Consider the following 113297-nt stretch of genomic DNA (forward strand, 5'->3'; position numbering starts at 1 on the left):
CAGTTCCGCCGACTTCTCGCCCGGCCTGCTCAACGCCGGCATGGACCTCGGTGCGCTTGCGGACGGACTTCGCCGCCGCGGCCGGGACCGGTGCTTCACCCTGCTGCTGCACGGCGAGCCGGGCACCGGCAAGAGCGTTTACGCCCGCTATCTGGCGGCACAGCTCGGGTACGAGGTGATCGAGAAGCGCGCCTCGGACCTGTTCTCGTGCTTCGTCGGCGGGACCGAACAGAACATCGCCGCAGCATTCCGGGAGGCGGCGCGGGACGGCGGTTTGCTGATCTTCGACGAGGCCGACAGCCTGATCGCCGAGACGAGGCCGACAGCCTGATCGCCGACCGCCGCGACGCGGAGCACTCCTGGGAGTGGACGCAGGTCAACGAGTTCCTGGCCGCGATGGACGCGCACACCGGCCCGGTCGCGGCGACGACGAACCGGATCGATCGGCTCGATCCCGCCTGCCTGCGCCGCTTCGACCTCAAGATCCGTCTGTCGCCGCTGACGGCAATACAGGCGGGCGAGGCCTTCAGGTTTTTCTTCGGTGTTGAGGCCCCGCGCGAACTGGCACGCTTAGGGGGACTGACCTGCGGGGATTACGCCGTCGTCCGGCGGCGCATGGAGTTTCAGGGAGACGCAGCGGATGCGACATCCCTGTGCCGGATGCTGGATGAGGAACTGGCGCTGCGCGGCAGCACGCCCTACCAGATCGGCTATGTCTGAGAGACGAGGCAGCAGTATGCGCCGATGCTTTCCGGGCAGTGACCGGCACCTGGAGGCCGTCCGCGACTGATCGCCGTCCCGCTATTCAAGGGACGGTTTACCACGGAGTGTGCCGCGATGACGGGAACAAGCAGCGATCTGGCTCTCGTCACCCCCGACGGTCGGCCGGCCGGAGCGGCAGCGGGTCCGCGCATCGGCAACACCGAACGGTCACGATGCTCCTGATCCGCAATCCGGACAGCCCTGACGGAATGCCCCCGGGCGACGGTCCGATCCGCTGCGTCGCGCGGCCGGACCATCTCATCTGCTGGCGCGGAGTAGAGCCGGGCCACGCCGAGGTCATGGCAGCCACCGGCGTCGAGGGTGTCAATCGGCTTCGAATAACCAGCCAGCATCGGCGTCCAATATCCAACCATTCTTTTGGTTGCAGAATCTCTTGTCCAGGGAGTCCACGGGAGGGACCCGCGCGCGCCGCGGAGTGCCCGTCATGACCGACGTAGCGGCGCGTGTGGGAGGGAACCTGTGGGCCCCCCTGGACAAGGCACGGGCGGAAGGAAGGTCAGGAGCGGTTCTTGAACCGCCAGCTTTCGTTCCCGGTCTCCAGGATGTCGCAGTGGTGCGTCAGCCGGTCGAGCAGGGCGGCCGTCATCTTGGTGTCGCCCCCGAAGACGGACGGCCACTCGGCGAAGCTCAGGTTCGTCGTGATGAACACCGACGTCCGGGAATAGAGCTTGCTCAGCGTATGGAACAGCAGCTGGCCGCCATTCTGGGAGAACGGCAGGTAGCCGAGCTCGTCCAGCACCACCAGATCGACGCGGGTCAGCTGGTCGGCGAGCTTGCCGGCCTGACCGGCCCGGGCCTCGGCCTCCAGCCGGTTCACCAGGTCGATGACGTTGAAGAACCGGGCGCGCGCGCCGCGGCGTACGCAGTTGGCGGTGATGGCGATGCAGATGTGCGTCTTGCCGGAACCGGTTCCGCCGACGAACACGGCGTTGCGCTGGGTCTCCAGGAAGCCGCCGTCGTGCAGGTCGCGCACCAGCGCTTCGTTCACCGGGCTGGCCGCGAAGTCGAACTCGGCAAGCGTCCTGGCCAGCGGCAGCCTGGCCGCGCCGAGCTGGTAGCGGATTGAGCGCGCCTTCTTCTCGGCGCGCTCCGCGGCCAGCAGGTCGCCCAGGATCTGCTGGACGGTGCGCTGCCGCTTCAGGCCGTCCGCCATCACCTCGTCGTAGACCGCGCGCATTCCCGCCAGGCTGAGCTCGGCCATCATCGCCATCAGCTCATGCCGCTCCATGACAGCTCTCCCGTGCCGCGCGCAGGCCGTCGTAGCGCGCGCAGTCGGCGGCCGGTTCGATCGTCAGCGTCAGCGCCGCCGGCACTGCCACGGGCGGCGTCGGGGTGACGTCGTGGCGCCGGGCGAGGATGTTCAGGATGACGTCCCGGCTGTGCGTCCCGCTCGCCAGCGCCTCGCGGCAGGCGGCCTCCACCGCGTCCAGGCCGTCGGTCAGGATGGCGGCGAGAATGCCGACGAACTGCCGGTCGGCTTCGTCGGAGCGGCCCAGCCGGGCCCTCACCTTGGCCAGGGCCGCAGGCAGCTCCCACTGCCGGAACGGCGCCCCGTTGCGCAGCGCGCCGGGCTTGCGGGCGAGAACCGGCAGGTAGTGCAGCGGATCGTAGATCGTGTGGCCGTGCCCGAAGGCCCGCCGGTGCTCGGCCACCACCGTCCCATCGCACCACGCCACGAGCCGGTCGGCGTAGGCGCGTACCTGCACCGGCTTGCCGGCGGCCGCCGCCGCCACGCTGTAGCGGTTGCGCTCGAAGCGGATCAGGCAGGTCTTCGACGCGCTGGCCGTGATCTCGTGGAAGCCGTCGAAGGCGTTGGCCACGGCGACCAGCGCCGGCCGCTCCGCCTCGAACACCGCCCACACCGTCCGGTTCGGGAACTCGGTATGCGGTGCGGTGCGCGCCCACGCTTCCACGGCGTGGCGCAGCCGCTCGTTTACTTCCTCCAGCGTCGCCGCCCGCAGGCGTGGGATGAACAGGCGGTGGCGCAACGTGCCGACCTGGTTCTCGACCTGCCCCTTCTCCCAGCCCGAGGCCGGAGTGCAGGCCACCGGCTCGACCAGATAGTGCGAGCACATCTGGGCGAAGCGGCGGTTGAAGCGCCGCTCCTTGCCGACGAACACGGCGTCAACCGCCGTCTTCATGTTGTCGTAGATGCCGCGCTCGCACAGGCCGCCGTAGAATGCCGCGGCGCGGGCGTGGGCGTCGAACACCATCTCCTGGGTCTGGCGCGGGTAGACCGCCACGAACGGCATCCGGCTGTGGCACAGGCGCACGTGGGCCACCTGCACCTTCGTCGTCACCCCGTCCAGGACGATCCACTCCTCCGCCCAGTCGAACTGGTAAGCCTCGCCCGGTGCGAAGGTCAGCGGCACGAATGCCTCGGCCGTCGTCGCCGGCTGGCGCCGCTTCCATCGCGTGATATAGCGCCGCACGGCGTCGTAGCCGCCCTCGAACCCGGCCGCTGTCAACTGGTTGAAGAGCCCCCGGTAGTCGAGCCGGTCGCGCGCCGGCCGGCGGTCGTTCTCCGCGATCAGCCGTTCCAGCTCCGCCTGGAACTGCCCCAGCTTCGGATACGGCTGCCGCGTCCGCTCGTACCGCGGCGCCGTCTCACCGGACCGCAGGTACTTCGTCACTGTCTCCCGGTTGATCTTCAACGCCCGGGCGATGGCCCGAACGCTCCGCCCCTTCGCGTGCTCCCGCCGTATCCGCGCGATCGTCTCCACTGTCAGCATCCCCGCGTGCCACCCCCTCGTCCAACCAAGGGTGGTATTGTGCCAGATCCGAGGCGGCCGGTTATTGGACGCCGATCACCTCCGAAACTGGCTTACTGTTCCACGCCGATGCACATCGAGGGCGTGCGCATCGTCCTGCCGAGACGAGGATTGGTCGCCGTGAATATGGACGTGATCGAGCAGGCTGACCGTCTGGACTGGTTGTTCGAGCCGGATCATCGCGGGGCCGATCCACCGGATCTGCAGGATATCATCGAAGCATGGCTGCGTGCCCATCCCCGTCTCCAGCGGCTCGTGCCCCCGGCCTTCAGCCTAGTCTGGTATTGTTGATAGAAGGGCGAACCTGGTCGTGAGGATCGGAAGCATCGTGCACCCTGCCGGTCTCCCTGCATCGCTTCGGCCCCTTGGGCGTCGTGCAAGCAGGCTTTGAGCCGAAGCTGGGCACCAGTCACATCGCCGGGGCGTCGGTCTTGCCGAACGGCCGGTCGAGCAGCAGGCTGATCGCACAGGCGATCCGCCGCGCATCCGGTGCTGCCCGGTGCCGCGCCGGATGGCGCCGGTACGCTTCGGCCAGCGCCCGTTCGCGTTCCCGAGGCGACGCGAGCGGTTCCGACCACCCCCAGAAATCCGTCAGGTAAAACGGTGGCGGACGGATGCGGGCAGCCGCGCAAACAACGCCGAGCCAGTAGCTGTCTGCGGCGATGTTGTCGGATAGGACCTGACGGCCGCGCACGGCCGCGGAGACCTGTTCAACCACGTGGCCGGGCGGCTCTCCTTGACCCTGCAGCATTGCCCTGGAAAGCCTGTGGAGACGCTCCGCAGCGGGATCCCACTTCCCGTCGCGCAGCCAGACTGGCGCCGGCTGGATAAGCCAGGCTATCACGTCGGCGTCCGGAAATGCGACGGCGATCTCTACCGGATAGCTTCGTGGCGGCAATGCGCTCGCCTCGAGATCGAGAACGGCCCAATCCTGATTGGGGACGTAGGTCATAATGGCCAGCCTTCAAGAAGTACTGTGGGAGTGTGACAGGAGCTTGTCCGGGCGCGCATAGTGGCGACCCGTTGCCTCAAAGCCCCTATAACCGTATAGGGCGATTCAACGTCTTGGCGGAGATCGTCAACGGCCTCTAGAAGACCGAGTTGATTCGGCGCCGCGGCCGATGGCACATCCTGAAATCCGTCGAGTTCGCCATCCTGGAAGGGGTGGACTGGTTCAATCACAAGCGCCTCCCAAAGTCCATCGGCAACATTACCTCCGCTTGGGTCGAGATACTCTACTATGCTCAAGCCGAGGATGTTGCGATGGTAGCGTGACTCAACCAAACCGGACTTTGACGAACCGAGTGCGGTTCACCTCATATCCATGCAACAAGCTGTGTCTTAGCAAGAAACCACGTTGAATTAACCCTTACGATAAGGTAGGAACCTTGATAGAAAATTCTGAGTGCGGCAATTAACCTGATTGACCTGAGGGCCGATGGGAGCGGACAGGCGGCAGAACGGGGCGATTTTCTGGGGCGTCGCGCAACGCTTGGCGTTCATCGACACGTGGTTCTACTGGGGAGGCAGCGTCAGCCGCGTCGACCTGGCGCGCCGCTTTTGCATCTGCACCCAGCAGGCGTCGGCCGACTTGGGACGGTACGCCGAAATTGCTCCTGGCGACATGGCGTACAACCGGAGCCTAAAGCGATATAAAGCTTCGGAGATCTTTCAGCTCGCGATTGTCAAGCCCGATCCGGCACGCTACTTGGCACAGCTTCTGATAGGCGACAGGGCGGCGAATGAAGCGGATTCCTGGCTGGACACGCCGCCAGCGTTCGACCTCGTGTCGGGACCTTTGCGCCGCATCGACCCGGTTGTCCTCAAGCGTTACGTGGCAGCGGTCAGGGATGTCGCCCCGATCAAAGTCTTCTACCAGTCTATGTCTCTATGTCAAAGTCGGAGCCTGATTGGCGTCGACCTTCGTCTCATACCCTCGCCATCGACGGGGTCCGATGGCATTCCCGTGCAGCCTGTTATGAGGACGATGTCTTCAAAGACTTTGTCATAGCCCAGATGCCAGACGTCCGACATCCCGAACCGTCCTGCTTCGACGCCAAGACAGACATCGCCTGCCATACACGGATCCGGGCCATCATCGGCCTTCATTCCAAGCTTTCCGGCGGTCAGAGGAAGGTGGTCGAGACCGATTGCGGAATGACGGGAGGCGTCGCGGTAATAGACGTGCGGCGGTGCTTCCATTTCTACTTTTTGAAGTGGTTCGGCCTCGATGTGGACGCATCGACGCGCCGGTCGGAAATCCAGCATATCATTCTGCTCAACAGTGAAAACGTCATGGCGGCGGTGAACGGGCAGACGGGGGAAACATGCTGAGCCCAAACACGCTTGCCTTTTTGGGCCCTTTGGACCATTCCTTCCCCCGCATCGGCCTTTCAGCCACGCGTTCGACAGCGACTACGGTTTCCATAGTGTCACAGAATAAACAGGCCGCTTCACCAGCTCCGTTCACAGCTAACGGTGGCCAATCCGTCAGTGGTCCGGGTGCACTGGGTTCTGCCTCTTGGTTCTCGTCCGCCGCCTACGCATCCCCAACAACCGATGCAGGTATCAATATCGATGATACAACTCCGAGCTTTCAATGCATCCAAGGGTGCGATCTAAACGGGTGTCACCGTTTTGCTCACCCTCATCTCCGCCCTGCTTGGACGTCCCCTGCGGGGCGGCTTGGCTGTATTTGGCGGGCTGAACCTTGGTGGCTCAGTAGAGCCGGTTCACAATCCAATGGGCGTGGTAGAGCTTGCCCTATGAAGGGCATTACGACCGTGTTGCTTCCTGTAACTGCGCACTAAGCAATCATGGATCTCTCCAATGACGCGGCAACAAAAATTTATTTTATTTATCTTCCAACGCCCATGCACATAGAAAATCTCTCCAAGATCCTTGACAGAACGATCGTTCAATTGGAAAGGGGTCTGCGGCGACTTGATCGAGTTGAGGAATTGCGCTTCCAAGCCTACGGAGACCTAGTCCAATGGTGAACATTGTTCCGATGGGCCGCGGCCCTCACAGCCGCGAAGTTGCGGGCTTGGAACTCCTGAAGGCCAAGCTGCCGGACGACTGGACGATCTTTACGAACCTCGACTTGGCCCGGCCCCGCGGCGGGGCTCGGGAAATCGACGTCATCCTCATCGCGGCGGACCGCATCCTGCTCATCGACCTCAAGGACTGGCATGGGCGCATCGAGTCCATGAACGGATGCTGGGTGCAGAACGGAATGGACCGCGGGCGCTCGCCGGTCGCGAAGATCCTGGAGAACCGCCGGGATCTGGAACTGCTGCTGAAGGGATACCTGGAGAGGCTGGCGCGCCGCCAAGGTGGGCGCTCACGGGACGTCATCGTGCCACTGGTGCAGGGCCTTGTCGTTCTGACGCAGCAGCCGAACATCGACGGCATCGCGGAGACGGAGCGCGAGGCCGTCCACATGATCGACCCGTTCCTCCGCATGATCGCGAGTCCGAAGGCGCGCATCGATCGGCTGGGCAAGCCTAGGCACGAGGTCGTGCTCACGAGCGCCGAATGGCGCAAGAAGCTTGGCGGTTTTTTCAGGGCCGGCGATGGGGCCTTCTGTCATGGTGAGCGGCAGTACGGCCCGTTTCAGGCGCTCTCTGAAAACTCCTCGTTCCGCCACCAGACCGGCATGTTCGCGGAGTACGACGCCGAGGACCGGGTGACCGCCAATGCGGCGGGCCTGCTTCGGCTGTGGGACTTCACCAAGGCGGACTCCCGGTTCCAGACCGAAGAGGGACGCCACGACATCGCCGGCCGCGAAAAGATCGTCATCGCCGCCCTCAACAACCTTCATGAAGAGTTCCGCACCAGCATATTGCAGCCGCGCGTCGACGACCATGAGCGCAGCGTCCGCTATTGGGAGGTGTTCGACCGGAGCCGGCGCCTGAAGCGCCTTTCGGAGTTCATGGCCTCGGAGGTTACCCGGCTGGCGCGGGAAGACAGGCTCGCCCTGGCGCAACAGCTCATCGCGAAGGTAGCCGCGCTGCATGAGGTGGACGCGGTCCATCTCGACATCGGGACGCACAGCGTGTGGTTGGAGACGCCGACGACGGTGCGGCTGTCCCACCTGTTCTCCGCCAGCATTCCGGAAACCAAGTCGCTCGGCGACAAGCGCTACCAGTTCCTGAGCAGCACGGCCCTGCCGGAGGACATCGTCGGTCAGGCCACCGCCAAGGCCGCCGACAAGAAGCGGCGGGACGTGTTCCTGCTCGGCGTCGCGGTGCACGGCCTGCTGTTCGGTCGTATGCCCGACGCGCCGAGCGGCCTTGGGGTGCTGGAGTGGGATCCCGCCGTCGATGAGGAGGGCAAGTTCGGCGGCCTGTGCAGTTGGTTCGGGCGGGCGCTCAACTTTGTGCCGGAAGAGCGCTTCCCGGATGCCCAGGCGATGCTGGAAGCGTTCGACGACGCCATGTCCGACAGGCTCCTCCAGCAGGCTGCGTTGGAGGGGCTGGAGAGGTTCCGGACCATTCCAAATCAGCGCGTGCTCTACCGGGACTTTCCAGAGGAGGAGTTGCTGCGGGAGGACAACCGCATCCTGATGTGGCGGAGCGTCTGGAACGGCAACCCGGTCCTGGTGAAGATGTGGCGGCGCACGTGCTGGGGCGACCAGAGCAAGGAACTGGTCCGCATCCACGACTTTCTGGAGTCCGCTGACGGCTTCCGGCGGTCGCCGCCGGAAGGCGTTGCGGCCATCCGGCACGTGGCTTGGGTGGACGACGCCATCGTGCTTGTCCAGGACTGGCACGGGCTTCCGAATCTCACGGACGCCGTCGCCTTGGTGCCGGAACGGTGGAACTCGGAAGCGACCGTGCTGGAGTTCATCCTGCGGCTCGCACGCCGCGTGACCGCCCTGCACGAGGCGGGACACCCGCACGGCGACCTCAAGCCGGAGAACATCCTGGCGCCGCAGGAAGGCGACCCGGAGCCGATCCTGATCGACTTCTTCGATTTCACCCCAGTTGACGACGGCGAGATCCGGACGTCCGCGTACACGCCCCCAGGAGGCGGCGGGCGCGACGAGCGCGACATATATGCCGTCACGAAGATTGCCGAGGAGCTAACCGGAGCATGGACATCCGACGCTGGCCGCGCGGTAGCAAGGGCGGTTGCGGATTGCCGCAGGGTCGGCAGCGAGAACCTGACCCTGCTCCCGCTCATCGAGACCATTGACGCCCTGCTCCACCCGCCCAAAGCGGTCGCCCGCAGGCGCCTGGTCCTGGGCCTCGTGGAGGCCACCCCCGGCGCGCTATTGCCGGACGAAGGCGAATTCTGCTTCCGGTTCGCCAAGGATCGGCCGACGTTCTACATCCGCGGAGCGTTCGAGGAGATCCAGATCGAGCTCGACTGGAAAATGAAGCCACTGCGGGCGAAGCGCGTTCCGCTCGAACAGGGACGCATCGCCGGGTTTTCCCGCTTCGAGTTCATGAAGGTGGTCATGGACGTGGAGGTCCGCGGCACCCCGGCGTACGACTGGGGAGACTTGGCCGACATCCTGAATGAGCCGGACGTCCTGGAGCACTGGGGGTTGGTCGCCAAGGCGGCGGTCGGGACGACGCCAAGACGCCCCTCGAAGGAAACGGATTTCCTTGATGAAGCGGCGGTGGACGGCGAGGCCGCGGAAGACGAACTGTGTGAAGAGATCGCAGGCCGTTCCGCGGCGGGGGCGCCGGGCACAGGCATCGACAGCATCGACATCCCAACCCTCTGGCGACGGCTCATGGACGCCGAGGAGGCCCTGACGACGGACGGCGTTGCGTTAGGGAACAGCATCGAGGTCAGAGGCACGCAGCGTCACGCCGTGCCCTTCGAGCTGGAGAACGGCGCGTTCGATTACAAAAAGGATGACCGGGTAACGGTCGAAAAGTACAAAAAGGGTCGGTGGGTAAGATTCGGCAAGCTTGACCACACGGTTTCGGACGCCGAGCGTCTCATGATCATTCCCTTCAACCAGCCGACAGGGCTGGGAGGGTCGGCGGTGTCCGAAGGGGAAAGACTCCGGTTCGAGAGCCATTTCGAGAACCAGAGCCGCAATCGGCGGGAAGCCGCCATTTCCCGCATACTCCGCCGCGGCTCGGTCGCCGCCGGGCTCATCGACGCGTTCAACCCCCGCTCGGGAGCGGAGCCGGCAAAAGAGGCCGTCGCCGTCGATGAACCCCAGCTGGAGTCCCGGTACGGGCTCAACGACGACCAAGTCGAGGCGTTCAGGCGCATCGTTGCGACGCGCCCGGTGGGCTTGGTCCAGGGGCCGCCCGGCACCGGCAAGACGAAATTCATCGCCGCGCTGGCCCATTATGCGCTGACTTCCGGCATTGCCAAGAACGTCCTGCTCGCAAGCCAGTCGCACGAGGCCGTCAACAACGCCGCCGAAGCGGTGATGAAGCTCATGGGCGAGGCCGACGAACCTCTCCGCATGATCCGCGTCAGCCAGGAGGGCGCGGTGTCGAAGATGCTGCTGCCCTACCATACGTCGCGGGTCGAAAGCGCCTACAAGGACCGTTTGAAAGCGCAGTTCAAGCGCCGGATGAAGATTGTTGGCCGATACTTGGGCGTTCCCGACGAGTTTACGGCGCAGCTGGTGTTCCTGGAGCGGGTTGTCGGACCGCTTGCTGAGCGGTTCTACCGGGAGCAGGCCAAGCCCAAGGCCGACGGCCGGACGCCGGAAGAGGCGCTGACCCGGCTGCTCGACAAAATGGGCGCCCCGGCGGAGCCGTCCGCTTACGAAGACAGCGGCGCCTTGGTCCGGTCCGTCGTCGCCCGGTTGTCGGCGCGCCACCCCCAGGTCAGCGAGGCCGTCGTCCGCAAGATCCGGTCGGCGATCCGGCTCGGCAACGACTTCATCGGCGTCGTCTCGTCCGAGCGCCGCAGCTTCGAGACGTTCCTTGCCGGCACCCGGCAGATCGTGGCCGGAACCTGCGTCGGCCTGGGACGCGGGGCGCTGGGTCTGACGCAGATACCGTTCGACCTCGTCATCGTGGACGAGGCTGCCCGGTGCACAGCGAGCGAACTGGCTGTCCCCATCCAGGCCGGGCGCTGGATCGTGCTGGTCGGCGACCAGTCTCAGTTGGAGCCCCACCACAAGCCGGAAATCGTCAGCCAAGTCAGCAGCGACCTCGGGATCGGCCCTGAGGAAATCATCATGAGCGACTTCGAGAGGCTGTTCGGCTCGAGGTACGGCGCGGCGGCATCCCACCAGCTCTCCCGGCAGTACCGCATGCTGCCGCCCATCGGCCGCATCGTCTCCCAGGCGTTCTATGGCGGCAGCCTGCGGCACGAGCGGACGACGCCCATCGTCCCGCCGGACGTCCTCCCGGAGGAGCTGGGGAGCGTTGTCAGTTGGCTGGAGACCGATTCCCTGGGCACGAGCGCCTTCCAGACCGAAGAAGGAACCAGCCTCGTCAACCGAAAAGAGGCGGAGCTGATCATCAGTCTCCTGCGCGCGTGGGACGATCATGACCCCTTCCAGCAATGGCTGGCCAACCAGCCGGAAGACCGGCATGCCATCGGTCTCATCTGCACCTACGGCGCGCAACGCGATCTCCTGGACAAGCGGGTCCGCCAGGCCGGGCTGACCGAGGCCATGCGCCGCAACATAAAGGTCGGCACGGTCGACAGCTATCAGGGCAAGGAAAACCCTATCGTCGTGCTCTCGCTCACGCGCAACAACGCGGACGGCGCGCCTGCGGACGGCCGCCGCGAAGTCAGGGAAGGCTTCATGGCCCGCGCCAACCGGATAAACGTGGCGGCCAGCCGCGCCATGGACCGCCTCGTCCTGGTCGGCGCCCGCTCGCGCTGGCCGAAGCGGGGGCCGATGGGTCTGGTTGCCGCCGCGTTCGAGCGGGAGCTGGCCATCGGCGAGGCGTCGGTCATCGACGCTCAGGACTTCATGGAAAAGATCCGCAACGCATCGAAAGCATTGAGGCGGAAGGCGTCCGTCAAGGAGCCCGCCGCTGGAGGAGCGCCATGAGCCAGAGTCCGCTGAAACGCACGACCCTATCGCTCGGCAAGCCGAAGCCGCCTCCGGAGCCCGAAGAGGACAAGGCCATCGACATCGGCGTCTTCGACGTCCGGCTGCCCTGCCGGAAGTTCAGCGTGACTCACAAGGTCACCAAAGAGGCGGACCTGTCCCTGACGCTGGAGTTCCTGTTGCGCCTGGTTCACGCGGCGGACGGCATCCCAGAAGAGGACGTGGCCGCCTTCTTCGGGTTTGACCATCGCGAGTTCAGCTTCGTCGTTGGCGAAGCGGAAAGCAAAGGCTATGTGTCGAGACGGGACGGCCGTCTCTGGATTATGGATGCCGGTCGGAATCTGTTCAGGGCTGATGAGGAAGTCCCCCAGATATACAAGGTCGAACAGGAGATCGAACGGGTGGGGTTCGACCTTCTGGCTTTCGCGCCTACGGATCCAGACAGCATGAACGACTTCGACCGGGCGCTGCCGGAACTGGAGCCGTACGACCCACGGGCTTTTGCCGAACCCAGCATCCGTGTACGGGAAAGATTCCGTCACTTCTTCCGGCAGTTTAAGACATCCACCGACGGCAACGGCAGATTCCGCGAACTCTACTCGATTGATTCGGTCAAGGCGGAAGACAGGTATTCCTGCGTGGTCACAATCGTCGCAAGATCGTCGTCGCTCAATCCCGGGGCGCCGATAGCCAACCTGGAGCGGTGGATGTCGGGTCTGGACCTCGCCGAGCGGTCGGCGGTCGAAGATGCCGCGGCGCGCCACCTGGCGAAGCTCCGGATCAGTCGGCAGCCCACCGACGCGGACGCCTACGGCTGCCTGCTGGATCTGGCGCCGGAGTACCTTCGGGAGTACGCGCGGCGGGACGGCTTCGCTGTCGAGCGCTTCTTCAAGGAGACGGTGAAGCGCGCCGGCGAGTTCCGGCAGGACCGGATGACGGTGGGAATCGTTGGGTCGCTTCTCACCGAGGGTAACCTTCCCCGGCTCGTCAAGGCGGCCGAACTGACGGCTCAGGCGTTCAAGTCCAGGGCGAGCGCCGATGCGGATGCGGGGGGCGGATCGCCGCAGCCCAGTGTCGGCGGCCTGGTCTGGGTCGTACCCGGCACGCCGGGCTGGGGCGAGACGCGTGTGCTGCCGAACGTCCTGGAGGAACTGGCCAAGAACCATCCGGAGTCGGCGGGGCCGGATGCCAGCGAGGCCGATTTCATCACGCTCGCCGTGACCGCCGGCCGGCCGCGGCGTCATATCGAGCAGGCGTTCAGCCACCTGCTGGAGGGGCCCGAGGCCCCCATGTTCCCGGGCCGCCTTGAGATCCTGCTGCTGCCGGGACGGGTCGCAGCCGTCCTCGTCCATGCTCCGGTCGGCGCGGCCGAGGCCGTGGCGGTGCCGCTCGGAGTCCTGAGCTTTGACCCCGACGTGGTCGAGCGCGTCACGGCCTTCGTCGGGAACCGGATTTTCTCCATCAGCAATCCCCATTGGCAGCGGATCCCGATGGAGGTCTGGCAGGCGGCGAAGGCCATGTTCGGCATCGCGGAGACCGGATAGCGCCGTGTCCTGGGCCATGTTCGGCATCGCGGAGTCCGGATAGCGCCGTGTCCTGGATGACCCTAAAATTGCGGATCTCAACAAGTACTGACGGCGCTTGACGCGATGGAGGCCGAATGCCCGGCATATTCACGACCCACCCGATCTTCCTCTCCCAACTGCTCGACGGGCTGAGGTCGGGGAGAATCCAGCTGCCCGACTTCCAGAGGGGGTGGGTCTGGGACGACGACCGCATCAAGGGCGTTCTCGCCAGCGTCTCCCGAGACTTTCCGGTCGGCGCGGTGATGATGCTTCAGACCGGCGGCAAGCTGCGGTTCGAGCCGCGTCCCGTCGAAGGCGTGAAGGAGCCCGCCTGCAAAGACCCCGAGCAACTCATCCTCGATGGCCAGCAGCGTCTGACATCGCTGTTCCAGGCGACGATCTTCGGCGCCCCGGCCGCCACCGTGAACGCCAAGAAGCAGAGGATCGAGCGCTGGTACTACTTCGATATCGAGAAAAGCGTCGCCTCGCCCGAACTCCGTGAGGAAGCGGTCGAAAGCCTGCCGCCCAGCCGGAAGCGGGAGCTCATCACCGGCAAGGTGGAGCTCGACCTCTCCACGCGCGAATTGGAGTACGAGAACCTGATGTTCCCGTGCTCCTCGCTGTTCAACGCGTTCGAGTGGCAAAACGGATTCCTGGCCTACTGGAAGTACGACCCGCAGAAGACGGAATTGTTCGCGAAGTTCCAGGCGGAAGTCATTCAACGGTTCATGCAGTACCAGATCCCCGTGATCACGCTCACGGACCAGGTCAGCAAGGAGGCCGTCTGCCACGTCTTCGAGAAGGTGAACACCGGCGGCGTCACCCTGACGGCGTTCGAGTTGCTGACGGCCAGCTTCGCCGCCGACGCGCAGGGATTCCGGCTCCGCGACGACTGGCTGGGGCCGGCCGGCAAGGGCGACGGCATACGCAAGACCCTCGGGGTGCACCCGGCCCTGAAGAAGCATCGGGTGCTGGAAAAGACGGCCTCCACCGACTTCCTCCAGGCGGTGGCGCTCTACCACACCTACCGCAAGCGCCTCGATGCGGCGGCCAACGGCGTCAAGGACGAGCACCTGCCCTCGGTCAGCTGCACCCGGGCCACCATCCTGAACCTGACGTTGGACAATTACCTGAGCGCCCGCAAGCCGGCTCTGGACGGCTTGCTGGCGGCCGGGAAGTTCATCCGCGAACTCCGCATCTTCCGCTCGGAAGACCTTCCCTACCAGTCGCAGCTGGTGCCGCTTTCCATCATCCTGGCCTGCCTGGGGCCGGACTGGGAGGGGCACGGCATCAAGCAGAAGCTCCGACGCTGGTACTGGTGCGGCGTCCTCGGTGAACTCTATGGCGGCGCCATCGAAACCAGGTTCGCCCGCGACGTTCCGGAGGTGCTCGCCTGGATCAAGGGCGGCCCGGAACCTCGGACCGTGACCGATGCGGCCTTCAACCCGACACGGCTGCTGACCCTGCGGACCCGCGGCAGCGCCGCCTACAAGGGCGTCTACGCGCTCCTGATGGAGAAAGGCGGGCTCGACTTCCGGACCGGCAACCCCATCAACATCCAGGTGTTCGAGGAGGAGGCCATCGATATCCACCACATCTTTCCGAAGAAGTGGTGTGCCGGGAACGCCGTCGATGCCCGTGAGATGGACTGCATCGTTAACAAGACCGCCATCTCCGCCCGCACGAACCGCATGATCGGCGGCAAGGCTCCTTCCGCTTACCTGCCGGGTCTGGAGAAGAAGTTCCAGATCGGCCCGGAAAAGCTGAAAAGCTTCCTTGAAACCCACGTCATCGCGCCCGAGTTGCTGCGCCAGGACGACTTCCAGGGCTTCTTCGCCGCCCGCAGCAAGGCGCTCCTGGACATCATCGCCGAGGCCATGGGCAAGGAGGTACAGGTCACAGCCGAACTACCGAGCGGCCAGGAGGCCATGATCGAGGATGACGAATCCAACGCCGCCGACCTTGATGACGAACTAGAAGAGCAGGCGGCCGCGTAGCCCGCCTCTTCTGCTTGTGCAACGATGGCGATACGGGAGGCCTCAGTGCTAAACGAAAGCAAATTTGCCGGAATGCGCGTGCGTACTGAAGTTCACCGCGAACGAATTCAATAACAATAGTGCAGAGCACCGGGGCACGACATGTCTAATCAAGTCTTCGAGTGGCTTTCAATGGATGCAATCGGAAATCTCATCGCACGCGCGCGCGATCGCGTCGTGCTCGCGGCGCCGGGTATCGATGAGGGGGTCGCCGCCGCGCTGCGGTTGGCCGGGGAGAACCTGCCTCCGGCCAAGGTCCAGGTCATTCTCGACATCGACGAGGACAATTGCCGCGTGGGCTACGGGAACATCGACGGCTACTCCGGCCTGCTCGAAACCACCATCAGCATCCGGCGGTGCCGGGGGCTGAGGATCGGCTTCCTGTTGGCTGACAACACGGGCTACATCTTCGGGATGCCGCCCCTCATGATCGAGGCGCCGTCGCGTCTGGCGGGATGCCCGAACGCGATCCGGGCGACCCCGGACCAGATCGAGGCCCTCGTCGCGGCGACGGCGCCCTCGGCCGGGTCGAGCCCGTCGCCGGCCGCCAAGCCGGAGATCGGCGTCGAGGCAGTTCCGGACGAGGAAATCAAGCGCATCGAGAAGAGCATTCAGGACAATCCGGTCCAGGATTTCGACCTCGGCCGGGTTGTGCGGGTGTTCTCCGCCCACGTCCAGTTCGTCGACCTGAGCGTCGAGGGGGCGCAGCTTCAAAACCATACGGTAAAGATCCCAGCGGAGCTCCTCACCGTCGTCAAGGACAAGGACACGCGGGACCGTCTGACCGCGGCGTTCCGCATGATCTCCGACGGAAGCCGGATCGGCGGCGACAAGGTGCGCGCGGCCGCCAACGAGGTCAGGAAGGGATTCATCCGGGTCCACCCGACTTACGGGGGTGTCATTCTCAAATCCAAGAGGGCAAAGTTCGATGAGCGGGTGAAGGAGCTCCAGACGGAGTTGGAAAAGCACAAGCAAGCGGTTCGGAGGCAGTTCTCCAGAGAGTCCGAGAACTCGAAGAAGGATCTGGTTCACGCGTTCTGGAGGGCGGTGCGCGCCAATCCTCCAAGCGACCTTCAGGCACAAATGGCCGGTGATAAGCCAACGGCCGAAGAGGCCAAGGAGTACCTGAAGTACCTGCTCGACAGGGCTTTCCCGGACGTGGATGAAGTGTGCGATGCGATGAAGGTCTCCGTAGTGATGAAGGACGTGACCTGGGACACCCTGAACGATCGGACGTTTGTTGATTGGCTGCAGAGTCAGTTTCCGGTGAACAAGGAGCTCAGGAAGCCCTTCGAGGAATATCGGGCGGCAAAGCAGAGGACGGACACGGCATTGAGGGTGCCCGCGTAAAGGGGAAGCTCACAGAAGGGCAAGGAGAACGGCAGATGTGGTTTAGTGCACGGACGCCGCGGTTCAGTGTACAGCCCCTTGTAGCCTTCCCTCCAGGTCTGGTCCCTGACAACAAAACGCGCTATGAAGGTCTTCGACCCAAGCTAATCGCACAGACGGCTCGGCACGTCCTATATGATCTCTTTAAGAGCCAGGCCGCCTTCGGAAGATGTTTCGATCGCCTAGAAGAGGGACTTCCGGTTGACTGAGGCGTTGTTCCTGATCTCGGTGACCGCAGTGCGTTGAGTCGAGTTTTGCGCCGAGCCCGACAATCTTAGGTTACACAATCGTCTATTCCTACACTTTATGGCGCCCGCACTCTACTCCCGAAAGGTTGAGGAACTGGGAACGTTGCTGGCCGACGCCAAGTTGGAAGCTGAGGCAATGGATGGGATCGCTGCACTTATCGAGTGGGGGGTGATGGCGCCGCGTTCCTGAGAATCCGTGCTCTCCGGCAAACTGGCACATATTGTGTCGCCGTGTGACGGAGGCCGACCAAACCACAGTTGTCCGACCATGGGAGTTGGCCGGGCGTCAGCTGTCAGTGGTTACGGGGGCAAAATCTGACATGCAAATTACAGGTTGCAAGCCCGATAGATTTTATTCCGTTGGTGTCCACACACTCAAGCATATATCCACTGATACTCATCAAGCCAAGGGCAGCGGAAGTAGGCTGTCAGCAGTTTTCCCTTCCGCCAGCCAATGGAATGTGCCACATTGCTGCTCCAATCAAGGCGTGCTAGTACGGATCCCGCCTATATGGAATAGAGATTCTCAGCAATTTAGAGTTAGGTTGGACGTCCTAGTCCCCCAACCAACTTCCCTCCCAAAGCCTTGTTTTCCCAGCGCTTCCGGCCGGCACCTTTTAGCAAGTCGGCGGTGTGGTTCAGTCACGGAAACCGTATCGCTCTGTCAGCGGTGACAATGATCTGCCTGCAAGCCGATCGTGAACAAGGAAGTCGCCAGAACAACCGGCACGAAATCTCCCGCCCCCCCACTCCGCCGGCAAGGGCGCGGAACGCGGTGGTTCCTATGCCGGGGTGCTGCCCGACGCTTCGTTCTGATGCATGCCGCTAGCGCTGCTGCGTGAGGGTTACCAAAAGCTCAGAGCCTCTATCAGCCGGCAAAGTCCCCATGAAAGTGCCCTTGCGAACTGCTGTCAGATCGGGCTTCGGCCAGCGGTCCTCTTGACCGTGATCAAGCCGGGGAATGGAAGCGGCGGCGATGATGATCCATGCACCAAATTCAGGAATCTTGGCATGGTCATATCCGGCATCGGCGGCGCCAGCGGCCGCCCCAGGCGCCTCGTCCTCTTCACCCTCGGCTTTCGCCCCTTCTATCTCTTGGCGGCCGGCCTGGCGGTGGCGTGGATTCCCCTGTGGATCGGCATCTGGCACGGGCACCTCGCCCTTCCCGGAAGTTTCGCCCCGCCGGCATGGCATGCCCATGAAATGCTGTTTGGATTCACGTCGGCGGTGCTGGTCGGGTTCCTCTTCACGGCCATTCCCAACTGGACCGGCCGTCCGACCCCCACCGGCATCCCGCTGGCCGGGCTGGCCGGGATCTGGCTTGCCGGACGCGCGTCCCTGCTGATGGACGGGCTGCCCTGGCAGGCGGTCGCCGCGATCGATGTCGCTTTCCTGCCCCTGGCGGCGGCGGCCATGCTGCCGCCCCTGGTTGCGACCGGCAACCGGCGCAACATCGCGTTCCCGTTCGCCCTGATGGCTCTCGGGGCCGCCAACCTCCTGTTCCATCTGGACGCGGCCGGAATGCCGGTGCCGGCGGCGGAGGCCACGCGGGGCGTGCTCGGGATCATGATGGTGATCCTGGTGGTGATGGGCGGCCGGGTGATCCCGTTCTTCACCGCAAACCGGCTGCCGGAGGTGTCGATCCGCCGGAGCGGCAGGCTGGACCGTTGCGTCACGGCGGCGGTCGTCGCGACCGCGATCCTGTCCGTGGCGGCGCCCTCGACCATCGTCGGCGGCCTCGCGGCGCTGGCGGCCGCCGCGCTGCTCCTGTATCGCGGCCTGCGCTGGATGCCCTGGGCGACGCGGAAGCATCCGATGCTGTGGGTGCTTCATGCCGGGCATGCCTGGATCGCCGTCGCTCTGCTGCTCGGCGCGGGATCGTCCCTTGGACTGGGCCTGCCGGCCGGCGCGGCCGATCATGCCTTCACCATCGGTGGCGTCGGTGTCCTGACGCTGGGGATGATGGCCCGCACGGCCCGCGGCCATACCGGGCGGCCGATCGAGGCGACGCGCCTGATGACCGCCGCCTTCGCGATCGTCAATGCCGCGGCGCTGGTCCGGGTCTTCGGGCCGATGATCTCGATGGAGTGGCAGGCGCCGGCGATAGGCGTGTCCGGCGTTCTCTGGGCGGTCGCGTTCCTGCTCTATCTGGTGGAATTCGCCCCGATCCTGACCAGCACCCGGGTCGATGGCCGGCCGGGATGAGGACTCTCAGTCCGGAATCTCGGGGTCGGAGAAGGAAGCCGTCCGCAGCCGTGCCATGTCGGCGATGGTGACGGTGGCTCCGGAGGTCTGGACGCCGGCGGAACGCAGGTTGGCGAAGGCGCGGGACAGGTTCTCCGGAGTGGTGCCGAGACGCGTCGCCAGCAGCGCCTTCTCGACCGGCAGCGTCAGGGTCGCCGGGCCGTCAGGTCCCTCGGGCCGCTCCCCGGCCAGCGCCAGCAGATAGCAGCCGAGACGTTCGGTCGCGGAGCGGAGCTTCAGATCCTTGATCTGGCGGACCAGCATGCGGTAATGCCGGGCCAGGGAGGCAAGCATCTTGGATGCCAACGCCGCGTCGGTGGAAACGCGCTCCCGCAGTTGCTTCGCCGGAATCAGCATCACCCGCGAGCGATGCAGCGTCCTGGCCGTCATCAGGTAGGGCGCATCCGTCAATACGGCGGCCAGGATGAAGCTCTCCCCGGGTTCCATGAACTCCACCACGACCTGCTTGCCGTCGGCGCCCTCGCCGATCAGACCCACTCTCCCGTCGATCAGGATGTGCAGGAAGTCCGGCGGCTCGCCCTGGCTGAACAGGACGGCATCGGCGGGGAGATCCTGGACGATCGCACCCTGGAGCAGAACGACCAGGTCGCTCGCCGGCAAGGAGTTGAAGACCGGGTGGCTGGAGATCCAATCCCTATCCGAGTTCTTCATGTCATGGCACCCCGTCCAATAAAATCGCAGCAGATTTACAGTCACCAGAATTGATATTTATCAATCCATAACTCAACAAACATCAAAATCCAACATCCTGTCGGATTTACTGTCAAGTTTGACCTGAGTCAAGCTTGCCGCCCCCTCGTGATCTTATAACGCCTCGGGAGAAAGGCTCGCGACCTCGATAACGCGATCTTCCCGAACCTGTGGGGTAACGGCATGCAAGGGGCCAAACCGGAGGTGACGACCGCTCAGCAGACGCGGGCGCTCACCCTGAGCACCGTGGCCTTCACCGTGTGTTTCGCGGTGTGGACCATCTTCGCGATCATCGGCATCCAGATTAAGAAGGATCTGGGCCTCTCGGAAACTGAATTCGGCCTGCTCGTCGGCACGCCGATCCTGACCGGCTCGTTAAGCCGGCTGATGCTGGGCGTCTGGGCCGACCGCTACGGCGGCCGCATCGTCAACGTGGCGATCATGGTGGCCGCCGCGCTGGCGACCTGGGTCCTGACCTGGGCGGAAACCTATGGCGAGTTCCTCGTCGCGGCGCTCGGCGTCGGCCTGTCGGGCGGCGGCTTCGCGGTCGGCGTCGCCTACGTGTCGCGCTGGTACCCGCGGGAGAAGCAGGGGACCGCGCTGGGCATCTTCGGGATGGGCAATGTCGGCGCCGCCGTCACCAAGTTCGTCGCTCCCTTCGTGATGGTCGCGTTCGGCTGGGAGGCCGTGGCCCAGGTGTGGGCGGTCGGGCTTCTGGTCATGGCGGCCGTGTTCTGGTTCATGACGGAGGACGATCCGGTCATTCGCTCGCGGCGGCAGAGCAACGCCGCGCCGCCTAGTTTGGCGGCCCAGTTCGCCCCGCTGGCCAACATCCAGGTCTGGCGGTTCTCGCTGTATTATTTCTTCGTGTTCGGGGCCTTCGTCGCGCTGGCGCTCTGGTTGCCGCGCTATTATGTCGGCGCCTACGGGCTCGACATCAAGACGGCGGGCATGCTGGGCGCCGCCTACTCGATCCCGGCCTCGATCTTCCGCGCGTTCGGCGGCGTGCTGTCCGACCGGATCGGCGCCCGCCGCGTCATGTACTGGACCTTCGCCGTGGGCGTCGCCTGCACGTTCGTCCTGTCCTATCCCTCGACGGACTACACGGTCCACGGCATCCGCGGCGACATCACATTCTCCTTCGGCATCGACGTCGTCGCCTTCACGATCCTGACCTTCCTGCTGGGCTTCTTCATGTCGCTCGGCAAGGCCGCGGTCTACAAGCACATCCCGGTCTACTACCCGGACAATGTCGGCTCGGTCGGCGGCATCGTCGGACTGATCGGAGGGCTCGGCGGTTTCATCCTGCCGCTCGCCTTCGGCGCGCTGAACGACCTGACCGGCGTCTGGTCCAGCTGCTTCATGCTGCTGTTCCTGATCGTCGCGGTCTCCTTCCTGTGGATGCACGCGGCCATCGTGCGGATGGAACGCCGGCGCTATCCCGATCTCGGCAGGGCCGACGCGGTGCCCGAACTGGCCGAGGGCGTGACCGCCAATCCCGTCCCCGCGTCCGCCCGAACCCCGATCCCCCAAGGCCGTACCGCCTGAGAAGAGGAGCACCCTCATGACAGACCAAACCGCGGTCCGGGCTCCGGGCCATGTGCTGACCGACTGGCGTCCCGAGGACGCCGCCTTCTGGGCGGAAACCGGCAAGCGGGCCGCCCGGCGAAACCTGTGGATCTCGATCCCGGCCCTGCTGCTGTCCTTCGCCGTCTGGATGGTGTGGAGCGTCGTCGTCGTCAACCTGCCCGCCATCGGCTTCGCCTTCGACAACGGCCAGCTCTTCTGGCTGGCGGCCCTGCCGGGCCTGTCCGGGGCGACGCTGCGGCTGTTCTACAGTTTCATGGTGCCGATCTTCGGCGGCCGCGCCTGGACCACGCTGAGCACCGCCAGCCTGCTTCTGCCGGCCCTCGGCATCGGAATCGCGGTCCAGGATCCGGCGACGCCCTACTCCGTCTTCCTGGTGCTGGCGCTGCTGTGCGGCTTCGGCGGCGGAAACTTCGCCTCCAGCATGTCCAATATCAGCTTCTTCTTCCCCAAGGCGCAGAAGGGCCTGGCGCTGGGGTTGAACGCCGGCCTGGGCAACCTGGGTGTCAGCGTCGTGCAGTTCGTCGTGCCGCTGGTGATCACCGCCGGCATCTTCGGCACCCTCGGCGGGGAGGCGCAGACCTGGGCCAAGGGCGACGTGACCAAGGCGATGTGGCTGCAGAACGCCGGCTTCGTGTGGGTCCCCTTCATCGTGCTGAGCACGCTTGCCGCCTGGTTCGGCATGAACGACATCGCGGACGCCAAGGCGTCGTTCGCCGACCAGGCCGTGATCTTCAAGCGTAAGCACAACTGGATCATGTGCTGGCTCTATATCGGGACGTTCGGCTCCTTCATCGGGTTCTCCGCCGGGTTCCCGCTGCTGACCAAGATCCAGTTCCCGGGCGTCGATCCGCTGGCCTACGCCTTCCTGGGTCCGCTGGTCGGAGCCTTCTCCCGCTCCGTCAGCGGCGGCATCTCCGACCGGTTCGGCGGCGCGCGGGTCACGGTCTGGGTCTTCGCGGCGATGATCGCGGCCAGCGTCGGCGTGATCTTCTTCCTGGGATTCCCCGACAAGTCCGTCGGGTTCTGGGGCTTCCTCGCGATGTTCATGGTGCTGTTCGCGGCGTCCGGAGTCGGCAACTCCTCGACCTTCCAGATGATCCCGGCCATCTTCCTGACCCTGCGCCAGCGCGCCAACGGCACGGACGGCGTGGCGGCGGTCAAGGCAGCGGCGGAAGCATCGCGCGAGGCGGCGGCGGTCCTGGGCTTCACCTCGGCCATCGCGGCCTTCGGCGCCTTCTTCATCCCGAAGCTGTTCGGTACCTCGATCTCGCTGACCGGCAGCCCTGTGCTGGCGCTGGAGATCTTCATCGCCTTCTACCTGAGCTGCATCGTCTGCACCTGGTGGTTCTACACCCGCAAGGGCGCCGAGGTGCGGTGCTGAGGCGGAGGCGCAAACACGGCCGGAGCGGCGGGGTCCATGGCCCCGCTGCGCGGTTCGATCCGCAATTCCGTTTCGGGCGCTGACGCAGGAATACGGTAATACCCCCGCCGAAGGGATGCCGCCATGCGACCTGAGACATTGCGATCCCGATTGCATGACATACCAGCCTGAACTAAACTACATGAACTTAGTTCATCGGGAATCGCCATGCGTACCGTCAACATCCATGAAGCGAAGACTAACCTGTCACGGCTGATCGAACAGGTAACGCGGGGCGAATCGTTCGTGATCGCGAAAGCCGGAAAGCCAATGGCGAAGGTGGTTCCCCTGGAAGCCGGCGACATCGCGGCCACCCCGCGGATCGGCTTCATGGCGGGAGAGATCACTGTGCCGGACGATTTCGATCGAATGGGCCGGGACCGGATTGAGGAATTGTTTGAGGGCGGGGCGTGACCCTGCTGCTGCTCGACACACATCTGCTGCTTTGGGCGGCCGGACAGCCGCAGAAGCTGTCGGCCGAAGCGCGCGACCTGATCGAAGACTCCGGCAATATCCTGGCCTTCAGCGCGGCATCCCTCTGGGAAATCGTCATCAAGGGCGGTCTGGGTCGGGAAGATTTCCAGGTCGAACCGCGACGTTTGCGACGTGGCCTGCTTGATGCCGGCTACGTTGAGATCGCTATCACAGGTGAACACGCCCTTGCGGTTCGCCGCTTGCCGCCACTGCATAAGGATCCATTCGATCGCATTCTGATCGCCCAAGCTGACACGGAAGGCGCAACTCTCCTGACCGCCGACCACGTGGTTGCTCAGTATCCGGGAGCGATCAGGGTCGTCTAAGCAGGGCAGTGTGGGCCGGAGCAAGCTTTCGGCGAAAATCTCAATGTGGTTTCTGACCTTCTCCTGACCGCTGTCTGGTGGGCACGGGACGTGATCATTTGGTCGTGATCTCGTCCTTCACCCTATTCAAATCGGACGATGGTATCATGGTGACGTTATCAGGGCTCGTAACTTCCAGCTGAATGTTCGTATCCGCACGGTCGCTTCCGGCCGGAACTCGGGCCACCTGCTGTTTTCCAGAATTAAAATGCCGAGTGAGCGGCATTGGGACGGTGCCGGTCCATGTTCATACGTTAAGACGCTTCGTAGAAGGCCCGAATGGCTCCCTTCTTGCCACTTGATAAATGCTAAGTCAGCAATCAACAAAATACAATAATGCCTAAAACAAAAAGCCATTAATCTCAATTCATCCCGCCCATTTGATCCAAGTCAAGGCCACATCACCAGTTCACTCCGAGTATCCATCCATCGAAAGCGAGGCGGTTCGACCGCCTGCCCATGGTGAGGATCAGGGAGACCAGCGTGAGTCATTTTCTCGACCGCTTGGCATTCTTCAAGAAGAATGCCGGCACCTTCTCCAACGGTCATGGCGTGGTGACGACGGAAGACCGGACATGGGAGAACGCCTACCGGGCGCGCTGGAGCCATGACAAGATCGTGCGGTCCACCCACGGGGTGAACTGCACGGGCTCCTGCTCGTGGAAGATCTACGTCAAGGGCGGCATCGTCACCTGGGAAACCCAGCAGACCGACTATCCCCGCACCCGCCCCGACCTGCCCAATCACGAACCGCGCGGCTGCGCCCGTGGCGCCAGCTACAGCTGGTATCTCTACAGCGCCAACCGCCTGAAATACCCGATGGTGCGGTCGCGGCTGATCCGCCTGTGGCGGGAAGCGCGGCGCAGCTTCGGCCCGATCGAGGCCTGGGCCAGCATCGTCGAGGACAAGGAGAAAGCCCGCGCCTACAAGGGCATCCGGGGCCGCGGCGGAATGATCCGGGCGTCGTGGGACGAGGTCCAGGAGATCATCGCCGCCGCCAACGCCTATACCGTCAAGACCTACGGTCCCGACCGGGTCGCCGGGTTCTCGCCGATCCCAGCCATGTCCATGGTCAGCTACGCCGCCGGCACCCGCTACCTGTCGCTGATGGGCGGCACCTGCCTCAGCTTCTACGACTGGTACTGCGACCTGCCGCCGGCCAGCCCGCAGACCTGGGGCGAGCAGACCGACGTTCCGGAAAGCGCCGACTGGTACAACAGCACCTTCCTGATGCTGTGGGGATCGAACGTCCCGCAGACCCGCACGCCGGACGCGCACTTCTACACCGAGGTCCGCTATCGCGGCACCAAGAGCGTCGTGGTCGCCCCGGACTACAGCGAAGCCGCCAAGTTCGGCGACCTGTGGCTGGCGCCCAAGCAGGGCACGGACGCGGCGCTCGCCATGGCGATGGGCCACGTGATCCTGAAGGAATGGCACCTCGCCGGAAAGTCCCCGTATTTCGAGGATTACTGCCGCAGATATACCGACATGCCGATGCTGGTCCGGCTGAAGAAGCAGGGCGACGGCTATGTTCCCGAGCGCTTCCTCCGGGCCTCGGATCTGGACGGCGCGCTCGGCGAAACCAACAATCCTGAATGGAAGACCCTGGCGGTCGACGAGACGACCGGCGACCTGACGGTGCCGCTCGGCTCGGTGGGGTTCCGCTGGAATCAGCAGGGCAAGTGGAACCTGCAGGAGAAGTCCTCGTCGGGCCAGCCGACCCGGCTGGCGCTGTCGCTGATCGACCGCCGCGACGACGTGGCTCCGGTCGCCTTCCCCTATTTCGGCAACAAGAAGCACGATCACTTCACCGGCACCGACCATGAGTCGGTGCTGATGCGGAACGTCCCGGTCCGCAAGCTCGCCCTGAAGGACGGCGAGGTGCCGGTCGCCAGCGTGTTCGACCTGTTCGTCGCCAACTACGGCATCGACCGGGGGCTCGGCGGCGGCAACGTGGCGGCATCGTTCGACGACGACGTGCCCTATACGCCGGCCTGGCAGGAGCGCATCACCGGCGTCGGCCGGGACAAGGTGATCACCGTCGCCCGCGAGTTCGCCGACAACGCCGACAAGACCCACGGCAAGTCCATGGTGATCGTCGGCGCCGGGCTGAACCACTGGTACCACATGGACATGATCTACCGCTCGATCATCAACATGCTGGTGATGTGCGGCTGCGTCGGGCAGTCGGGCGGCGGCTGGTCGCACTATGTCGGGCAGGAGAAGCTTCGGCCGCAGACCGGCTGGACGCCGCTGGCCTTCGCGCTGGACTGGGGCCGCCCGCCCCGGCACATGAACGCCACCAGCTACTGGTACGCCCATACGGACCAGTGGCGCTACGAGAAGCTGACGGTCAACGATATTTTGTCCCCCACCGCCGAACCCGGCGACTGGACCGGCAGCATGATCGACTACAATGTCCGGGCCGAGCGGATGGGCTGGCTGCCCAGTTCGCCGCAGCTCCAGACCAACCCGCTGGAAGTCGCCAAGTCTGCCAAGGCGGACGGGGCCGAGGCCAAGGATTACGTCGCCAGGGCGCTCGCCAAGGGCTCGCTGAAAATGTCGTGCGAGGACCCGGACAATCCGAAGAACTTCCCGCGCAACCTGTTCGTCTGGCGGTCCAACCTGCTGGGCTCGTCCGGCAAGGGCCATGAGTATTTCCTGAAGCACCTGCTGGGCGCCCAGAACGCCGTCATGGCGGAGGAGACCGACGTCCGCCCGGCGGAGGTCGCCTGGAGCGACAAGGCGCCGGAAGGCAAGCTGGACCTGCTGGTGACCATCGACTTCCGCATGTCCACCACCTGCATGTATTCGGACATCGTCCTGCCGACCGCGACCTGGTACGAGAAGAACGACCTGAACACCTCCGACATGCATCCCTTCATCCACCCGCTGTCGGCGGCGGTGGACCCGGCCTGGGAAGCGCGCAGCGACTGGGACATCTTCAAGGGGATCGCGGCCAAGTTCTCGGAGATCGTGCCCGGCTACCTGGGCGTCGAGAACGACGTGGTGCTGCTGCCGCTCCAGCATGACAGCGCGCAGGAACTGGGCCAGCCGGTCGACGTCAAGGACTGGAAGCGCGGCGAGTGCGAGCCCGTGCCCGGCAAGACCATGCCCGGCGTCGCGGTGGTCGAGCGCGACTATCCCAACCTGTACAAGCGGTTCACCGCGGTCGGCCCCTTGATGGAAAGCCTAGGCAACGGCGGCAAGGGCATGGCCTGGAAGACCGGCGACGAGATCGACTTCCTGAAGGAGCTGAACGGCGTCGTCATCGAGGAGGGCCGGACCCAGGGCATGGCCCGGATCGACACCGCGATCGACGCGGCGGAGGTGATCCTGGCGCTCGCGCCGGAGACTAACGGCCATGTCGCGGTCAAGGCGTGGGAGAGCCTGTCCAAGGCGACAGGCCTGGAACACGCCCACCTGGCGCTGACCCGGGAGGACGACAAGATCCGCTTCCGCGACGTGCAGGCCCAGCCGCGCAAGATCATCTCGTCGCCGACCTGGTCGGGCATCGAGTCCGAGAAGGTCAGCTACACCGCCGGCTGGACCAACGTCCACGAGCTGATCCCCTGGCGCACCCTGACGGGGCGGCAGCAGCTCTACCAGGACCATTCCTGGATGCGGGCCTTTGGCGAGCAGCTCTGCGTCTACAAGCCGCCGATCGACACCGGCACGGTCAAGTCGGTGATCGACGCGCACCCCAACGGCAACGACCAGGTGGTGCTTAACTTCATCACGCCGCACCAGAAATGGGGCATCCACTCGACCTACAGCGACAATCTGCTGATGCTGACGCTGAACCGCGGCGGCCCCGTGGTCTGGATCTCCGAGGAGGACGCGAGGCGGGTCGGCATCCAGGACAACGACTGGGTCGAAGCCTACAACGCCAACGGCGCGCTGACCGCCCGCGCGGTGGTGAGCCAGCGCATCCCGGCCGGCGCCTGCTTCATGTACCACGCCCAGGAGAAGATCGTGAACGTCCCGGGCAGCGAGGTCACCGGCCAGCGCGGCGGCATCCACAATTCCGTGACGCGGGTGGTGACCAAGCCGACCCACATGATCGGCGGCTACGCCCAGCAGAGCTACGGTTTCAACTATTACGGAACGGTCGGCGCGAACCGCGACGAGTTCGTCATCGTCCGGCGCATGGACAAGGTGGACTGGCTCGAAGGGCCGGCCTCCCCTGCCAGCACCGCCGCCGAAGCCGCCGAGTAAGGAGCTATCCGATCATGAAAATCCGCGCACAGATCGCCATGGTCCTGAACCTGGACAAGTGCATCGGTTGCCACACCTGCTCGGTGACCTGCAAGAACGTCTGGACCAGCCGCGAAGGCGTCGAATACGCCTGGTTCAACAATGTCGAGACCAAGCCCGGCGTCGGGTTCCCCAAGGACTGGGAGAACCAGGACAAGTGGCAGGGCGGCTGGCGGCGCAAGCCCAACGGCAAGATCGAGCCGCGCATCGGCGGCAAGTTCCGCCTGCTGGCCCAGATCTTCGCCAACCCCAACCTGCCGCAGATCGACGACTACTACGAGCCGTTCACCTTCGACTACCAGCACCTCCAGCAGGCCGGCGAGAGCCGGACCATGCCCACCGCGCGCCCCCGCTCGCTGGTCAGCGGCGAGCGCATGGAGAAGATCGAGTGGGGGCCGAACTGGGAGGAGATCCTGGGCGGCGAGTTCTCCAAGCGGTCGGCCGACAAGAACTTCGACGGGGTCCAGAAACGGATCTACGGCGAGTTCGAGAACACCTTCATGATGTACCTGCCGCGCCTGTGCGAGCATTGCCTGAACCCGGCCTGCGTCGCGGCCTGCCCGTCCGGCTCCATCTACAAGCGGGAGGAGGACGGCATCGTCCTGATCGACCAGGACAAGTGCCGCGGCTGGCGGATGTGCGTCAGCGCCTGCCCGTACAAGAAGATCTACTACAACTGGCAATCGGGCAAGGCGGAGAAGTGCACCTTCTGCTATCCGCGCATCGAGGTCGGCCAGCCGACCGTCTGCTCGGAAACCTGCGTCGGCCGGATCCGCTACCTGGGCGTCATGCTGTACGACGCCGACCGGATCGAGGAGGCGGCGTCGGCCTTCTCCGAGCAGGACCTGTACGAGGCTCAGCTCAAGATCTTCCTCGACCCCAAGGACCCCGACGTGATCCGGCAGGCCCGCGCCGACGGCGTGCCGGAAGCCTGGCTCGACGCGGCCCGGAACTCGCCTGTGTACAAGATGGCGATCGACTGGAAGATCGCCTTCCCGCTGCATCCCGAGTACCGGACGCTGCCCATGGTCTGGTACGTACCGCCGCTGTCGCCGATCCAGGGTGCGGCGGAGCGCGGGCATGTCGGCTTCAAGGACGACCTGCCGGACGTGGAAAGCCTGCGCATCCCGGTCAAGTACCTCGCCAACCTGCTGACGGCGGGCCAGGAGGAGCCGGTGGTGACGGCGCTGAACCGGATGTTCGCCATGCGGATCTACCAGCGCGGCCGGCATGTGGACGGCAAGCTGAACAAGGACGTGCTGCGCAAGGTCGGGCTGACCGCGAACCAGATCGAGGAGATGTACCGCATCCTCGCCATCGCGAACTACGAGGACCGGTTCGTGATCCCCACCACCCACCGGGAATATGCCGAGAACGCCTTCGACCTGCGCGGCTCGTGCGGCTTCAGCTTCGGGAACGGGTGCGGCCACGGCGAGAGCGAGGTTTCGCTGTTCGGCGGCAACAAGGTGCGGGGGAAGGCCCCCGGCAAGGAGACGGTGTGATGGCGAGCTCCAGGCATTCGACCTTCAAACCCTTGAGCTTCAAGGCGCTCGGCGCGCTGATCGACTATCCGCAGGCGGAGACGGTCGAGGCGCTGGACGCGATCGAGGCGGTTCTCGCCAACGACGAGATCCTGCCGCGCGGGGTCCGTCTCGACCTCGCCGCCCTGATCGAGACCCTGCGCCGGGGCGACCTGATCGACCTGCAGGAGGAATGGCTGGCGCTGTTCGACCGCAGCCGCGCCCTGTCGCTCCACCTCTACCAGCACGTCCATGGCGAGTCCCGCGACCGCGGCCAGGCCATGGTCAGCCTGGGCCAACTCTACGCCGCCCACGGGCTGGAGCTGACCGCGTCGGAGCTGCCCGACTACCTGCCGGTGCTGTGCGAGTTCCTCGCCTGCGTGCCGGCCGAGGTCAGCCTGCCGATCCTGGCCGACGCCGCCCACATCCTGGAGGCGATCCGCACCAGGCTGGAGCGGAAGGAAAGCCCCTATGCCGCCGTGTTCGCCGGACTCCGCGCGCTGGCCCCGGCCGAGGTCGATCCGGCGAAACTGGCCGGGGTGATCGAGGCCGACCGGATCGAGGACGCGAAGGACCTGTCCGCCCTGGACGAAGAGTGGGAGGAGAAGCCCGTCACCTTCGGCCCCGGCGACGCCGCCTGTCCCAAGTTGCGCCATCCACCCGTCCGCCCCGCCGCCGCCTGACCGGAGAGACCGTCATGAGCCACCTGAACCAACTGCTGTTCGGATATTATCCGTACATCGCCCTGACCGTCTTCCTGCTGGGCAGCCTGTTCCGCTTCGACCGCGAGCAGTACACCTGGCGCAGCGGGTCCAGCCAGATGCTCCGCAAGGAGCGCATGGTGCTGGCGAGCAACCTGTTCCATGTCGGCATCCTGGGACTGCTGGTCGGACATACCGTGGGACTTCTGACGCCGATCGCGGTGTTCGACGCCTTCGGCATCGGCCACGGTGCCAAGCAGGTGCTGGCGATCGTCGCCGGCGGCGTGTTCGGTCTGATGTGCTTCGCCGGGCTGACGATGCTGGTCCGCCGCCGGTTGACCGACCCGCGCATCCGCAACACCAGCAGCCGCATGGACATCGCGATCCTGCTGATGCTCTACGCCCAGCTCATCCTGGGCCTCATCACCATCCCCTTCTCAATCGCCCATGCGGACGGCGAGACCATGGTGAAGTTCATGGAGTGGGCGCAGCACATCGTCACCTTCCGGCCCGGGGCGGCCGAGCTGATCGCCGACGTGCCGGCCGTCTTCAAGCTCCACTTGGTCCTGGGGCTGACCATCTTCCTGGTCTTCCCGTTCTCCCGCCTCGTCCATGTCTGGAGCGTGCCGTTCGCCTATGTCGGCCGGCAGTACCAGATCGTCCGCACCCGCTGAGGGGGAGGGATCCCGATGCCCGACACCATCCTGCCGATTTCCGAGATCCGCGTGAACGGCGTGGCGATCACCGGCCCGGAGATCGACCGCGAAGTCCAGTACCACCCCAGCGAAACCCTGGCCGAGGCCCGCGCCGCCGCCGCCCACGCCCTGGCGGTGCGGGAACTGCTTCGGCAGGCCTGCGCCGCCCGGGGCATCCCGCTGGACGACGAGGAAGCCGCGGTCGAGGCCCTGCTGCGGGCGGAAGTCGCGGTGCCGGAGCCGGACGACGCGGTCTGCCGCCGCTACCACGCGCGGAACCCGGCGAGGTTCCGCAGCGCCGACCTGTTCGCGGTGCGCCATATCCTGCTGCCCGCAGCCCCCTCCGACGCGGCGGCGCGGGACGCGGCGAAGCTGAAGGCGCAGGCCCTGATCGCGGAGCTGGCCGACCATCCCGGCCGTTTCGCCGACCTGGCGCGGGAGCATTCCGCCTGCCCGTCCGCCGCGCAGGGCGGCAGCCTGGGGCAGGTCGAGCGCGGCCAGACCGTGCCGGAGTTCGAGACCTTCATGGTGGCCCTGGAACCGGGACAGCTCTGCCCGGTGCCGGTGGCGACGCCCTACGGCTACCATGTCCTGCATCTGGAGCACAGGATCGACGGCGATGACCTGCCCTACGAGGCGGTCAGGGACGCGATCCACGGCTTCCTGCGCGACAGCGCGTGGCGTCAGGCGGTCCACCAGTATCTCCAGATCCTGGCGGGCAAGGCCCGGATCGAGGGGATCGACCTGGGCGGCGCCGAAACGCCGCTGGTCCAGTAGGGCGGGAGGAGGCGCGCCATGCCCCATCCCCTGCAACGGCTGCTCGACGGGTTCGAGGAATTCCGCGGCAGCGCGCTTGGCGACGATGCCGCCCTGTACGGGCGGCTGGTCAACGAGGGCCAATCGCCCGAGGTGCTTGTCGTCGGCTGCTCGGACAGCAGGGTCGATCCCGCGATCCTGACCCATTGCCGGCCGGGCGACCTGTTCGTGGTCCGCAACGTGGCGGCCCTGGTGCCGCCCTGCGAGATCGACGGCCGCCACCACGGCACCAGCGCCGCCATCGAGTTCGGCGTCTGCGGGCTGGGCGTCGGCCACGTCGTCGTGCTGGGCCATGCCATGTGCGGCGGCATCCGGGCGCTCGCCGCCCATCCCCGCGGCTGCGGCTGCGGCGCGGCGGCAACCTTCCTGGACGCCTGGGTCGAGATCGCCGGGACCGCCCGGCAGGAAGTCTTCCGGCGGCTCTCCGACGCCCCGCCGGAGATGCGCCAGCGCGTGCTGGAACAGGCCGCGGTCGTCAAGTCGCTGGGCAACCTGATGACCTATCCCTGGGTCCGGGAGCGGGTCGTCACCGGCCGGCTGGCCCTTCACGGCTGGTACTTCGACCTGGGGGCCGCCGAACTGCACGCCTATGACGGCGTGGAGCGGCGGTTCCTGCCGGTGCGCGGGGAGGCCCGCCCGCTGGGCGAGACGGAAACCGCCTGCGAGCACGGCTGCGCCTGCCGGACCGCGTTCGACGTCGCCACCTTCGTGAGCCGCATGGCCGAGACCCTGCCCCGAGTACCCGTGGAGGCCTGAATCCCATGCCCGATACACATTTCCCCCTCCCGCTCCCCCTGCCCCTCCCCGCCCCCTGCTGCGGCGGCGACCACCGGCTCCTGCCCGTCGCCTCCCTGGGGGCGCTTCTGGACCGGGTCGAGATCCCCGGGGCCGGCGTCGAGACAGTCGGCCTGGGCGACGCGGTCGGCCGGGTGCTGGCCGAAGACATCGTCGCGGCGGGAGACCTGCCGAGCCGGGACTGCTCCGCCATGGACGGCTACGCCGTGGCGTTCGACGGCCTGGAACCCGGCCGGCCGTCCACCCTTCCCGTCGTCGGGCGGGTCGCGGCGGGCCATCCGCTGGACCGTCCCGTCCGGCGGGGCGAGGCCGTACGGATCTTCACCGGGGCGGCGCTGCCCGACGGGTGCGACACCGTGGTGATGCAGGAACACTGCGCCGCGGCCGATGGGTTCGTCACCCTGCCGCCGGCCGTGGCCCGGAACGCCAACCGGCGCCGGCGCGGCGAGGACGTCTCCGCCGGGACGCTTTGCCTGGCGCGCGGCGCTGTGCTGCGCCCCCAGGACATCGGCATGGCCGCGGCGCTGGGGCACGCGACGCTGCGGGTCCGGGCTCCCGTCCGGGTCGCGGTGTTCTCGACCGGCGACGAGCTGTGCGAGCCCGGCGAACCGCTCGGCGACGGACGGATCCACGACATCAACCGCTATACCCTGACGGCCATGCTGAAGCGGCTGGGCTGCGCGGTGACCGACGTGGGAATCGTGCGCGACGACCGCCGGAGCGTCGTCGGGACTTTGGCCGAGGCGGCCTGCGGGCACGACCTGATCGTGACATCAGGCGGCATGTCGGTCGGCGAGGAGGACCACGTCAAGGCCGCCGTGGGCGAGCTGGGCTCGCTGGGGTTCTGGCGCCTCGCCGTCAAGCCGGGCAAGCCGGTGGCGGTCGGGCATGTCGGCGCGGTCCCGTTCGTGGGCCTGCCGGGCAACCCGGTCGCGGTGATGGTGACCTTCGCCCTGGTGGCCCGGCCGTTGATCCGCCGCATCGCCGGCGCGGTCGCCGCCGAACCGCGGCGCTGGCAGGTCGCGGCCGATTTCGCCCACGACAAGCCGGCCGGCCGGCGCGACTATCTGCGCGGCCGGCTGCTGGACGGCGGCCGGGTGGCGAAGTTCCGCCACGACGGATCGCATGTCATCTCCTCCATGGTAGAGGCCGACGGGCTGATCGAGCTGCGGGACGAAACCACCCGGATCGAGCCGGGAGACAGGGTGGACTTCCTGCCCTTCGCCGAGCTGCTATAGTCGGACGGCGCCAGCCCGAAGGAGCACGCGACCGCTATGCCCGCCCAACTCGCCGACCTGTCGCCCCGCGACTCCGCGCTGCTGCGCAACCTTCCGCTGTTCCAGCAGCTCGCCGAGCCGGTGCTGGCGTCCCTGCTGGCGACCGCCACGGTGCGGACGGTGGAGCGGGGAACCGACCTGTTCGTCCAGGGCGATCCGGCCGACCGGTTCTACATCGTCCTGGAAGGCTGGGTGAAGCTGTACCGGATCAACCGCGACGGGGCGGAGGCCGTGGTCACCATGGTGAACGCGGGCGAGAGCTTCGCCGAGGCGGCCATGTTCGCCCAGGGCAACTTCCCCGTCTGCGCCCAGGCCGTCACCGACGTGCGCGCGCTGTCGATCACGTCCCAGGCCTTCGCCCGCTGCGTCCAGGCGGACGTTCGGACCGCCTTCGCGATGCTCGGGTCGCTGTCGATGCGGCTGCGCACGCTGGTCCAGCAGATCGAGCAACTCCAGGTCCAGTCCGCCCCGCAGCGGGTCGGCGGCTTCCTGCTGAAGCTGTGCCCGGCGGGCGCCGGCAACGCCTCCTTCATGCTGCCGCTCGAAAAATCGCTGGTCGCCCGCCGGCTCGGCATCCAGCCGGAAACCTTCTCCCGCGCGCTCGCCAAGCTGCGGCCGATCGGCGTGGAGGTGCAGGGCGCCGTGGTGTCGGTTTCCGACATCGACGCCCTGCGGGAGTTCTGCCAGGAAGACCCGGCGGAGGCGTGACGGCGCCCGGCCCGCTCGGTCAGCCCGTCCCGGCCAATCGGCGCCGGCCCTCCTCGGTTATCCGGTCGGGAGTCCAGGGCGGCTCGAAGGTCAGCTCGATCCGCGCCGGGCGGCCGGGCGCCGCGACGGCGGCCAGGGCCTCCTGCGCCTGCTCCACGATCAGGCCACCCATGGGACAGCTCGGATGGGTCAAGCTGAGCAGGACCAGCAGGCCGTCCGCCGTGTCCTCGACCCCGTAGACGAGGCCCATTTCGACGACGCTGAGATCGGTTTCGGGATCGAACACCCTATCCAATGCCATCCATGCCTTGCCCACCGGGGTATCGGCGGGGATCCGGGTATCCGCGGTCATGAACTGGTCCCTCCGGAACTGTTTTTCGCAATCGGGGCGGCGGCCCGGGCGCGCGGCAGGTCGCCGATGCGCAGGTAGAGGTCGATCGCGTAGATGATGAAGGCGCCCGCCCCCGCCGCCCCGGCAAGCGCCCCCGTCCGGATCGCCCCTTCAAGGTCGAGCACGATGCCCGCCCCGACGCCCGCGAGAGCCGCGCCGTGGCAGGCCGCCTGGACATACAGGATCGGACCGGCGCCGAGTTCCGACACCTTGGGGATGCGCCGGCCGGCGCGGGCGGCATGGATCGCGGCCAGGAACGGCAGGATGCGCTGGAGCATGCCGAGCACGAGGCTCAGCAGCCACCCGCCCACCAGCGTCAGCGCGAAGAGCGCCGGTCCCCAGGCGGGCAGCTGGCCGAGCGCCAGCAGCAGCCCCAGGACAAGGCTGGCGGGAAGCATGACCCAGGACAGCCGGATCAGCAGGAACGACGACCCGAGATCGCGCCGCGTCCGCTTGCGCATCAGGCCGGCCATGCCGTGGACATGCAGGCTGGCCGCACCCAAGCCGACGGCTGCGGCGGCGGCGAAGGACCCGGCGCCGGCCAGCAGCAGCCCCGCGACGGCGAGGCCGAGGACGAGGTTGACCCGGCTTTCGGGCTGCGGCCCGACCAGGGCGAACATGGGCACCAGCACCTGGACGAAGCCGGCGGCCAGCAGTCCCAGGAAGCCGTAGCAGGCGACCGCCAGATGGATCGCCGCGACGGTCCGGTGATCGTCCAGGTAGCCGTGGGCGAAGTCGCCGAGCAGGGCCAGGCCCAGCACCGCCAGCGCCGCGACGCAGGCCAGCGCCGCCCAGAGGTGGCGCACGACCGGCCGGACCTGCGGCTTGGAGCGATCGGCGTGCCGCAGGGCCATGCCGACCACGACGGCGAACACCGCCAGCGCCAGGGCGACGGCGCTTCCGCCGATCCCCAGCAACAGGAGGTCGCCCGTCGCCATGCCCCAGCCCAGCGCCGCGACCCCCGGCAGCAGCAGCCAACTCGCCAGCCGGCACGGCCAGACGGCGGGCAGGTCCGCCTGGATCGCCACCGGCAGCAGCTGGAACCCGGCGCCCATCGCGGCGGCGGTCAGCACGCCGAGCGTCATCAGGTGAAGGCCCGCGACGTCCAGGCCAAGCCCGCCGCTGGCGCCGGCGATCACCGGCGCGGCGGCGGCGAGCGCGGTCCACCCGACGAGGTGGAACAGAAGCGCCGCCGCCAGGAAGCGGAACGGGATCGAGGCCGGAAGCAGCCGCGAGCCCGGAGCCATTCCCCCCGATGTGATTCCCCTCGGGGCGATCACGACTCCTCCCGCGCCAGCGTGACCCGGACCTCGCCCTCCAGGTGCTCGACCGACAGGCAGGACCAGCCGCGCTCGGCCAGCATGGGGAAGAGGAAGACCGGTTCGCGGTCGTGATGCAGGACGAGTCGCTCGGCGGTGCCCGCGTCGATCAGGTCGAGCACCCGCGTCATGGGCTCCGGCGGCTGGAGACCGCGCACGTCCAGATGGGTGCCGTCCGCCGCCTGCCACGGCTCCGGCCCCCGGCGCGGCTGCGGCACCGGCGGCTGCGCCTCGTCTTCGAGACCGGCCGGTTCCTCGCGGCGCCAGCAGATGCGCCAGTGCCCCGCGCCCAGCTGCCGGCCGAGCGAGGTGAAGCCCTTGCCGGCCAGCACCCGGCGCAGCGGGGCCGGGTCGAAAGGCGCGTCCACCACCATGAAGCCCCCGGGCGGTACCCGTGCCGCGGTGGACATGACGTGCGCGAAGGGATCCTGGCCGGACGCCAGCAGCGGCCGCACGTCCAGGTGCGGCGCGGACTGGCGCTCGGCCTGCTCGAACCAGTCGCCATCAGGCGCGCCGGCCGCGGGGCCGGCGTGACCGGAAGCGTCGGGACGGCCGATCCCGGCTGCGGACAGCCGGCCCTGAAGCACGGCGCACAGGATGTCGAACGGCACCTCCGCGATGCGGGCCGCCTCGCCCAGCCGGATCTGGCCGGCCATGGCGTTCCTGTGCTCCGGCTCCAGCAGCACGGCGAAGACCGGGTTGAGCCTGGCCAGCCGGCCTATCGCCTCGCCGTCCCCGGCGATCACGTCGGCCAGCAGCATGTCGGTGGTAAGGGGGAAGGACGTCACGCTCATCGTCAACTCCGGGTGATCTCGCCGCCATCATGCCGCATCGGTCCCGGCATCCCTTGACAGCGGTCAAGCGCCCGGCGTTTTCATCGGCCGCGGGCGTCCGCCCCATGTCAAAGGTACGCCAGCGGGTCGGGACCGATCACCACGGGGTGAAGCAGCAGCAGCGCCGCCCAGAGGACGATGGCCAGGAGCGGCCGTGCCCAGCCGATCTCGCCCCACTCCAGCCTCTCGCGCCCCAGCAGGATGCCGGCGAAGGGCAGGATGCCGGCCCGGCGCCGCGCGGGGCCGGCGGCATGCCAGTTCCTGGCCAGAGAGAACAGGGCGATGGCGGCCATTCCGGCGAAGACGACCACCTGCCGCGCCTCCCCCAGCGACGCCAGGTGAAGCAGCGTCCAGAGCAGGACCCCCAGGCTGCCGGGAACCGCGGTGATCCGGTAGATGCCGGCGGGGTCCGCAGTCCGGGCCGGCGTCGTCAGCCTGCCGACCAGCAGGAAAAGCGCGACCGGCATCGCCACGACCGTGAAGACCCTCGCCTCAGCCGGCGGAACGTAAAGCCACGCGCCCATGTCGGCGGCGGCGTAGCTCCGGACCAGGAGCGCGAGCGTGGCCAGGGAAACGGCCGAGTAGGCCGTGAGAAACGCCGTGCGGCCCAGCGCCGCGACCAGGGACGAGCGGACCCCCGGCAGGCCGGGGACCACATGGCTGCCGATCAGGAGCAGCGTGGAAAGGATCAGGAGTTCCATTGCGAGTTTTCCCGGTGACGGACCCGATCCCCGATATTTACCGGCGCCGGCGTGCGAAGCGCATGACCGAAATCAAGTAACGCGCGCTTGTCCCGTGGTCGAGTGACCGGCGTATCGACCGATCCAATGGGAAACAACGCTCCATGACCTCACGTACCGACACCACCCGGCTGGTCAGCATCGACCGCAAGGGCCGGGCGACCATCGCCCACGTCGATGCCGTTCCCGGCCCGTCCGCGGACGGGACCGCCGTCTTCGAGATCGTCAACTGCCCGCCGGCGGCCGGTGACGCCGATGTGGCCGCCCTCGCCCAGGGACTCATTTCTCCGCTCGGGATCTATTCGATCGATTACGCACAGCTCGCCGCCCGCCGGGGCGGCGCGTGCTGCGGCGGATGCTGCGGCGGCTGAACCATGACAGCATTCCCCATCCCCATCGGCATCCTCACCGTGTCGGACCGTGCCAGTCGGGGCGTCTACGAGGATCTGGGCGGCCCCGCGATCGAGCGGGAGCTGGCGCGCCTGCTGGTCACGCCCTGGCGCGCGGTCCGGCGCCTCGTCCCCGACGAGCGGCCGGAGATCGAGGGCCGGCTCGTCGAGCTTTGCGATACCGAGGGCTGCTCCCTGGTGGTCACCACCGGGGGCACCGGCCCCGCCCTGCGCGACGTGACCCCTGAGGCGACGGAGGCGGTCTGCCAGCGGATGATGCCCGGCTTCGGGGAGCTGATGCGCTCCGTCAGCCTGCGGGTCGTTCCGACCGCGATCCTGTCGCGGCAGACCGCCGGCATCCGGGGCCGAAGCCTGATCGTGAACCTGCCGGGCAAGCCCTCGGCCATCGCCGATTGCCTGGAAGCGGTCTTTCCCGCCGTTCCCTACTGCATCGACCTGATCGGCGGCCACCGGCTTGAGACCGATCCGGCGGTCTGCAAGGCCTTCCGGCCGAAAGCCTGACCGCCGCGTGCCGGGGAGCGTTTCCCGCTTGGGCGGCAAACGCTCCCCGGCAAGGCGTCAGCCGCAGGAGATCTGGCGGTAGATCGCGGGGAGCGCGGACGGCAGCCGGGCCACGTGGGGAAAGATCGCGAAGGAGCCCTGGCCGAACAGGTAGGGGAAATAGTCCCGCGCCTGCTCGTCCACGGTCACCCCGAACACCTTCAGCCCGGCGCGGCGCGCCTCGCGGATCGCCATGCGGGTGTCCTCGATCGCGTAGCGGCCCTCGTAATGGTCCATGTCGTTGGGCTTGCCGTCCGAGAGCAGCAGGAGCAGCCGGTGATGGTGCGGACGTTCGGCCAGCCGTTTCGCCACGTGGCGCACGGCGGCGCCGATCCTTGTGTAGTGGCCGGGCTTCAGCGCGCCGATGCGCCGGTCCACCAGGTCGCCCATCGGTTCGTCGAAGTCCTTGACCGTGCGGACATGCACCTGCTCGCGCCGGCGCGACGTGAAGGTGAAGATGCCGTGCTCGTCCTGGCACGCGGCCAGTCCGTGGCTGAGCGCCAGCAAAGCCTCCTTCTCCACGTCCAGCACGCGGTGCCCGTCGATCCAGCCGTCGGTGGACAGCGACACGTCCACCAGCACCGCGACAGAAAGGTCGCGCGCCACCGGCCGTACCGCGGTGTAGAGCCGGTCGCTGCCGGGACCGCCCGCCCGACGGTCGGCGACCGACCGGACCAGGGACGACAGGTCCAGCTCGTCGCCGTCGGGCTGGGCGGAGAGGCGCTGGCGGCGGGGCCGCAGGGCCTCGAACTGGCGGCGCACCAGACGAATGCGGCGGCGCGCCGCGGCGTCGGGCCGCCACGTCTCCGGCGCGTCCGGGTCCCCCGCCGGGGCCGGCCCGGCGATCACCCGGCAATGGCCGGGCAGCAGCACGCCGCGGACATGGTCCCATTCCGGATAGGTCAGGCCGGAGTCCAGGGACGACGGATCGACCGCTTCCGCCGCCAGGTCGAGTTCCATGCGCAGCCTGGTCGCGGCGCGCCGGTCGTGCTCGCCGACGCTCAGCTCGTCCAGGTCGTCTGCCGCCTTGCAGGCACCGTCCTCGTCGTCGTCCTCGACCGCGCGGTTGATGTTCACCATCTCGGACAGGCCGATGATCTTCTCGAACCGGTTGAGCATCAGCGGATCGTTGCGCCGGGTCTGGTCGTTGTCGCGCCGGGCGGCGCGCCGGCGCTTGCCGTCGGCAGGCGACGCCGGATCGCCGCCTTCGCCGTCCTGCCGGGCGGCGCGCGGCGTCGCGGCCCGGGGAGGCACCGCCTCGCCCCAGAGCGGAACGGGCAGGAAGCGCCGGTAGCCGCGCCCGGCCTTCCACTCCTCCAGCGGTACCGTCGGGTCGAGGATGCGGGCGATCGCGTAGCACCCGCCCTGCCCGGCCGCCGGCCCGCCCAGCAGTGCCGTCACGGCGGCTTCGATCGCCGCTTCCGGCGGCGGCAACCTACGCACCGGGCGGGCATCCAGCATGGCCCGGCACAGCCGCCCGTGCAGCTTCCCCAGGCCGGGCCAGGCGGCGAGCGCGAACGAGGTCGTGGCGGCCGCGACGCGCAGCCGGGCGACATCGGCCTGCAGGGGATCCTCCGGGACGTGCACCGGCTCGGCGCAGGCGAACCAGGCGACCAGCCATTCGTACAGCGCCTCGTTGTCGGCGCGGTCGGGGAAGCAGTCGATCCGGGCCGGCAGTTCCAGGGTCGCTCCGTCGAACCGGGCCATGTCCACCTTCTCCGTGCCCAGGCCGATCCGCTGGAGCAGGCCGAGCCGATGGCCGGAGGCGGCAGGCCCGCAGGCCGCCAGGCGGACGCCGCCAGCGCCGCCCAGCGCCCGGAACATCACGCCCAGGCCGGTCCGGATCCCGTCCAGCTCGACGGCGGCATCGGCATGGCGGCGGTAGCTGCCGGAGCCGCCGACCAGCCGGTGCCATGCCTGGCCGACCGTTTCTTCCGGTTCGAAGAGAGAAACCATGGCGCCCTCAGCCGAGCGTGATGTCGACGACCCGCAGCAGCGCCCTGCGGATATCGGGATCGTCGGTCAGCGGCTCGATCAGCGCCGCCAGGACCGCGCGCTCCAGGCGCATGCCCGACGATATCAGGGTGGCGCAGTAGACCAGCAGGCGGGTCGAGACGCCCTCCTCCAGGTCCTGCCCCTTGAGCTCGCGCAGCGCCCCGGCGAGGCGGACCAGAGGCCGGCAGCGCTCGACCGCCAGGCCGCTCTCCCGCGACACGATCTCCGCCTCGCGCTCCGGCGGGGGGAAGTCGAACTCCACCGCGAGGAAACGCTGCCGGGTGCTCGGCTTCAGGCTCTTCAGGATGTTCTGGTAGCCCGGATTGTACGAGACCACCAGCATGAAGCCGGGCGGCGCCTGGAGGGTCTCGCCGGTGCGCTCCAGCGGCAGGACGCGGCGGTCGTCGGTCAGGGGATGCAGCACCACGGTGACGTCCTTGCGCGCCTCGACCACCTCGTCCAGGTAGCAGATGGCGCCCTCGCGGACGGCCCGGGTCAGCGGGCCATCGACCCACACCGTGTCGCCGCCCTTCAGCAGGTAGCGGCCCGTCAGGTCGGCGGCGGTCAGGTCGTCGTGGCACGAGACGGTGTGGAGCGGGCGGCCCAGGCGGGCCGCCATGTGGGCCACGAACCGCGTCTTGCCGCACCCGGTCGGCCCTTTGAGGAGAAGGGGCAGGTTGTGGGCGTAGGCATGGGCGAAAAGCTCGCACTCGTCGCCGGTGGCCTCGTAGTACGGGATGTCGGCCGCGATGTCGGCCGTGATGTCGGCGGGCAGGCTGTCGGGCATGGTCGCAACTCCTGGGACGGCCTCGGGGTCATTCGGCGGGTTGCAGGGAGCGCGGCCGTCCGGCCGGGCTCTCCCGGCGGACCGGGCCGAACATCGAGTAGACGAACATCAGCGCCGCGATCAGCACCACCACGCCGGAGCCGAGACGCATCCAGTAGAACAGGGCGAGCTGGTCCTGGACCTCCATGTAGCCCATGCCGAGCACGCGCTGCAGATGGACCTGCACGACGCCGGCGAAGGTCAGCGAGAAGGTCATGAACGCCATGGCCGAGGTCATCAGCCAGAAGCTCCACACGTTGAGCACCTGGTGATAGGGCTGGCGGTTGCGCAGGTACGGCATGGCGTAGGACATGATCGCCAGGTTCAGCATCACGTAGGCGCCGAAGAAGGCGAGATGGCCGTGGGCCGCGGTCACCTGGGTGCCGTGGGTGTAGTAGTTGATCGGCGCCAGGGTGTGCAGGAAACCCCAGACGCCGGCGCCGAAGAACGCCATGACGGCGCAGCCCAGCGCCCACAGCAGCGCCGCCCGGTTCGGGTGGTCGCGCCCGCCCTTCCACACCATGGCGAAGGCGAACACGACCATGGCGAAGAAGGGCGCCACCTCCAGCGTCGAGAACAGGCTGCCGATCCACTGCCAGTAGCCCGGCGTGCCGATCCAGTAATAGTGGTGGCCGGTGCCCAGCAGGCCGCTGAACAGCGCCAGGCCGACGATGGCGTAGAGCCACTTCTCGACCACCTCGCGGTCGACGCCGGTCAGCTTGATCATCATGAAGGCCAGGACCGAGGCCATCACCAGTTCCCACACGCCCTCCACCCAGAGATGGACGATGTACCACCAGTACATCTTGTCCAGCGCCAGGTTGCTGGGATTGTAGAAGGCGAACAGGAAGAAGACCGCGATGCCCCACAGGCCCAGCATCAGCACGTTGGTGACGGCGGTGCGCCGGCCCCTGAGCACGGTCATGGACAGGTTGAACAGGTAGATCAGGGCGACCACGACGATGGCCATCTTGATCCACAGCGGCTGTTCCAGGAACTCCCGCCCCTCGTGGATGCCGAACAGGTAGCTGCCCACCGCGGCCAGCGCGCCGAACATGAACAGGCCGAACTGGACATAGGCCAGCGTCGGGCTGAACAGCTCCGTCTCGGCCTCCTCCGGCACCAGGTAGTAGCCGGCACCGAAGAAGCCCATCAGCAGCCAGACGATCAGCGCGTTGGTATGGATCATGCGGATGATGTTGAAGGGCAGCAGCTCCGACAGGGTATTGGGCAGGACATAGACCAGCCCGCCCAGCGTCCCGACCAGGACCTGCACGACGAAGAGAAGCAGGGCGCCGGCGAAATAGACGTGGGCGACCTTCTGGGATTGGTATCTCATGGCGGGAGCTCTCCTCAGCCTGCCTTGTTGGGCGGCCAGCCCTGGGTATCGATCGTGCCGGTCCAGCGCAGGAAGTCGGCGAGATCCCGGATCTCCTGGTCGGTCAGGTGGAACTGCGGCATCTGGCGCCGGCCCTCGATGCCGGTCGGCTGGGCCTCCATCCAGGCCTTCAGGGTGTCGAAGGCGGCCTCCGGGTCGCCCTGGACCTCCCAGCGATGCATGACGTTGCCCAGCTCGGGCGCGAAGTAGGCGCCCTCGCCCAGGATGGTGTGGCAGTTGATGCAGGAGTTCTTCTCCCACACCGCCTTGCCGCGGGCGACGCCGTCGGTCAGCGTTTCGGCGTCGGTCCCGGTTTCGAGGATGTAGCCGTGGCTCATCGCCGTCAGTCCGACGAAGACCAGGAAAAAGAAGGCCGAGCCGCCGTAGAAGATGTTGCGTGCCGCGGCCTTGGTCAGGCGCTCGCTCATGGCTTGCCGCGTCCGACGTGTGTCATGGGAAGTCTCCTCGGGTTTGCCGCCGCGTTCCGGAACCCGCCCCGGGATGCTATCCGGGAGCCGTCGGGATGCTGGCGGCCAATGGCCTGGGGACAAACTTGACTGCGCCGGTCGGAGATTCCTTGACCGCGGTCAAGCGGCGCGCATTTGCCGGGCAAGTCGTGCCGGAGGTGCCGTTCCTGGAAAAGCCAGGGCTTTCATGACCAAGCAGGGATCACCCAAAAAGACCACCCCCTGGAGCCCGCGAGCACCGACCACGCTGGCCGCTTCACCCCTAACCCCCGCCTCAGCTCCCCCGCCCCTGCGGAATTCCGTATTTCCGCAGCTTGTTCGCCACCATCGTGTGCGACGTCTTCAGCCGCGCCGCCAGCTTGCGGCTGGAGGGGAAGCGCGGGAACAGGCGGTCCAGAAGCGCGCGCTCGAACTCGGCGACCGCCTCCTCCCAGCTCCCGGCGTCCTCTTCGCCGGCACCATCGCCGCCCCGCCCCGGCTCCGCCGCCATGCGCGAGGTGGCGATCTCCAGGTCGGGCGCGTCCAGCCAGGGGCCGTCGGTCATGGTCACCGCCCGGAAGATCACGCTTTCCAGCTGCCGCACGTTGCCGCGCCACGGGTTCGCCAGCAGCGCGGCGGCGGCGCCCGCGGTCAGCCGGCAGGGCCGGCGCTGGACCTGGGCGCAGGCGCGCAGGATGAAGTGGCGGGCCAGCAGCAGGATGTCGTCGCCGCGCTCCCGCAGCGGCGGGACCTGAAGCGCCAGCACGTTCAGGCGGTAATACAGGTCCTCGCGGAAGCCGCCCTCCGCCACCATCTGGTCCAGCTTGCGATGGGTGGCGCTGATGATCCGCACGTCCACCTTCATCTCGTGGTCGCCGCCGACCCGGCGGAAGCTGCCGTCGTTCAGGAACCGCAGCAGCTTGGCCTGGAGATAGGGCGACAGCTCGCCGACCTCGTCGAGGAAAACGGTGCCCTGGTGCGCCAGCTCCAGCAACCCCGGCTTGCCGCCGCGCTGCGCCCCCGTGAAGGAACCCGGCGCATAGCCGAACAGCTCGCTTTCGGCCAGGTTCTCCGGCAAGGCCGCGCAGTTCAGCGCCAGGAAGGTCCTGCCCATCCTGCTGCTGGCCCGGTGGCAGGCATGGGCGATCAGCTCCTTGCCGGTCCCCGTCTCGCCCAGGATCAGCAGCGGCGCCTCGACCGCGGCCAATCGGGCGGCCCGGGCCTTCAGCCCCGTCATGGCGGGGGAATCGCCCAGGATCGCGTCGAAGCCGCCCTCGTCGAAGTTACGCAGCGCCTGGAGCCGCTCGCCGATCCGGCTCGGCGCGTGCAGCGTCAGCACGCCGCCGGCCACCCGGGACGGCTGGTCGGCGATCGGCCGGACATCGACCTGGAACGGCTGCCCGCACAGCATCACCTCCCGCGCCGGCACCTGGAACCCGTTGGCGACCATCTCGCGCTGGAAATCCCCGTCGCCGGTCAGCTCCGCGATCCCCTTGCCGGACAAGCCCCCGCCGGACAGGGCCGCCTCGCCCACGATGTCGTCGGCGGCGGCGTTGGCCAGGATCACCGTCCCCTCGGCATCGACCGCCAGCACCGGGTCCGGCATCGCCGCCAGCACCGCCGCCAGATGCAGGCGGCGGCGCATGCCCGGCAGCATGTCCACCGGGGCCACGCCCTCGACGCCCGCGACCTCCAGCAGCGCCTGCCGCAGCCCGTCCAGCGCCTCGCCGGCCAGCTCGGGCGCGTCGATGAAGATGTCGGGCGGATCGACCTCCACCGCGACGACGTTCAGCCGCCGGGCGGCGAGGACTGCCAGGACCTCGTGGGCGATGCCGACGCGGTCGGTGAAGCTGATGGCGATGCGCACGCCGGGACACTCCGTACAAGATCGCTTACAGTGTAACGAATCCGATACGGACTTCCCATACCCTTGCATCCCAGGGAAAATCGCGCCGGAATCCCGCCCCATGCCGCCCGCCGTAAACATCCGCGTACAGCCCGGCACCCGCCGGAACCGCCCGCCCCGCCGGCCATCGGCATTTTCCCGCTTGGCACGGCGATTGCTGAATACATCTCTACCGAAACCGGAGAAGGCTCCCCATGCTGGACACCCGTGAAGCAAGCGCAGGCGCCGTGCTGACCGTCGATCTCGACGCGATCCGCGCGAACTACCGTCTGCTCCGCGACCGGCTGGGCGGCACCGCCTGCGCCGGCGTCGTCAAGGCCGACGCCTACGGGCTGGGAGCCTCCCGGGTGGCGCCGGCCCTGGCCGCCGAGGGGTGCCGGCATTTCTTCGTCGCCCATCTGGACGAGGCGATAGCGCTTCGGCCCCACCTTCCCGACGATGCCGACCTGTTCGTTTTGCACGGCGTGATGCCGGGGGTGGAGGCCGACTGCATCGCCCACCGCATCATCCCCGTGCTCAACAGCCTGCCCCAGATCGACGCCTGGACCGGCCTGTCCCGGTCCCTCGGCCGCCGGCTGCCGGCGATCCTCCAGGTCGATACCGGCATGTCGCGCCTGGGCCTGTCGGCGCGGGAGATGGACCTGCTGGCCGGCGACCCGGCCCGGCTCGACGGCATCGAGATGCGCTTCGTGATGAGCCATCTCGCCTGCGCGGAGCAGCAGTCCCACGGGATGAACGCCGAACAACTCGCCCGCTTCCGCGAGGCCCGCGCCCGGCTGCCGGCGGCGCCGGGCTGCTTCGCCAATTCCTCCGGCATCTTCCTCGGCCCCGACTACCATTTCGACCTGGCCCGGCCGGGTGCCGCGCTCTACGGCGTCGCCCCGATCGCGGGGGCGCCCAACCCGATGCGGGGCGTGGTCCGCCTCCAGGGGCGGGTGATCCAGGTGCGCGACATCGAGGCCGGCGCCCGCGTCGGCTACGGCGGAAGCTGGACCGCGCCCGGCCCCGCCCGCATCGCGACCGTCTCCGTCGGCTATGCCGACGGCTATCTGCGCAGCCTGGGCAACCGGGGTGCGGCGTGGCGCGGCGGCGTCCGCCTGCCGGTCGTCGGCGTCGTCTCCATGGATACCGTCACGCTCGACGTCTCCGCCCTCGGCGGCCTCCCGCCCGATCCCGGCAGCATGGTCGACCTGATCGGGGAGCACAACCCGGTGGACGCCGTGGCCGAGGCCGCCGGCACCATCGGCTACGAGATCCTGACCAGCCTCGGCGGCCGGTATTTCCGCCACTATCTCGGCGGCTGAGACCGCCCCTTCCCCTCACCCAAGGAGACCGTCTCGTGAAGGTACTGGTTCTCGGCAGCGGCGTCATCGGCGTCACCTCGGCCTACTTCCTCGCCAAGGCCGGCCACGAGGTCACCGTGGTGGACCGCCAGCCCGGGGCGGGGCTGGAGACCAGCTACGGCAACGCGGGCGAGGTCTCCCCCGGCTACTCCTCCCCCTGGGCGGCGCCGGGCCTGCCGTTCAAGGCGGTCAAGTGGCTGTTCATGAAGAACAGGCCGTTGGTGATCTGGCCGAAGCCGGACCCGGCGCAGTGGATGTGGGGCCTGTCCCTGCTGCGCAACTGCACGGCGGAGCGGTACGAGACCAACAAGGCCCGGATGGTCCGCATCGCCGAGTACAGCCGCGACACGCTCCGCGACCTGCGCGCCGAGGCCGGCATCCGGTACGACGAGCGCAGCAAGGGCACGCTCCAGCTCTTCCGCAAGCAGGAACAGCTCGACGCCACCGGCGCCGATATCGCAATCCTGAAGCGCTTCGGCGTGCCGTTCGAGCTGCTCGACCGCGACGGCTGCATCGCGGCGGAGCCGGCGCTGGCCCAGGTGCGCGAGAAGTTCGCCGGCGGCCTGCGCCTGACCGGGGACGAGACCGGCGACTGCTTCAAGTTCACCCAGGCGCTGGCCGAGCGCGCCCGGGACCTGGGCGTCACCTTCAAGTACGGCGTCGGCATCCGGCGCCTGACCGGCGACGGCCGCCGGATCACCGGCGCGGTGACCGACCAGGGCGAGCTGACGGCCGACCGCTACGTGGTGGCTCTGGGCAGCTATTCGCCGCTGCTGCTGAAGCCGCTCGGCATCCGCATCCCGGTCTACCCGGTCAAGGGCTACTCGCTGACCGTGCCGATCACCGACCCGGCCGGCGCGCCGGAATCGACCGTGATGGACGAGACCTACAAGGTCGCCGTCACCCGCCTCGGCGACCGCATCCGAGTCGGCGGCACGGCCGAGCTGGCCGGCTACGACCTCACCCTCCGCCCGTCGCGCCGGGGGCCGCTGGACCATGTGGTAACCGACCTGTTCCCCCGCGGCGGCGACGTGTCGCGGGCCGAGTACTGGACCGGCCTCCGCCCCATGACTCCCGATGGCCCGCCGATCATCGGCCCGACTCCCCTCGCCAACCTGTACCTCAACACCGGCCACGGCACCCTGGGCTGGACCATGGCCGCCGGCTCCGGCCGCGTGCTGGCCGACATGGTCTCCGGCCGCGCCGCCGACATCGACCTGGAAGGCCTGACGATCGGGCGTTACGGTGTCGGAACCGGCGGCGATCCCGCCCCCGCCAGAGGGGCGCACGCCTGACATATCCTTAGAGGAGGGCGCATGGGCGGTTTCAAGGATCTCTTCTCCGGTCATGCCGCCCTCTACGCGGACTGCCGCCCAAGTTACCCGCCCGCCCTGGCCCAGGCGCTGGCTTCCGCCGCCCCGGCGCGCCGGCTGGCCCTCGACAGCGGCTGCGGGTCCGGTCAGCTCTCGGTCCTGCTCGGCGCCGAGTTCGACCGGGTCGAGGCGACCGACGCCAGCGCGGAGCAGATCGCGCAGGCCACGCCCCATCCCCGCGTCGCCTACCGGGTGGCGAGGGCGGAGGCGAGCGGCCTGCCGGACGGGAGCTGCGACCTCGCCGTCGCGGCCCAGGCCGCCCACTGGTTCGACCTGCCCGCCTATTGGGAGGAGGTGCGCCGGGTGCTCAGGCCCGGCGGGCTCGCAGCATTGGTCGGCTACGGGCTGCTGCGGATCGACCCCGCCCTGGACGCCGCGGTGGACGAGTTCTATGGCGACGGCCCCGGCGGCATCGGCCGCTTCTGGCCGCCCGAGCGGAAGCTGGTGGACACCGGCTACCGCGACCTCGACTTCCCCTTCCGCGAAGCGCCGCCGCCTCGGATCGACATGACCGCGCAGTGGGACCGGCCGAAATTCATCGGCTATATCGGCACCTGGTCGGCGCTCAAGGCGGCGGAGAAGCAGGGCCTCGACCCCCTGCCCGGCTTCGCCGAGGCGGTCGCCCGGCTGTGGCCCGACGCCGGCGAGGTCCGGCAGGTCCGCTGGCCGCTGCTGCTGCGCATCGGCTATTCCGCCTGAGCATGGGCGGCAACAGGCGGGCGGTGCGCCGCGTTAAGCCTCTTTCCCGACAGCGTTTCGACAGGAAGAGAGCTTTCCATGCCCTATGATGCCGCCGCCGACCGTTACGGACGGCTCTCCTACCGCCGGTGTGGCCGCAGCGGGCTCGACCTGCCGGCGATCTCGCTCGGCCTGTGGCAGAATTTCGGGGGCAAGGACGTCTTCGAGACCGGCCGCGCCGTGCTGCGCCGGGCCTTCGACCGGGGCGTCACCCATTTCGACCTGGCCAACAACTACGGCCCGCCGCCCGGCTCCGCCGAGGAGAATTTCGGCCGCTGGATGGCGTCCGACTTCCGCCCCTACCGCGACGAGCTGGTGATCTCGACCAAGGCCGGCTACGACATGTGGCCCGGCCCCTACGGCAATTTCGGCTCCCGCAAGTACCTGACCGCCAGCCTGGACCAGAGCCTGAAGCGCATGGGCCTGGACTATGTCGACATCTTCTACTCGCACCGGGTGGACCCGAACACCCCGCTGGAGGAGACCATGGGCGCGCTGGCCCAGGCGGTGCGCCAGGGTAAGGCGCTCTATGTCGGCATCTCCTCCTACTCGCCGGAGATGACGCGCAAGGCGACCGACATCCTGAAGTCCATGGGCACCCCCTGCCTGATCCACCAGCCCTCCTACTCCATGCTGAACCGCTGGATCGAGGACGGGCTGCTCGACACGCTGGAGGAACTGGGTATCGGCTGCATCGCCTTCTCGGCGCTGGCCCAGGGCATGCTGACCTCCAAGTACCTGGACGGCATCCCGGACGGCTCCCGCGCCACCCGCGGCGGCTCCCTCAAGGAGGGCTTCCTGTCGGAGGACAATATCCAGCGCATCCGCCAGCTCAACGAGATCGCCCGGCGGCGTGGCCAGTCGCTGGCCCAGATGTCCCTGCTCTGGGTGCTGCGCGATCCCCGCGTCACCTCGGCCCTGATCGGCGCCCGCACCGTCGAGCAGCTCGACGACAGCCTGGACGCCCTCAACGGCTCGCCCCTGACGCCCGAGGAGCTGGCCGAGATCGACCGCTTCGCCACGGACGGCGGCATCGACCTCTGGCGCGCCTCCTCGTCGCGCTGATCCCAGGAGGGGCGGCGAGACGCCGCCCAAGGTGCGCGGGACGCGCACCCTCCTCGCTCACCGCTTCTTGCGCCGGCGCAGCTGGTCGAAGAAGACGATCGCGATGATCAGGAAGCCGGTGATGATCCGCTGCCAGAACGGGTTCACGTTCAGCAGGTTGGCGCCGTTGTTGATGGTCGTCAGCAGCATCGAGCCGAGCAGCGGCCCGGTGATGCTGCCGACCGCGCCGAACAGGCTGGTCCCGCCGATCACCGACGACGCGATCGACTGGAGCTCCCAGCCCTCGCCGGTGGTCGCGACGCCGATCGCGATCCGGCTGGCGGTCAACACACCGGCCAGGCAGGCCAGCGTCGCAGACAGGATGTAGGCCAGGTAGATGGTCCTGGCGATGTGGACGCCGCTCAGCCGGGCGGCCTCCGCGTTGCTCCCGACCGCGTAGATGTAGCGGCCCCAGCGGCTGTGGTGCAGCAGGATGTAACTGGGTATCGCGATCAGGATCACCACCCAGAACAGCGACGGGATGCCCAGCAGCTCCAGCCGGGAGAAGCCGGTGAATGCCGGGGGGAAGCCGCTGATGGTGGCGCCGTTGGTCATCAGCAGCCCGATGCCCCGGAACGCCGTCAGCGTCGCCAGCGTCATGATGAAGGGCGGCAGCCCCAGCTTCAGGATGCCGAAGGCGTGGAAACCGCCGATCACCGGCCCCAGCAGCAGCGTCAGCGTGACCGCCAGCCAGATCGGCACGTCGGCCTTCAGCAGCAACGCCACCACCGTGCTCGACAGCCCGACCACCGCGCCGACCGACAGGTCGATCCCGCCGGTGATGATCACGAAGGTCTGCCCGATCGCGATGATCGCCCACAGCGACGCCTGGCGCAGCAGGTTGACGATGTTGTTGGTGGTCATGAAGCTGTCGGTCGTGACGCTCAGCGCCAGCCACATCAGCAGCAGCAGGCCCAGCAGAGTCAGGTTCAGCAGGAAGCCGAAGCGGAGCCCCCGCCGGGGCTTGGTCGCGATTGCCATGTCAGCCATGGTTGTCAGCCATTGTGGGCGGATCCCTTGAATAGGTTCTTCTGCTTCCTCAGGTCCCGGCCTCAGGTCCCGCCCTCAGGTCCCTATCGCCTCGGCGAGGATGGATTCATGGTCGGTACCGCGATGGCCGAAGCTGGCCGTCAGCCGCCCCTTGCGGAAGACGTGCAGGGTGTCGGCCAGGTCGTGAACCTCCGGCAGGTAGGAGGAGATCAGGATGATCCCGGCGCCGTTCCTCAGCAGCGCCGCCATCAGCTTGTAGATCTCCGCCTTGGTGCCGACATCGACGCCCACGGTCGGCTCGTCGAAGATGAAGAGGTCTGCGCCGTGGTTCAGCCATTTGCCGATCACGATCTTCTGCTGGTTGCCGCCCGACAGGGTCAGGGCGTCGACGCTGCGCGACGCGGCGACGATCCGCAGGTCCCTCATCTGCTTCTCCGCCCGGGCGCGCTCCTCGCCCGGCTGGATGAAGCCGGCGACGCTGATCCGGTGGAACACCGGCAGGTTCAGGTTGAAGCCCACCGGCAGGTTCAGGCACAGCCCCTGGTCGCGGCGGCTTTCCGGCAGCAGCACGATGCCGTTGCCGATCGCGTCGGCCTCCCGCCGGAAATCGACCGCCTGGCCCCTCAGCCGCACATCGCCCGCCGTCTTGCGGGTCCGGCCGAACAGGCACTGCACGAACTCGCTCCGCCCCGCCCCGATCAGGCCGTACAGCCCGACGATCTCGCCGCGCCGCACCGTCAGGGACACGTCCTGGAAGCCCGGGCCGCTCAGGCCGCGCACCTCCAGCAGGGTCTCGCCGAGGGGGATCGCCTCCTTGTGGTGGACCTCGTCCAGCGGCCGGTTCACCATCTCCCGGATCAGGTCGCGCTCGTTGGTCTCGGCCACCACATGCGTCCCGATCAGCTGCCCGTCGCGCAGCACCGAGACGCGGTCGGCGATCTGGAAGATCTCCTCCATCCGGTGGCTGATATAGATGATCGTGACGCCTTCGGCGTGCAGCCGGCGGATCAGGGCGAAGAGCTGGTCGGTCTCCGCTCGGGTCAGGTAGCCGGTCGGCTCGTCGAACACCAGGAAGCGGGTGCCCCGGCTGGCCGCCCGCGCGGTCGCCACCAGCTGCTGCTGCCCGATGGTCAGGTCGCTCAGCATGGCGTCGGCCGGCAGGTGGAAGCCCAGCCCGTCCAGGATCTCCTGCGCGCGGCGGTTCATCTCCCGCTTGCGCAGCAGGCCGAACCGGGTGGCCTCGTCGCCCAGGAAGATGTTGGCCGCGACCGTCAGGTGCGGGCACAGCACCACCTCCTGGTGGACCGCGTTGATGCCCAGCGCCAGCGCGTCCTGCGGGCCGGCGAACTCGACCTCCCGCCCCTGCCACAGGATGCTGCCGGAGGTCTTGGGATAGACCCCCGTCAGCAGCTTGATCAGCGTCGATTTGCCGGCCCCGTTCTCGCCGACGATCGCGTGGACCTCGCCGGGCAGGAACCCGAGGCTGACCGCCTTCAGCGCATGGGTCCCGGCGAACCGCTTGTCGAGCCTGCGGAGCTCCAGCGTCGGGACGGCCGCCGCGCCCGCGGCAGCCGGCGCCGCCGTCATCACTTGACCTTCGGGTTCAGCAGCTCCTGCGACCGGGGGTCGTTCATGTTGGCCTTGGTGATCACGTTGACGCCGGTGTCCACTTCGGCCGGCACTGCCTCGCCCTTGGAAGCGGCCAGGGCGGTCTTCACCCCGTCATAGCCCATGCGGTACGGGTCCTGGACCACCAGGGCCGCGATCACGCCCTCCTTCAGGAAGCTGACCAGCCGCTCGTCGTTGTCGAAGCCGACCAGCTTGATCTTTTCGCCCAGGTTGTTCTCCGCGATGGCCTGCCCCGCGCCCTGCGCCATGATCAGGTTGCTGGCGAAGACGCCCCGCAGGTTGGGATTGGCGGTGATCAGGTCGGTCATGATGTTCAGGCCGGTGGTCGGCTGCCCGTCGGCGACCCGGTCGGCGGTCAGCTTGAGCTTGGGATACTTGGCGGCCAGCTGCTCCTTGAAGCCCTTGGCCCGCTGGTCGAGCGAGCCGACGCCCGGCAGCGACGTGATCAGCGCCACCTCGCCCTCGGCGGCGCCGTACTGCTGGGTGATTGCCGCCGCCAGCGCGTCGGCCGCCGCGCGCCCGCCCTGGACGTTGTCCGTGGTCAGGAAGGAGGTGAAGGCCTTGCTGTCCGCGGCACTGTCGATGCCGATGATCTTGACCTGCTGCGCCGCCTCGGTGATCGCCGGACCCAGGGCCGCGAATTGGGTGGGGGAGATCACGACGGCCGCCGGGTTGCTGGACACGGCGTTCTCCAGGATGCCGATCTGGCCGTTGATGTCGGCCTCGGACTGGGCGCCCAGCTCCTGGACGTTGACGCCCAGGTCCATGCCGGCCTGCCGGGCGCCGGCCAGCACGATCTGCCAGTAGAAGGACGTGGTGTCCTTGACGATGATCGGGATCGTCGGCTTCTGAGCCTGCGCAGGGGTGTGCGAGAAGGCGAGCGCCAGCGCGAGGCCGGTGGCGGCCAGGAACTTCCTCATGTGCTTCCTCCCAGTGGATGCCGGCCCTTTGTGGGCCTTTTCGGATACCGTTCGTGCGGACCGTTCTATTTTGTTAGACAACCAATCAAACCACCGCTCCCGCCGCCCCGTCAAGACACCCCTTCACTCCGCCGGCAGCCCCAGGAAGCCGCCGGACTGGCGCTCCCACAGGCGGGCGTAGAGGCCGCCGCGCCGGACCAGCTCGCGGTGGCTGCCCTCTTCGACGACGCGGCCGCCGTCCATCACTACCAGCCGGTCCAGCGCCGCTATGGTGGACAGGCGGTGCGCGATGGCGATTACGGTCTTGCCCTCCATGAGGGTCTTGAGCTGGCCCTGGATGGCGGCCTCGACCTCGGAATCCAGGGCGGAGGTCGCCTCGTCCAGCACCAGGATCGGCGCGTCCTTCAGGATCACGCGGGCGATGGCGATCCGCTGGCGCTGCCCACCCGACAGCTTGACCCCGCGCTCGCCGACCAGCACGTCGTAGCCGCCGCGCCCGCGCTGGTCGCTCAACCCGTCGATGAAGTGGTCGGCCTCGGCCAGCCGTGCCGCCCGCACCATGTCCTCCCGGGTGGCGTCCGGCCGGCCATAGCGGATGTTGTCGGCGATCGAGCGGTGCAGAAGTCCCGTATCCTGGCTCACCACGCCGATATGCGCCCGCAGGCTGGCCTGGGTCACGGTCGAGATATCCGTGCCGTCGATCAGGATGCGGCCGCCCTCCAGGTCGTAGAAACGCAGCAGCAGGTTGACCAGCGTGGATTTCCCGGCGCCGGACCGCCCGACCAGCCCGACCTTCTCGCCCGGACGGACATCGAGCGACAGGTTCTCGATCACGCCGCCTTCCTTGCCATAATGGAAGCGGACGTCGTCGAACCGGATCGCGCCCTTTCCCACCACGAGGTCGGGCGCCCTCGGCCGGTCCGTCACGCCATGGGGCCTGGAGATGGTCTCGATGCCGTTCTCGATGGTCCCGATATTCTCGAACAAGGTCGTCACAGTGCGCAGGATCCAGCCCGACATCTGGGTCAGTCGGATGATCAGCCCCGTCGCCACCGCGATCGACCCGGTGGTGATCGCCCCCGCCAGCCAGAGATGGACCGCCAGCGCGGTCATGGCGAACAGCAGCAGGCTGTTCAGCACCGTCAGGGCAACCGTCATGTCGAAGATCGCGCGCATGACCACGCGGTAGGCCGCCAGTTGCCGCACCAGCCCGCTCCGGACGAACTCGTCCTCCCGCTCGGCATGGGCGAACAGCTTGACCGACAGGATGTTGGTGTAGCTGTCCACCACCCGGCCGGACAGCGCGGAGGTCGCCTCCGACAGGGCTTCCGACTTCCGGCGGACCGGCGGCACCATGACCCAGATGACGGCGGCATAGGCGGCGATCCAGGCCAGCACCGGGACCAGCAACCGCCAGTCCAGGGCGGCGAACAGGGCTATGGCGCCGATCAGGAACGTCACCAGGAACCAGACGCCGTCGATCACGTTGACCACGGCCTCGCGCAGCGCCGGCCCGGTCTGCATCACCTTCTGTGCGACCCGCCCGGCGAAGTCGTTCTGGAAGAAGGTCAGGCTCTGGCGCAGCACCCAGCGGTAGTTCCGCCACCGCACCCGGCTGGTCAGCGCCGGGATCAGCGTCAGGTTGATCAGCCCGCGCGAGGCGAGCACCAGCACCGGGCGGATGACGACCGCGACCAGCGCCATGCCCGCCAGCGACCAGCCGTGGACCTGAAGAAATTCCTCCCTTCCTGTCGTCGCCATCCAGTCCACCAGCCAGCCCAGGAAAGCGTAGAGCGCCAGCTCGGAGAAGGACGCGAGCCCGGCCACCACGAGGGTGACGGCCAGGAGGCCGCCGATCGGCTTCAGGAAGTAGCTGACGAACGCGCCGGGACGCTGCGGCGGCTGGACGACATCCGCCGGTGCCAAGGCGTCGAGCAGGTTCTCAAAGTAAGCGTGCATGGGGGTCCAGATCGGAAGCCGGTTGATTTATCCACAATAAAGAGGTATTCTGCAGCATGAGGTGACGCCATGATCAGTTCACTCAACACCAACACCGGTTCATACTCTTCGATCCGCAGTTTCGGCGCGGCGGAGAGCGCTGCGCAATTGTCGCAGAAGCGGATCGCCTCCGGGCGCAAGGTGGCGGACGCTTACGACAACGGCGCCGCCTTCAGCGTCGCGGAAGGGTTGCGCGGCGACACCGCCGCGCTGGGTGCGGCGAACGAGCGGCTTGCCGTGGGCAAGGGCATGATCGACGTCGCGGTCAAGGCCGGGCAGTTTATCTCCTCGTCCCTCCAGGATGCCAGGGCCACGCTGATCAAGCTGTCCGACCCGTCCCTCAGCGCGGACGACCGCGCGAACTATCAGGCCCAGTTCAAGAACCAGGTCGGCGACATCGGCGCCTTCGTCAAGGACGCCAAGTATAACGGCGTCAACCTGCTCGACCAGGGCGCGCAGAACCAGAACATCGTATCCAACGGCAGCGGCGGCTCCGTCTCGGTCCGGGCGCAGGATCTCCAGACTTCCCTTGTGGACGTGCTGTCCAACGCCGACGTCTCCACGGCTGGCGCCGCGGCGTCCCTGCTCCAGCCCGGCGGCCAGTTCGCCCAGGCGGAAGACAATCTCGGCTCCGCCCTCAACACCCTGTCGGCCGACGCCAAGAGCGTCAACAATTCCATCAAGTCCAACAACTCGATCATCGACGCCACCAACACGGGGTTGGGCGAGATCGTGGACGCCGACCTCGCCAAGGAAGCCGCGGCCCTGTCGGCCGCCCAGGCCAAGCAGCAGCTTTCCGGCCAGTCCCTGTCGATCGCCAACCAAGCCCCCCAGGCCCTGCTCGGGCTGTTCCAGTAATCCGCACCGGCACCATCATCATGGCCTGTCCGTAGGTCGGCCTCGGCCGAAGGCCGACGCCGACACCGATCCCGGAGCGTCGATGCACGGCGTCGGCGTTCGCCCTGTCGGGCGAAGTCCGATCCACAGATCGCTGACACCGACGCGCCGGCCGTCCGGAGCCGCAGCGCCCACCCCAAATAAACCAAAGGATCCGGGCAGAAACTCCCCCTATCATCATGACCGGACTTGATCCGGTCATCCACGTGCGAACTCAAAGGCGCCGGCATTACGCGCAAAGCCGACCGCCCCCGGCGGGGGCATGGCCAGCGCCGTATCAATAGGCCACGCGCAGGGCTTCCAGTTCGCGCCTGACGTCGTCCATGGACAGGGCGCCCTTCTTCTGCGGCCGGCAGGAATAACCACTTACCCGTCCCTCATAACCGAAGTCCCGGTGGAGCACATTGGCAAGGAAGGCGACGCAGTGGATCCCCACCTTGGGAAGCCGGAAGCGGCTGAGCTGATATCGCTCGCCCGAGACCTCCAGCGGTGGAAGCGCCTCCCAGTCGGACGACTCCTTCTTGATCTGTTCCACTTCCATCAAAGGCCCCGGCAATTCGCTATGTGCCAGGACAAAGTGGCCGACCGGAGCCAGTCGCTCGAAGAACACGTGCATCCACGCCTGCTGAGCTTTGAACTCCCTGACGAAAGCCGTTCCGTTCACTTCCACGTCATCGGTACGCGCGATCACGCATTTGGATTCGGCCGGCGCCTGGAACTCCGGCCGAAGGCTCTGGATCCTGAAGTCCTTGCAATCGACCGTTCCGACCTGCCCGGAGGTATAGGCCGGCTCGCTCGTCTTGCAGGCCGACAGTAGCGCAGGCGCGAGCAGGCAGAGAGCCATTCCGATGGTCCGGATACTTCCGGACGCGGAGCGGAGCGGCGAGAAGAAGCGGCTTGGTTGCCAAAACATGAAGAGCCCCCGACAGGTAGGGCGGCCGTTCCAGATTTCGGCCTCCGACGTGCTGGCGCGCATTCTTGATGACGTCGGTGACATCATCCATCCGAAAGAGGCATCACGACCCGTCGGCGGACGCGGCACATCGCCGCGTTCAGCCCCGGCTTCCCCCGCGCCGATAAGCTGAACGGCGCCGGGCGCGGCATGCACGGGTTTTGCCCCGCCCCCTCACCCCAACCCTCTCCCCCAAGGGGGCGAGGGGGCGCTGTATGGAAAGCGGTCGCCGCGAGCAAAGCTCCCTCGCCCCCTTGGGGGAGAGGGTCGGGGTGAGGGGGGTCAGCGCCACCTCAGCGGGAGCCTCGCGGAGGGGCGGCGTCCCGCCGCCCGCAGGACGCGCACCCTCCACATATCTTGTACCTAACGCGAATTCGAGATAATGTTCACTAACTGTTCCCTTTCGGCCAAGGCGCCCCAGCCATGCTCGACCACCAGCCCCAGACACAGCCACAAGCCGCCTCCGCCCCGCCCGTGATCGTGCTGCCGCCCCGCCAGGAAGCCTTCTGCCAGGCCATGGCCTGCAACGTCGGCGCGGCGGAAGCGGCGCGGCGGGCGGGTTACTCGCCCAAGGGCGCCAAGCAGCGCGGCGCCGTCCTGATGACCCAGCCGGAGATCCAGGTCCGCGTGGCCCAGCTCCGCGCCGACCGCCGCGCCGGCCATCAAGCCGACCTAGAGGAGGCGGCAACCCTGGTCAGGACGATCATGGACGAGGCGGTGGAGCGCAAGAACCTCGGGCTGGGCCTGCGCGCGGTCGAACTGTGGCTGAAGCTGCGCGGCGTGATCCAGGACAAGCGCATCCCGCACCACTTCCTCGGCGACAGGCCCCACCCCGACGCCGACCTGGAGACTCTGGACTGCGACCTGGACGACGAAACTACCGAGGCCGCCCCGGCCAGGCCCGCGACCCGGCCCGCTACGCCGGCAAAGCCCTCCCGGCCGGCTCCGACGCGGAATAGTGACCTTTCGGCCCTTCCGATAGTGACCTCCCCCAAGACGGCGGCCCTGTTCGGCTCCACCTCCTTGTCCGCCCCGGTGCCGCTCTTCCAGAAAGCGCCCACCCGGAGCGCGGCCGCTGCCGGCGCGCGGGTCACCGCTCCGGCAGCGGAATGAACTCCGCGTCGTCCGGCACCGCGCCGAAGCGCCCGGCCTTCCAGTCGGCCTTGGCCTGCTCGATGCGGTCCTTCGAGCTGGAGACGAAGTTCCACCAGATATGCCGGGGACCGTCCATCGCCGCCCCGCCCAGCAGCATCAGGCGTGCAGGCTCTAGCGCGGTGATGGTGATCGCGTCGCCGGGGCGGAAGACCAGGAGCTGCCCCGGCTCGAACCGGTCGCCCGCGATATCGATCCGCCCCTGGACAACATAGACCGCCCGCTCCTCCTGGTCGGCGGGCAGCGGGATGCTGGCCCCGGCGTCCAGCGCCGCATCGGCGTAGAAGGTCTCGGTCAACGTCGCGACCGGCGACGCCGCCCCATACAGGGAGCCGGCGATCACCCGCACGCGCTTGCCCTCGCCCTCGATCAGCGGCAGGTCGTCCGCCGGATGGTGGACGAAGGCGGGATCGGTTTCCTCCGCATGGGCGGGAAGAGCGACCCAGGACTGGATGCCGAACAGGTTGAAGCCGCGCGCCCGCAACTCCGGCGCCGTGCGCTCCGAATGGGAGATGCCCCGGCCCGCCGTCATCCAGTTGACGGCGCCGGGCTGGATCGGCTGGATCGTGCCCAGGCTGTCGCGATGCAGGATCTCGCCTTCGAACAGATAGGTGACGGTCGCGAGCCCGATATGCGGGTGCGGCCTGACGTCCAGGCCGTGGCCTATGACGAACTCCGCCGGCCCCATCTGGTCGAGGAACACGAACGGCCCTACCATGCGCCGCTTTACCGACGGCAGGGCGCGGCGGACCGCGAACCCGCCGATATCCCCGGTGCGCGCAACGACGAGCGTTTCCAGAAGATCCATCGTCAACCTCCTTGCCGAGCCTCACCCGACTGTACAGGATCGGCCTGGACCGCATCATGGCAAAACCGAACAGGAGGAAGCCGCATGGCCCCAGCGCCACCCATCGGGCCAACCATCTGGACCGTCGGCTACGAGCGGGCCTCGTCGGACGCGGTGCTCGCGGCCTTGAAGCAGGCCGGCGTCAAGGTGCTGATGGATGTCCGCGACCTGCCCCTGTCGCGGCGCGCCGGCTTCTCCAAGAGCACGCTGCGCGCCTCCCTCGAAGCGGTAGGGATCGAGTATCTCCACCTCAAGGGGCTGGGCACGCCGAAGGAGGGCCGCATGGCCGCCCGGCGCGGCGACCATGCCCTGTTCTGGCGGATCGTGGACGAACGGATGGCGACGCGGGAGGCCGAGTTCGACCTGCTGCGCGCCGCCGACGTCGCCAAGGCGCGTCCCTGCGCCCTGCTCTGCTTCGAGGCCGACCCGGCCGTCTGTCACCGCCAGCGGGTCGCCGACGCCCTGGCCGACCGCTTCGGTTTCCGGATCGAGCACATCCACCCGACCCATCTCCAGGCTGACGCGGCGGCGCCGGCAGGCCCAGGGGACGCGGCGGCCGGGCGTTGAGCGCCGCATCCGCCAGGCAATGGGCCAGCAGGTGGAACTGCGCCGCCCACGGAGTAAGCGCCACGCCGGGGCGTCATCTTCCGCGATGCCGCCCGGACCGGCAGCTGTTATAGGGTGATGCGGCGGGTCGGATAGAGAGGACGCATCCTTTGGGACAGTTTCTGGTCGGGTGCCGGATATTCACCGGTGACGCCATCATCGAAGGCAATGGCATCGCGCTGGACGGCGGGCGGATCGTCGGCGTGATGCCGGAGGCGGACGTGCCCGCCCATGCCGACATCGTCCGGCTGCCGGCCGGAAGCCTGCTCGCCCCCGGCTTCATCGACGTGCAGGCCAACGGCGCCGGCGGCGTGCTGTTCAACGGCGACCCCGGCGAGGGCACCGTCCTCCGGATGGCCGCCGCCCTGCGCCGGTTCGGCTGCACCGGGCTGCTGCCGACGTTGATCACCGACGACCGCTCCCGGATGGAGCCCGCCGCGGAAGCCGTGATCGCGGCCATGCGCCGGCCGGAAAGCGGCATCCTCGGCATCCATTTCGAAGGGCCGTTCATCAGCCCGCGGAAGCCGGGCGTCCACGACCCGCAGTACATCCGGCAGCCGGACGAGGCCGACCTTGACTTCCTCTGCAGGTTGCCGGACCGGCTGCCCCATGGCCGGGTGCTGGTCACCCTCGCCCCGGAGGAGGTCGAAGACGGGATGATCGACCGGCTGGCCGGCGCCGGCGTGGTGGTCTCGGCCGGGCACACGGTCGCCGGCTACCGCCGTACGCTCGACGCCGTCGGGCACGGTTTGACCGGCTTCACGCACCTGTTCAACGCCATGCCCCCGATCACCAGCCGGGAGCCGGGCGTGGCCGTGGCGGCGCTGGAACGCAACGGCACCTGGTGCGGCATCATCGCCGACGGCGTCCATGTCGATCCGGCGACCCTGCGGATGGCGCTGGCCGCCAAGGGGCCGGCCGGGCTGTTCCTGGTGACGGACGCCATGCCCCCGGTGGGGACCGACGCGACCGAATTCGAGCTGTACGGCCTGCGCATCCTCAGGCGGGACGGCCGGCTGGTCACGGAAGGCGGCATCCTGGCCGGTGCCGACATCGACATGGCGTCGGCCGTGAGGAACTGCGTCGGGCTTCTCGGCCTCCCGCTGGGGGAAAGCCTGCGCATGGCGTCGCTCTACCCGGCGACGTTCCTGGGCATGCAGGACCGGTTCGGTCGGCTGGCGGCAGGATATCGGGCGGATCTCGTCCTGCTCGATTCCGACCTGGGCGTTCTGGATACCTGGATCGACGGGGTCCGCTCACCGCGCGAAGGCGCCGCCGCGGAAGCATAGCCGCCGGCCCCTGACCGGCCACCCCCTGCCCAAAGGGTACCTACCAGAAGGGTCCGGGGACGACCTTCCCGGCGGACTGTTTGTGGCCCGCGTCGGCTCGACCGAAGCCGACGCGGGAAAGGACACTTGCGATGAATACGGAAGCGCTTCAGAAGCTCGGAGACCACATCCAGGCCAGCCTGCCCGGCACCGTCCGGTCGGCGGAGGTTCTCCTGAACGAACTGGTCCTCCGGATCGATCGGAAGGACACCGTCAAGGTGATGACGTTCCTGCGCGACGACACCATGTGCCAGTTCCAGCAGATGATGGACATCACCGCCGCCGACTATCCCCAGCGCGCCGAACGGTTCGACGTGATCTACAATCTGATCAGCCTGCGGCACAACCAGCGCATCAGGATAAAGCTGAGCACCGACGAGGACTCGCCGGTCCCCTCGATCACCGGCGTCTATACCGTCGCCAACTGGTTCGAGCGGGAGGTCTGGGACCTGTTCGGCGTGTTCTTCTCCGACCATCCGGATCTGCGCCGGATCCTGACCGACTACGGGTTCGAGGGCCATCCCATGCGGAAGGACTTCCCCCTGACCGGCTATGTCGAGATGCGCTACGACGACGAACAGAAGCGGGTGATCTACGAGCCCGTGAAGCTGCAGCAGGATTTCCGCACCTTCGACTTCCTCAGCCCCTGGGAGGGCATGACCAACGTCATGCTGGCCGGGGACGAGAAGGCCGAGGCGCCGACAGGCCGGGACCAGCCGGGGAGCAACAAGTGATGGCCGTCCAGACCGCGACCAACGCCGCCGAGCCCGGCAAGATCAAGACCTACACCATGAATCTCGGGCCGCAGCATCCGGCGGCCCACGGCGTCCTGCGCCTCATCATGGAGATGGACGGCGAGGTCGTCGAGCGCTGCGACCCTCATATCGGCCTGCTTCATCGCGGGACCGAGAAGTTCATCGAGTACAAGACCTATCTCCAGTCCATTCCCTATTTCGACAGGCTCGACTACGTCTCCCCGATGTGCATGGAGCACACCTACGTGCTCGCCATCGAGAAGCTGCTGCGCATCCAGGCGCCGCCGCGGGCCCAGTACATCCGGGTGATGTTCGCGGAGATCACCCGCATCCTGAACCACCTGCTGAACATCACCACCTACGCGCTCGACGTCGGCGCCATCACCCCGTCGCTCTGGGGCTTCGAGCAGCGCGAGGAACTGATGGGGTTCTACGAGCGCGTCTCCGGCGCCCGGCTCCATGCCAATTACTTCCGGCCCGGCGGCGTCAACCTGGACCTGCCGGCGGGACTGGCCGACGACATCTGGGCCTATACCGAGCAGTTCCCGAAATTCATGGACGACCTGGAAAGCCTGCTGACCGAGAACAGGATCTTCAAGCAGCGCACGGTGGACATCGGCATCGTCAGCGAGGCCCAGGCGCTCGACTGGGGATTCACCGGCCCCTGCCTGCGTGCCTCCGGGGTGCCGTGGGACCTGCGCAAGGCCGAGCCCTACGACGTCTACGACCGGATGGATTTCGACATTCCGGTCGGGCTCACGGGCGATTGCTACGCCCGCTACCTGGTGCGCATGGACGAGATGCGGCAGAGCAACCGGATCATCCGGCAGTGCCTGAAGGAACTGCCGGACGGGCCGGTGCGGATCCAGGACCACAAGGTCTCGCCGCCGCGCCGGGGCGAGATGAAGCGCTCCATGGAAGCGCTCATCCACCACTTCAAGCTCTACACCGAGGGCTTCCACGTTCCCGCCGGGGAAACCTACACGGCGACGGAGTCGCCCAAGGGCGAGTTCGGCGTGTTCCTGATCGCGGACGGGACATACAAGCCGTACCGCTGCAAGATCCGCGGAACCGGCTTCGCCCATCTCCAGGCGATCGATGCCATGTCCAAGGGGCACATGCTGGCCGACGCCGTGGCGATCATCGGCTCCATAGACATCGTGTTCGGGGAGATCGACCGTTAAGGCCGGCCCTCCTCGGCCGTGACCCTGGCGAAACGGTCCGGCGGGGCCGGCCGCCGGGCCGGCGGGATCGCTTCCGCCCTGCGGGGCCGGCGGCCTTCGCCGATCGCCAGGCGGTCTCGACGCAGGGTCTCGTGGCAATCGTTGCCGAACCATTCGAGCGAGGCTTCCGCTCCGGGATCGGTGGACAGTTCGGCCAGGAAGGCGCGGTAATCGACCATGCCGTCGAACAGCGGCACCATCCCGTCGCGCCGCCCCGCCGCGGCATAGACGTTGGCCGGCTCGAACACCGCGAGGTCCGCCCGCGAGCGGATGTTCTTCAGGTGGTAGTGGCCGATATGGGGAAGCAGGTGGCGGCGCGCCTCGATCGGATCGTCGCCGCCTTCCCAGACATGCAGCACGTCGAAATTGATCTTCAACGCTGGATGGTCCACCGCCCGGATCAGGGCGCGCGTCGCCGCCAAGCTGTCGGCCAGCGTTCCGGGATGGGTCTCGACCAGCAGGGACAGGCCGTGGTCCGCGGCGTACCCACAGATCATGCGCAGCCTGTCCGCGATGAAGGCCTGCCGGGCCGGCGGCGTCTCCCGGCTTCCGGTCCCGCCGGCGAAGGTGCGGATCTTCCCCGCCCGCCAGCGCTGGGCCAGGCGGCAAAGGTCGGCGGTCTTGCGCATCAGGTCGCCGACGTCCCCGTCGAGCGGCAGATAGTCGCTCAGCATCGGGACCGACAGGCCGTACCCGGCGAGCCATTCGGCGTCGCGGGCCGGGTCGTTCGCCATGTTGCGGGCATGGGCGCCCCACAGCTCGATGCCCTGGAAACCGTTGGCCCGAGCCCAGACCGCCAGATCCTCCAGCGACAGCAGGTGGTGGCGGAAGGTGATGGTGCAGAGGGATATCTTCATCGGGCCACCTCGGCATCGCGCAGGTGATGATCGCAGCGAAGTCCGTTCGCCGCGCACCAGGACCGGAACACGGCGCCCAGGCTCGCCTTGATCCCGAACTCAAGCTCGTCCAGCCGGTCCAGCCGTTCGAAGATGTCGCCGGCAAGGCCGGTGTCGCCCGTCTCGGCCAGCCGGAGGACCGCGTAGTGCAGCGCCTTGAAGCCCTGGATCAGCTCCTCGATCTCGTCGCAATGGACCAGGAAGGTTTCGTCGGGCAGGCCGAGGGCGCGCCAGAAGAACGCGAACCCGTGCTCGTAGGCGTATTTCCGGATCGATATGACCGGCAACTCCCGCAGGGCCGTCACCAGGTCCGCCGGGGTGCGGCCGCCCATTTCCGAAGGATGGCCCGCCAAATGGCCCGCCACGATCCGGCGGACGGCGGCGGTCAGGGGGTTGGCGTCGGGATGGAAGCAGGCTTCGAAATAGGCCTTCAGGTCCGCCGCCGCCGGAGGATGGATGTCCGCGCGGTCGAAGGCGAAGCCGCCGGCCACCGTCGGCTGGAGGAAGGCGTTGACGATCTTGTCCTTCGCGATTTCGCCTTCCCAGCGGAAATCCGGGTCGGAGACGAAGAAGGCTTCCGGATCGGCAGACGTCTCCAGCATCAGGTAATGGGGAAAGGGATTCTGGTTGAACTTGTTCTCGCGTTCCGGCAGGTGATGCAGGTCCACCATCGCCATGACGCTCAGCGTGTCGGGCCGGGTCTCGACCAGGTCCAGCAGGGTCTCCAGGTTCTCCGCCTTGCTCCTGGTCCTGTCATACCATTCCCGGACCTCCGGCCCGTACAGGCGCCTGAACCAGTGGCGGAAGAAGTCGTGGCTGATCGACGGCGCGTGATAGAGCAGCGTCCACTCCCTGCCCGGCGTGCCGTCGCCGACCGCGAAGTCGGCATCCCAGACCCCGAAATAGAACGGCCTGTGGTCGATGCCCGGCGTCCGCTTCACGGCGTCGCAGACGGAACTGACGAAGCAATGGACCTTGATGTCCACATACTCCTCGCCGTGGACGCTTCCCGGCGGGGGCTCCGGCGCGGCCGGCGGGGCGGCTTCCCCCTCGGCGAACAGGCCGGCGAGATCCGCGACGGTAGCCAGTTCCCGCGAGGTCATGACATGGTCCGGCACGGACAGGCCGAACGACAGCTCCAGCTGAAGGAAGACCTCCAGCATCAGGATGGAATCGAGGTAAAGGTCCTCGTTCAGCCGGGCCTCGGGGCCGAACAGGTGCAGGTGCCGGTTCCGGAGATGGTCCCGCAGGACGGTGCGGATCGCCTCGACGACATCGTCCCGTCTCATCGGCCGGCCCCCGCCCCGTCGGAGCTTGCCCCATAGGACTCCGCCACCTGCCGCCGGCTGATCTTGCCGTTCGCCATGCGCGGCAGGGACTCGGCCTGGAGGATCTCGGTCGGCTGCTGGTGGGCGGCCAGGTGATCCCGGCACCAGGCCCGGATGGACCGGTGGGGGACGGGTTCGGTGGCGCTGAAGACCAGCGCGACCCGTTCCCCGGCGAACGGGTCGGCCTTGCGGAAGGCCACGGCATCGGTGACGCCGGGCAGCGCCATCACCACGTCCTCGACATCCTTGGGATAGACGTTCAGGCCCGAGACGTTGATCGTGTCGTCCAGCCGGGAGACGAAGACCAGCATGCCGTCCGGCCTCCGGTACCCCAGGTCGCGGGTGTGGATGTCGCCTTCCGGCCCCTCCACGACGATCTCCTCCGGGGCGTCGGGACCGGCTCCCGTTCGCAGCCGGTGGTGCGGCAGCGGCATCCCCATGTCGCCGGAGGCCGCCATGTCGGGATTGACGGCGATGCAGCCGGCTTCCGAGCAACCATATTGCTGGTACAGGTGCCGGGTCTTGAGGCGGATCCGCTCGAACCAGGGATCGGGAAGCAGGGTGCCGGATGTCATCGCCGCGTGGATCTTCTCGCCGTCCGGCAGAAGCTTCGCCAGCGCCTGGAGGATGACGGGGGACGAGTAGAGCAAGGGCCGTTCCGTCTCGGCCAGCTTCCTCAGGATGTATTTCGGGTTCCCGGTATTCAGGACCAGAGGCTCCGCTCCCCGCCGAAGCCCGACCAGGAGCCCGCAGATCAGCCCGTAGGAATGGGTCGTCGGGCACGCGATCACCGGCGTCATTCCCTCCGGCTCGCGGAAGTGGCCGACATAGCTCTCGATCTCCCGGTCGATGTCGGCCCAGCTCCGGGCGATGTATTTGGGGGCGCCGGTGGTCCCCGAACTCATCTGGACGAGCTGGCCGGTGTCCCCGGCGTCCGCCTCGGGCGCGATCTCCTCCGGCGTCATGCCGTCCAGGAACAGGAAACGGCAGCCGCCTTCGCGCGCCATGCGCCGCGCCGCCGCGGGCGGCGTGCTGGGATGGAGCGGCAGCAGGCTGCCGCCGGCGGCGCGGACTGCGAAGAAGAGGCCCAGCCAGTCGACCGTGTCGCTGAAGCAGGCGGCGTAGCGGACGCCGGGGCGGCCGGAAAGGCCGGCCCGTTCCGCGAACCGCGCCGCCAGATCCTCGATCCCGGCGCGGCTGTGAAACGTGTCGTCGATCCGGATCATGCGGTACCTCGGCCGCTCGGAAGGGTCCCCGTCCCTTCAGCCCCGATTATCCGCGAAGACGTTCGGGACCGGGTGGTGAAGTTCTTCCGTTGCATTGAGCAGTTTTCCTCTCATCAGGGACTCGGTCAGAATTTCCCGCGCCGCGTGCCCGATCCGCCTGTGGCGCTCCTCAAGGCCCTGCCGCCGGGCGTAGCGCTCCAGGCAGTCATGGACCTTCCGCCAGAACACCGGTTCGGGCAGGCAGTAATGAAGGTTCAGGAGATGGGAAACTTCGGTCAGGTTGTAGATGAACAGGGTGTCCATCACCAGTTCCCGCAGGGCATCCACCCGATCCGACCAGTAGTACCGATCGGGGGGAGCGCCGCGGTAGACGGGATCCAGATCGGGAAAGTCCGGCACGGCTTCCCTGTCCTTCAGGAACTCGGGCACGTATTCCACGCTCTCGTGGAAGTCGCGCAGAACCAGCCGCTCCGGCCAGCCATTCCGGTGGACCAGGACCATGTTCTGGCCGTGCGCCTCGACGGCGATGCCGTGGCAGACCAGGAGGTGCCAGACCGGCAGGACGGCGATCTCAAGGAGCCGGTCGAGCCAGGGAAGGAGACCGAAGCTCTCGACCCAATCCGCGACGAAGGGCCTGCCGTCGGTTTCCACGAGCATCAGCATGTTGAAGGGAATCGCCGCCTCGCCGTCCCGCAAGGCCTCGACGACGCTGCGGCGCCACAGCGCGGCCAGTTGCCCGGCCAGCGGCCCGTCCCGGTCGGCGATGATCCCGGCATATTCCGTCCGCAGGGTGAGCGGGCAGTCCTCCCGGAAGAACGGATCGGACTCCACGACGCCGGTCAGCCAGCGGGCGATCGCCGGCCCGGTGCAGACCGAATGGGGCACGATGATCCGGCGCGAGGCCGTGTTGACGATGTTCATCGCCAGCTTGATGTCCGCCTTGCGGGGATCGTCGACGTTCATCACCGTCCGGACCGACTGGCTGGCGCGGTACCGGTCGCCCAGCGGCCCCAGGGGACAAGCGCGCCCGTCGGCCAGCCAGCTTGCCAGCTCTCGGTCGCGGAGAGCGCTCCACTGCCAGGGATGGACCGGCAGGAAACCGTAGCGGTCGGCGCTCCTGCCGGCGGCGGCACGGCGCGCATCCAGCTCTTCCCAGACCTTGCCGCCCAGTTCGGCGCGCCAGAACGCCTCCTCGTCGCCGCCCAGGTCCTGATGGAGATGCGACCTCTCGACCAGCAGCCAGAAGAGCTGGAAGCCGCGTCCCGCCTCCGGCCCATAGGCGGCGTGATCCTCCTCATCGAAGCCGAGGCGGGCCTTGAAGCAGGGATGGTAAGGGTGGCCTTCCTCCAGCGCCCCTTCCAGGTCGGCGAACGACATGTCCCGCCGTGTCCGCCGGGACAGGTTGGCGTCGTTCCACCGGCAGAGGGCGACGGTGCGGTCCAGTTCCTCCAGCAGCGAGACCTTGTGCGCGGCGGGAGTCGCCAGCCCTTCGACCAGCGGGCGGGGGTCGGCCGGTTCCCACTGCCCGCCCGGCACCCGCATCCGGACCGATCCCGGGACGATCCGCAGCCGCCCGAACGGGCCGGCGGTGCCTTCGCAGCGGAACCGCACGCCGCCCGAGACCCACTCGAACCCGGGCCCCCCGTCCACCTCGGCGGATCGGGCCTCCAGGACCCGTTCGAACAGGAGGGCGGCGACGAGCTGCCTCAGGACCCGTTCGTCGGCTTGGCCGGGCAGGTCACGGGGCAAGGGCATGGCGTTCCCTTCCGGGGCCTTCGACCGGGAGCCGGCACAGGGGATTGGGCAGGTGCGCGTAGAGCGCCGCCTCGTTCGCCGTCTGAAGCTCGTCTATGTTGAGCAGCCGGGCCGTGAGGTTGAACTTCGCCCCGATCGTCGGGCTGTCCAGCAGGCCGCCGATGAAGGACCGCCCCGCACGCCTCATCTGCGGCGCCAGGGACTCCAGGCGCCCGCGCAGGATGCCCAGCAGTTCCTCCTCGCCGGTCAGGCCGTCCTTGCCCATGCGGGCGATGACGGAGAAGACCTGGTTGACGATCGCGTAGTAGGAGAAGCGCCGGTTGATCTCGTCCTCGTCGTAATAGAGCGACGGCAGATTGTCGGCCTCCGGCGCATGGCGCCTCAACGACTCCCGATAGGAATTGCACAGGTAGAATCCCTGGTTGTCGCGGTAGTGGAAGCGGGTCGGCAACCCCTCCCCGATATCCAGGAGGCCGTTCTGCTGATGGGCTTCCAACGCGATGCCGTGCTCGTCGTAGAGCCGCACGAGGGGATCCAGCGCGCAGGCGAGATATCGGTCGAACCAGCGGCGGCACGCTTCCTCCAGCCGCCAGCCGTGCGCCGCCGCGACGCGCCGGACCAGCCGCTCCAGCCGCGAGACCTGTCCCGGCAGCGGGTCGGCGGTCAGCGCCGCGATGGCGACGACCCCGTTCCGCCGGCCGCCCGAGAAAGGATTCTCCCGGATGATCACCTCGAACCCGCTCTCGCCGCCGCCCGGCGCCTCCAGCGTGATGTAGGCCGGGTCGAGCAGGAAGCGGAGGCCCTGCCCAAGCGCGGGTCCGATGGACCCGATCAGCTTCGCCATGATCACGCCGGCTTCAAGCTCGTGCCGCCGGTTGACGCGCACGGAGTTGGTGATCCGGACCGGCAGCGAGAACTTCAGCATCCAGGGGCTGTCCGGGCTGTAGACCGTACGGACGGACGACGTCGCCGTGAAGCACGGTCCGCCCTGCCCCAGCGCCCGAAGCACGCCCCGCGCCTGGAGGGCCCGGACGGCGGGATCGAGCAGGAGCGCTTCCGCCTGGAGCGGATGCATGGGAATGATCTGCTCGCCGTCAGCGAGGTCGAAACGCCCGGCATCGGCGCCCAGCGCCTCGGCGATCATCTCCGGGGCGGTGCGCCGGAAGGCCGACCGATGGCTGACATGGTCCGCCGCGACGGCGAAAAGCTGCAGGCGGAACCGCCCGTGCAGTTCGGGGGCATAGTGCGGCTGCTGCCAGGGGGTCATGCCCTGGACGCTCTTGGGCGTCGGGTGAAGCCAATGGCCGAAGACCAGCGATTGCTCCGCGGCGATGAAATCGTCCGCAGCGGCGATGAAATCGTCCGCAGCGGCGATGAAATCGTCCCCGGCGGCGGGACTGCGCCGGTTCGCGTCGAGATAGCAGCGGACCGACTGGTAGCTCTGGAGGACGCGAAGCAGGAACTCCAGTTCGCTGTCCCGGAGATCGGGCGCCCCGTCCGCCGGAACCCGCCCGTAGCTTTCCCGCGCCAGGGCGCACAGGGCGGAGAAAGGCTCCACCTGCCGCCAGCCGCCGTCCGCCAGCGGCCGGGTCCAGAGCCGGCCGAAACAGCTCGGTCCGCACAGCGAGCGGGTGACGATCTCGCCGCGCAGGACCGCGCTCTGGGAAGGCAGGGTCCATTCGACGCAGTCTACCGCCGCCCCGTCCGGGACGGCGTGCCGGGCCGACCGGCCGGCATCGATCTCCCGCCAGTAGCAGTTGGCGAAACTCTGGAAGGTGGCTTGCTCGGCGATCTGCTGAGTTGAAGGCATGTTTTGCCAATCCTGGCGATGGCACGACAAGGGCCGCTGAGGCACCGCGGGGTCAGAACTGCGCGGTCGCGGTGATCAGGAAAGACCGGCCCGGCTGATAGAGCGGCGTCACCGTCCCGAACTCCTGCCCGTAGGTCGCGCGGTCGGCATAGGTGGCGTCGAACAGGTTGCGGACGTCGGCCCTCAAGGTGAGGTTCGAATATTGCGCCGGCCGGTATTCCGCGAATATGTTGAAGACCTCGTAGCCTTCGAGCGGCTGCTGGCCCGCCTGGACGTCGTCGTAGTCCAGCACGATCTCGACATCCGCGCCGAAAGTCATGTTCCAGTCCGTGACGGCCTGGGAGCCGCCCAGGGTGACGATCTGCCCCACCGGGGTGGCGAGATAGGTTCCGGTATCGGAATCCGCCGGCTGCCCGTCGATGGTCACGTCGATATCGGCGTAAGCGACCCGCACGAACCCGTCGTTCCAGGAATAGCCGGCGCCGATTTCATAGCCGTCCGATTCCACGTCGCGCGCGAGGTTGGCGCTGGCCGCGGAGAACCTCGCCGCGCGCGCATCGTCGATCCTGGTCCGGAAGACGGTGCCGTCGACCGTGAAGCCGCGGTAGCGGGCTTCCAGGCCGGCGGTCACGTTGTCCGAGGTCACAGGCTCCGGCCCGGAGCCGTAGTCCCAGGCCGAATTCATGATGAAGTTCTCGGCCAGCGGGATGCCCGCCCAGGCGTGGGAGTATCCGGCCCTGGCCGTCAGGAACTCCGGGATCAGGTCGAACTCGCCCGAGGCGTTGTGACTGACGCCGGAGTTGGTCCAGTCCTCGCCGGTGGTTCCCTCGAACTTCTGCCGGTCGCCGCGCAGCCCGAAGGACAGGCGCAGGCGCTCCCACGGCTCGATCCGGGCCTGGGCGTAGAGACCGACATTGTCCGCCTTTTCCGTGGCCTTGAAGGTCTCGTCCTCGTAAGTACCTTCGTCGCGGTAGAAATCCACGCCGGCCGTGATCGTCCCCAGCCCGAACGAGAAGACGTTCTCGGCCTTGCCGTTCAGGGATTCGGTCTTGCCGGTGCCCGGGATGCTGGCCGGAACGGTACTGGGCGGCACGGGACGGAAGAAGATCGGCGTTTCAACGTCGGTGCGGCCATAGGCCAGGACCAGCTTCGGGTTCCACAGGTCCATCGGCAGGGTGTCGCTGTAGGTGAACACCACGTTCTGCCGGTCGAGGGTATAGTCGCGCACCCGCGGCTCCCAGGGCGGCCGGCCGGAGATCCCGCCGATGTTCGCCCGGAACGGCCGGGTCGCGTCGTCGTAGACCCGCTCGTAGCTCAGCTGGAAGCGGTTGCCCCCGTCGCTCTCCACGGCGGCCTTGGCGAGGCCGCTCAGGATGTCGGTCCCGGTTCCGGCCACCTCGTCGCCGTTGCCCGCCTCGAACTTGCCGCCCTTGCCGTAGGTGACGTAGCCGAGGGCCTCGTATCCCTCGTGGAGGCCATAGCCGGCCAGGCTGGTGGTCAGCACCGGGCCGTTGGTGTTGAAGATGGACTTGACGAAGGCGCCGACGCCGTCGCCCGACAGGAAGTCGCGCGCGTCCTTCGTCTCGTAGGCGATGGAGCCGGCCAACGCGCCCGGACCCGCATCCGCCGGCGCCACGCCGGCATCGACCCGCACGACCTTCAGGAAGCTGGGATCGATCAGCGTCGTGCCGTTATGGTGGAAGACCTTGTTGTTCTGGCGGCTGCCGTCGATGCTGACGGCGAGATTGGTCTCCTCCACGCCGTTGACATAGACCTTCTGCGACATGGGCACGGAGCTGCCGACCCGGATCCGGGGCTCCCCGGCGAAGACTTCCCGGATACTCGTGGGGTTCCTGCGTTCCAGGTCCGCCGACGTGATGGTCGTCCGGCCGACGCCCCAGCCGGTACCGGAGCCGGAAACGGTGACCGGGTCCAGCATCAGGGTTCCCGCCGGGGCGGGGGTCGCTCCGGCGCCGGTCTGTGCCTGGGTCGCCACGAGCGAAGCGGTCGCCGGTCCGGTCATGCGAAAGCCGACGCCGGTCCCGGCCAGCAGGGTTTCCAGGGCCTGGGCGGGCGGCATGGCGCCGGTGACGGCTCGGGAGGTCCGGCCGTCCGCCAGGGCGCTGGAATAGCCGATCTGCCAGCCGGTCTGGCGGATGAAGCCGTCCAGCGCGGCTTGCAGCGGCTGGGCCGGGATCGAGAAGGCGACCGGCTGGTCGGCGGCGCCGGACTGTGCCGCCTGCTGGGCCGAGGCCGGCGCGGGGAGCCCCAGGGCACCCCCGAGGGCCGTCGATGCCATAAGGGCCAGGATCAAATGCCGGGCGGCCGTCTTGTTTATGCGCGTCGAAGTTCCCGGTGTCACACCCGTCCGGCAATACATTCCCCACAACTCCCGTCGTCTGCTGGCGTCGGGGAGCGTCCGCTCTCGGCTGAGAACCTCCCCATCCAGCCAGACGTTCGGAGCCGGCGGGTCTCACAAAAAATTTTCACGCCAGGATGACGATGCCGCCCGGCAGGACGGTCACGCTCGCTCCCGCGATCCCGGCAAGGGACCGGAGCGCGCCGACCGGATCGTCCAGCCGGTAGCTGCCGCTCACCAGTTCGCCGTCGATCCCGTGATCGAGGACCAGGATCGTCCCGGCGTAGTAACGGCGCAGGTTGTCGATGACTTTTCCGAACGGCTGTTCATGGAAGACATAGCGCCCCTCGCGCCAGGCGAGCGCCACGTCCGGCCTGACCCGAACCGCGGCGGACAGGCCCTGGGCCGTGGCGGTCACCCGCTCGCCGGGCGCCAGCGTCAGGGCCGGCCCGGCGTCATCAAGCCGGCCGACGGTGATCCGTCCCTCCTCCAGGAAGATCTCGTCCTCCGCGCCGTTGGACTGCACGGCGAAGGCCGTTCCGGTCACCTCGACCGTGCTGAAGCCGGCGGCCACCCGGAACGGCCTCGCCCGGTCCGGGACCACGTCGAAGAACGCTTCCCCCCGGAGCAAGCGGACGTTCCGCCGCCCGTCGCCGAAATCCAGCGCCACGGCGGAGGCGGCGTCCAGCACCATCGTGGAGCCGTCCGGCAGCGAAAGTTCGCGCCGGTCGCCCGCCTCGGTCAGGTAGTCCGCGTTCCAGCGCAGCATGGCGGCGGGCAGCAGCGGCAGTCCGGCCAAGAGGAATACCGACGCGGCGGCCAGCGACATCCACCGCAGCCGGTGCGGCATATTGGCTGGCGGACGGGGCCGCGGCCCGGAAGCCCGCGCGCCCGCGACGGTCGCGGCCCGAAGCTCCGGCATGGCGCCGACTTCGGCGACGAGGTCGAACGCGGCGCCGTGGCGCGGGTCGCTGCGGCGCCACTCCCGGTAGGCCGCCAGCGTCTCCGGATCGGCCGTTCCGTCCTGAAGCGCCACGAACCAGGAAAGCGCCGCATCCGTGACCGGATCGGGATGCCGGAAATTCCCAGCGTCGCCCGGACGGTCCGCGTCTCTCTGCTCCACTCGGGTCATCCACCGTTCCATTTCCGGATATGTATATAACTTAGACGCCTCCGGAGGCGCACAACACATTATGCGAAGAAGATTCTTTGAGCGGTCCGCCGGTCCTGGCCCTCCACAAATGCGAATAATTATCAGTTGCAGTAGTCCGCCGATTCTGGCAAGCCTTCGCGGCAATGATCTCCAGAAACCCCGGGAACGACCCGTCCCGGTCCAGGCAGGCGAACCTCCTTTCGCGACGCGAAGGGCGCGCCTGCGCAGCATGACAAGGCTGACCATGCCCGCCAGTTTGAACGCAATCTATCTTGATCATCGCCACTCGCTTCTCGGGCGGGCCATGAGGGTCGTCCGCAACCTCCATACCGCGGAGGACGTGCTTCAGGAAAGTTACCTGCGGGCTCACAAGGCGGCGGAGAACGGCCCGATCGACAATGTGGGCGCCTTCCTGCACCGTACCGTCCAGAACCTGGCGCTCGATCACCTGCGGCGGCGGAGGACTAGGGAGCGCTTCGAGATCAGCCCACCCGAAACGTTCGATGCGATGGAGATCGCGTCGGACAGCCCGTCGGCGGAGGACCATCTGCTCCACCGCGAGCGCCTGGACAAGTTCAAGGGCGCGTTCGCGACGCTTCCCGAACGCGCCCGCAAGGTCTGGGTCCTCAACCGGGTCGAGGGCTGGTCCTATCCGAAGATCGCCGACCATCTCAGGATATCGCAGGGGACCGTGTTCAACGACATGAAGCTGGCGATGGGCCATTTCCTCGATGCGATCTCCCGCGCCGAGCGGGATTGATCAGGCAGGCGGCGCGGCCGGCGATGACGGGAAAAGCGAAGTTGATTTCGGAGGTTGCGGAACGTCGAACGTCTTAGGATGGGAGCCGCATTCCGCGGCTGCCCTGTTCGTGGCCGTGTCCGGCAGAATTCTTGGGGCCCCATGGTGTTGAAGGACTTCTTTAGCTATTACCGCCCGCACCGGAGGCTGTTCCTGGTGGATTTCGGCGGGGCGATCCTGTCCGGCCTGCTCTCGCTGGGCTTTCCCTTCGCGGTGACCGCCTATGTGGACCACCTGCTGCCCGAAGGCGACTGGGAACTGATCCTGCTGGCGAGCGTCGGCCTGCTGGCGGTCTACCTGGTGAACACGGGCCTGATCGCCGTCGTGACCTATTGGGGCCACGTGCTGGGCATCAGCATCGAGACCGAGATGCGCCGCCGCGCCTTCGACCACCTGCAACGGCTGCCGCTGCGCTTCTTCGACCAGAACAAGACCGGGCACCTCGTCGCGCGGCTGACCAAGGATCTGGAAGAGATCGGCGAACTGGCCCACCACGGGCCGGAGGACCTGTTCATCGCCGTCATGACCTTCCTGGGAGCATTGGCGCTGATGATGACGGTGCATGTTCAGCTGGCCCTGATCACGCTCCTGATCGTTCCGGTGGTCATGGTGATCGTGCTGCGGTTCGGAAAGGACATGACGGCCAACTGGCATGCGCAGTTCGACCGCGTCGGCGCGTTCAACGCCAGGATCGAGGAAGTGGTCGGCGGGGCTCGGGTCGTCCGGGCCTTCGCCAACGAGGCCCACGAACGGGCGATGTTCGCCAAGGACAACGCCCAGTACAGGCAGGCCAAGCTCAACGGCTACCGCATCATGGCCTATAGCCTGGGACTGAACTATCTGGGCATGCGGCTGGTCCAGGTCGTGGTGCTGGTCGCCGGGACCTGGTTCGTCCATGCCGGGAGCCTGAGCATCGGCGAGTTCGTGGGCTTCCTGCTGCTGATCAACGTCTTCTACCAGCCGCTGGAGCGGATCGCGGCGGTGATCGAGAACTACCCGAAGGGAATAGCCGGGTTCCGCCGCTACCAGGAATTTCTGGCCACCGAGCCCGAGATCACCGACCGCCCCGGCGCCGTCGCGGCACCGGCGTTCAAGGGCGCCGTCGCCTTCGAGGGCGTGCGCTTCGGCTATGATCCGGCGAGGCCGGTCCTCGACGGCGTGTCGCTCTCGGTCCGTGCCGGCGAAACCGTCGCGTTCGTCGGACCTTCCGGGGCGGGCAAGACCACCCTGCTGTCGCTCCTGCCGCGATTCTACGAGGTGAACCGGGGACGGATCACGATCGACGGCCATGATATCCGCGACCTGACGCTGGCGTCCCTGCGCCAGCAGATCGGCATCGTGCAGCAGGACGTCTTCCTGTTCGCCGGGACCCTGCGCGACAACATCGCCTATGGCAGGCTGGACGCGACGGAAAACGAGATCCTGGAGGCCGCCCATCGAGCCCGGCTGGACGGATTGGTCGCCGATTGTCCCGAAGGCCTGGACACGATCGTCGGCGAACGCGGCGTGAAGCTTTCGGGCGGACAGAAGCAGCGCGTCGCGATCGCCCGGATCTTCCTGAAGAATCCCCCGATCCTGATCCTCGACGAGGCGACATCCGCCCTGGATACCGAGACCGAACGGGCGATCCAGGCGTCCCTCCAGGAGTTGGCCCGCGGCCGCACGTCCCTGATCATCGCCCACCGCCTGGCGACCATCCGCGACGCCGACCGGATCGTCGTCATCAATGGCGGCGGTATCGCCGCGGAGGGAGCGCACGAAAGCCTGATCCGGGCCGGCGGCCTTTACCAGCGTCTTCACGAAGCGCAGGACCTGGCGGTTCCGAACCGGATGAAGGCGTAAATCTCCGGGGCCGGAGCTGGCGCGATCCGGTTCAGGAGACCCGCAAGGTTGCCATGCCGCCGGTGCCGGAGCATTGTGGGGCGAGACGCGAGCAGCATGGCGATCCGAAGCGACAGCATGAAACCACATGATCACCCAACCGTCGCCGGACGGCACCGGCGTCTGACCCCGGGGGCCGGGGACGGCGGGCCTTGACGCCGCGGGAGCGGAACCTCCGGATTGTCCTGAGTGGATTTGCCTGGGCCGCGGTCACGGTGACCATTTTCGCCGGCTGGTTCGTCGTGACCCGGTTCGGCGTGACCCGCGAACTGCGCGTCTGGGACATCACCGCGCTCCGGTTCGGGATCGGCACGCTGATCCTGCTGCCCGTCCTGCTTGGCCGGACCGGCCGGCTGCCGAAGGGCGCCTGGACCGAAGGGCTGCTGTTCTCGGCGCTCTGGGGAGCGCCCTTCGTCCTGCTCGTCGCGATGGGGCTCCAGCTCACCTCCGCCGCCCAGGCCTCGTCCGTCACCCCGACCATGATGCCCGTGTTCTCCGGAGCGATCGCGTGGCTGGCCCTGCGGGAGCGGCCCGGCCGGGGCCGTCTCGCGGGATATGCCGCGATCATCGCCGGTCTCGTCGGACTGACCGTCGGCGCATCGCTTTCCGGAGCGTCTCCCAGCCCGGCGGGGTTCGCCTGCCTGCTTCTGGCATCGGCCATGTGGGCGCTCTACACGATGCGGTTCCGGCGGAGCGGTCTCGCCCCGATCCAGGCGGCGGCGCTGATCTGTTTCTGGTCGGCCGTCCTGTTCCTGCCGGCCTACCTGGCGTTCGACCTCGCCCGCCTCGGTAGCGCCCCGTTCCAGGAGGTCTTGGTCCAGTCCGTCTATCAGGGCGTGCTGATGAGCGCGGTCGCCATCGTGACCTTCAACAGGGCGGTCTCCCTCCTCGGCTCGGGAGCGGCCACCGCGATCGTAGCATTGGTCCCGGTGATGGCATCCTTGATAGCCATTCCCGTCCTGGGAGAGATCCCGACGCCCATCGAGGGCGTCGCGATCGCCGTCATCGTGATCGGCGTGACGCTGGCGGCGCGCCCGCCGCGGGCCGGGGTGTCGGCATGACCAGCAAGGCAATCCCTGCCAGTTAGACCTTCACCGGGGCAATGCAACAGGGGCCGTGTCGAAGCCGACCTTTCGCGACCATTAAATTTCGCGATCGGCCGGCACCAATGCACCACTCGCCGGTTTCCCGAACAGCATCACCCGGCCCGCTGTCGAGAGATCACATGCAAACCGATGCCGCCTCCGCCCTTCCGCGGGTCACCTTGGACAAGCCGACACGCCCGGACCGCCGCTGAGCGATGGCAGCGGTCTTCGGTCCAAAAGCGAACCTGATCACCAAGCTCGTCCTGCTGGGTGCGGCCGCCGGCCTGCTGACGCTTTTCGTCGGCGGCTGGGTATTTCCCAGCATCGATTATTACACCCGCGTCGGTTTCGTGCGGCCTCAGCCGGTCCCCTTCAGCCACGAGCACCATGTCGGCGGCCTCGGCCTCGATTGCCGATATTGCCACACCTCGGTCGAGGTCTCGGCCAACGCGGGGATGCCCCCGACGCACACCTGCATGACCTGCCACTCGCAGCTCTGGACCAACGCCGAGGTGCTTGCCCCGGTCCGGCAGAGCTTGGCGGAGGGGGAGCCGATCCGCTGGAACCGCGTTTATGACCTGCCCGACTACGTCTTCTTCAACCATAGCATCCATGTCGCCAAGGGTGTCGGCTGCACCACCTGCCATGGGCAGATCGACCGGATGCCGCTGACCTGGCAGGCGGCCAGCCTGTCCATGGGCTGGTGCCTGGACTGCCACCGCGATCCCGCCCCCAACCTCCGCCCGCGCGAGGAGGTATTCGACACCGACTGGAAGCCGACGCCGGATACTCCCACGGGAGAACAGCTCCTGGCCGCCTACGACATCCACCCCGCCACCCTGTCGGACTGTTCCGTATGCCACCGATGAACGACGAGACCCGCGCCGACGACGTCCGCGCCGACTTGGCGCGCCGCCTGGAAGGCAAGCGGGGCCGCGAGCTGTGGCGCAGCCTCGACGAGCTGGCGGCGGAGCCGGCGGTCGCGGCGATGCTCCAGCGGGAGTTTCCGGGACTGCCGGCCCTGAACGAAGTGAAGCTCGGCCGTCGGCGGTTCCTGGAGCTGATGGGCGCCTCCTTCGCGCTCGGCGGCCTGACGGCCTGCGGGCCGGCCGGCGGCGCCGACGAGGCGGTGCCTTACGTCGAGATGCCGGAGGGGCTCGTCCCCGGCGTGGCGCGGACCTACGCCACTGCGGTCACGCGCGGTGGCTATGCCGACGGCGTGCTGCTGACCCATCAGATGGGCCGGCCGCTGAAGGTGGAGGGCAATCCCGATCATCCGGCCAGCCTCGGCGCCACCGACAGCATCATCCAGGCCAGCATCCTCGACCTCTACGACCCGGATCGCTCCCAGGCGGTGCGGACCCGGGGGCATCTCGCCGGGGCGGATGCCTTCGTCACGGCCCTGGCGACGCGCTCCTTCGATCTCGCGGCACGCGGGGGCCGTGGCCTGCGCATCCTCACCGGAAGCGTGACCTCGCCGACGCTGGCGGCCCGGATCGACGGGCTGCGCCGTCGCTTCCCCGAACTGCGCTGGCACCGGTGGGAGGCCGAGGCTCCCGGCAATGCCGGGGCCGGCGCGCTGCTGGCCTTCGACCGGCGGGTCGATACCATCCTCCATGTCGATCGGGCGGACGTGATCCTGGCGGTCGAAAGCGATTTCCTGGACGGCGCGCCCGGCCATCTGCGCTACGCCCGCGATTTCGCCCGGCGCCGACGGGCGCCGGAGGAAGGCGATCCGGCTGGTATGAACCGGCTCTACGCCGTGGAAAGCGTGCCGACCCTGGCCGGTTCGCGGGCCGACCACCGCTTCGTCGCCCGCCCGGACGAGATCGAGACGGCCATGCGGGCACTGGCGGCGGAACTCGGGATCGGGCCGGCGGAATGGCGCGGCGGCCCCGGCTGGGTGGCGCCAATCGCCCGTGACCTCGCCGGCCACCGCGGCGCCGCTCTGGTGCATGCCGGTCCCGCGCAGCCGGCATCGGTCCATGCCCTGGTCCATGCGATCAACGAGGTGCTGGACGCTCCAGGCAACACCGTGACCCATATCGACCCGGTGGAGGCCGAGCCGGTCGATCCCTCGGAGTCGATCGCCGACCTGGCGGCCGACATGGCCGCGGGCGCGGTCGATACCCTGCTGATCCTTGGCGCCAATCCCGTCTTCACGGCACCGGCCGACCTCGGCTTTGGGGAAGCCCTCTCGAAGGTGCCGCTGTCCGTTCATCTCGGCACCCATGTGGACGAGACGGCCGCCCTCTGCACCTGGCATGTGCCGGAAGCGCATGAGTTCGAGCGGTGGAGCGATGCGCAAGCCTTCGACGGCACCGTCACCCTTCTCCAGCCGCAGCTCCGGCCGCTGTGGAACGGCTGGTCGGCGCTCGAACTGCTCGCGGTATCGGGTGGCGAACCGCGCCCCGATGCCTATTCGATCCTGCGGGAGTCCTGGCGGGAATGGGCAAACGGCCGCGGCGTTCAGGACTTCGACGCCTTCTGGGAGGAAAGCGTGCGGACCGGGATCGTCGCGGATACCGCCGCCCCCCCGATCCGGGTCCGGGTCGTCCCCGGCCTCGCCGGTCGGCTGCCCGCCCCGCCCGAGCCGCCGGCGGAGGGCACGCTGACGGCTCTGTTCCGCCCCGATCCGTGGCTGCGCGACGGCCGGCACGCCAACAACGGCTGGCTCCAGGAACTGCCGCGTCCCCACACCAAGCTGACCTGGGACAACGCGGCCCTGGTCTCCCCGGTGACGGCGCGCAGGCTCGGCCTCGCCAACGGGCAGGTGGTCGAGCTGACGACATCGGCGGGCCAGGTGCGGGCGCCGGTCTGGATCCTGCCGGGCCAAGTGCCGGACTGCGTCACCCTGCCCTTCGGCTTCGGCCGGCGCGTCGCCGGACGGGTCGGCAGCAATGTCGGCTTCGATGCCTTCAGGATGCGACCGCTGGCGTCGCCCTGGCAGTTCGCGGGGCTGGAACTGCGGCCCACGCAGGAAACCCATCCGCTCGCCTCGACCCAGAACCACCAGATGATCGAGTCCCACGACGCGGTGCGCGCGGCGACGCTGGAGGAGTTCCTGGAAGATCCTGATTTCGCGCAGCGGCCCGGGCCGGAGGAATCGCTCTATCCGCCCTACGAGTACGACCGGAACGCCTGGGCGATGGCGATCAACCTGAATTCCTGCATCGGCTGCAACGCGTGCAACACGGCCTGCCAGGCGGAGAACAACATCGCGATCGTCGGCAAGGAGGAGGTGCTGCGGAACCGCCAGATGCACTGGATAAGGGTCGATAGCTGGTACAGCGGCGAGCCGGATGCGCCGGAGGAGACCTTCTTCCAGCCGATGCCGTGCATGCATTGCGAGCACGCGCCCTGCGAGGTGGTCTGCCCCGTGTCGGCGACGGTCCACGATACCGACGGCCTGAACGTGATGGTCTACAACCGGTGCGTCGGCACCCGCTTCTGCTCCAACAACTGCCCCTACAAGGTCCGGCGGTTCAACTACTTCGACTATTCCCACGACGATCCCCGGCTTGCCATGTCGTGGAACACGGACGTCACGGTGCGGGCGCGCGGCGTGATGGAGAAATGCACCTACTGCATCCAGCGCATCCGCAAGACCCGGATCGAGGCGGACCGGGAGCAGCGGCCGATCCGCGACGGCGAGATCCGCACCGCCTGCCAGCAGGCCTGCCCGACCGAGGCGATCGTCTTCGGCGACCTGAACGACGCGGACAGTTGGGTCAACCGGCGCAAAGCGAGCCCGCTAGACTACGGCGTCCTGGAGGAATTGAACACCCGGCCGCGGACGACCTACCAGGCGCGCCTGCGCAATCCCAACCCCGAGATCGGGGAGGCCTGAGCCATGACCGCTGCGGCGTTCGACGAGACCAGGCGCGTGCTGGAGCCCGGCGTCACGGAGACGTCGATGACCGACCATGTCAGCGACCTGGTGCTGGAGCGGAAGACGCCGCTGTGGTGGTGGATCGGCTTCGGCCTGTCACTGTGCCTGCTGCTGCTGTTCGTCGTGTCCCTGGCATGGCTGTTCATCCGGGGCGTCGGCATCTGGGGAGTCGGTTGGCCGGTCGCCTGGGGTTTCGCGATCGGCAACTATGTCTGGTGGGTCGGGATGGCGAGCGGCGGGACCATCATCTCCGCCCTGTTCTTCCTGACCCGCTCGGAATGGCGGAGCGCCACCAACCGCATCGCGGAGTCCATGACGGTCTTCTGCGTCGCCTGCGCCGGGATCATGCCGGTCATCCATCTCGGGCGCTGGTGGTATTCCTACTGGCTGTTCCACTACCCGAACACGATGGGGACATGGCCGCAGTTCCGCAGCCCGCTGCACTGGGACTTCGTCGCGATCCTGGTCTATGTCATCGCCTCGGTCCTGTTCTGGTATATCGGTCTGATCCCGGACATGGCGACGCTGCGGGACCGCGCCACGCGGCGCTGGCAGCGGGTCCTGTACGGGATCCTGGCGCTGGGCTGGCAAGGATCGTCGCTGCACTGGCGGGAATACCGAAGCGCCTATCTGGTGCTGGCCGGCCTGATGGCGCCGCTGGTGATCTCGGTCCACAGCATCGTCGGCCTGGATTTCGCGGGCGGGCTGGTGCCGGGCTGGCACGAGACGCAGTTCCCGCCCTATTTCGTGTTCGGCGCCGTGCTGTCGGGGTTCGCGGTCGTCCTGATGCTGGTGATCCCGTTGCGGCGCGCGCTGGACCTGGGCGGCGTGATCACGCCGCGCCACCTCGACGTGCTGGCCCGGCTGATGCTGACCACCAGCCTGCTGATCGGCTACAGCTATGGCCTGGAAATCTTCATGCCGTTCTACCGGGGCGAACATGCCGAGATCACGGTGGTCCTGTCGTACCTGACCGGCCACTACGCGCCGTGGTACTGGGCGAAGATCGTCCTCAACGCGGTCATTCCGCAGCTCCTGTGGTTCCGCGCCGTGCGGCTCAACCAGCCGGTTCTGTTCACGATAGCGGCCGGCGTGGTCGTCGGCATGTGGATCGAACGCTACGTCATCGTCGTTGCCAGCCTGCATCGGAACCATTCGGAATCGAGTTGGGCCGTCTTCACCCCGACCTTCTGGGACTGGGCGACCCTGGCCGGGTCGGCCGGGCTGTTCCTGACCGGCTTCTTCCTGCTGCTGCGGTTCATCCCGATGGTCTCCATGTTCGAGATGCGCGAACTGGTGCGGAAACAGAAGCGGGAGGGCGGACGATGAGCGACACCCCCCGCCCCTATGGACTGGTGGCCGAGTTCGACCGGCCGGAACCGATGCTGGCGGCCCTCCAGCGGCTGCGCGCCGCGGGCTTCCGCCGGATCGAGGTCTACAGCCCCGAACAGGTCGACGGCGTGGACGAGATCCTGGAACGCCGCCCCTCCCGCACGCCCCTGGTCGTCTTCGCGGCCGGCGTCGTGGGGGCGGTCGGCGGCTTCTTCCTGCAATGGTACGGCTCGGTGATCGGCTACCCGCTCAATGTCGGCGGAAGGCCGCTCAACAGTTGGCCCGCCTTCGGGACCACCACCATCGAGCTGGCGATCCTGTGCATGGTGCTGGCCGGCGCGGCGGCCCTGCTCCGCGCCTGCCGGATGCCGCTGCTGTACCACCCGATCTTCGACGCGCCGGGCATCGAGCGGGCCTCCCGCGACCGTTTCCTGGTCTGCGTCGAAGCCGGCGACCCCCGCTTCGACCCCGACCGCCTGAGCCGGCTGCTGCATGTCCACGACCCCGTCCGGATATGCGAGGTGCCGGCATGAGGCCCGGGAGTGCCGCGTTCGCCGCCCTGATGCTGGTGCTGGCCGCCGGCTGCGACAATCTGGCGGAGCAGCCGCGGAGCAAGACCTGGGAGCCGGCCGCCGACCTGCCGAGCCGGGAGCGCTGGCCGCTCCAACCTCCCGAGCACACCGTCGCCCGCGAGGATGTCGCCCCGCCGGTGCCCGCGCTGGACGCCGCCCTGCTGGCGCGCGGGCATGAGCGCTACGACGTGTACTGCTCCCCCTGCCACGGCTTCCAGGGCGAGGGCGACGGCATGATCGTCAAGCGCGGATTCCCGGCGCCGCCGTCGTTCCACATCGATCGGCTGCGCTCCGCCCCGACGCGGCACTTCTACGACGTCGTCACCGACGGCTGGGGCGTGATGTATTCCTACGCCGACCGGGTCCAGCCGCCCGACCGCTGGGCCATCGCGGCCTATGTCCGGGTCCTTCAGGAAAGCCGGAACGCCGATGTCGCGGAACTGCCCGACGCCGCGCGGGAGAAGCTCGAATGACCCGCGCGTCCCGCATGGCCTATGGCGCTTCCGCCGTGGCGGTCCTCGGCGGCGGCGCCGTCTGCGGGCTGGGGCTGGGCATCGACCGGGAAGCCGTGCTGCGCGGCTGGCTGGCCGGCTGGGCCTTCTGGATCGGCTTTCCGGTCGGGGCCCTGATGCTGCTGCTGGCCCACGACCTGACGGGAGGGCGCTGGGGCGACGTCGCGAAGGCTCCGCTGAAGGCCCTGGCGACGACGCTGCCGGTGGCGGCCCTGGCTTTCGTCCCGGTCCTGCTGAGCCTGCCCGACCTCTACCCCTGGGCGCGGCCGGAGGAGGCGGCGAAGCTGCCCAACACCTTCTACCTGAACACGCCCTTCTTTCTGGCGCGGGCGGCGGCCTGCTTCGCCGCCTGGGCGTTCCTGGCCGTGCTGGCCGGGCGCGGGACGTCCTTCGCGGCGCCGGGGCTGATCGTCATGGGGGTGACCGCGACCTTCGCGTCGTTCGACTGGCTGATGTCGATCGAGCCGGACTGGGGGTCGAGCATCTACGGCATGCTGGTCATCAGCGGTTTCCTGCTGACCGCATTGGCGGCGGCGGCGCTCGCCGCGAGCGCCGCCCCCTCGGTCGGGGAGAGCCCGCGCCGGGACCTCGGCAGCCTCCTGATCGCGGCCATCCTGCTGTGGGCCTACCTTTCCTTCATGCAGTTCCTGATCGTGTGGGAAGCGGACCTGCCCACCGAGATCACCTGGTACCTGAAACGGCTGGAGGGGGGCTGGGAGTGGACCGCCCTGGCGGTGTTCCTGGCCCAGGGCCTCGTGCCCTTCCTGGCGCTGCTCTGGCCGCCCGTCAAACGCAGCCGCCGGGGCCTTGCCGCCGTCTGCGTGCTGCTGCTGGCGGCCCATCTGCTGGAAAGCTGGTGGCTCGTGCTGCCGGGCTTCGACGCCACCGGAATGACCTGGTTCGCCCCGGCGGCGACGCTGGCGATCGGCGGGCTCTCGGCGGCGCTGTTCCTGTGGCGCCTGGATGCCGGGGTGCGCCATGGCTGACCGGGTCTCCCCCAACGAAACCACGCGGTTCGAGACCGCCGACGTGCCGTCCCGGGTGGTCGGGTTGCTGGCCGCCCTCGTCGCCGGCGTGATCGCCCTGTCCATCGTCGGACTGCTGCTGGTCTTTCCCGGCGGCACCGCCGACGCGCCGAAAGCTCTGAAGGACCGCATGCCCGAACCCAGGCTCCAGCCCGATCCCCTGGGCGACATGAGGGACTATCGCGCGAGGGCGGCACGGGAAAGCGCCAGCTATGGCTGGATCGACCGGGATCGGGGGATCGTCCGGATCCCGATCGAAGAGGCGACCCGCCGCGTCCTGGAGCGCGGCATCCCCGACTGGCCGGAGACGGCGCGATGAAATTGTCCGGAGCCGTTCCCCTGCTTGCCGCGATGGTCGTCGCGATCCTGGCCGCCCTGCCCGTCCGAGCCCAATCGACCCTGCCGGCCGAGGGCTTTGCCGGCCTTGCCTTCGACCAGCATCCGGGAGCCGTCCTGCCCGCCGACGTCCGGCTCGTCGACGACCAGGGGCGGAGCGTCTCGACCGCCGACCTGTTCGGCCAGGGCAGGCCGGTGGTGCTGGTGTTCGACTATTTCCGCTGTACGACCCTGTGCGGCCTGGTGCTGGGCGACCTGTCGGCGGCGCTCGCCCAGGTGCCCCTGACGCCGGGCCGGGACTATGGGGTGGTCGCGGTCAGCATCGACCCGAGGGAGACCGCCCGGGACGCGGCGGCCCTCAAGGCCCGGCATTTCGACCGCGATCCCGCCTTCGCCGGGGCGGTCCGCTTCCTGGTCGGAGCGGAGGACGAGGTGCGGCGCCTCGCCGACACCGTGGGATTTCCCTACCGCTATGATCCGATGATCGAGCAGTTCGCCCATCCCGCGGGCGTCACCCTGGTATCGGGCAGCGGCAGGATATCCCGCTATATCCTGGGCATCGGCTACGACCCCCTGGACCTGCGCCTGGGACTGATCGACGCCTCGCGCGGGACCGTCGCCTCGGTCGCGGACCAGCTGCTTCTGCTCTGCTACGCCTACGACCCCGCCCACGGGCGATACAGCCTGGTGATCGGCAATATCGTCCGGGCCGGCGGCATCCTCACCGTGGCGGCCCTGGGCCTGCTGATCTTCCTGGCCTCGCGCAAGCCTTCGGGGGGCGCCCGATGAACCAGGGCATCCACTTCCTTCCCGAGACGGCATCGGCCCATGCCGGCGAGATGGACTGGCTGTTCGCAGGATTGATGATCACCAGCGCCATGATCCTGGCGCTGGTTTTCGGCCTGATGCTGGTGTTCTGCGTGCGCTACCGGCGGAACAGCGGAGCCGAGCGCGGCAACCGGCTGGGCAAGACCTGGCGGGTGGAGGTCGGCTGGACGGTGGCAACCTTCGTGCTGTTCCTCGGCCTCTATTTCTGGGGTGCGAACCTATATTTGAAGCTGCACCGGCCGCCGGACGATACGACCGACATTTTCGTCGTCGCCAAGCAATGGATGTGGAAGGTCGAGCATCCCAGCGGGCAGCGGGAGATCAACGAGTTGCACGTCCCGGTCGATCGCCCGATCCGGCTGGTGATGACATCGCAGGACGTGATCCACGACTTCGCGGTTCCCGCCTTCCGCATCCGCCGCGACGTGCTGCCCGGACGGTATGAATCCATGTGGTTCAGGCCGACCAAAGTCGGGCAGTACCGCCTGTTCTGCGCCGAGTTCTGCGGCACCGAGCACGCCCACATGACGGGCATCGTCACCGTCATGGAACAGGGCGACTACCAGCGCTGGCTCGACGCCCAGGGACCTGGCGAAACGCTGGTCGCCCAGGGGGCGGCGCTGTTCCGGCAGTACGGGTGCAGCGGCTGCCATGGCCCCGCCGGCACCGTCCATGCCCCGCCGCTGGAAGGGCTGTTCGGCCGGCCGGTGCCGCTGGCCGACGGGTCGATGGTGACGGCGGACGAGGGCTATATCCGCGATTCGATCCTGCTGCCCAAGTCCCGGATCGCCGCCGGCTATCCCGCCATCATGCCCTCCTACGACGGGCAGATCGGCGAGGAGGACCTGTTCAAGCTCGTCAGCTACGTGAAGTCGCTGGGGAACGCATCCCCCGGCGCCGGCGAAAGGCCCGCCCCATGACCGCCACCTCTCCCGACAGGGCCGTCACCGCCCGGCCGGCCGCCCAGCCGCCCAACTACCTGACCGAGGGGGGATCGACGCTCCGCTCCTGGCTGCTGACCCACGACCACAAGAGGATCGCGATCCTCTACGCCCTGACGATCACCGTGTTCTTCTTCTTCGGGGGAGCCGCCGCGGCGATGATCCGGCTGAACCTGGTGACGCCGCCGGGGATCTTCGCAGCGGATACCTACAACCGGCTGTTCTCGATCCACGGTATCGTGATGGTCTGGTTCTTCCTGATCCCGTCGATCCCGAACACGCTGGGCAATTTCCTGCTGCCGATGATGATCGGGGCGAAGGACCTGGCGTTTCCCCGGATCAACCTGCTGAGCTGGTACCTGTTCGTCGTCGCCGGGGTGGTGGCGCTGGTCGCCGTGATCGCGGGCGGCGTCGATACGGGGTGGACGTTCTACACGCCGTTCTCGACGATGTATTCCAACAGCTACGTGATCCTGGCGATCTCGGCGGTCTTCATCTCCGGCTTCTCGTCGATCCTGACCGGGCTCAACTTCATCGTCACGGTCCACCGGCTGCGGGCGCCCGGCATGACCTGGTACCGGCTGCCGATCTTCGTCTGGTCGAACTATTCGACCGCGATCATCCTGGTGCTGGCGACCCCCGTGCTGGCGATCACGCTGGCCCTGCTGGCGGTCGAACGGCTGTTGCAGGTGGGCATCTTCGATCCGGCGCTGGGCGGCGATCCGCTGCTGTTCCAGCATCTGTTCTGGTTCTACTCGCACCCGGCGGTCTACATCATGATCCTGCCGGGGTTCGGGGTGATCAGCGAGGTCGTGCCCTGCTTCTCGCGGAAGCCCATCTTCGGCTACAAGTTCGTGGCCTGGGCCAGCGTGTCGTTCACCGCGGTCAGCTTCCTGGTCTGGGCGCACCACATGTTCGTCGCCGGCATGTCGGTCTATGCCGCGCTGGTCTTCTCGCTGCTGAGCTACATCATCGCCGTGCCGTCGGCGATCAAGGTGTTCAACTGGACCGCCACCCTGCACAAGGGCTGGATCAGCTTCGACGCGCCCATGCTGTACGCGCTGGGCTTCATCGGGCTGTTCACGACCGGCGGCCTGTCCGGCCTGTTCACCGCCAACCTGGCGTTCGACGTCCATGTCACCGACACCTACTTCGTCGTGGCGCATTTCCACTACATCATGGTCGGCGGCATGGTCAGCGCCTACTTCGCCGGCCTGCATTTCTGGTGGCCCAAGATCACCGGCCGCATCTATCACGAATGGTGGGCGAGGATCGCCGCGCTGCTGATCTTCGTCGGGTTCAACCTGACCTTCTTCCCGCAGTTCATCCTGGGCTACCTGGGCATGGAGCGGCGCTACCATTCCTATCCGCCGGAGTTCCAGTTCTGGAACATCCTGTCCTCGGCCGGCGCCTCGATCCTGGCGCTGGGCTACGTGATGCCGCTGTTCTACCTGACCTGGTCGCTGTACCGGGGCCAGCGCGCCGGCGCCAACCCGTGGGCGGCGACGGGGTTGGAATGGACCACGCCGTCGCCCCCGCCCAAGCATAATTTCGACAAGACCCCGACCGTCACCCGTCCGCCCTACCAGTACCGGCCGGAACCGGAGCCCCAGGATGCCCAAGGCCATGCCTGACATACGGCCGGAACCCCAGTACGCCACCCTGGAACAGCAAACCGACGTCGCCGTCTTCGGAATGTGGATCTTCCTGGCGACCGAGGTGCTGTTCTTCGGCGGCATGCTGTTCGCCTACACGGTCTATCGCGGCGTCTACCCGGAAGGCTTCGCGGAGGCCGGCCGTCATACCAAGATCGTGATCGGGACGGTCAACACGGTGATCCTGCTGACCAGCAGCTTCGTCGTCGCCTGGGCGGTGCATTTGGCGGAGCGGGGACGCGGCCGCGGCGTCGCGGTCCTGCTCGGCGTGGCGGCGCTGCTGGGCACCATCTTCCTCGGGCTGAAGAGCTTCGAGTATTACCAGGAATGGCACGAAGGCCTCGTTCCGGGCCTCCGCTTCGAGGCGGCCGGCCCGCACGCCCATGCCATGGAGCTGTTCTACCTCCTGTATTTCATGATGACCGGGGTACACGGGCTCCATGTCACGATCGGGATCGGCCTGCTGGCCACCATGGCGGTGCGCGCGTGGCGCGGCGCATTCTCAAGCGCCTATCACACGCCGGTCGAGATCACCGGCTTGTACTGGCACTTCGTCGATATCGTCTGGATCTTCCTGTATCCGCTGATCTACCTGGTGGGAAGGAGCGGCGGATGAGGGAGAACCTGCCGCCGCTTCCGCTGGTCCTGGCCTGGGTGGCCCTGCTGGCCCTCCTCGGGGCCACGCTGATCCTTGCCTATGTGCCGATGGGGCCGTTCAACGCGGTCGCCGCAGTGGGCATCTCCGCGCTCAAGGCGCTGCTGGTCGTCATCATCTTCATGAAGCTGGCGGACAGTGGGAACCTGGTCCGTTTCGCCGCCGCGGCGGGCCTGTTCTGGCTCGCCATCCTCTTCTCGCTCGGCGCGACCGATTACCTGACCCGGACCACGGTGCCCACCGGCAGCTACACGCGCGGCCATCTTGGCGAGGAGTCGCCCTGACATGACATCATCCGGCGACGATGCCCGCGTGAGGGAGACCCGCCTGAGGGAGGCCGTGGAGAGGGCCTTGGAGCATCTCCAGGCTGGACGCCGGCAGGCCGAGGAGGATCTTTCCCGCAGCCCCGTGCACGGCACCCATGTCGACATGCTGCGCAGGATCCGAACCTTCCACAAGGAGGTGCTGCTCCCCGCCGTGAACGCCAAGCGGTCAGTGGTCGAGCATGTCGGCGCGCTGTGGCTGGAGGAGGATATCGATCCGCCGCACCAGATGCCGCGCGCCTTCGTCCGCTTCAGCTCGATCTCCACCAACGCGCAGGCGCCCCGCGCCTACATGACCTTCCATGTCGCGGAGGACGGCACCGTCCTGGTCTCCCGCAACTTCGAGACCCCGGTGAAGACCACCGAGGTAACGCTCGGCCGCCTGGAGGAACTGTCGCCCGAAACGGTGTCGGCCGCGATCGACGATTTCCTTCTGCGGGCGCTGAACGCCTGACGGAGGAGCGCAGGGGCATCCTGGATTCAGTCCACCGGCTCCCGGTATCGTATTCGGCCGCGATGGAGCTGAATTCCACGGCTACGCAGATGTCGCCCGGCAAGATCCTGGCGGCGTACCAGGCGACGGCATCAGCGGCGAAGACTCGGCGACCTCCCGCAGGACCCCTCGGATTTCCTCCGCGATGACTTCAGGATGATCCTCGGGCGTGAAGTGCCTCGCCCCGGGTATGCGCCGCATGGGCGCACCGAGAGTGTCCGCGAGCAGCGCGCCGGACCATTCCCCGAGCGGGTCGTCCTCGCCCCAGACGATACGGGCCGGAATATCGAGCCGGCGGAGCCTGCTTCCGATTTGCAGGGTATCGTAGGCGGACATGTGAAGGAGCTGGTTGGCGAGGCCGGCAGGGCCGATCGGGCGCGCATAGGGCTCCCAGAGCAGATCGTGGGATACCTTCCGCCGCCGGGGGTCGTCGTGACCCAGGTTGTTCACCGCCGCCAGCAAGAGCGGCTTGACCAGGGCGGGCGGCAAGCGGGCGATGAGACCCCGCATGCGCTGCGCAGTCCTGACCATCGGCACCGGCCAGTTGTCGTAGGCTACGGAATCCGCCAGCACCAAGCCGGCGAAGAGTTCGGGATGCTCGGTCAGCAGGGACTGGACGACACCGCCGCCGACGTCATGGCCGACGAACACGGCCCGGTCAACGCCCAGGTGCCGGAGCCACGACCGTAGATAGTCGGCCTGCCGCGGGATCGAGATGTCGCGGTCCAGACCTTCGCCGAGCGACCAGCCGAAGCCGACCTGCTCCCAGGCGAGACAGCGTACTCCGACGCTGGTCAGTCGGGGAATGATATAGCGCCAGATGCGGGGGTTGGTCGGGATGCCGTGAACCATCACCACCGGGATGGCGCCGCGTTCCGGACCTCCATGCTCCTCCCACCGCATCAATACGCCGTCGATCACCGCGCTGCGGATCAGCTCCGGCGCGGCATCGACCTCCTCCCGGTAGCGCGCCCGATACGGCGTACGCAGCAGCGCCAATCCCAGCCCGGCGGCGATCGCCCCGAGAATGAGATGCCTGCTGGTCCGCCCGGTGGCGGGACTCCGCCGATCGGACATGTTTCCTCCTGCATCGGTGAGGGAAATGACACTTGGATGGCTGCGACATGGCCGGATCATGAGAACACCGCGGCCGGCGTGGACCGGCTCTCCCTGTGCGGTGAGGATCGGCTACCTGGGCTGCTCCCCGGGCTGGTTCGTATCCGGTACCTTGGCGCGCTCCTCTATGCTTTCGGCGGATTCCGGCGGCTGCGGCGGCTGGCTGCTGCCGCGGCTCCGGCGTTCCACGTCGTTCCCCTGGACATCGACCGGGTCTTCCTTCAGACGCTCGAGGGCGCCTTGCAGCCCGCTTTCCTCGTCCGTCTCGTCGATCGTGTCAGGCGAGCGCGTTCCCTGAGGAGCAGGATTGGGCTCTAGGGTCCGCACGACGCCGGGGTCGTTCGTCAGCCTCTCCTTCGTACCCTGGGCCCCGGCCGAAACTGCGGCCAAGGCCAGCAGGGCTGACCCCAAGATGATCGGTATCGCATGCAAAATGCCGGTACTCCTGTCTTTCATATCCCGTCGGGCGAAGCCCTCCCGGGTCTGGACTGGACTCCGCATTGGCGGGAACAGCCCTTGTCAGGCACTCAACAGTGTGTCTGCGGGTTGGTTTCTTCCGCGAACGGTCCGGTCAGACCCGTGAAGGCGCCCCCCCAAGTGCGACGAGAAGGATTTCGAGCTCCAGGAAACCGGGTTCGGAATCCGGGTAGCGGAGTCGTCATGTCAGCCCGCATCCTTTCCATCCGCCGCGGATTGTCGTGCCAGGGAACCCGCGATGGTCCTGGGCGCCGGGGGTTTCCGGCCGGACGGCCAACCCTCCCGCTGGCGGTTGCGGTCGCCGTCGGTCTCCTCGGTCTGGTCGTGGAACAGGACCATGCTGGTGGGAAATGGAAGATCGATGCCGTTGGCGACCATCTCGTCCTTGATCGCGACGATCACCTCGTGCTGCACCCGCAGCACCTCGTGCTGGTGGGCGTCGGTCCACCACTGGGCGCGGATGTTGACGCTGGAATCGGCCAGCGCCACGGCGATGGCTTCCGGCGGCGGATCCCGCAGAACACCCTCCACTTTTCGCAGCGTCGCGACGATCGCCGCGGCGGCCTGTCGCGCATCGTCTCCGTAGCCGACTCCGACATCGCACTGGCTGCGCCGGATGCCGTAGGCGGTGTTCACGATGACGGCGTTGGTGAAGATTTCCCCGTTCGGGACATAGGCGCGCCTGCCGTCATAGGTCTTGATGATGGTGGTGCGGGTCTCGATCTCCTCGACCGTGCCCTCGAAGTCCTTGAAGACGATCTGATCGCCCAGGCGGAACGGCTGGCGCAGCAGGATCAGGATGCCGGCCAGGAAGTTCTGGAGGATGTCCTTGAACGCGAAGCCGATGGCCACGCTGCTGATGCCCAGCAGCGAGAACAGATCGACCGGCCGGACCGAGGGAAACATGATGGTCACCGCGACCAGCAAGCCCAGCAGGGTCAGCCCCCACTGGGCCAGGCGCCCGAGAACGAGGCCGACATTGCGGGCGGATCCGGCCGAGGTTCCCCGCCGCGCGCCCATGCGCACGCCCTTGCCGATCAGCCAGAACAGGATGAAAACGACGACGCCGATGGCGAGCTTGGGCAGGAAGGAAATCGACCAGTCGATCATCTGGTCGATCGTTGCCCAGGCCGTCGAGATCTCAGCGTCCACGGTGGCCTGCAGATCGGTATCCTGCATGGTTGCCCCTGCGGTCGAGATCACGCGGCGTCGGACGAATGCGCCGCAGGCCCCGGCTTGGGGACGTTGGCCAGTGCGGAGGTGGAGCCGTCGGAGGAAGGGCCGACGACGCTGAAGCTTCCGTCGGTTTCCAGCACGACCGCCTCGACCTGTTCCAGGCTCGCGAAACCGCTCGATCGGACGGCGGCCATCACCTCCTCGGGTGCCACCCGCGCATCGAGCAGGGCTTTGTCGAGCATGCTCCCCTTGTGAAGAAGCAATGTCGGTTCGGCCTTCACGAGATCCCTGACCCCTTGCCAGCGGGCAGAGGCCCAGGCGACGATCATCTGGAGGAAGATCAGCACGGCGAAGCCAAGAATACCTTCCGCCAGGGCAACGCTCTGGGACAGCAGAACCGTCGCCAGCGTCGAGCCCAGGGCCACCGTCACGATCATGTCGAACGCGTTCATTTTCGACAGGGTGCGTTTGCCGGTGATGCGCAGCAGCAATATGATGGCGATGTAGGCCAGCACGCCGACCACGACGGTCCGCAGCAGCCCGGTCCAGTCGTCAAAAAACATGAGCGTTCCTTAGGCTTTGAAAATTCGGGTCCAGCGTCGGCCGGACCTGGCCGGCGCGCAGACGCTCCAGATGCAACAACTTCGACCGGAAAAGCTCCCATGCCTCGGCACGCCATTCCAGATCAAGTTTCCCCGGCAAGACCGGGTGCGGCTTCAAAGACGTGCCGAAAGCGACAACTGTGACGTGACAGGAAAAACCTTGCGGGAGTCAGGAATTTCCTGACAACACACATCGCCGTTAAGTCTGTTGGCATAATCGAAGCAATAAGATCGAGTTTTCGTGCCAGCAATAATGCTGACACATCCGATAATAAGTCAAACGTGATACTCGACCGGATGAAGCGATCACCGGACCGGTTTCGCGAAGAGAAATTGTCGTCTTTTCTGCAGGAGAGCCATATGAGATCTCAAATATTGGCCACTGCCGCAACGTTGCTCGTCATGACGAGCCCGGCGGCCTGGGCCCAGCAGAACCCCCAGCAGAGCCCCCAGCAGAACCAAGGACAGCCCGGTCAGGAGCAGCAGGCTCAGGGACAGCAAGCCCGGGACCAAGCACCCCAGCCGCGGCTGCGCCAAGCTCAGGGCGAGCTGCGGCAGGCCTATCAGAATCTCGAACGCGCCCGGAACCAGGGCGGCGAGCAAGGCGTCCAGCAGGCCCGCAACCGTGTCCAGCAGGCGCTGGAGACCATGAAGGGAGCGCTGATCGCGGTGGCCGAGTTGCCGCGGGTGCAGCAGAACACCCAGGCCAGCCAGGCCTTCCAGGAGGCCAGGAACCAGGTCGACGCCTCCCTCGCCGCGATCGGCCGGCGCGGCGAAGCCGGGGAACAGGAGAGCCGCACGGCCGCCGCACGTGCCGACGAGCAGGTCCGCCGCGGCGCCGAGCAGGCCCGGATGCAGGTCCTGGTCCAGGCGGCCGAGCCGCGTGTCGCAGTCCAGCAGCCGGCACCGCAGGTCGACGTGCGGCAGAGGCCGTCCCGGGTCGGCATCGAGCAGCAGGCGCCGCAGGTGATCGTGCGCCAGGAGCCGCCTACGGTAACCCTGGAGCAGCCGGCGCCCCGGATCACGGTCCGCCAGCAGCCGCCCGAGATCATCGTGCGCCTGTTCGAACCCGAGGTGATCATCAACCAGCGCCGCCCCGAGGTCTCGATCGACATGGGCGATCCGAACGTGAACGTGGACCAGCCCGAGCCGCAGGTCTCCGTCCAGGTGCCCCGCCCCGATGTCAATGTCGACCAGCCCCGGCCGCAGGTCGCCGTGCGGATGCCCGAGCCCGAGATCCAGGTCGAACAGGCCCAGCCCAGGGTCCGGGTTGAGCGGTTCGCGCCGCAGGTCGACGTGAGCCAGGCGGCCCCCGAGGTGGACGTGCGGGTACCGGAGCCGCAGGTGGCGGTCAACCAGCCGCGGCCGCAGGTCGACGTCGATGCGGCGCGGCCGGACGTCGACGTCCAGGTCCCCCGTCCGCAAGTCCAGGTGGACCGCGCCCGGCCGGACGTGAGCCTGCGGATGCCGGACCCCCAGGTTCGCGTCCAGCAGCCGCAGCCCGACGTGAGGGTCGACATGGCCCAGCCTGAGGTCCAGGTCGAGCAGGCACAACCGCAGGTTCGCGTCCAGCAGGCCGATCCGCAGGTGACCGTGGAGCGGCAGGGAACCGCCGACGACCAGATGGCCGAACGCGAGGCTCTGGACGAAGGCGCCGCACGGCTCCAGGCCTTCATCGGTCGCGACGTCGTCGCGCGTTCCGGCGATCACGTCGGGCAGGTGTCAGACCTCCTCGTGGCACCCGGCGGGGAACTCGATGCGGTGATCATCACCCTGGTGGACGAGATGGGCGGACAGCAGGTCCGGATCCCCGCCGACAACGTCATGGTCAACAGCCAGGACGGCACCGTGCTCGTCGTGATGGATTCGCCCGAAATCGAGGCGGCCCCGGTCTTCGACACCGAGGCTGCCGAGGGAAACCTCGTAAGCCGCGGCACGCGCTGACACAACGAGAAGATCGGAGCACACCATGACCAAGCGGTTTACCGGCGGTTCGCTACGCCGCCTTTCACGTCCGGCATTGGCCGCGGTTCTGGCGCTGCCCCTGCTCGCCGCCTGCGGCGAGGATGAGGCCGCTGAACAGGAAACCACCGCACCGGCGGTTTCGACGGACGAGGAGCGGGAATCGCCGGCCGGCGTGCCGAGCACGCTCGAAAGCACGGAGCGCGCCATCGAGGCGGTGCCTCCCAAGTCCGACGGCCAGTAAGGCGTTCCCTCGAAGGACAAGCCTCACCCGAACAGGCAAATCACAAGGAAGGATTCCATCCATGCGAAGCAAGCTCCTGCTGACGACGGCTCTGACCATCGGTCTCGCTGCCCCTGCGGCGATGGCCCAGCAGAACCAGACGTCCCAGCCCAACCCGCAGAGCCAGCAGCGGAACCAGCAGCAGGCTGGCCAGGCCCAGCAGCAGAACCCGCAGATGCGGCAGGCGCTGCAGCAGCTCCGCGATGCCGAGAAGCGGATGCAGCAGGCCATGAGCCAGCAGGGCGAGCAGAGCCAGCAAGCCTTGCAGAAGGCCCGCCAGCAGGCGCGCCAAGCCATCCAGCAGATCCGCCAGGCGATGCCCCAGGGGCAGGACCAGCAACTGACGAAGAACATCCAATCCGCCGAACAGGCATTGGGCAAGCAAGGTACCGAGGGTGCCAGCGAGGCGCGCGAGGCGATCGCTCTGATCCTCGTCGACGTCGAGCGGATGACCACCGCCTCGGCCGGCACCAACGATCGTACGCAAGTTGCAGTCCAGCAGTCCTCGCCCGAGGTGGTCGTGCAACAACCCGCCCCGCAAGTGCAGGTTGAACAGCATCGGCCCCAGGTCACCGTTCAGCAGCCCCAGCCGACGGTCACGGTCGAGCAGCCGCGGCCGCAGGTGGATGTCCAGCGGGCGCAGCCGCAGGTCACGATCGAACAGGCCGAGCCGCAGGTGAACGTCGACCGTGCGGGTGAGCCCCAGGTCACCGTCCAGCGCGCGGGCGAGCCGCAGGTCAACGTCCAGCGGACCGGCGAGGCGCAGGTCGATGTCCAGCAGGGCGGCGACCCGCAGGTGAGGGTCGAGCAGGCCGGCAATCAGCCGGCACAGGCCCAGCAGGCGGGTAATCGGCAGACGAATGGGCAGCAGGCCGGGCAAGCCGGGCAGGCCGGGCAGGCCGGGGGCCAGCAGACGCAGATGGCGAGCCCGCCTCCCAGGTCCGACGCGCCGGACGGCATTCGTGCCGAGACCCTGATCGGCAAGCAGCTTGTCGGCACCCAAGGCGAGGAGTTCGGCGAGATCGAGGACATCCTGATCGACCCGCAGTCGGGCAGCGCGCAGCGCGTGATCGTCTCCGTCGGCGGCTTCCTCGGTATCGGCGACAAGCAGGTGGCCATCGATGCGTCGCGCCTCAAGATGGGCCAGGGGCAGGAGAACGTGCAGATCTCGGGCCTTACCAAGGATCAGGTCGAGGACATGCCCGCGTTCGAGATGGAAGAAAACATGACCTCGTTCAACGAGGCGCCGGGCAACGCCCCTTCCGCGGCGCGCTGACCTGGCGGAACGCTGACCAGACGAAATGATGGCGGGGTTGGGCGGATCACCGGCGGTGACCGGGATCCGCCGCCCTCCCGAACCACCTCACGGCTTCAACGACTATCGGAGTAGGAATGATGTTCAAACGCACTTCAGCCTGCATCGCCGCCCTGGTCATGGCGGCGACGGTGCCGGCCTTCGCACAGCAGCAGGGCGGTTCGCCGGCTGCCGGCCCTGATCGCTCCGACCTTCAGCAGTACATCCAGAAACGCTCCGGGCCGGAGCAGCGGAAACTCGAACTGCTCCAGACCACGCTTCTCAATCAGTTCGGCGGGCTCGGCTTCGCCAAGCTGGTCGAATTCGGCAAGGTCGGGGCAAGCTATGTGGCCGAAGTCGAGACCGTGCGCGGCGACAACGTGTTCGTCACCATAGACCCCGTCACCGGCGAGATCATCGGGATAGAGCCGATCACCGCCGCCGTCGTGCCGGCGCCCTCTTCCGCATCGGGCGCGTCCGGGTCGGGCTCGTCCGGGTCGGGCTCGTCCGGGTCAGGGCAGAGGAACGCCCAGCGGACGGCCTCGGGCGGCGGCACGTCCGAGTACAGCGACATGGGAACATGCCAGCCCGCCGGCTGGCAGCAGATCACCGACGGGATCGATAAACTGCCTCCTGACAGGGAGCTGATCGCCCGCCGCAAGATGATGCAGGTCTGGGAAGACTATGCAGACGGCGACAGCATCGCCTGCCGCGAGAAGCTGCAGGACATCCAGCGGTATTTGAAGACCGCGTCGGCTCGCTAGATGGGCTTGCGACATTTCCGGCCGGGTTTCCATCCTTGCCCGATCCGCACGGCAATTCCGAAGATACCGATGGGGAGATATCGATGAGACGCATGTCCTTGACGGTGGGAGTGGTGCTCGCCGGCTTGGCGGCAGGGGCCCACGCACAGGAGCGGAAGCTCGACGAGCCGCTCGACTCCGGTCGCATGGGAGCCGGGCGCGAAGCGGAGGGCCCGGCCGGAAACCTGCTTCGCGAGAGGGTTCCGCCCGATGCCGACGCTCCCCGGTCCGGTCGGCCGCATCAGCCCGCCATCGCCGGGGGCGACGGGACGGCTGCGACCAACGCCCTGACCAAGATCGGGGAAGAAGCCGAGGCCGACGTGGAACGCCCGCCGGAACCGGGTGCCGATCCGGCTCCGCTCAACACCCAGCCGCCGACATCGGTGCTGGGAAGCCGCGGCGGCGGCGCACTGGAAGCGGACGACGTCTATGCGGATCAGCTCAAGGAAATGGAGGTCCAGGTCAGCAACCAGGAGACGATCGGCACGGTTTCGGGCGTGCTGATCGACATCGACGCCGGCCGCATCGCGGAATTGATGGTTTCCAGCGCCGGACTCCTGGATTTGACGGACCAGGAATTCCGGGTTCCCTGGCCGGACATCCGCTCGATCGACAAGAACGACCACCGCATCCGGATCGATCGACGACCGGAGCCGGCCGGCGACCGGGAAACCGCCACCAGGGCATCGGACGGGCGCCGGCTGACAAGCCTTGCCGACCTGACGGAAATGTCCGTCACGGTCGGTCGTGACGGGGACTTCGGCGAGGTCGCGAGGCTGGTGGTCGACCAGTCGAGCGGAACCATAGAACAGCTCACGATCTCCGCCGGCGGCGTCGGCGGCACCGGTCTCGGCGATGCCCGTTACGACGTTCCCTGGAACGCCGTCGCATCGGTGGACCTTGATGCCCGCCGGGTGATGGTGGACCGGACTGCGGAGCAGCTGACGTCGGCAAAATGACGGCAGCCACGAACTGCGGCCCGCGAAACATGGAAACCTACTTCGATATTGGAGGAATGATGTACCGGAAAGGAATGAAGGCCGCCCTGGCGTCAAGTATCGCCGCCTTGGCACTCACCGTTGGCACCGCGTCGGCACAGGGAACCGGCTCCCAGGGAGCCGGGAACGACGCCGGGACGACGGTCAGCGGAAAGGCACCGGCCCCGATCGCGGGAGAGCAGACCCGCATCGAACTGGGAGAATGGGATTACGAAGAGCTTTACAGGTCCGGCTGGCGCGCCGGGCAGTTGATCGGCGCCAACGTCATCGGCCAGTCCGGCGAAGAGATCGGCAACGTCGAGAACATCATGATCGGTCCCGACGGCAAGGTTCTCAGCATCATCGCGGAGATCGGCGGTTTCCTCGATATCGGCGACACCCACGTGAACGTTCCCTGGAACGAGGTCCAGTTCACGTCCGGAGCGGAGTCGGCGAAGGTGCCGGTGACCGAGGAAAACCTCGACCAGTACTCACTGTTCGGCGATGAGGAACAGCTTGGCCGTGGCGCCGCCTCGCGGATCCATCGTGTGGACGACCCGGCAACCGGACCACGCGTATGGCGGGCGACCGAACTGACGGGCGATTACGTCAGGCTCCAGGGTGGCGAAGCATACGGTTATGTCGACGACCTCATCTTCAATAGCGACGGTACGCTGAGGGCGGTCTCCGTGACGCGGGATATCGGTTACGGCACGGCCGGTCCCTATGCCTATCCTTATTATGGCTATGGTTACGGCGCCTTCGATCCCGGTCTCGATTACTACGGGCTCCCCTATGCCGAAGGCGAGGTCGCGGACGTCGAGCCCTTCGATTACGAGGAAATGGACGGGAGCGTCTTCCAATAATCGAAGCGCCCATCCCGGCGGGCGCCGGCGGCCGGACCTGTCGTTCGGCCGCCGGCTCCTCTTTTTCCGGCACTTTCCGCAGCGATACGGCGGATGGCCGGCTCCCTTCATCAAGACGCACTTCGCTTCACAGGAGCGGGACATGAGCAGCGTGTTTCACCGCATCGCCGGCATCGCGGCCGTATTGACCATGATCGGCGCGGGTACGATGCAGGCACAGGTTCTATCTGATGGCGACGAGCCGTCCATCGGTCTGACCGAGGATCGCGGCGTGATCCCCGAGCGGGAAGGCCGCGGACTGTCGGATCAGGTCGATATCGGAACCGTCGAGGACGAGCAGATGCTGGCCGGTGAGGACGAAGGCCAGCCGCGTGGCGCCGGCGTGGGGCTGCGGGAGAACGAAAGCGATATCGGTGAGGTACCCCGGGGACCGGCACCAGGCCTGGAGCGGGACGACTGATCCCCCGCGACCAGTTCGCGCTGAAGAAGGAGCAAGGAGACAGACCCTAGGTCCGGATCAAGTCCGGCCACGACGGAAGGGAAGCTTCGGCATGTCCGGCCCGTTTTTTGATCGGAGCTCAAGAACCGAGCCGGACAGCCGTGCAGAAGGCGGGAACTCGCCCGCATCGCTTATCGGACGTTGTCGTCCACCATCTCCGACGGTCCGGGCAATCCCTGGCCGTCGAGCTCCGTGGTATAGGGAGCGCGGTCCACCGGGCCGCTGCTGTACCCCAGCGGATCGCGCCGGGTCGGCTCGCGGAACAGGGAAGCGTCGTCGGAAGACACCGGACTGGCCGGAGGCAAGTCCGTCGGAGCACAGGCTGCCACGATCAGCGCCCCCAGGACAGCGAGGACGAATTCAGGCGCTTTGACGGCCATGTGCGAACTCCTGTTGTCAATCGATGGCCGGCCGCACCTGTTCGCGGCCGGCCATCGAACCCTTGTTTCTGAAAAACCTGTTGCGGAGGAACCGTCGGCCGGAGAGCCACGGGACTACCGGTCATGGGGCGGTTCCGGGGCGCTCCTCAGAACAGTCCGTCCTCTTCCCAGTCGCCCCACTCGTTCTCGGCAAGCATGCCGTCCTCGTTGTCGTCCAGGATGTTCCAGGAGCCATCGGCGAATTCATTCCGGTCGATCCCGTCGTCACCGTTCAGATCCCAGTCGCCGAACGAAAGCTGCTCGTCTCCGCCCCAGTCCTCGGAGCCTGCGGCGAACTCCGTATCGTTGATGATCCCGTTCCCATCATCGTCCCACTCGCTGAAAATGCCGGAGTCGCCGAGATTGGTATCGAATGTTTCGCGGTCGATCAGGCCGTCGTCCTGCGCGAATGCGGTACCGGCGGCGAACAGGACGGCGACGAACACGGCTGAAAACTTGCGCATGGCTTCACTCCTCGGCTGACTGCAAGACCTCCCAATGGAGGTTTATCGGGCAACCCTCGGGCGCGCTCCTCGTCGCAAAAACAATTCAGGCAAAAGTCAGGCATTTCGTCAGATCACGCCAATGGCGACGCCGACGGCCGATAATAGATGGTCGATGGAAGGGCCGGACTTTGTATTGGATGCGCCAGTCGTCTCCAAAGAGACCTCCAGTCCAAGGGAACTTTCGCGCTCCAATCTGCTTCGATGAAGTAGAAGTACATTGATTATGATACGCTCGTGAAAGACGTCGATCTACCCATTGGAACCGATTCCCCGACCGCCAGGACGTTGCGCTGGATCGCGCTGACGGTATTGGCGTTGCTGGCGGTGTGGATGGCCGGCGGCTTCCTGCTGATCGGCTTCGCCGGCATCCTGGTCGCGATCATGCTCAGGGCCCTTGGCGACCAGCTCGCCCGGGCAACGGGCCTGAGCCGCGGCAAGACCGTCCTCATCGTGACCCTGGCCCTGATCGTCCTGATCGGACTGACCTGCTGGCTTCTCGCTCCGCGCCTGGCATCCCAGGTCGACGAGCTTTGGCAGGCAATCCCGCAATCCATCGACCAGCTGCGGGCCAGGCTGTCGAACTATTCCTGGAGCGAGACGCTGTTCCGCCAGCTCGATCCGGACCACCTCAACCTGGACAGCGGTTCGATCCTGGGGAGGCTTTCCGGCGCCGCATCCTCGGTCATGAGCTTCCTGGGGACGCTGGTGGTCGTCTGTTTCATCGGGCTTTACCTGGCACTCGACACCAGGCTTTACAGGAGCGGCCTGGTCCGGCTGTTTCCGCCAAGCTACCGTCCCCGCGTCGACCGGATCCTGGACGAACTCGGGCGCCTGCTGAAATGGTGGCTCATAGGCCGGGGAATCTCCATGGTCGCGACCGGCGTCCTGACCGGGCTGGGCCTCTGGCTGCTCGGCATTCCGCTGGCCTTGACGCTGGCGCTGCTGGCCGCGGTGCTGACCTTCGTGCCCTATGTCGGCGCGATCCTGTCGGCCATTCCTGCCCTGCTTCTGGGGCTCGTGCAGAGCCCGACCATGGTGCTCTACGTCTCGCTTCTCTACGTCGTCGTCCAGTTGGTCGAGGGCTACCTGCTGACACCGTTGATCCAGCAGGAAACGGTCGCCCTGCCGCCCGCACTCACGATCGCCTCCCTGGTCCTGTTCGGCGCCCTGCTCGGCCCGCTCGGGCTGATGCTCGGAACGCCGCTGGCGGCGGCCGGCATCGTCCTGGTCCGCATGGCCTATGTGGAGGATGTCCTGGAACGGGATGACACCTGAACGCCCCGGCGAACGGCCGGAACCGCGCCGGCACTGCCGGCGCGGTCCACACGCTCTCGAAGGATCGTACCGCCGCCATCTCCGGACGGTACCGGCCTGGACTGGGATCAGCCTGTCTGACCGTCGATCGGCAGCGGCACGAAGATGGAATTCCCGTCCCGCTGACGCAGCAGCAGCACGTGGTCCTGATCGGCATCGCGCGCCCGCTTGATTGCGTTCGCCACGTCGCCCGGTCCATCGACGCTCTGACGGCCCGCCTGGGTGATCAGGTCGCCTGGACGCAGGCCCCGCATCGCCGCCGGGCCGTTGGGCTTGACCTGTACGACCACCGCCCCGTTGGCGTCGGAACCCAGATCGAAGCGCTTGCGCATTTCCGGCGACACCGGGGCCAGCGTCAGTCCGAGAGGGCCTTCCTGCCCGCTGCCGCTCTCGCCCTGCGGCTGCGCCTCTGCCGACAGGGTCTCCTCCAACTGCGTGATGGTGGTGTTCAGGGTCCGGCTCTTTCCGTCACGAAGCACGGTAATGCCGACCTGCTTGCCGATATCGGCCTGGGCAACCGTCCGGCTGAGCTCGCGGGGGCCTTCCAGTTGCTGGCCGTCGAACTGGGTGATGACGTCCCCCTGCTCGATCCCGGCCTTGGCCGCCGGGCTGTCGGGCGTCACCTGCGCGACCAGGGCGCCACGCTGTTGATCGAGGCCGAGCGCCTCGGCGATCTCCGGCGTGACCGGCTGGATCGCGACGCCGAGCCAGCCGCGCGTCACCTTGCCGGTCTCCCGCAGTTCCGCGATGATCGGCTGGGCGACCTGCGCCGGGACGGCGAAGCCGATGCCGATGTTGCCGCCCGACTGCGAGAAGATCGCGGTGTTCACCCCGATCACTTCGCCCGCCATGTTGAACATGGGGCCGCCGGAATTACCCCGGTTGATCGCCGCGTCGGTCTGGAGGAAGTCGTCGTACGGCCCGGCCCCGATGTCGCGCGCACGAGCCGAGATGATGCCGGCGGTGACGGTGCCGCCAAGCCCGAAGGGATTGCCGATCGCCAGCACCCAGTCGCCGATCCGCATCTGGTCCGAGTTCCCCCAGGCCACGGCCGGCAGCGAGCCAGCGCCGTCGATCTTCAGGAGCGCCAGGTCGGTCTTGGGATCGGTGCCGACGATCTCGGCGTTGAACTCCCGATCGTCCTGGAGCACGACCTTCACCTCGTCGGCCTTGCTGACCACGTGGTTGTTCGTCACGACGTAGCCGGACGGGTCGATGATGAAACCGGATCCCAGCGCCGTGGCCGGCCGGGAAGGCTGCTGTGGCCCCTCCCCGTTCCCGCCCGGGCCGAACCGCCGGAAGAAGTCCTCGAATGGAGTGCCGGGCGGAAGATCGAACTGCGGAAAGCCCGGCGGCAGGCCGAACCCGGGGCCTCCCCCGTCTTCTTCCTCGCCGGACCGTTCGTTGGAGGCGGAGGTGGCGGTGATGGTGACGACGCTGGGAAGCTTGGCCTGCGCCAGGTCGGCGAAGCTCGCCGGCGCATCGGCCTGCTGGGCGGATACCGTGCCGGTACCAACCAGGGTCAAGGACAAGGCGAGCACGCAATGCCGCGAGGCTCGCATGAGGGACGGAGAGACGAACATCGGATGTTCCTCGATCGGTGTTTCCGGATGAAATTCGATACTGCTCCGAACACCGGCGATCCGGGTCGAGCGGGGACCCCGAGCAATCGCGGGTTCGATACAGGGGGCCGGGTGCCGGCTCCTCGCGTGGTACCCGGCTAACTACGCGGGTACCGCCCGGTTCCAGCCTTTTTCAGCCCCGGTCTACCCTTGGCGCATCCGTCGGAGCGGCGGCGGATGCTCAGTCCGGAAGGGCTTCGGTCATCTTGGCGTAGTCGAAAGCCGGAAGGCCGGCGATCACCTGTTCGGTCAGCGGGACCGTCAGGATCCTGCCCCCGGGTTCCACCACGACGGAGCGCCAAGGTACGGCGCGGAGGGTACCGGCTTCGTCATCCCGGAACACCACGGCTTTCAAGGCGGCGTCGCCGCCGGCGATGATGTCGTCCACCGTGCCGACCGGCACGTCGCCGTCGATCTCCAGCGCTGAGCCCACGAGTTCGGAGACATGCCACTGCCGGCCGATGCTCTCGGGACGCTCGACCGGCCCGATCGGCTGGCCGGGAGCGGTTTCCCGCAGGTTCCGCGCGTTGAGGGGAATTTCGGCCGTTTCAAACCCCTCGTTCACCTCGACCATGTTCCAGCCGAGGCTGAACCGGCCACCCTCCATCGGCGGTGCGGCGGCGCCGGGCTGGATCACGACCCATTCGAGCTCGCCGGGAAACCCGATCGTGACGTCCGCGATGGTGCCGACGGGTTTCTCCCCGCCTCCGACGACGGGAAGGCCGATCAGCCGGCTGAGCCTGAACCCGGTGTAGAAGTCGTCGTAACTGTAGTCACCGACCGCTACCGGCTCCTCGCGTGGCGGGGAAACGGGATCCTGCGCGGCGGCGCTCTGCGTTGCGCCGAGCATGGCGACCATCAAAAGGGAAAGCATCGGACGGGTCATGGGGACCTCCTGCTGTGGCGTCTTTCCGCTGCGGAGTCATTTCACTCCGGGTGTCGCGGCGGCGAGCGCCTGGATTTCTTTCATGTTCTTCAACTCGGACAGCCCGACGGGAAGGTCGAGGCCGAGCTTGCCTGCGGTACGGGAGACTTTCACCATCGTGAACGGCACGGGGATCCGGCCCATGTCGGCGGCATCGGTCGCGATGATGGCCGCCACGATCCGGCCCCCCGGAATGGCGACCAGGTCTTCCACGGTTCCGACCGTCTTGCCGCCCGGTCCCGATACGCCGGCGCCCAGCATGTCCCTTACGAGAAGCTTGTCCTGGGCGGCGGAACCGAGCGTCTTGGCAGCGCTTTTCGCGGCGGAAGTGACGTCGGTCATCGTCTGCGCGCCCGTCGTCTGCGCCATGGCGGGCGTCGTCTGCATCGAAGCCGCGACAAGGATCAGCGCCGGTAAAAGGATGGCTCGCATGGTTTCCTCGAAACATTTTCCTTAAGGGACTGGGCTTCCATTGGCGTAACTCCGGTCCGTGGTCCGGGTTCCATGTTTCGCGGAGGCGCTCCGACAGCCGTTCCAGGGATCCGGGGGATCCCCGGACTGTTGCCGCAGCGCGACCCAGAAGGAGGATTGGATGCCCGCGATTGCCCGTACCCTCGCCATCATCGGCTACGCCGCAGCCGGCGGCGGCTTGGTCACCGCGGCCGGGCTGGCACTCTCGCTGGACGGCTGGATGGCGGTCGGCGCCGCCCTGCTGAGCGGGTTTGCCGGCATCTACGCAGGGGCCATGGCTCTCGGATTCGCGGCCAACCTGCGGATCCTGTCGGCCATGCTCGACCGGCAGGCGAAAACCCCGCCGCACGCCGCCGTCCCCGAAGAGCGTACCCCTTCCGCCGGCGGCGGAAACCCGTGAGCCGCATCGGGCGACTACCGCCCGTCCATCCCGCGGAAGGTCGAACTCGCTTAAAAAGTGGGGAACCGTCCAGGCACATGGCCGGTTCTCCAAAGAGTTGCTCAGGGAAATAGAAGAAAATCGAGGAGGAAACGATGCTCACCAGGTTCGCGTCGCTGGCCGTTGGAGTGGCCATGTCGCTGGCCGCGTCACCGGCATTCGCGCAATTCGGGGCGCCTGGCCAGGGATCGGCCACATCCACCCAGGCGCCGGCCGCGCCGGAACTCTCGCCACCGCCCGAGATCACCGGCGACGTGGTCAGCGGGGACCTTCCGTCGCAGACACTTAAGTTCGGCATCGGCTTGGCCGAGACGTCGCCCCAGTACCGGTCGGTCAAATACTTCTCCGACATCCTGGACAAGCGCACCGGCGGCAAGCTCAAGGTCCAGATCTTCCCCAACAGCCAGGTCGGCGACGACGCGCAGATGATGCAGGCGCTTCAGAGCGGCACGCTCGAAATGACCTATCCGTCCACGTCCCCGGCAGCGTCCCTCGTGCCCGAACTTCAGGTGTTCGACCTTCCGTTCCTGTTCGGGGACCGCAAGGCCGCTTACGCTGTGATGGACAGCGACCTGGGCCAGGAACTGCTGGGCAAGTTCGAGGGGACCGGGATCAAGGCGCTGGCGTTCGCCGAGAACGGCTTCCGCGAGCTTACCAACAAGGTGCGGCCGGTGACCAAGCCGGCGGACGTCGGGGGCCTGAACGTCGGCGGGCTCAAGATCCGGACCATGCAGAACCCGGTGCAGGTCGATATCTGGAAGACGCTCGGCGCCAACCCCACGCCGATGGCGTTCGGCGAGGTGTTCAGCGCCATGGAGCAGGGGGTCATCGACGGCCAGGAAAACCCGTGGAGCACGATCCTGACCTCCAACTTCTTCGAGGTCCAGCCCTACGGAACCGAGACCAGGCACGTCTACACGCCCTTCATCATCATGATCTCCCAGCGGGTCTGGGACAACCTGCCCGAGCCCTACAAGCAGGTCGTCCAGGAAGCGGCGGACAAGAGCGCCCAGTACGAGCGGAGGATCAGCGCCGAGTACGACGACTGGGCCAAGGCCCAGCTGAAGCAGCGCGGCATGCAGATCGCCGAACTGTCGCCCGAGCAGCGCGCGGCTTTCCGGGAGGCGACGAAGCCGGTCTATGACCAGTGGGCGCCGCGCATCGGCGCCGACCTCGTCGATCGCGTCCAGAAGATCGCCGGGGGAGCGGAGGAAAGCGCCGCGACCAAGTGAGGCGACGGCCGGCCGACGACCCTCGGCCGGCACATTCCCGGCGCGTGACATCCCGGCGCGTACATCAAGGTGAACCATGGAAAAAGACCTGGACGAGGGCGGCACCGCCGAACCGTTGCCCCTGCTCTTCCGCATCATCGAAATGCTGTTCGGCAGCATCCTGGCGCTGCTGTTCATCACGCTGATCTGTACGGTCGGGGCCAACGTGGCGGGGCGGTTCCTGTTCAACTACTCCCTGGCCTGGGCCGACGAACTGTCACGCTTCATCTTCATCTGGCTGATCTTCCTGGGTGCCGCCTTGGCCTACCTGCGCAGCGAGCACATCGCCGTCGACTATGTCGAACAGAAGCTGACGAGCACCAGGGCGCGGGCCGCGATGCGGCTGCTGCAGGACGTGCTGGTCCTGTTCGTGCTGGCGATGTTCCTCTGGGGAGCCTGGCAGGTGCTCTCCACCTACACCGGGCACTCGGCGCTGCTTCAGGTCCCCATGAGCTGGATCAACGCGTCCGTCCCGGTGGCGGTCGTGATCATGGCCCTGATGTGCTTCTACCGCATCGGCCGCCATCTCCGCGGCCTGACGTCGAAGGACGATCCGGGACTGGCTCCCGGCGAGGGCCGGTCCGGGGATGCGCAGTTCGTGAAAGTCTACAGGGGGGAATGAGCGATGCTGTGGGTGTTTCTGGGGATCCTGTTCATCTGCATCGTGATCGGCGTCCCCATCGCCTTCGCGCTCGGGCTGGCGGCGATCGTCATGATGTTCATCGCGGGCGTCAGCCCGGCGGTGATGGTCGAGCAGGCGATCAACGGCGTGAACAGCTTTCCGCTCCTGGCGATCCCGTTCTTCATGCTGGTGGGCGAGATCATGAGTACCGGCGGCATCGCCCGCCGGCTGGTCAATTTCGCCGAGGCGCTGGTCGGCTTCATCGCCGGCGGGCTCGGGCAGGTGACGGTGGCGGCCTCGATGTTCTTCGGCGGGATCAGCGGGTCTGCGGTGGCCGACACCTCCGCGATCGGCGGCATGCTGATCCCCAGCATGAAGGAGCAGGGCTACACGGCCGCCCACGCCACCGCGATCGTCACCTCGTCGTCGGTGATCGGAATCATCATCCCGCCGTCGATCCCCATGATCCTCTACGGCATCGTGACGGAAACCTCGATCAGCAGGCTTTTCATCGCGGGCCTGATCCCCGGCCTTGTGATCGGGCTTGCCCTGATGGTCACCACGTTCCTGACCGCACGGACCAGCCACGCCGGCAAGACCACCCGGTTCTCCCTCGCCCGGCTCTGGCAGACCTTCAAGGAGGCTTCCCTCGGATTGATCCTGCCCGTCATCATCGTCGGCGGGATCCTGGGCGGCGTCTTCACCGCGACCGAGGCCGCGGTGGCGGCCCTGTTCTATTCGCTGGCGATCTCGCTTTTCGTCTACCGGGAGGTCAAGGTGCGCGACCTCTGGGGCATGCTGATCAACACCGGGCGCCTGACCGGCATGGTGCTCTTCCTGCTGGCGACCGCCACGGTAGTGGCCTGGTTCCTGACCACCTCGATGGTGCCGCAGACGCTGGTGCAGAGCATGACCGGCATCACCACGAATCCTTACTGGATCCTGCTGATGCTCAGCGCCTTGCTGCTGCTGGTGGGCGTGGTGATGGACCTGACGCCGGCCATGGTCATCCTGGCGCCGATCATGCTGCCGATCATTCAGGCCGGCGGCATCGACTCGGTCTATTTCGGCGTCCTGATGTCGTACCTGCTGGGGATCGGGCTGCTGACCCCGCCGGTGGGCACCGTCCTGTATGTCGGGTGCGGCATCGGCAAGGTCAGAATGGAGCAACTGGTTCGCGCGCTGCTGCCGTTCTACGGAACGCTTCTCGTGGTGCTGGCCCTGCTGATCATGTTCCCCATGCTGATCCTGTGGCTGCCCTACGCGTCGGGCTTCGCGATCAAGTGACGGGCCGGTGCCGGAACGCCGATCCCTACGGGCCGGCCAGCGTCATCAAGGCGGCCTTGCCGCCGCTGCCGTCGGCGGAGATCGCGAAGCCGCCATGGGTGTGGGCGGGATCCAGGAGGGTCCGGCGATAGTCCGCCTGGTCCAGCCACTGCCCGACGAAGAACCGGACGTCGGCGTCCGTCGGCTCGGTCCCGCAGCCACCGCACCGTCCCGCCACGCTGGAGAAGTTGCGCCAGCGTGTCCGGGCATCCGGCGCCAGGTGGCGGAACGGGGAGGCGTCGAGCGGCTGGCCGCCTCCCCCCTCGTCCAGTGCGGCGCGGCCGGCATCGGCCAGCGCCGGAGCGCCCGAAAGCGGTTCGACGCCGCCCTCCCTTCTGGCGCGGTTGATCAGGTCGAGCGCCAGGGCCTGCCTTTCCTCCGGCCCGATCCGGCGCGCCGGCGCGTTACCGTTCCCGCTTGCGGCCTCGCCGCCCGCCCGGCGCGGAGTACCGGCACCGGCGAAGTTCTGGACGGCGTAGAGGCCCTGCCCGGCATCGCCGGCGATGCCGAAGCCGAAGCGCTCCAAGCCGGGAGCAAGGATGTTGCGGCGGTGTTCCGGGCTGTTCATCCAGCCCCGCTGCAATTGCTCGACGGTCGATCGGTCGGGTGGCAGCGCACAGCCTTCGCACCGCGCGATGTTCTCCGCGACCACCCGGGAGGAACTGCCGCCGGCGGCGCGATAGCGGTCCATGACGGTTCCCCCTTCCGGCGAGGTGTGGCTGTAATAGCCCCGGCGAAGCATGTCCTCCGCGTGGTTCTGCGCGGACTCGTTCAGCGTGTCGGCCAGTTCGAGAGACGGCAGGTCGTGCTCGCGCCGGTCCTGATTGAGCAGGTCGAGGGCCTCGGCCCGGAGAGCGGCCAGATCGCCCGTTTCCATGCCGGACGCGGCGCGGACGGCGATCAGGCACGCCACCAATCCTGCCGCGGCGAATGCCGCCAGCCGGCGGGTCACGGGCGCCCGCGGGGTTGTTGCGCACTTCGTCATACGGGGATCCTTCGGCATCGGGTCAATCCTTGAACTGATGGGGGGACCAAGGGTTCCGGGTCGCCGGCGCCCGGAGATGGCGCGCGGGACCACCGGGAGGTGGACTGGCGGACTGTCTCCGCCCTATTCTCCCGGCCAGTTTTCAGGGGGTTCCACCGATTTGAAGCACCAGCCGCCGCCCGGCGACAATCGAAAAGCCAACGCGGAAGGTGCGCACCCCGCCATCGACGCGGCCCGCCGCGTTCCCGTCCGTCTCCTGGTCCGCCTGCGCAGGCTGATGCGGCACGACCAGCTGCTCCTCGCCGTCCTGGCCGTGCTGGTCGGCGGGGTGGCCGCGGGCGGCGCCATCGTGTTCCGGACCGCCATATCGATCTTCCAAAGCCTGGCCTACGGCACCGGGGGCCTGCAGATCCTGGACAGGCTGGAACAGCTGGCGTGGTGGCACATCCTGCTGGCGCCCTGCGCGGGCGGGCTGCTGCTGGGCCTGTTCCAGCACCGGTTCCTGCCGGGGGGACGACCGATGGGAGTTCCCGACGTCATCGCGCAGGCCGGCAGGGCCAAGGGCCGCCTGCCCTTCCGGAGCGGACTGGCCGCCGCCCTGGCATCCGCCGGGGCGCTCGGGGTCGGAGCCTCCGTCGGGCGCGAGGGACCGGTGGTCCACCTGGGAGCCGTCCTCGCGTCCTGGTTCGGCGAGACTCTCCGCCTGTCGTCGGGTCTGAGGCGCACGCTGCTCGGCTGCGGCGTGGCGTCGGCCGTCGCGACCTCGTTCAACGCGCCGTTCGCGGGCGTGTTCTTCGCCATCGAGGTCGTGGTCGGCCAGTACGGCGTTGCGGCCTTCGCCCCCGTGGTGCTGGCCTCGGTCACCGGGACCGCCATCGGCAGGGCCTGGTACGGCGACTTCCCGGCCTTCATGCTGCCGGCAACCCCGGTCGGCACCTTGTGGGAGCTGCCCGTCTTCGCCCTGCTCGGTTTCGCATCGGCCGCCCTCGCCCTGGCCTTCATCCGGTCGATCTTCCTGGTGGACGACCTGTTCAGTGCCTGGTCTCCCAGGGTCGGGCTGCCGCGCTGGGCCCGCCCCGCCCTGGGCGGGCTGGGCGTCGGGCTCCTGGCGCTGGAATTCCCGGAAGTGCTGGGCGTCGGCTACGAGGTAACCGACCGGGCGCTCCAGGGCGCCCTGCCCTTCGGCCTGCTGGCGGCGCTGCTGCTGGCCAAGCTCGCGGCGACGGCGCTCTCGCTGGGCAGCGGCTTCTCCGGCGGCGTGTTCAGCCCGTCGCTGGCGGTGGGCGCGCTCGGCGGCGGCGCCTTCGGGCTGGTCGTGGCGGCGGTGTCGCCGGACCTGGCGTCCGGATCGGGAACCTATGCCACGGTCGGAATGGGTGCCGTGGCGGGCGCGGTGCTCGGCGCGCCCATATCGACCATCCTGATCGTGTTCGAGATGACCGCCGACTATGGCGTCACCACGGCCGTCATGGTCGGCACCGTGACCGCCGCGATGACCATGGGGCGGCTCAACACGCGCTCCATTTTCCAGCTCCAGCTGGAGCGGCGCGGGCTGATCCAAGCTGCCCCGAGCCGCGGGACGGGAGGACCCAGGGCCGTCCGCGTGGGGGACATCCTGCAGCCGTCCGATCATGCGGTTCCCCCGGACGCCGGCGTCGGCGACATCCTGTCGGCCTGCCAAGGCGCTCCCGGCGGGCGGGTACTGGTCGTGTCCGGCGGCGGCCGGCTTGAGGGAATGCTGGCGCCCCTGGATCTGGCAACGGCGCTGGCCCGGAATCCCGGCACCGTCACGGCCGGCGCACTGGTCCGGTCCGACGTTCCGGTACTGGAGCCGGGCGACGAGGCGCGCGCGGCCCTGGCCCTGATGGCGGAGCGGGACTTGCCCTGGCTGCCGGTCGTGGACGGGCGGGAGACCCGTCGCCTGATCGGCATCGTCCACGAACGCGACATCCACAGGTCAAGTGCGCGCGTCGCCGCGGCGGGACAGGGCTGAAAAGAAGCCTCAGCGGCCCAGCGGCTGCTCCGCATACCATGCCGCGACGGCATCGATCTGCTCGTCCGTCAGGCCCTCCGCCACTTCGGTCATCAGGTGCTTGAAGCGCGTGCCGCCCCGCTCCTTCTCCTTCCAGAGATGCAGATGCGTCTTCAGGTACCATTCGGGCTGGCCGGCAAGATAAGGATAATGGTCGTTCTTCCGGCGTCCCTCGGCGCCGTGGCATCTGGTGCAGGACGGGATCTTCCGCGAGGCGATCCCCTCCAGTGCGATCCGGCGCCCGAGGTCGAGCAGCGCTTCCCGGCCCTGCGGCAGGCCGCCCGCGGCGGCCGCGGAGACGATGGCGCTCTCGCTCCGGGCTCCCTGGGGAAGGATCTGCCGGGGAATGCCGTCCGGCGCGGACACGGTCCCGACGGCGGGCGAAGGGCCCCTGTCCTCCCCGGGCCGGGCGTCCGCCGGCTGCGCGGCGTACCATGCGGCCAGCTGGGCAAGCGTCCCGTCGTCATAGCGCTTGGCGGGAGGCTGCATGAAGCCCGAATGGCGCTCGCCGGCCGCGAAGGCCTTCAGAGACGCCAGGAGATAGGCTTCCGGCTGGCCCGCGATGACCGGAAATGCCTCCGCCGCCGGCCCGGATCCCCGGCCGAGACCGTCGCGGCCATGGCACCGCGCGCAGTCGGTCAGCGCGACCTCGAAGATCCCATCCAGCGCCGCCATCGTCTCGCCGCCGGCCTCGCGCGGTTTCCGGGCCGCCTCTCCGCCCAACGCCAGGTCGGCGTAGCGTTCGGGCGTCAGGTCGGGCAGCGCGCGCAGGAAGGCGACCTGGGACCAGACCTCGTCGTCCCGGCCCTGGGTGACCCAGGACGGCATCCCGGAATACTTGATGCCGTGCTTGACGATCCAGAAAAGCTCGCGGTCCTTCCACTCCCCGATCTGCCCTTCCAGCCGTGGCGGATGGGGCGTCATGGACAACACCACCGGCGATTGCGGCACGCCCGGCGCGCCGTGGCACGGGGCGCAGCCGGTCGCGAAATGGCCGGCGCTTCTCTGGACCAGGGCGGGATCCGCCAGGTCGATGCCGGGCGGCACCGAGATGAGCAGGGATTGCCGGTCCACCGCGTTCCCCATCGTCCAGTGCAGGAACCAGCCGACCGGCGCGAAATGCCCCGACGACGCGGCGATGGAGACCATCCCGGAGAGGCTGACGCCGAGAGCCAGGAGGACGGCCGCGACGGCGGCGGCCAGAACCTTCTTCCAGGTGAGAAGGAAATCGATCCGCATCAGGCGGTCTCCCCAGTGGGCGCCCGGTCCCTCAGGACCGATGAGAGAAGGGCCAGCCCTCCCGCGAGATAGGCCGAACCGCCGATGATCAGCATGATGGTGCCGCCGAGTTGCTGGTCGCCCAGCGGCGTCAGGGCGGCGGCGGGCGAGCAGACTTCGGCGCAGGCGTAGAGCGGCCTCGGCGCGAAGAGAAGAAGGCCGCCCAGAAGCACCATGTG

The 113297-nt window shown here is 67.6% G+C and carries 102 protein-coding genes and 1 pseudogene (2 of these 103 running past the window's edge); 65 read left to right on the forward strand and 38 right to left on the reverse strand.

Features of this window, described 5'->3' with window-relative positions; all coding sequences use genetic code 11:
• On the forward strand, positions 1 to 331 hold the final stretch of the coding sequence (locus JL100_RS36685; protein ID WP_202681536.1) for an AAA family ATPase. The gene continues 1409 nt to the left of window position 1, outside the view; the window shows 331 of its 1740 coding nt (coding positions 1410-1740); its start codon lies off the left edge, out of view; it ends in the stop codon at positions 329 to 331.
• Positions 331 to 720, forward strand: a complete 390-nt coding sequence (locus JL100_RS36540; protein ID WP_267133614.1) for an AAA family ATPase — start codon at positions 331 to 333, stop codon at positions 718 to 720. The genes JL100_RS36685 and JL100_RS36540 overlap by 1 nt, the downstream gene beginning before the upstream one ends.
• Positions 721 to 1279: 559 nt before the next feature.
• On the opposite strand, the gene istB is transcribed toward JL100_RS36540, so the two are convergent.
• Together istB and istA are read right to left on the reverse strand one after the other, a co-directional pair.
• On the reverse strand, positions 1280 to 2011 hold the full coding sequence (gene istB / locus JL100_RS15310) for an IS21-like element helper ATPase IstB (RefSeq protein WP_202681535.1): 732 nt from the start codon (positions 2009 to 2011) through the stop codon (positions 1280 to 1282).
• Positions 1998 to 3515 (reverse strand): IS21 family transposase, encoded by a 1518-nt coding sequence (gene istA / locus JL100_RS15315; RefSeq protein ID WP_202681533.1) that lies wholly within the window; start codon positions 3513 to 3515, stop codon positions 1998 to 2000. The genes istB and istA overlap by 14 nt, the downstream gene beginning before the upstream one ends.
• A gap of 108 nt (positions 3516 to 3623) precedes the next feature.
• Between istA and JL100_RS15320 the strand changes: the two genes are divergently transcribed.
• Complete coding sequence (locus tag JL100_RS15320; RefSeq protein WP_202681531.1) at positions 3624 to 3845, forward strand: hypothetical protein; 222 nt, start codon at positions 3624 to 3626, stop codon at positions 3843 to 3845.
• Between the two features lie 118 nt (positions 3846 to 3963).
• On the opposite strand, the gene JL100_RS15325 is transcribed toward JL100_RS15320, so the two are convergent.
• Entirely contained in the window at positions 3964 to 4506 is a 543-nt protein-coding gene (locus JL100_RS15325; RefSeq protein ID WP_202681529.1) for a 3'-5' exonuclease, read from the reverse strand.
• A gap of 107 nt (positions 4507 to 4613) precedes the next feature.
• Here JL100_RS15325 and JL100_RS15330 point away from each other — a divergent pair.
• The 8 genes and pseudogenes from JL100_RS15330 to JL100_RS15365 form a co-directional block, all read left to right on the forward strand.
• Positions 4614 to 4829: pseudogene (locus JL100_RS15330) on the forward strand (IS3 family transposase); the annotation flags it as partial.
• Positions 4830 to 4992: 163 nt separating this feature from the next.
• Positions 4993 to 5565, forward strand: coding sequence for a hypothetical protein (locus JL100_RS15335; RefSeq protein WP_228420731.1), 573 nt, complete (start codon positions 4993 to 4995; stop codon positions 5563 to 5565).
• Positions 5566 to 5570: 5 nt separating this feature from the next.
• Positions 5571 to 5888, forward strand: a complete 318-nt coding sequence (locus JL100_RS15340) for a hypothetical protein (RefSeq protein WP_202681525.1) — start codon at positions 5571 to 5573, stop codon at positions 5886 to 5888.
• Between the two features lie 712 nt (positions 5889 to 6600).
• The gene (locus JL100_RS15345; RefSeq protein ID WP_202681523.1) at positions 6601 to 11547 is read left to right on the forward strand and encodes an AAA domain-containing protein; all 4947 of its coding nucleotides are present in this window, start codon (positions 6601 to 6603) and stop codon (positions 11545 to 11547) included.
• 125 nt (positions 11548 to 11672) lie between these two features.
• The gene (locus tag JL100_RS15350) at positions 11673 to 13091 is read left to right on the forward strand and encodes a hypothetical protein (RefSeq protein ID WP_202681515.1); all 1419 of its coding nucleotides are present in this window, start codon (positions 11673 to 11675) and stop codon (positions 13089 to 13091) included.
• 116 nt (positions 13092 to 13207) lie between these two features.
• Positions 13208 to 15109 (forward strand): GmrSD restriction endonuclease domain-containing protein, encoded by a 1902-nt coding sequence (locus tag JL100_RS15355; protein WP_202681514.1) that lies wholly within the window; start codon positions 13208 to 13210, stop codon positions 15107 to 15109.
• A gap of 141 nt (positions 15110 to 15250) precedes the next feature.
• The gene (locus JL100_RS15360; protein WP_202681513.1) at positions 15251 to 16498 is read left to right on the forward strand and encodes a hypothetical protein; all 1248 of its coding nucleotides are present in this window, start codon (positions 15251 to 15253) and stop codon (positions 16496 to 16498) included.
• A 1298-nt stretch (positions 16499 to 17796) separates the two neighbouring features.
• A complete protein-coding gene (locus tag JL100_RS15365; protein ID WP_202681512.1) occupies positions 17797 to 18990 on the forward strand; it encodes an NnrS family protein in 1194 nt (397 codons plus the stop codon).
• Positions 18991 to 18996: 6 nt separating this feature from the next.
• On the opposite strand, the gene JL100_RS15370 is transcribed toward JL100_RS15365, so the two are convergent.
• Entirely contained in the window at positions 18997 to 19701 is a 705-nt protein-coding gene (locus JL100_RS15370) for a cyclic nucleotide-binding domain-containing protein (RefSeq protein ID WP_202681511.1), read from the reverse strand.
• A 222-nt stretch (positions 19702 to 19923) separates the two neighbouring features.
• On the opposite strand from JL100_RS15370, the gene JL100_RS15375 reads away from it, so the two are divergent.
• The 12 genes from JL100_RS15375 to JL100_RS15430 all read left to right on the forward strand — a co-directional run bounded on the left by JL100_RS15375 (position 19924) and on the right by JL100_RS15430 (position 34358).
• A complete protein-coding gene (locus tag JL100_RS15375; RefSeq protein WP_202681510.1) occupies positions 19924 to 21288 on the forward strand; it encodes an MFS transporter in 1365 nt (454 codons plus the stop codon).
• 16 nt (positions 21289 to 21304) lie between these two features.
• Positions 21305 to 22711, forward strand: a complete 1407-nt coding sequence (locus JL100_RS15380; protein ID WP_202681509.1) for a NarK family nitrate/nitrite MFS transporter — start codon at positions 21305 to 21307, stop codon at positions 22709 to 22711.
• Between the two features lie 207 nt (positions 22712 to 22918).
• Positions 22919 to 23164: a type II toxin-antitoxin system Phd/YefM family antitoxin gene (locus tag JL100_RS15385; RefSeq protein WP_202681508.1), complete on the forward strand. Its 246-nt coding sequence runs from the start codon at positions 22919 to 22921 to the stop codon at positions 23162 to 23164.
• Positions 23161 to 23550, forward strand: coding sequence for a type II toxin-antitoxin system VapC family toxin (locus tag JL100_RS15390; protein ID WP_228420732.1), 390 nt, complete (start codon positions 23161 to 23163; stop codon positions 23548 to 23550). The genes JL100_RS15385 and JL100_RS15390 overlap by 4 nt, the downstream gene beginning before the upstream one ends.
• Before the next feature lie 522 nt (positions 23551 to 24072).
• On the forward strand, positions 24073 to 27807 hold the full coding sequence (locus tag JL100_RS15395) for a nitrate reductase subunit alpha (protein ID WP_202681507.1): 3735 nt from the start codon (positions 24073 to 24075) through the stop codon (positions 27805 to 27807).
• A gap of 14 nt (positions 27808 to 27821) precedes the next feature.
• The gene (narH, locus tag JL100_RS15400) at positions 27822 to 29348 is read left to right on the forward strand and encodes a nitrate reductase subunit beta (RefSeq protein WP_202681506.1); all 1527 of its coding nucleotides are present in this window, start codon (positions 27822 to 27824) and stop codon (positions 29346 to 29348) included.
• Complete coding sequence (gene narJ, locus JL100_RS15405; RefSeq protein ID WP_202681505.1) at positions 29348 to 30049, forward strand: nitrate reductase molybdenum cofactor assembly chaperone; 702 nt, start codon at positions 29348 to 29350, stop codon at positions 30047 to 30049. The genes narH and narJ overlap by 1 nt, the downstream gene beginning before the upstream one ends.
• 14 nt (positions 30050 to 30063) lie before the next feature.
• On the forward strand, positions 30064 to 30741 hold the full coding sequence (narI, locus tag JL100_RS15410) for a respiratory nitrate reductase subunit gamma (RefSeq protein ID WP_202681503.1): 678 nt from the start codon (positions 30064 to 30066) through the stop codon (positions 30739 to 30741).
• A gap of 15 nt (positions 30742 to 30756) precedes the next feature.
• Entirely contained in the window at positions 30757 to 31539 is a 783-nt protein-coding gene (locus JL100_RS15415; protein WP_202681501.1) for a peptidylprolyl isomerase, read from the forward strand.
• 18 nt (positions 31540 to 31557) lie between these two features.
• Complete coding sequence (locus tag JL100_RS15420; RefSeq protein ID WP_202681499.1) at positions 31558 to 32334, forward strand: carbonic anhydrase; 777 nt, start codon at positions 31558 to 31560, stop codon at positions 32332 to 32334.
• Positions 32335 to 32339: 5 nt separating this feature from the next.
• Positions 32340 to 33611, forward strand: coding sequence for a molybdopterin molybdotransferase MoeA (locus tag JL100_RS15425; RefSeq protein ID WP_202681497.1), 1272 nt, complete (start codon positions 32340 to 32342; stop codon positions 33609 to 33611).
• Positions 33612 to 33647: 36 nt separating this feature from the next.
• The gene (locus tag JL100_RS15430; RefSeq protein ID WP_202681495.1) at positions 33648 to 34358 is read left to right on the forward strand and encodes a Crp/Fnr family transcriptional regulator; all 711 of its coding nucleotides are present in this window, start codon (positions 33648 to 33650) and stop codon (positions 34356 to 34358) included.
• A 19-nt stretch (positions 34359 to 34377) separates the two neighbouring features.
• Here JL100_RS15430 and JL100_RS15435 read toward each other — a convergent pair whose 3' ends face one another.
• From JL100_RS15435 to JL100_RS15450, 4 genes are all read right to left on the reverse strand, one after another.
• A complete protein-coding gene (locus tag JL100_RS15435; RefSeq protein WP_202681485.1) occupies positions 34378 to 34710 on the reverse strand; it encodes a metal-sulfur cluster assembly factor in 333 nt (110 codons plus the stop codon).
• Entirely contained in the window at positions 34707 to 35996 is a 1290-nt protein-coding gene (locus JL100_RS15440) for a hypothetical protein (RefSeq protein WP_202681483.1), read from the reverse strand. Before JL100_RS15440 ends, JL100_RS15435 begins: the two co-directional genes overlap by 4 nt.
• 29 nt (positions 35997 to 36025) lie before the next feature.
• On the reverse strand, positions 36026 to 36862 hold the full coding sequence (locus JL100_RS15445) for a DUF2249 domain-containing protein (protein WP_202681481.1): 837 nt from the start codon (positions 36860 to 36862) through the stop codon (positions 36026 to 36028).
• A gap of 107 nt (positions 36863 to 36969) precedes the next feature.
• On the reverse strand, positions 36970 to 37602 hold the full coding sequence (locus tag JL100_RS15450; protein ID WP_202681480.1) for an NnrU family protein: 633 nt from the start codon (positions 37600 to 37602) through the stop codon (positions 36970 to 36972).
• Positions 37603 to 37745: 143 nt separating this feature from the next.
• Here JL100_RS15450 and JL100_RS15455 point away from each other — a divergent pair, with 143 nt between their 5' ends.
• Positions 37746 to 38012 carry a hypothetical protein gene (locus JL100_RS15455; protein ID WP_202681479.1) on the forward strand — a complete coding sequence of 89 codons (267 nt, stop codon included), beginning with the start codon at positions 37746 to 37748 and terminating at the stop codon, positions 38010 to 38012.
• Positions 38013 to 38015: 3 nt separating this feature from the next.
• Entirely contained in the window at positions 38016 to 38552 is a 537-nt protein-coding gene (gene mog, locus JL100_RS15460) for a molybdopterin adenylyltransferase (RefSeq protein ID WP_202681478.1), read from the forward strand.
• Positions 38553 to 38609: 57 nt separating this feature from the next.
• Here mog and JL100_RS15465 read toward each other — a convergent pair whose 3' ends face one another.
• Genes JL100_RS15465 through JL100_RS15480 form a run of 4 tightly spaced genes read right to left on the reverse strand, consistent with a single transcriptional unit; the run spans position 38610 to position 43218 of the window.
• Complete coding sequence (locus tag JL100_RS15465) at positions 38610 to 40547, reverse strand: nitric oxide reductase activation protein NorD (protein WP_202681477.1); 1938 nt, start codon at positions 40545 to 40547, stop codon at positions 38610 to 38612.
• A gap of 7 nt (positions 40548 to 40554) precedes the next feature.
• Positions 40555 to 41373, reverse strand: coding sequence for a CbbQ/NirQ/NorQ/GpvN family protein (locus tag JL100_RS15470; protein WP_202681476.1), 819 nt, complete (start codon positions 41371 to 41373; stop codon positions 40555 to 40557).
• A 28-nt stretch (positions 41374 to 41401) separates the two neighbouring features.
• Complete coding sequence (locus JL100_RS15475) at positions 41402 to 42751, reverse strand: cbb3-type cytochrome c oxidase subunit I (protein WP_202681475.1); 1350 nt, start codon at positions 42749 to 42751, stop codon at positions 41402 to 41404.
• Between the two features lie 14 nt (positions 42752 to 42765).
• Complete coding sequence (locus tag JL100_RS15480) at positions 42766 to 43218, reverse strand: c-type cytochrome (protein ID WP_202681474.1); 453 nt, start codon at positions 43216 to 43218, stop codon at positions 42766 to 42768.
• A 95-nt stretch (positions 43219 to 43313) separates the two neighbouring features.
• Here JL100_RS15480 and JL100_RS36545 point away from each other — a divergent pair, with 95 nt between their 5' ends.
• Positions 43314 to 43448 (forward strand): hypothetical protein, encoded by a 135-nt coding sequence (locus tag JL100_RS36545; protein WP_267133585.1) that lies wholly within the window; start codon positions 43314 to 43316, stop codon positions 43446 to 43448.
• An 83-nt stretch (positions 43449 to 43531) separates the two neighbouring features.
• Here the strand turns inward: JL100_RS36545 and JL100_RS15485 are convergent, their stop codons facing one another.
• A complete protein-coding gene (locus JL100_RS15485; protein WP_202681473.1) occupies positions 43532 to 45103 on the reverse strand; it encodes a sigma 54-interacting transcriptional regulator in 1572 nt (523 codons plus the stop codon).
• 233 nt (positions 45104 to 45336) lie between these two features.
• Between JL100_RS15485 and alr the strand changes: the two genes are divergently transcribed.
• The 4 genes from alr to mgrA all read left to right on the forward strand — a co-directional run bounded on the left by alr (position 45337) and on the right by mgrA (position 49661).
• On the forward strand, positions 45337 to 46446 hold the full coding sequence (gene alr, locus JL100_RS15490; protein WP_202681470.1) for an alanine racemase: 1110 nt from the start codon (positions 45337 to 45339) through the stop codon (positions 46444 to 46446).
• 35 nt (positions 46447 to 46481) lie between these two features.
• Positions 46482 to 47780 carry a D-amino acid dehydrogenase gene (locus JL100_RS15495; protein ID WP_202681468.1) on the forward strand — a complete coding sequence of 433 codons (1299 nt, stop codon included), beginning with the start codon at positions 46482 to 46484 and terminating at the stop codon, positions 47778 to 47780.
• Positions 47781 to 47801: 21 nt separating this feature from the next.
• Positions 47802 to 48557, forward strand: a complete 756-nt coding sequence (locus tag JL100_RS15500; protein WP_202681466.1) for a class I SAM-dependent methyltransferase — start codon at positions 47802 to 47804, stop codon at positions 48555 to 48557.
• Between the two features lie 78 nt (positions 48558 to 48635).
• Positions 48636 to 49661: an L-glyceraldehyde 3-phosphate reductase gene (gene mgrA / locus JL100_RS15505; protein WP_202681464.1), complete on the forward strand. Its 1026-nt coding sequence runs from the start codon at positions 48636 to 48638 to the stop codon at positions 49659 to 49661.
• Positions 49662 to 49718: 57 nt separating this feature from the next.
• Here mgrA and JL100_RS15510 read toward each other — a convergent pair whose 3' ends face one another.
• The 4 genes from JL100_RS15510 to JL100_RS15525 form a co-directional block, all read right to left on the reverse strand.
• Positions 49719 to 50690, reverse strand: coding sequence for an ABC transporter permease (locus JL100_RS15510; RefSeq protein ID WP_202681462.1), 972 nt, complete (start codon positions 50688 to 50690; stop codon positions 49719 to 49721).
• A gap of 75 nt (positions 50691 to 50765) precedes the next feature.
• A complete protein-coding gene (locus tag JL100_RS15515; protein WP_202681459.1) occupies positions 50766 to 52277 on the reverse strand; it encodes a sugar ABC transporter ATP-binding protein in 1512 nt (503 codons plus the stop codon).
• Complete coding sequence (locus JL100_RS15520) at positions 52277 to 53239, reverse strand: ABC transporter substrate-binding protein (protein WP_202681458.1); 963 nt, start codon at positions 53237 to 53239, stop codon at positions 52277 to 52279. The genes JL100_RS15515 and JL100_RS15520 overlap by 1 nt, the downstream gene beginning before the upstream one ends.
• Positions 53240 to 53362: 123 nt before the next feature.
• A complete protein-coding gene (locus JL100_RS15525) occupies positions 53363 to 55198 on the reverse strand; it encodes an ABC transporter ATP-binding protein (RefSeq protein ID WP_202681457.1) in 1836 nt (611 codons plus the stop codon).
• Positions 55199 to 55267: 69 nt separating this feature from the next.
• Between JL100_RS15525 and JL100_RS15530 the strand changes: the two genes are divergently transcribed.
• A complete protein-coding gene (locus JL100_RS15530) occupies positions 55268 to 56095 on the forward strand; it encodes a flagellin (RefSeq protein WP_202681455.1) in 828 nt (275 codons plus the stop codon).
• Positions 56096 to 56411: 316 nt separating this feature from the next.
• Here JL100_RS15530 and JL100_RS15535 read toward each other — a convergent pair whose 3' ends face one another.
• On the reverse strand, positions 56412 to 57242 hold the full coding sequence (locus tag JL100_RS15535; protein WP_202681454.1) for a hypothetical protein: 831 nt from the start codon (positions 57240 to 57242) through the stop codon (positions 56412 to 56414).
• 267 nt (positions 57243 to 57509) lie between these two features.
• Here JL100_RS15535 and JL100_RS15540 point away from each other — a divergent pair, with 267 nt between their 5' ends.
• Positions 57510 to 58199: a terminase small subunit gene (locus JL100_RS15540; RefSeq protein WP_202681452.1), complete on the forward strand. Its 690-nt coding sequence runs from the start codon at positions 57510 to 57512 to the stop codon at positions 58197 to 58199.
• Here JL100_RS15540 and JL100_RS15545 read toward each other — a convergent pair.
• Complete coding sequence (locus JL100_RS15545; protein ID WP_202681450.1) at positions 58177 to 59046, reverse strand: pirin family protein; 870 nt, start codon at positions 59044 to 59046, stop codon at positions 58177 to 58179. The two genes, JL100_RS15540 and JL100_RS15545, sit on opposite strands and share 23 nt — an antisense overlap.
• An 84-nt stretch (positions 59047 to 59130) precedes the next feature.
• Here JL100_RS15545 and JL100_RS15550 point away from each other — a divergent pair, with 84 nt between their 5' ends.
• The 4 genes from JL100_RS15550 to JL100_RS15565 all read left to right on the forward strand — a co-directional run bounded on the left by JL100_RS15550 (position 59131) and on the right by JL100_RS15565 (position 62958).
• Positions 59131 to 59652 carry a DUF488 domain-containing protein gene (locus JL100_RS15550; protein ID WP_202681448.1) on the forward strand — a complete coding sequence of 174 codons (522 nt, stop codon included), beginning with the start codon at positions 59131 to 59133 and terminating at the stop codon, positions 59650 to 59652.
• Positions 59653 to 59801: 149 nt separating this feature from the next.
• On the forward strand, positions 59802 to 60980 hold the full coding sequence (gene nagA / locus JL100_RS15555) for an N-acetylglucosamine-6-phosphate deacetylase (protein ID WP_202681444.1): 1179 nt from the start codon (positions 59802 to 59804) through the stop codon (positions 60978 to 60980).
• Between the two features lie 131 nt (positions 60981 to 61111).
• Positions 61112 to 61753: an NADH-quinone oxidoreductase subunit C gene (locus JL100_RS15560; RefSeq protein ID WP_202681443.1), complete on the forward strand. Its 642-nt coding sequence runs from the start codon at positions 61112 to 61114 to the stop codon at positions 61751 to 61753.
• Entirely contained in the window at positions 61753 to 62958 is a 1206-nt protein-coding gene (locus tag JL100_RS15565; protein WP_202681442.1) for an NADH-quinone oxidoreductase subunit D, read from the forward strand. The genes JL100_RS15560 and JL100_RS15565 overlap by 1 nt, the downstream gene beginning before the upstream one ends.
• On the opposite strand, the gene JL100_RS15570 is transcribed toward JL100_RS15565, so the two are convergent.
• The 7 genes from JL100_RS15570 to JL100_RS15600 all read right to left on the reverse strand — a co-directional run bounded on the left by JL100_RS15570 (position 62955) and on the right by JL100_RS15600 (position 73494).
• Positions 62955 to 63854: a sugar phosphate isomerase/epimerase family protein gene (locus JL100_RS15570; protein ID WP_202681441.1), complete on the reverse strand. Its 900-nt coding sequence runs from the start codon at positions 63852 to 63854 to the stop codon at positions 62955 to 62957. The genes JL100_RS15565 and JL100_RS15570 overlap by 4 nt on opposite strands.
• Positions 63851 to 65182 (reverse strand): DUF6005 family protein, encoded by a 1332-nt coding sequence (locus JL100_RS15575; protein ID WP_202681440.1) that lies wholly within the window; start codon positions 65180 to 65182, stop codon positions 63851 to 63853. The genes JL100_RS15570 and JL100_RS15575 overlap by 4 nt, the downstream gene beginning before the upstream one ends.
• Positions 65179 to 66447 carry an AMP-binding protein gene (locus tag JL100_RS15580; protein WP_202681438.1) on the reverse strand — a complete coding sequence of 423 codons (1269 nt, stop codon included), beginning with the start codon at positions 66445 to 66447 and terminating at the stop codon, positions 65179 to 65181. Before JL100_RS15580 ends, JL100_RS15575 begins: the two co-directional genes overlap by 4 nt.
• A 36-nt stretch (positions 66448 to 66483) precedes the next feature.
• Positions 66484 to 68202, reverse strand: coding sequence for an IucA/IucC family protein (locus JL100_RS15585; protein ID WP_202681436.1), 1719 nt, complete (start codon positions 68200 to 68202; stop codon positions 66484 to 66486).
• Entirely contained in the window at positions 68186 to 70012 is a 1827-nt protein-coding gene (locus JL100_RS15590; protein ID WP_202681434.1) for an IucA/IucC family protein, read from the reverse strand. The genes JL100_RS15585 and JL100_RS15590 overlap by 17 nt, the downstream gene beginning before the upstream one ends.
• Positions 70013 to 70064: 52 nt before the next feature.
• Entirely contained in the window at positions 70065 to 72311 is a 2247-nt protein-coding gene (locus JL100_RS15595; RefSeq protein ID WP_202681432.1) for a TonB-dependent receptor, read from the reverse strand.
• A gap of 187 nt (positions 72312 to 72498) precedes the next feature.
• Complete coding sequence (locus JL100_RS15600; protein ID WP_228420733.1) at positions 72499 to 73494, reverse strand: FecR family protein; 996 nt, start codon at positions 73492 to 73494, stop codon at positions 72499 to 72501.
• 274 nt (positions 73495 to 73768) lie between these two features.
• On the opposite strand from JL100_RS15600, the gene JL100_RS15605 reads away from it, so the two are divergent.
• The 16 genes from JL100_RS15605 (at position 73769) to JL100_RS15680 (ending at position 89814) form a co-directional block, all read left to right on the forward strand.
• Positions 73769 to 74284 carry an RNA polymerase sigma factor gene (locus JL100_RS15605; protein ID WP_202681428.1) on the forward strand — a complete coding sequence of 172 codons (516 nt, stop codon included), beginning with the start codon at positions 73769 to 73771 and terminating at the stop codon, positions 74282 to 74284.
• A gap of 141 nt (positions 74285 to 74425) precedes the next feature.
• Positions 74426 to 76165, forward strand: a complete 1740-nt coding sequence (locus JL100_RS15610; protein ID WP_202681426.1) for an ABC transporter ATP-binding protein — start codon at positions 74426 to 74428, stop codon at positions 76163 to 76165.
• Positions 76166 to 76419: 254 nt separating this feature from the next.
• On the forward strand, positions 76420 to 77265 hold the full coding sequence (locus tag JL100_RS15615) for a DMT family transporter (RefSeq protein WP_407696854.1): 846 nt from the start codon (positions 76420 to 76422) through the stop codon (positions 77263 to 77265).
• Between the two features lie 239 nt (positions 77266 to 77504).
• Positions 77505 to 78158: a cytochrome c3 family protein gene (locus tag JL100_RS15620; protein ID WP_202681421.1), complete on the forward strand. Its 654-nt coding sequence runs from the start codon at positions 77505 to 77507 to the stop codon at positions 78156 to 78158.
• Entirely contained in the window at positions 78146 to 81139 is a 2994-nt protein-coding gene (locus JL100_RS15625) for a TAT-variant-translocated molybdopterin oxidoreductase (RefSeq protein WP_202681420.1), read from the forward strand. Before JL100_RS15620 ends, JL100_RS15625 begins: the two co-directional genes overlap by 13 nt.
• A 3-nt stretch (positions 81140 to 81142) precedes the next feature.
• The gene (nrfD, locus tag JL100_RS15630; RefSeq protein ID WP_202681418.1) at positions 81143 to 82510 is read left to right on the forward strand and encodes an NrfD/PsrC family molybdoenzyme membrane anchor subunit; all 1368 of its coding nucleotides are present in this window, start codon (positions 81143 to 81145) and stop codon (positions 82508 to 82510) included.
• The gene (locus JL100_RS15635; protein WP_202681411.1) at positions 82507 to 83046 is read left to right on the forward strand and encodes a DUF3341 domain-containing protein; all 540 of its coding nucleotides are present in this window, start codon (positions 82507 to 82509) and stop codon (positions 83044 to 83046) included. Before nrfD ends, JL100_RS15635 begins: the two co-directional genes overlap by 4 nt.
• Complete coding sequence (locus JL100_RS15640; protein ID WP_202681409.1) at positions 83043 to 83558, forward strand: c-type cytochrome; 516 nt, start codon at positions 83043 to 83045, stop codon at positions 83556 to 83558. The genes JL100_RS15635 and JL100_RS15640 overlap by 4 nt, the downstream gene beginning before the upstream one ends.
• A complete protein-coding gene (locus JL100_RS15645) occupies positions 83555 to 84583 on the forward strand; it encodes a hypothetical protein (RefSeq protein ID WP_202681408.1) in 1029 nt (342 codons plus the stop codon). Before JL100_RS15640 ends, JL100_RS15645 begins: the two co-directional genes overlap by 4 nt.
• The gene (locus JL100_RS15650; protein WP_202681407.1) at positions 84576 to 84941 is read left to right on the forward strand and encodes a hypothetical protein; all 366 of its coding nucleotides are present in this window, start codon (positions 84576 to 84578) and stop codon (positions 84939 to 84941) included. Before JL100_RS15645 ends, JL100_RS15650 begins: the two co-directional genes overlap by 8 nt.
• A complete protein-coding gene (locus tag JL100_RS15655; protein WP_202681406.1) occupies positions 84938 to 85747 on the forward strand; it encodes an SCO family protein in 810 nt (269 codons plus the stop codon). The genes JL100_RS15650 and JL100_RS15655 overlap by 4 nt, the downstream gene beginning before the upstream one ends.
• Positions 85744 to 86706 (forward strand): cytochrome c oxidase subunit II, encoded by a 963-nt coding sequence (gene coxB, locus JL100_RS15660; RefSeq protein WP_202681405.1) that lies wholly within the window; start codon positions 85744 to 85746, stop codon positions 86704 to 86706. The genes JL100_RS15655 and coxB overlap by 4 nt, the downstream gene beginning before the upstream one ends.
• Positions 86703 to 88361, forward strand: coding sequence for a cytochrome c oxidase subunit I (locus JL100_RS15665; protein WP_202681403.1), 1659 nt, complete (start codon positions 86703 to 86705; stop codon positions 88359 to 88361). The genes coxB and JL100_RS15665 overlap by 4 nt, the downstream gene beginning before the upstream one ends.
• Positions 88354 to 88998 (forward strand): cytochrome c oxidase subunit 3 family protein, encoded by a 645-nt coding sequence (locus JL100_RS15670; protein ID WP_202681401.1) that lies wholly within the window; start codon positions 88354 to 88356, stop codon positions 88996 to 88998. Before JL100_RS15665 ends, JL100_RS15670 begins: the two co-directional genes overlap by 8 nt.
• On the forward strand, positions 88995 to 89321 hold the full coding sequence (locus tag JL100_RS15675; protein ID WP_202681400.1) for a cytochrome C oxidase subunit IV family protein: 327 nt from the start codon (positions 88995 to 88997) through the stop codon (positions 89319 to 89321). The genes JL100_RS15670 and JL100_RS15675 overlap by 4 nt, the downstream gene beginning before the upstream one ends.
• Before the next feature lies 1 nt (position 89322).
• Complete coding sequence (locus tag JL100_RS15680) at positions 89323 to 89814, forward strand: hypothetical protein (protein WP_202681399.1); 492 nt, start codon at positions 89323 to 89325, stop codon at positions 89812 to 89814.
• Positions 89815 to 89895: 81 nt separating this feature from the next.
• Here JL100_RS15680 and JL100_RS15685 read toward each other — a convergent pair whose 3' ends face one another.
• The 4 genes from JL100_RS15685 to JL100_RS15700 all read right to left on the reverse strand — a co-directional run bounded on the left by JL100_RS15685 (position 89896) and on the right by JL100_RS15700 (position 93185).
• Positions 89896 to 90930 (reverse strand): alpha/beta fold hydrolase, encoded by a 1035-nt coding sequence (locus JL100_RS15685; RefSeq protein WP_202681398.1) that lies wholly within the window; start codon positions 90928 to 90930, stop codon positions 89896 to 89898.
• Between the two features lie 111 nt (positions 90931 to 91041).
• Entirely contained in the window at positions 91042 to 91380 is a 339-nt protein-coding gene (locus JL100_RS15690) for a hypothetical protein (protein ID WP_202681397.1), read from the reverse strand.
• A gap of 252 nt (positions 91381 to 91632) precedes the next feature.
• Positions 91633 to 92625 (reverse strand): mechanosensitive ion channel family protein, encoded by a 993-nt coding sequence (locus JL100_RS15695; protein WP_202681396.1) that lies wholly within the window; start codon positions 92623 to 92625, stop codon positions 91633 to 91635.
• Between the two features lie 20 nt (positions 92626 to 92645).
• Entirely contained in the window at positions 92646 to 93185 is a 540-nt protein-coding gene (locus JL100_RS15700) for a DUF421 domain-containing protein (protein ID WP_202681391.1), read from the reverse strand.
• Between the two features lie 441 nt (positions 93186 to 93626).
• Between JL100_RS15700 and JL100_RS15705 the strand changes: the two genes are divergently transcribed.
• From JL100_RS15705 to JL100_RS15735, 7 genes are all read left to right on the forward strand, one after another.
• Entirely contained in the window at positions 93627 to 95168 is a 1542-nt protein-coding gene (locus tag JL100_RS15705; protein ID WP_228420734.1) for a PRC-barrel domain-containing protein, read from the forward strand.
• Positions 95169 to 95193: 25 nt separating this feature from the next.
• Positions 95194 to 95430: a hypothetical protein gene (locus JL100_RS15710; RefSeq protein WP_202681387.1), complete on the forward strand. Its 237-nt coding sequence runs from the start codon at positions 95194 to 95196 to the stop codon at positions 95428 to 95430.
• A 61-nt stretch (positions 95431 to 95491) separates the two neighbouring features.
• On the forward strand, positions 95492 to 96745 hold the full coding sequence (locus tag JL100_RS15715) for a PRC-barrel domain-containing protein (RefSeq protein WP_202681385.1): 1254 nt from the start codon (positions 95492 to 95494) through the stop codon (positions 96743 to 96745).
• Between the two features lie 119 nt (positions 96746 to 96864).
• On the forward strand, positions 96865 to 97527 hold the full coding sequence (locus JL100_RS15720) for a PepSY domain-containing protein (RefSeq protein ID WP_228420735.1): 663 nt from the start codon (positions 96865 to 96867) through the stop codon (positions 97525 to 97527).
• Between the two features lie 83 nt (positions 97528 to 97610).
• The gene (locus JL100_RS15725) at positions 97611 to 98525 is read left to right on the forward strand and encodes a PRC-barrel domain-containing protein (protein WP_202681381.1); all 915 of its coding nucleotides are present in this window, start codon (positions 97611 to 97613) and stop codon (positions 98523 to 98525) included.
• A 59-nt stretch (positions 98526 to 98584) separates the two neighbouring features.
• Positions 98585 to 99409 (forward strand): PRC-barrel domain-containing protein, encoded by an 825-nt coding sequence (locus JL100_RS15730; protein WP_228420736.1) that lies wholly within the window; start codon positions 98585 to 98587, stop codon positions 99407 to 99409.
• 142 nt (positions 99410 to 99551) lie between these two features.
• Entirely contained in the window at positions 99552 to 99869 is a 318-nt protein-coding gene (locus tag JL100_RS15735; RefSeq protein ID WP_202681377.1) for a hypothetical protein, read from the forward strand.
• Positions 99870 to 100039: 170 nt separating this feature from the next.
• Here JL100_RS15735 and JL100_RS15740 read toward each other — a convergent pair whose 3' ends face one another.
• Positions 100040 to 100288 carry a hypothetical protein gene (locus JL100_RS15740; protein WP_202681375.1) on the reverse strand — a complete coding sequence of 83 codons (249 nt, stop codon included), beginning with the start codon at positions 100286 to 100288 and terminating at the stop codon, positions 100040 to 100042.
• 146 nt (positions 100289 to 100434) lie between these two features.
• Complete coding sequence (locus tag JL100_RS15745) at positions 100435 to 100791, reverse strand: hypothetical protein (RefSeq protein ID WP_202681373.1); 357 nt, start codon at positions 100789 to 100791, stop codon at positions 100435 to 100437.
• Positions 100792 to 101067: 276 nt separating this feature from the next.
• Between JL100_RS15745 and JL100_RS15750 the strand changes: the two genes are divergently transcribed.
• Positions 101068 to 102108: an AI-2E family transporter gene (locus JL100_RS15750; RefSeq protein ID WP_202681369.1), complete on the forward strand. Its 1041-nt coding sequence runs from the start codon at positions 101068 to 101070 to the stop codon at positions 102106 to 102108.
• Positions 102109 to 102215: 107 nt separating this feature from the next.
• Here JL100_RS15750 and JL100_RS15755 read toward each other — a convergent pair whose 3' ends face one another.
• The 3 genes from JL100_RS15755 to JL100_RS15765 all read right to left on the reverse strand — a co-directional run bounded on the left by JL100_RS15755 (position 102216) and on the right by JL100_RS15765 (position 105126).
• Positions 102216 to 103730 carry a DegQ family serine endoprotease gene (locus JL100_RS15755; RefSeq protein ID WP_228420737.1) on the reverse strand — a complete coding sequence of 505 codons (1515 nt, stop codon included), beginning with the start codon at positions 103728 to 103730 and terminating at the stop codon, positions 102216 to 102218.
• Positions 103731 to 103950: 220 nt separating this feature from the next.
• Positions 103951 to 104655, reverse strand: a complete 705-nt coding sequence (locus JL100_RS15760) for a PRC-barrel domain-containing protein (protein WP_202681367.1) — start codon at positions 104653 to 104655, stop codon at positions 103951 to 103953.
• 36 nt (positions 104656 to 104691) lie between these two features.
• Positions 104692 to 105126 (reverse strand): hypothetical protein, encoded by a 435-nt coding sequence (locus JL100_RS15765; RefSeq protein ID WP_202681364.1) that lies wholly within the window; start codon positions 105124 to 105126, stop codon positions 104692 to 104694.
• Between the two features lie 160 nt (positions 105127 to 105286).
• Here JL100_RS15765 and JL100_RS15770 point away from each other — a divergent pair, with 160 nt between their 5' ends.
• From JL100_RS15770 to JL100_RS15785, 4 genes are all read left to right on the forward strand, one after another.
• Positions 105287 to 105565, forward strand: coding sequence for a hypothetical protein (locus tag JL100_RS15770; protein ID WP_202681363.1), 279 nt, complete (start codon positions 105287 to 105289; stop codon positions 105563 to 105565).
• Positions 105566 to 105699: 134 nt separating this feature from the next.
• The gene (locus JL100_RS15775) at positions 105700 to 106836 is read left to right on the forward strand and encodes a TRAP transporter substrate-binding protein (RefSeq protein ID WP_202681362.1); all 1137 of its coding nucleotides are present in this window, start codon (positions 105700 to 105702) and stop codon (positions 106834 to 106836) included.
• A 76-nt stretch (positions 106837 to 106912) separates the two neighbouring features.
• Positions 106913 to 107497, forward strand: a complete 585-nt coding sequence (locus JL100_RS15780; RefSeq protein ID WP_202681361.1) for a TRAP transporter small permease — start codon at positions 106913 to 106915, stop codon at positions 107495 to 107497.
• A 3-nt stretch (positions 107498 to 107500) separates the two neighbouring features.
• On the forward strand, positions 107501 to 108784 hold the full coding sequence (locus JL100_RS15785) for a TRAP transporter large permease (protein WP_202681360.1): 1284 nt from the start codon (positions 107501 to 107503) through the stop codon (positions 108782 to 108784).
• 25 nt (positions 108785 to 108809) lie between these two features.
• Here JL100_RS15785 and JL100_RS15790 read toward each other — a convergent pair whose 3' ends face one another.
• On the reverse strand, positions 108810 to 109808 hold the full coding sequence (locus JL100_RS15790; RefSeq protein ID WP_202681358.1) for a CAP domain-containing protein: 999 nt from the start codon (positions 109806 to 109808) through the stop codon (positions 108810 to 108812).
• 160 nt (positions 109809 to 109968) lie between these two features.
• On the opposite strand from JL100_RS15790, the gene JL100_RS15795 reads away from it, so the two are divergent.
• Positions 109969 to 111801: a chloride channel protein gene (locus JL100_RS15795; protein WP_202681356.1), complete on the forward strand. Its 1833-nt coding sequence runs from the start codon at positions 109969 to 109971 to the stop codon at positions 111799 to 111801.
• A gap of 9 nt (positions 111802 to 111810) precedes the next feature.
• Here JL100_RS15795 and JL100_RS15800 read toward each other — a convergent pair whose 3' ends face one another.
• Together JL100_RS15800 and JL100_RS15805 are read right to left on the reverse strand one after the other, a co-directional pair.
• The gene (locus JL100_RS15800) at positions 111811 to 113079 is read right to left on the reverse strand and encodes a c-type cytochrome (protein WP_202681355.1); all 1269 of its coding nucleotides are present in this window, start codon (positions 113077 to 113079) and stop codon (positions 111811 to 111813) included.
• Positions 113079 to 113297, reverse strand: the 3' portion of a protein-coding gene (locus JL100_RS15805; RefSeq protein WP_202681354.1) for a cytochrome c oxidase assembly protein. 495 nt of this gene lie beyond the right edge of the window; only the last 219 of its 714 coding nucleotides appear in the window; the start codon falls outside the window, past its right edge — the gene reads right to left on this strand; it ends in the stop codon at positions 113079 to 113081. Before JL100_RS15805 ends, JL100_RS15800 begins: the two co-directional genes overlap by 1 nt.

Source organism: Skermanella mucosa, assembly GCF_016765655.2.
GTDB lineage: Bacteria > Pseudomonadota > Alphaproteobacteria > Azospirillales > Azospirillaceae > Skermanella > Skermanella mucosa.

Excerpts from the sequence above, each read along its gene's own strand:
- istB (WP_202681535.1), bottom strand. The coding sequence starts at position 2,011 with ATGGAGCGGCATGAGCTGATGGCGATGATGGCCGAGCTCAGCCTGGCG.
- istA (WP_202681533.1), bottom strand. The coding sequence starts at position 3,515 with ATGCTGACAGTGGAGACGATCGCGCGGATACGGCGGGAGCACGCGAAG.
- JL100_RS15320 (WP_202681531.1), top strand. The coding sequence starts at position 3,624 with ATGCACATCGAGGGCGTGCGCATCGTCCTGCCGAGACGAGGATTGGTC.
- JL100_RS15325 (WP_202681529.1), bottom strand. The coding sequence starts at position 4,506 with ATGACCTACGTCCCCAATCAGGATTGGGCCGTTCTCGATCTCGAGGCG.
- JL100_RS15335 (WP_228420731.1), top strand. The coding sequence starts at position 4,993 with ATGGGAGCGGACAGGCGGCAGAACGGGGCGATTTTCTGGGGCGTCGCG.
- JL100_RS15340 (WP_202681525.1), top strand. The coding sequence starts at position 5,571 with ATGCCAGACGTCCGACATCCCGAACCGTCCTGCTTCGACGCCAAGACA.
- JL100_RS15355 (WP_202681514.1), top strand. The coding sequence starts at position 13,208 with ATGCCCGGCATATTCACGACCCACCCGATCTTCCTCTCCCAACTGCTC.
- JL100_RS15360 (WP_202681513.1), top strand. The coding sequence starts at position 15,251 with ATGTCTAATCAAGTCTTCGAGTGGCTTTCAATGGATGCAATCGGAAAT.
- JL100_RS15365 (WP_202681512.1), top strand. The coding sequence starts at position 17,797 with ATGGTCATATCCGGCATCGGCGGCGCCAGCGGCCGCCCCAGGCGCCTC.
- JL100_RS15370 (WP_202681511.1), bottom strand. The coding sequence starts at position 19,701 with ATGAAGAACTCGGATAGGGATTGGATCTCCAGCCACCCGGTCTTCAAC.
- JL100_RS15375 (WP_202681510.1), top strand. The coding sequence starts at position 19,924 with ATGCAAGGGGCCAAACCGGAGGTGACGACCGCTCAGCAGACGCGGGCG.
- JL100_RS15380 (WP_202681509.1), top strand. The coding sequence starts at position 21,305 with ATGACAGACCAAACCGCGGTCCGGGCTCCGGGCCATGTGCTGACCGAC.
- JL100_RS15385 (WP_202681508.1), top strand. The coding sequence starts at position 22,919 with ATGCGTACCGTCAACATCCATGAAGCGAAGACTAACCTGTCACGGCTG.
- narH (WP_202681506.1), top strand. The coding sequence starts at position 27,822 with ATGAAAATCCGCGCACAGATCGCCATGGTCCTGAACCTGGACAAGTGC.
- narJ (WP_202681505.1), top strand. The coding sequence starts at position 29,348 with ATGGCGAGCTCCAGGCATTCGACCTTCAAACCCTTGAGCTTCAAGGCG.
- narI (WP_202681503.1), top strand. The coding sequence starts at position 30,064 with ATGAGCCACCTGAACCAACTGCTGTTCGGATATTATCCGTACATCGCC.
- JL100_RS15415 (WP_202681501.1), top strand. The coding sequence starts at position 30,757 with ATGCCCGACACCATCCTGCCGATTTCCGAGATCCGCGTGAACGGCGTG.
- JL100_RS15420 (WP_202681499.1), top strand. The coding sequence starts at position 31,558 with ATGCCCCATCCCCTGCAACGGCTGCTCGACGGGTTCGAGGAATTCCGC.
- JL100_RS15425 (WP_202681497.1), top strand. The coding sequence starts at position 32,340 with ATGCCCGATACACATTTCCCCCTCCCGCTCCCCCTGCCCCTCCCCGCC.
- JL100_RS15430 (WP_202681495.1), top strand. The coding sequence starts at position 33,648 with ATGCCCGCCCAACTCGCCGACCTGTCGCCCCGCGACTCCGCGCTGCTG.
- JL100_RS15435 (WP_202681485.1), bottom strand. The coding sequence starts at position 34,710 with ATGACCGCGGATACCCGGATCCCCGCCGATACCCCGGTGGGCAAGGCA.
- JL100_RS15440 (WP_202681483.1), bottom strand. The coding sequence starts at position 35,996 with ATGGCTCCGGGCTCGCGGCTGCTTCCGGCCTCGATCCCGTTCCGCTTC.
- JL100_RS15445 (WP_202681481.1), bottom strand. The coding sequence starts at position 36,862 with ATGAGCGTGACGTCCTTCCCCCTTACCACCGACATGCTGCTGGCCGAC.
- JL100_RS15450 (WP_202681480.1), bottom strand. The coding sequence starts at position 37,602 with ATGGAACTCCTGATCCTTTCCACGCTGCTCCTGATCGGCAGCCATGTG.
- JL100_RS15455 (WP_202681479.1), top strand. The coding sequence starts at position 37,746 with ATGACCTCACGTACCGACACCACCCGGCTGGTCAGCATCGACCGCAAG.
- mog (WP_202681478.1), top strand. The coding sequence starts at position 38,016 with ATGACAGCATTCCCCATCCCCATCGGCATCCTCACCGTGTCGGACCGT.
- JL100_RS15465 (WP_202681477.1), bottom strand. The coding sequence starts at position 40,547 with ATGGTTTCTCTCTTCGAACCGGAAGAAACGGTCGGCCAGGCATGGCAC.
- JL100_RS15470 (WP_202681476.1), bottom strand. The coding sequence starts at position 41,373 with ATGCCCGACAGCCTGCCCGCCGACATCACGGCCGACATCGCGGCCGAC.
- JL100_RS15475 (WP_202681475.1), bottom strand. The coding sequence starts at position 42,751 with ATGAGATACCAATCCCAGAAGGTCGCCCACGTCTATTTCGCCGGCGCC.
- JL100_RS15480 (WP_202681474.1), bottom strand. The coding sequence starts at position 43,218 with ATGAGCGAGCGCCTGACCAAGGCCGCGGCACGCAACATCTTCTACGGC.
- JL100_RS36545 (WP_267133585.1), top strand. The coding sequence starts at position 43,314 with ATGCTGGCGGCCAATGGCCTGGGGACAAACTTGACTGCGCCGGTCGGA.
- alr (WP_202681470.1), top strand. The coding sequence starts at position 45,337 with ATGCTGGACACCCGTGAAGCAAGCGCAGGCGCCGTGCTGACCGTCGAT.
- JL100_RS15500 (WP_202681466.1), top strand. The coding sequence starts at position 47,802 with ATGGGCGGTTTCAAGGATCTCTTCTCCGGTCATGCCGCCCTCTACGCG.
- mgrA (WP_202681464.1), top strand. The coding sequence starts at position 48,636 with ATGCCCTATGATGCCGCCGCCGACCGTTACGGACGGCTCTCCTACCGC.
- JL100_RS15510 (WP_202681462.1), bottom strand. The coding sequence starts at position 50,690 with ATGGCTGACATGGCAATCGCGACCAAGCCCCGGCGGGGGCTCCGCTTC.
- JL100_RS15515 (WP_202681459.1), bottom strand. The coding sequence starts at position 52,277 with ATGACGGCGGCGCCGGCTGCCGCGGGCGCGGCGGCCGTCCCGACGCTG.
- JL100_RS15520 (WP_202681458.1), bottom strand. The coding sequence starts at position 53,239 with ATGAGGAAGTTCCTGGCCGCCACCGGCCTCGCGCTGGCGCTCGCCTTC.
- JL100_RS15525 (WP_202681457.1), bottom strand. The coding sequence starts at position 55,198 with ATGCACGCTTACTTTGAGAACCTGCTCGACGCCTTGGCACCGGCGGAT.
- JL100_RS15530 (WP_202681455.1), top strand. The coding sequence starts at position 55,268 with ATGATCAGTTCACTCAACACCAACACCGGTTCATACTCTTCGATCCGC.
- JL100_RS15540 (WP_202681452.1), top strand. The coding sequence starts at position 57,510 with ATGCTCGACCACCAGCCCCAGACACAGCCACAAGCCGCCTCCGCCCCG.
- JL100_RS15545 (WP_202681450.1), bottom strand. The coding sequence starts at position 59,046 with ATGGATCTTCTGGAAACGCTCGTCGTTGCGCGCACCGGGGATATCGGC.
- JL100_RS15550 (WP_202681448.1), top strand. The coding sequence starts at position 59,131 with ATGGCCCCAGCGCCACCCATCGGGCCAACCATCTGGACCGTCGGCTAC.
- JL100_RS15560 (WP_202681443.1), top strand. The coding sequence starts at position 61,112 with ATGAATACGGAAGCGCTTCAGAAGCTCGGAGACCACATCCAGGCCAGC.
- JL100_RS15565 (WP_202681442.1), top strand. The coding sequence starts at position 61,753 with ATGGCCGTCCAGACCGCGACCAACGCCGCCGAGCCCGGCAAGATCAAG.
- JL100_RS15570 (WP_202681441.1), bottom strand. The coding sequence starts at position 63,854 with ATGAAGATATCCCTCTGCACCATCACCTTCCGCCACCACCTGCTGTCG.
- JL100_RS15575 (WP_202681440.1), bottom strand. The coding sequence starts at position 65,182 with ATGAGACGGGACGATGTCGTCGAGGCGATCCGCACCGTCCTGCGGGAC.
- JL100_RS15580 (WP_202681438.1), bottom strand. The coding sequence starts at position 66,447 with ATGATCCGGATCGACGACACGTTTCACAGCCGCGCCGGGATCGAGGAT.
- JL100_RS15585 (WP_202681436.1), bottom strand. The coding sequence starts at position 68,202 with ATGCCCTTGCCCCGTGACCTGCCCGGCCAAGCCGACGAACGGGTCCTG.
- JL100_RS15590 (WP_202681434.1), bottom strand. The coding sequence starts at position 70,012 with ATGCCTTCAACTCAGCAGATCGCCGAGCAAGCCACCTTCCAGAGTTTC.
- JL100_RS15595 (WP_202681432.1), bottom strand. The coding sequence starts at position 72,311 with ATGGCATCGACGGCCCTCGGGGGTGCCCTGGGGCTCCCCGCGCCGGCC.
- JL100_RS15605 (WP_202681428.1), top strand. The coding sequence starts at position 73,769 with ATGCCCGCCAGTTTGAACGCAATCTATCTTGATCATCGCCACTCGCTT.
- JL100_RS15610 (WP_202681426.1), top strand. The coding sequence starts at position 74,426 with ATGGTGTTGAAGGACTTCTTTAGCTATTACCGCCCGCACCGGAGGCTG.
- JL100_RS15620 (WP_202681421.1), top strand. The coding sequence starts at position 77,505 with ATGGCAGCGGTCTTCGGTCCAAAAGCGAACCTGATCACCAAGCTCGTC.
- JL100_RS15625 (WP_202681420.1), top strand. The coding sequence starts at position 78,146 with ATGCCACCGATGAACGACGAGACCCGCGCCGACGACGTCCGCGCCGAC.
- nrfD (WP_202681418.1), top strand. The coding sequence starts at position 81,143 with ATGACCGCTGCGGCGTTCGACGAGACCAGGCGCGTGCTGGAGCCCGGC.
- JL100_RS15635 (WP_202681411.1), top strand. The coding sequence starts at position 82,507 with ATGAGCGACACCCCCCGCCCCTATGGACTGGTGGCCGAGTTCGACCGG.
- JL100_RS15640 (WP_202681409.1), top strand. The coding sequence starts at position 83,043 with ATGAGGCCCGGGAGTGCCGCGTTCGCCGCCCTGATGCTGGTGCTGGCC.
- JL100_RS15645 (WP_202681408.1), top strand. The coding sequence starts at position 83,555 with ATGACCCGCGCGTCCCGCATGGCCTATGGCGCTTCCGCCGTGGCGGTC.
- JL100_RS15650 (WP_202681407.1), top strand. The coding sequence starts at position 84,576 with ATGGCTGACCGGGTCTCCCCCAACGAAACCACGCGGTTCGAGACCGCC.
- JL100_RS15655 (WP_202681406.1), top strand. The coding sequence starts at position 84,938 with ATGAAATTGTCCGGAGCCGTTCCCCTGCTTGCCGCGATGGTCGTCGCG.
- coxB (WP_202681405.1), top strand. The coding sequence starts at position 85,744 with ATGAACCAGGGCATCCACTTCCTTCCCGAGACGGCATCGGCCCATGCC.
- JL100_RS15665 (WP_202681403.1), top strand. The coding sequence starts at position 86,703 with ATGACCGCCACCTCTCCCGACAGGGCCGTCACCGCCCGGCCGGCCGCC.
- JL100_RS15670 (WP_202681401.1), top strand. The coding sequence starts at position 88,354 with ATGCCTGACATACGGCCGGAACCCCAGTACGCCACCCTGGAACAGCAA.
- JL100_RS15675 (WP_202681400.1), top strand. The coding sequence starts at position 88,995 with ATGAGGGAGAACCTGCCGCCGCTTCCGCTGGTCCTGGCCTGGGTGGCC.
- JL100_RS15680 (WP_202681399.1), top strand. The coding sequence starts at position 89,323 with ATGACATCATCCGGCGACGATGCCCGCGTGAGGGAGACCCGCCTGAGG.
- JL100_RS15685 (WP_202681398.1), bottom strand. The coding sequence starts at position 90,930 with ATGTCCGATCGGCGGAGTCCCGCCACCGGGCGGACCAGCAGGCATCTC.
- JL100_RS15695 (WP_202681396.1), bottom strand. The coding sequence starts at position 92,625 with ATGCAGGATACCGATCTGCAGGCCACCGTGGACGCTGAGATCTCGACG.
- JL100_RS15700 (WP_202681391.1), bottom strand. The coding sequence starts at position 93,185 with ATGTTTTTTGACGACTGGACCGGGCTGCTGCGGACCGTCGTGGTCGGC.
- JL100_RS15705 (WP_228420734.1), top strand. The coding sequence starts at position 93,627 with ATGACGAGCCCGGCGGCCTGGGCCCAGCAGAACCCCCAGCAGAGCCCC.
- JL100_RS15710 (WP_202681387.1), top strand. The coding sequence starts at position 95,194 with ATGACCAAGCGGTTTACCGGCGGTTCGCTACGCCGCCTTTCACGTCCG.
- JL100_RS15715 (WP_202681385.1), top strand. The coding sequence starts at position 95,492 with ATGCGAAGCAAGCTCCTGCTGACGACGGCTCTGACCATCGGTCTCGCT.
- JL100_RS15720 (WP_228420735.1), top strand. The coding sequence starts at position 96,865 with ATGTTCAAACGCACTTCAGCCTGCATCGCCGCCCTGGTCATGGCGGCG.
- JL100_RS15725 (WP_202681381.1), top strand. The coding sequence starts at position 97,611 with ATGAGACGCATGTCCTTGACGGTGGGAGTGGTGCTCGCCGGCTTGGCG.
- JL100_RS15730 (WP_228420736.1), top strand. The coding sequence starts at position 98,585 with ATGTACCGGAAAGGAATGAAGGCCGCCCTGGCGTCAAGTATCGCCGCC.
- JL100_RS15735 (WP_202681377.1), top strand. The coding sequence starts at position 99,552 with ATGAGCAGCGTGTTTCACCGCATCGCCGGCATCGCGGCCGTATTGACC.
- JL100_RS15740 (WP_202681375.1), bottom strand. The coding sequence starts at position 100,288 with ATGGCCGTCAAAGCGCCTGAATTCGTCCTCGCTGTCCTGGGGGCGCTG.
- JL100_RS15745 (WP_202681373.1), bottom strand. The coding sequence starts at position 100,791 with ATGCGCAAGTTTTCAGCCGTGTTCGTCGCCGTCCTGTTCGCCGCCGGT.
- JL100_RS15755 (WP_228420737.1), bottom strand. The coding sequence starts at position 103,730 with ATGTTCGTCTCTCCGTCCCTCATGCGAGCCTCGCGGCATTGCGTGCTC.
- JL100_RS15760 (WP_202681367.1), bottom strand. The coding sequence starts at position 104,655 with ATGACCCGTCCGATGCTTTCCCTTTTGATGGTCGCCATGCTCGGCGCA.
- JL100_RS15765 (WP_202681364.1), bottom strand. The coding sequence starts at position 105,126 with ATGCGAGCCATCCTTTTACCGGCGCTGATCCTTGTCGCGGCTTCGATG.
- JL100_RS15770 (WP_202681363.1), top strand. The coding sequence starts at position 105,287 with ATGCCCGCGATTGCCCGTACCCTCGCCATCATCGGCTACGCCGCAGCC.
- JL100_RS15775 (WP_202681362.1), top strand. The coding sequence starts at position 105,700 with ATGCTCACCAGGTTCGCGTCGCTGGCCGTTGGAGTGGCCATGTCGCTG.
- JL100_RS15780 (WP_202681361.1), top strand. The coding sequence starts at position 106,913 with ATGGAAAAAGACCTGGACGAGGGCGGCACCGCCGAACCGTTGCCCCTG.
- JL100_RS15785 (WP_202681360.1), top strand. The coding sequence starts at position 107,501 with ATGCTGTGGGTGTTTCTGGGGATCCTGTTCATCTGCATCGTGATCGGC.
- JL100_RS15790 (WP_202681358.1), bottom strand. The coding sequence starts at position 109,808 with ATGACGAAGTGCGCAACAACCCCGCGGGCGCCCGTGACCCGCCGGCTG.
- JL100_RS15800 (WP_202681355.1), bottom strand. The coding sequence starts at position 113,079 with ATGCGGATCGATTTCCTTCTCACCTGGAAGAAGGTTCTGGCCGCCGCC.